General features: G+C 63.9%; 98 protein-coding genes (2 of these 98 running past the window's edge). 40 read left to right on the forward strand and 58 right to left on the reverse strand.

Annotated elements, in window-relative coordinates; translation table 11 throughout:
- The 8 genes from HWY05_RS05255 to HWY05_RS05290 form a co-directional block, all read right to left on the reverse strand.
- A protein-coding gene (locus HWY05_RS05255; RefSeq protein ID WP_035559186.1) for an alpha-E domain-containing protein crosses the window boundary here: on the reverse strand, positions 1–844 show its 5' portion. The gene continues 107 nt to the left of window position 1, outside the view; only the first 844 of its 951 coding nucleotides appear in the window; the start codon lies at positions 842–844; the stop codon falls past the left edge of the window.
- A gap of 214 nt (positions 845–1058) precedes the next feature.
- On the reverse strand, positions 1059–2468 hold the full coding sequence (locus HWY05_RS05260; RefSeq protein ID WP_035559187.1) for a circularly permuted type 2 ATP-grasp protein: 1410 nt from the start codon (positions 2466–2468) through the stop codon (positions 1059–1061).
- A gap of 386 nt (positions 2469–2854) precedes the next feature.
- On the reverse strand, positions 2855–3307 hold the full coding sequence (locus HWY05_RS05265; RefSeq protein ID WP_035559188.1) for an HU family DNA-binding protein: 453 nt from the start codon (positions 3305–3307) through the stop codon (positions 2855–2857).
- 466 nt (positions 3308–3773) lie between these two features.
- Entirely contained in the window at positions 3774–4520 is a 747-nt protein-coding gene (locus HWY05_RS05270) for a tetratricopeptide repeat protein (RefSeq protein WP_176057606.1), read from the reverse strand.
- Positions 4517–6601, reverse strand: coding sequence for a bifunctional 2',3'-cyclic-nucleotide 2'-phosphodiesterase/3'-nucleotidase (locus HWY05_RS05275; RefSeq protein WP_176057607.1), 2085 nt, complete (start codon positions 6599–6601; stop codon positions 4517–4519). The genes HWY05_RS05270 and HWY05_RS05275 overlap by 4 nt, the downstream gene beginning before the upstream one ends.
- 156 nt (positions 6602–6757) lie before the next feature.
- Positions 6758–8236, reverse strand: coding sequence for a PLP-dependent aminotransferase family protein (locus tag HWY05_RS05280; RefSeq protein WP_176057608.1), 1479 nt, complete (start codon positions 8234–8236; stop codon positions 6758–6760).
- Positions 8237–8471: 235 nt separating this feature from the next.
- Complete coding sequence (locus tag HWY05_RS05285; RefSeq protein ID WP_035559191.1) at positions 8472–10013, reverse strand: oligopeptide:H+ symporter; 1542 nt, start codon at positions 10011–10013, stop codon at positions 8472–8474.
- Between the two features lie 133 nt (positions 10014–10146).
- The gene (locus tag HWY05_RS05290; RefSeq protein ID WP_156126750.1) at positions 10147–10371 is read right to left on the reverse strand and encodes a hypothetical protein; all 225 of its coding nucleotides are present in this window, start codon (positions 10369–10371) and stop codon (positions 10147–10149) included.
- A gap of 433 nt (positions 10372–10804) precedes the next feature.
- Here HWY05_RS05290 and HWY05_RS05295 point away from each other — a divergent pair, with 433 nt between their 5' ends.
- From HWY05_RS05295 to HWY05_RS05325, 7 genes are all read left to right on the forward strand, one after another.
- Positions 10805–11377, forward strand: coding sequence for a cupin domain-containing protein (locus tag HWY05_RS05295; RefSeq protein WP_035559194.1), 573 nt, complete (start codon positions 10805–10807; stop codon positions 11375–11377).
- Between the two features lie 173 nt (positions 11378–11550).
- Entirely contained in the window at positions 11551–13167 is a 1617-nt protein-coding gene (locus tag HWY05_RS05300; protein WP_176057609.1) for a peptide ABC transporter substrate-binding protein, read from the forward strand.
- Between the two features lie 16 nt (positions 13168–13183).
- A complete protein-coding gene (locus HWY05_RS05305; protein WP_035559199.1) occupies positions 13184–14122 on the forward strand; it encodes an ABC transporter permease subunit in 939 nt (312 codons plus the stop codon).
- Positions 14123–14125: 3 nt separating this feature from the next.
- Complete coding sequence (locus HWY05_RS05310; protein WP_051980987.1) at positions 14126–15040, forward strand: ABC transporter permease subunit; 915 nt, start codon at positions 14126–14128, stop codon at positions 15038–15040.
- Position 15041: 1 nt separating this feature from the next.
- Positions 15042–16040: an oligopeptide/dipeptide ABC transporter ATP-binding protein gene (locus tag HWY05_RS05315; protein WP_035559204.1), complete on the forward strand. Its 999-nt coding sequence runs from the start codon at positions 15042–15044 to the stop codon at positions 16038–16040.
- Positions 16037–17062: an oligopeptide/dipeptide ABC transporter ATP-binding protein gene (locus tag HWY05_RS05320; RefSeq protein ID WP_051980989.1), complete on the forward strand. Its 1026-nt coding sequence runs from the start codon at positions 16037–16039 to the stop codon at positions 17060–17062. The genes HWY05_RS05315 and HWY05_RS05320 overlap by 4 nt, the downstream gene beginning before the upstream one ends.
- A gap of 188 nt (positions 17063–17250) precedes the next feature.
- On the forward strand, positions 17251–18849 hold the full coding sequence (locus tag HWY05_RS05325; protein WP_176057610.1) for an OprD family outer membrane porin: 1599 nt from the start codon (positions 17251–17253) through the stop codon (positions 18847–18849).
- Here the strand turns inward: HWY05_RS05325 and HWY05_RS05330 are convergent.
- Positions 18846–19709, reverse strand: a complete 864-nt coding sequence (locus HWY05_RS05330; protein ID WP_035559212.1) for an IclR family transcriptional regulator — start codon at positions 19707–19709, stop codon at positions 18846–18848. The two genes, HWY05_RS05325 and HWY05_RS05330, sit on opposite strands and share 4 nt — an antisense overlap.
- Before the next feature lie 303 nt (positions 19710–20012).
- Between HWY05_RS05330 and HWY05_RS05335 the strand changes: the two genes are divergently transcribed.
- The 7 genes from HWY05_RS05335 to HWY05_RS05365 are packed head-to-tail and all read left to right on the forward strand — an operon-like array spanning position 20013 to position 26925.
- Positions 20013–21104, forward strand: coding sequence for an ABC transporter ATP-binding protein (locus HWY05_RS05335; RefSeq protein ID WP_035559216.1), 1092 nt, complete (start codon positions 20013–20015; stop codon positions 21102–21104).
- Positions 21097–22011, forward strand: coding sequence for an ABC transporter permease (locus HWY05_RS05340; RefSeq protein ID WP_176057611.1), 915 nt, complete (start codon positions 21097–21099; stop codon positions 22009–22011). Before HWY05_RS05335 ends, HWY05_RS05340 begins: the two co-directional genes overlap by 8 nt.
- Positions 22012–22038: 27 nt before the next feature.
- Positions 22039–22833, forward strand: coding sequence for an ABC transporter permease (locus tag HWY05_RS05345; RefSeq protein WP_120344644.1), 795 nt, complete (start codon positions 22039–22041; stop codon positions 22831–22833).
- The gene (locus HWY05_RS05350) at positions 22833–23258 is read left to right on the forward strand and encodes a (2Fe-2S)-binding protein (RefSeq protein WP_176057612.1); all 426 of its coding nucleotides are present in this window, start codon (positions 22833–22835) and stop codon (positions 23256–23258) included. The genes HWY05_RS05345 and HWY05_RS05350 overlap by 1 nt, the downstream gene beginning before the upstream one ends.
- Positions 23255–24691, forward strand: a complete 1437-nt coding sequence (locus tag HWY05_RS05355; RefSeq protein ID WP_176057613.1) for an FAD/NAD(P)-binding oxidoreductase — start codon at positions 23255–23257, stop codon at positions 24689–24691. Before HWY05_RS05350 ends, HWY05_RS05355 begins: the two co-directional genes overlap by 4 nt.
- Positions 24684–25847 carry an FAD-binding oxidoreductase gene (locus HWY05_RS05360; RefSeq protein ID WP_176057614.1) on the forward strand — a complete coding sequence of 388 codons (1164 nt, stop codon included), beginning with the start codon at positions 24684–24686 and terminating at the stop codon, positions 25845–25847. The genes HWY05_RS05355 and HWY05_RS05360 overlap by 8 nt, the downstream gene beginning before the upstream one ends.
- A gap of 31 nt (positions 25848–25878) precedes the next feature.
- Positions 25879–26925: an ABC transporter substrate-binding protein gene (locus tag HWY05_RS05365; protein WP_176057615.1), complete on the forward strand. Its 1047-nt coding sequence runs from the start codon at positions 25879–25881 to the stop codon at positions 26923–26925.
- Positions 26926–26971: 46 nt separating this feature from the next.
- On the opposite strand, the gene HWY05_RS05370 is transcribed toward HWY05_RS05365, so the two are convergent.
- From HWY05_RS05370 to HWY05_RS05420, 11 genes are all read right to left on the reverse strand, one after another.
- The gene (locus tag HWY05_RS05370; RefSeq protein ID WP_105505845.1) at positions 26972–27271 is read right to left on the reverse strand and encodes a hypothetical protein; all 300 of its coding nucleotides are present in this window, start codon (positions 27269–27271) and stop codon (positions 26972–26974) included.
- 73 nt (positions 27272–27344) lie between these two features.
- Positions 27345–28280, reverse strand: a complete 936-nt coding sequence (gene panE, locus HWY05_RS05375; protein ID WP_176057616.1) for a 2-dehydropantoate 2-reductase — start codon at positions 28278–28280, stop codon at positions 27345–27347.
- A gap of 200 nt (positions 28281–28480) precedes the next feature.
- The gene (locus HWY05_RS05380; protein WP_176057617.1) at positions 28481–29446 is read right to left on the reverse strand and encodes a nucleoside hydrolase; all 966 of its coding nucleotides are present in this window, start codon (positions 29444–29446) and stop codon (positions 28481–28483) included.
- Entirely contained in the window at positions 29443–29832 is a 390-nt protein-coding gene (locus HWY05_RS05385; RefSeq protein ID WP_035559250.1) for a cytidine deaminase, read from the reverse strand. The genes HWY05_RS05380 and HWY05_RS05385 overlap by 4 nt, the downstream gene beginning before the upstream one ends.
- A gap of 15 nt (positions 29833–29847) precedes the next feature.
- Positions 29848–31125: a NupC/NupG family nucleoside CNT transporter gene (locus tag HWY05_RS05390; RefSeq protein WP_035559252.1), complete on the reverse strand. Its 1278-nt coding sequence runs from the start codon at positions 31123–31125 to the stop codon at positions 29848–29850.
- Positions 31126–31343: 218 nt separating this feature from the next.
- Complete coding sequence (locus HWY05_RS05395) at positions 31344–32531, reverse strand: thiolase family protein (RefSeq protein ID WP_176057618.1); 1188 nt, start codon at positions 32529–32531, stop codon at positions 31344–31346.
- A 52-nt stretch (positions 32532–32583) separates the two neighbouring features.
- Positions 32584–34017: an efflux transporter outer membrane subunit gene (locus tag HWY05_RS05400; protein ID WP_176057619.1), complete on the reverse strand. Its 1434-nt coding sequence runs from the start codon at positions 34015–34017 to the stop codon at positions 32584–32586.
- 10 nt (positions 34018–34027) lie between these two features.
- Positions 34028–35599, reverse strand: a complete 1572-nt coding sequence (locus HWY05_RS05405; RefSeq protein WP_035559261.1) for a DHA2 family efflux MFS transporter permease subunit — start codon at positions 35597–35599, stop codon at positions 34028–34030.
- Positions 35600–35609: 10 nt separating this feature from the next.
- Positions 35610–36710, reverse strand: a complete 1101-nt coding sequence (locus tag HWY05_RS05410) for an HlyD family secretion protein (protein ID WP_176057620.1) — start codon at positions 36708–36710, stop codon at positions 35610–35612.
- Positions 36711–36796: 86 nt separating this feature from the next.
- Entirely contained in the window at positions 36797–37219 is a 423-nt protein-coding gene (locus HWY05_RS05415; RefSeq protein ID WP_035559267.1) for a MarR family winged helix-turn-helix transcriptional regulator, read from the reverse strand.
- A gap of 89 nt (positions 37220–37308) precedes the next feature.
- A complete protein-coding gene (locus HWY05_RS05420) occupies positions 37309–37731 on the reverse strand; it encodes a MarR family winged helix-turn-helix transcriptional regulator (protein WP_176057621.1) in 423 nt (140 codons plus the stop codon).
- 649 nt (positions 37732–38380) lie between these two features.
- Between HWY05_RS05420 and HWY05_RS05425 the strand changes: the two genes are divergently transcribed.
- Entirely contained in the window at positions 38381–40003 is a 1623-nt protein-coding gene (locus HWY05_RS05425) for a DUF2957 domain-containing protein (protein WP_081936268.1), read from the forward strand.
- Positions 40004–40099: 96 nt separating this feature from the next.
- Here HWY05_RS05425 and hutG read toward each other — a convergent pair whose 3' ends face one another.
- The 8 genes from hutG to HWY05_RS05465 all read right to left on the reverse strand — a co-directional run bounded on the left by hutG (position 40100) and on the right by HWY05_RS05465 (position 51444).
- Positions 40100–41068: a formimidoylglutamase gene (hutG, locus tag HWY05_RS05430; protein WP_035559274.1), complete on the reverse strand. Its 969-nt coding sequence runs from the start codon at positions 41066–41068 to the stop codon at positions 40100–40102.
- Positions 41065–41850: an amino acid ABC transporter ATP-binding protein gene (locus tag HWY05_RS05435; protein WP_279614092.1), complete on the reverse strand. Its 786-nt coding sequence runs from the start codon at positions 41848–41850 to the stop codon at positions 41065–41067. Before HWY05_RS05435 ends, hutG begins: the two co-directional genes overlap by 4 nt.
- Positions 41847–42515 (reverse strand): amino acid ABC transporter permease, encoded by a 669-nt coding sequence (locus HWY05_RS05440; protein ID WP_035559277.1) that lies wholly within the window; start codon positions 42513–42515, stop codon positions 41847–41849. The genes HWY05_RS05435 and HWY05_RS05440 overlap by 4 nt, the downstream gene beginning before the upstream one ends.
- Positions 42516–42532: 17 nt before the next feature.
- Positions 42533–43288, reverse strand: coding sequence for a transporter substrate-binding domain-containing protein (locus tag HWY05_RS05445; RefSeq protein WP_035559280.1), 756 nt, complete (start codon positions 43286–43288; stop codon positions 42533–42535).
- A gap of 83 nt (positions 43289–43371) precedes the next feature.
- Positions 43372–44121, reverse strand: coding sequence for an IclR family transcriptional regulator (locus HWY05_RS05450; protein ID WP_035563721.1), 750 nt, complete (start codon positions 44119–44121; stop codon positions 43372–43374).
- Between the two features lie 231 nt (positions 44122–44352).
- Positions 44353–45243: a transglutaminase family protein gene (locus HWY05_RS05455; protein ID WP_035559283.1), complete on the reverse strand. Its 891-nt coding sequence runs from the start codon at positions 45241–45243 to the stop codon at positions 44353–44355.
- Entirely contained in the window at positions 45240–47939 is a 2700-nt protein-coding gene (locus HWY05_RS05460; RefSeq protein WP_176057622.1) for a circularly permuted type 2 ATP-grasp protein, read from the reverse strand. Before HWY05_RS05460 ends, HWY05_RS05455 begins: the two co-directional genes overlap by 4 nt.
- Positions 47940–47970: 31 nt before the next feature.
- On the reverse strand, positions 47971–51444 hold the full coding sequence (locus HWY05_RS05465) for a transglutaminase family protein (protein ID WP_035559289.1): 3474 nt from the start codon (positions 51442–51444) through the stop codon (positions 47971–47973).
- Between the two features lie 334 nt (positions 51445–51778).
- Between HWY05_RS05465 and HWY05_RS05470 the strand changes: the two genes are divergently transcribed.
- Positions 51779–53044, forward strand: a complete 1266-nt coding sequence (locus tag HWY05_RS05470; RefSeq protein WP_244146497.1) for a putative zinc-binding metallopeptidase — start codon at positions 51779–51781, stop codon at positions 53042–53044.
- Positions 53045–53052: 8 nt separating this feature from the next.
- On the opposite strand, the gene HWY05_RS05475 is transcribed toward HWY05_RS05470, so the two are convergent.
- The 3 genes from HWY05_RS05475 to HWY05_RS05485 all read right to left on the reverse strand — a co-directional run bounded on the left by HWY05_RS05475 (position 53053) and on the right by HWY05_RS05485 (position 55790).
- On the reverse strand, positions 53053–54339 hold the full coding sequence (locus HWY05_RS05475) for a DUF3443 domain-containing protein (protein WP_176057623.1): 1287 nt from the start codon (positions 54337–54339) through the stop codon (positions 53053–53055).
- 11 nt (positions 54340–54350) lie between these two features.
- Positions 54351–54800 carry a DUF2844 domain-containing protein gene (locus HWY05_RS05480; RefSeq protein ID WP_176057805.1) on the reverse strand — a complete coding sequence of 150 codons (450 nt, stop codon included), beginning with the start codon at positions 54798–54800 and terminating at the stop codon, positions 54351–54353.
- Positions 54801–55364: 564 nt separating this feature from the next.
- Complete coding sequence (locus HWY05_RS05485) at positions 55365–55790, reverse strand: phasin family protein (protein WP_035559298.1); 426 nt, start codon at positions 55788–55790, stop codon at positions 55365–55367.
- A 352-nt stretch (positions 55791–56142) separates the two neighbouring features.
- On the opposite strand from HWY05_RS05485, the gene HWY05_RS05490 reads away from it, so the two are divergent.
- Together HWY05_RS05490 and HWY05_RS05495 are read left to right on the forward strand one after the other, a co-directional pair.
- Positions 56143–56571, forward strand: a complete 429-nt coding sequence (locus tag HWY05_RS05490) for a hypothetical protein (protein WP_035559302.1) — start codon at positions 56143–56145, stop codon at positions 56569–56571.
- Between the two features lie 503 nt (positions 56572–57074).
- The gene (locus HWY05_RS05495; RefSeq protein ID WP_035559305.1) at positions 57075–57842 is read left to right on the forward strand and encodes a DUF4410 domain-containing protein; all 768 of its coding nucleotides are present in this window, start codon (positions 57075–57077) and stop codon (positions 57840–57842) included.
- 66 nt (positions 57843–57908) lie between these two features.
- Here the strand turns inward: HWY05_RS05495 and HWY05_RS05500 are convergent, their stop codons facing one another.
- The 4 genes from HWY05_RS05500 to HWY05_RS05520 all read right to left on the reverse strand — a co-directional run bounded on the left by HWY05_RS05500 (position 57909) and on the right by HWY05_RS05520 (position 63172).
- On the reverse strand, positions 57909–58595 hold the full coding sequence (locus HWY05_RS05500) for a dihydrofolate reductase family protein (RefSeq protein WP_176057624.1): 687 nt from the start codon (positions 58593–58595) through the stop codon (positions 57909–57911).
- Between the two features lie 81 nt (positions 58596–58676).
- Positions 58677–59288: a DUF2878 domain-containing protein gene (locus HWY05_RS05505; RefSeq protein ID WP_244146498.1), complete on the reverse strand. Its 612-nt coding sequence runs from the start codon at positions 59286–59288 to the stop codon at positions 58677–58679.
- Between the two features lie 1336 nt (positions 59289–60624).
- Positions 60625–61875 (reverse strand): arsenic transporter, encoded by a 1251-nt coding sequence (locus HWY05_RS05515; protein ID WP_176057626.1) that lies wholly within the window; start codon positions 61873–61875, stop codon positions 60625–60627.
- Between the two features lie 34 nt (positions 61876–61909).
- Positions 61910–63172 (reverse strand): MFS transporter, encoded by a 1263-nt coding sequence (locus tag HWY05_RS05520; RefSeq protein WP_176057627.1) that lies wholly within the window; start codon positions 63170–63172, stop codon positions 61910–61912.
- A gap of 274 nt (positions 63173–63446) precedes the next feature.
- On the opposite strand from HWY05_RS05520, the gene HWY05_RS05525 reads away from it, so the two are divergent.
- From HWY05_RS05525 to HWY05_RS05545, 5 genes are all read left to right on the forward strand, one after another.
- Positions 63447–64940 (forward strand): HAMP domain-containing sensor histidine kinase, encoded by a 1494-nt coding sequence (locus HWY05_RS05525; protein ID WP_176057628.1) that lies wholly within the window; start codon positions 63447–63449, stop codon positions 64938–64940.
- Positions 64925–66292 (forward strand): sigma-54 dependent transcriptional regulator, encoded by a 1368-nt coding sequence (locus HWY05_RS05530; RefSeq protein WP_176057629.1) that lies wholly within the window; start codon positions 64925–64927, stop codon positions 66290–66292. The genes HWY05_RS05525 and HWY05_RS05530 overlap by 16 nt, the downstream gene beginning before the upstream one ends.
- Before the next feature lie 166 nt (positions 66293–66458).
- Positions 66459–67268, forward strand: a complete 810-nt coding sequence (locus tag HWY05_RS05535; RefSeq protein ID WP_176057630.1) for a hypothetical protein — start codon at positions 66459–66461, stop codon at positions 67266–67268.
- 22 nt (positions 67269–67290) lie between these two features.
- Positions 67291–67872 (forward strand): hypothetical protein, encoded by a 582-nt coding sequence (locus HWY05_RS05540; RefSeq protein WP_176057631.1) that lies wholly within the window; start codon positions 67291–67293, stop codon positions 67870–67872.
- Between the two features lie 162 nt (positions 67873–68034).
- A complete protein-coding gene (locus HWY05_RS05545; protein ID WP_176057632.1) occupies positions 68035–69483 on the forward strand; it encodes a sensor domain-containing diguanylate cyclase in 1449 nt (482 codons plus the stop codon).
- Between the two features lie 126 nt (positions 69484–69609).
- Here the strand turns inward: HWY05_RS05545 and HWY05_RS05550 are convergent, their stop codons facing one another.
- Together HWY05_RS05550 and HWY05_RS05555 are read right to left on the reverse strand one after the other, a co-directional pair.
- Entirely contained in the window at positions 69610–70227 is a 618-nt protein-coding gene (locus HWY05_RS05550; protein ID WP_176057633.1) for a sigma-70 family RNA polymerase sigma factor, read from the reverse strand.
- 30 nt (positions 70228–70257) lie between these two features.
- The gene (locus tag HWY05_RS05555) at positions 70258–71322 is read right to left on the reverse strand and encodes a MerR family transcriptional regulator (RefSeq protein WP_176057634.1); all 1065 of its coding nucleotides are present in this window, start codon (positions 71320–71322) and stop codon (positions 70258–70260) included.
- Between the two features lie 234 nt (positions 71323–71556).
- Here HWY05_RS05555 and HWY05_RS05560 point away from each other — a divergent pair, with 234 nt between their 5' ends.
- Positions 71557–72564, forward strand: a complete 1008-nt coding sequence (locus HWY05_RS05560; protein ID WP_347880797.1) for an FAD-dependent oxidoreductase — start codon at positions 71557–71559, stop codon at positions 72562–72564.
- 257 nt (positions 72565–72821) lie between these two features.
- On the opposite strand, the gene HWY05_RS05565 is transcribed toward HWY05_RS05560, so the two are convergent.
- Positions 72822–73919, reverse strand: coding sequence for an NADH:flavin oxidoreductase/NADH oxidase (locus HWY05_RS05565; protein WP_176057635.1), 1098 nt, complete (start codon positions 73917–73919; stop codon positions 72822–72824).
- An 89-nt stretch (positions 73920–74008) separates the two neighbouring features.
- On the opposite strand from HWY05_RS05565, the gene HWY05_RS05570 reads away from it, so the two are divergent.
- Positions 74009–74356 carry a helix-turn-helix domain-containing protein gene (locus HWY05_RS05570; protein ID WP_176057636.1) on the forward strand — a complete coding sequence of 116 codons (348 nt, stop codon included), beginning with the start codon at positions 74009–74011 and terminating at the stop codon, positions 74354–74356.
- A 57-nt stretch (positions 74357–74413) separates the two neighbouring features.
- On the opposite strand, the gene HWY05_RS05575 is transcribed toward HWY05_RS05570, so the two are convergent.
- Positions 74414–74845 carry a response regulator gene (locus HWY05_RS05575; RefSeq protein ID WP_176057808.1) on the reverse strand — a complete coding sequence of 144 codons (432 nt, stop codon included), beginning with the start codon at positions 74843–74845 and terminating at the stop codon, positions 74414–74416.
- 111 nt (positions 74846–74956) lie between these two features.
- Between HWY05_RS05575 and HWY05_RS05580 the strand changes: the two genes are divergently transcribed.
- From HWY05_RS05580 to HWY05_RS05595, 4 genes are all read left to right on the forward strand, one after another.
- Positions 74957–75856 carry a LysR family transcriptional regulator gene (locus HWY05_RS05580; RefSeq protein WP_176057637.1) on the forward strand — a complete coding sequence of 300 codons (900 nt, stop codon included), beginning with the start codon at positions 74957–74959 and terminating at the stop codon, positions 75854–75856.
- Between the two features lie 115 nt (positions 75857–75971).
- Entirely contained in the window at positions 75972–77342 is a 1371-nt protein-coding gene (locus HWY05_RS05585) for an MFS transporter (protein ID WP_244146499.1), read from the forward strand.
- A 4-nt stretch (positions 77343–77346) separates the two neighbouring features.
- Positions 77347–78069 (forward strand): aldolase, encoded by a 723-nt coding sequence (locus HWY05_RS05590; RefSeq protein ID WP_035559350.1) that lies wholly within the window; start codon positions 77347–77349, stop codon positions 78067–78069.
- A 256-nt stretch (positions 78070–78325) separates the two neighbouring features.
- Entirely contained in the window at positions 78326–80566 is a 2241-nt protein-coding gene (locus HWY05_RS05595; RefSeq protein WP_176057639.1) for a TonB-dependent siderophore receptor, read from the forward strand.
- A gap of 201 nt (positions 80567–80767) precedes the next feature.
- On the opposite strand, the gene HWY05_RS05600 is transcribed toward HWY05_RS05595, so the two are convergent.
- The 7 genes from HWY05_RS05600 to HWY05_RS05630 all read right to left on the reverse strand — a co-directional run bounded on the left by HWY05_RS05600 (position 80768) and on the right by HWY05_RS05630 (position 87652).
- Complete coding sequence (locus HWY05_RS05600) at positions 80768–82429, reverse strand: PepSY-associated TM helix domain-containing protein (protein WP_176057640.1); 1662 nt, start codon at positions 82427–82429, stop codon at positions 80768–80770.
- A gap of 57 nt (positions 82430–82486) precedes the next feature.
- Positions 82487–82801, reverse strand: a complete 315-nt coding sequence (locus HWY05_RS05605) for a hypothetical protein (RefSeq protein ID WP_176057641.1) — start codon at positions 82799–82801, stop codon at positions 82487–82489.
- On the reverse strand, positions 82798–83076 hold the full coding sequence (locus HWY05_RS05610) for a hypothetical protein (protein ID WP_035559359.1): 279 nt from the start codon (positions 83074–83076) through the stop codon (positions 82798–82800). The genes HWY05_RS05605 and HWY05_RS05610 overlap by 4 nt, the downstream gene beginning before the upstream one ends.
- A gap of 120 nt (positions 83077–83196) precedes the next feature.
- Positions 83197–84348 (reverse strand): porin, encoded by a 1152-nt coding sequence (locus HWY05_RS05615; RefSeq protein WP_176057642.1) that lies wholly within the window; start codon positions 84346–84348, stop codon positions 83197–83199.
- Positions 84349–84475: 127 nt separating this feature from the next.
- A complete protein-coding gene (locus HWY05_RS05620; RefSeq protein WP_035559365.1) occupies positions 84476–85294 on the reverse strand; it encodes an ABC transporter ATP-binding protein in 819 nt (272 codons plus the stop codon).
- Positions 85291–86361, reverse strand: coding sequence for an iron ABC transporter permease (locus HWY05_RS05625; protein ID WP_176057643.1), 1071 nt, complete (start codon positions 86359–86361; stop codon positions 85291–85293). The genes HWY05_RS05620 and HWY05_RS05625 overlap by 4 nt, the downstream gene beginning before the upstream one ends.
- A 19-nt stretch (positions 86362–86380) precedes the next feature.
- Positions 86381–87652 (reverse strand): ABC transporter substrate-binding protein, encoded by a 1272-nt coding sequence (locus HWY05_RS05630; RefSeq protein ID WP_176057644.1) that lies wholly within the window; start codon positions 87650–87652, stop codon positions 86381–86383.
- 199 nt (positions 87653–87851) lie between these two features.
- Here HWY05_RS05630 and HWY05_RS05635 point away from each other — a divergent pair, with 199 nt between their 5' ends.
- Complete coding sequence (locus HWY05_RS05635; RefSeq protein ID WP_176057645.1) at positions 87852–88565, forward strand: response regulator transcription factor; 714 nt, start codon at positions 87852–87854, stop codon at positions 88563–88565.
- A 13-nt stretch (positions 88566–88578) separates the two neighbouring features.
- Entirely contained in the window at positions 88579–90042 is a 1464-nt protein-coding gene (locus HWY05_RS05640; protein ID WP_176057646.1) for an ATP-binding protein, read from the forward strand.
- 10 nt (positions 90043–90052) lie between these two features.
- Here the strand turns inward: HWY05_RS05640 and HWY05_RS05645 are convergent, their stop codons facing one another.
- The 7 genes from HWY05_RS05645 to HWY05_RS05675 all read right to left on the reverse strand — a co-directional run bounded on the left by HWY05_RS05645 (position 90053) and on the right by HWY05_RS05675 (position 96478).
- Positions 90053–90664 (reverse strand): glutathione S-transferase family protein, encoded by a 612-nt coding sequence (locus tag HWY05_RS05645; protein WP_176057647.1) that lies wholly within the window; start codon positions 90662–90664, stop codon positions 90053–90055.
- 133 nt (positions 90665–90797) lie between these two features.
- Positions 90798–91778 carry a zinc-binding dehydrogenase gene (locus HWY05_RS05650; RefSeq protein ID WP_176057648.1) on the reverse strand — a complete coding sequence of 327 codons (981 nt, stop codon included), beginning with the start codon at positions 91776–91778 and terminating at the stop codon, positions 90798–90800.
- Positions 91779–91885: 107 nt separating this feature from the next.
- Positions 91886–92476: a TetR/AcrR family transcriptional regulator gene (locus HWY05_RS05655; protein WP_176057649.1), complete on the reverse strand. Its 591-nt coding sequence runs from the start codon at positions 92474–92476 to the stop codon at positions 91886–91888.
- A gap of 202 nt (positions 92477–92678) precedes the next feature.
- Entirely contained in the window at positions 92679–92999 is a 321-nt protein-coding gene (locus HWY05_RS05660; RefSeq protein ID WP_035559381.1) for a hypothetical protein, read from the reverse strand.
- Positions 93000–93012: 13 nt separating this feature from the next.
- Positions 93013–93210 carry a hypothetical protein gene (locus tag HWY05_RS05665; protein WP_035559382.1) on the reverse strand — a complete coding sequence of 66 codons (198 nt, stop codon included), beginning with the start codon at positions 93208–93210 and terminating at the stop codon, positions 93013–93015.
- Between the two features lie 365 nt (positions 93211–93575).
- Complete coding sequence (locus tag HWY05_RS05670; protein ID WP_176057650.1) at positions 93576–95378, reverse strand: glycoside hydrolase family 15 protein; 1803 nt, start codon at positions 95376–95378, stop codon at positions 93576–93578.
- Positions 95379–95482: 104 nt separating this feature from the next.
- Positions 95483–96478 (reverse strand): SDR family oxidoreductase, encoded by a 996-nt coding sequence (locus HWY05_RS05675; protein WP_176057651.1) that lies wholly within the window; start codon positions 96476–96478, stop codon positions 95483–95485.
- Between the two features lie 307 nt (positions 96479–96785).
- On the opposite strand from HWY05_RS05675, the gene HWY05_RS05680 reads away from it, so the two are divergent.
- Positions 96786–99959: a response regulator gene (locus tag HWY05_RS05680; protein WP_244146500.1), complete on the forward strand. Its 3174-nt coding sequence runs from the start codon at positions 96786–96788 to the stop codon at positions 99957–99959.
- A gap of 90 nt (positions 99960–100049) precedes the next feature.
- Here HWY05_RS05680 and HWY05_RS05685 read toward each other — a convergent pair whose 3' ends face one another.
- The 5 genes from HWY05_RS05685 to coxB form a co-directional block, all read right to left on the reverse strand.
- Positions 100050–101369: a cytochrome c gene (locus HWY05_RS05685; protein ID WP_176057653.1), complete on the reverse strand. Its 1320-nt coding sequence runs from the start codon at positions 101367–101369 to the stop codon at positions 100050–100052.
- A 122-nt stretch (positions 101370–101491) separates the two neighbouring features.
- Positions 101492–101917, reverse strand: a complete 426-nt coding sequence (locus HWY05_RS05690) for a hypothetical protein (RefSeq protein ID WP_176057654.1) — start codon at positions 101915–101917, stop codon at positions 101492–101494.
- Positions 101902–102555, reverse strand: coding sequence for a cytochrome c oxidase subunit 3 (locus HWY05_RS05695; protein WP_035559390.1), 654 nt, complete (start codon positions 102553–102555; stop codon positions 101902–101904). Before HWY05_RS05695 ends, HWY05_RS05690 begins: the two co-directional genes overlap by 16 nt.
- Position 102556: 1 nt before the next feature.
- On the reverse strand, positions 102557–104596 hold the full coding sequence (gene ctaD, locus HWY05_RS05700) for a cytochrome c oxidase subunit I (RefSeq protein ID WP_176057655.1): 2040 nt from the start codon (positions 104594–104596) through the stop codon (positions 102557–102559).
- Positions 104597–104637: 41 nt separating this feature from the next.
- Entirely contained in the window at positions 104638–105618 is a 981-nt protein-coding gene (gene coxB, locus HWY05_RS05705; protein WP_051981406.1) for a cytochrome c oxidase subunit II, read from the reverse strand.
- Between the two features lie 307 nt (positions 105619–105925).
- On the opposite strand from coxB, the gene HWY05_RS05710 reads away from it, so the two are divergent.
- The 8 genes from HWY05_RS05710 to HWY05_RS05745 all read left to right on the forward strand — a co-directional run.
- On the forward strand, positions 105926–107758 hold the full coding sequence (locus tag HWY05_RS05710; protein ID WP_176057656.1) for a thiamine pyrophosphate-requiring protein: 1833 nt from the start codon (positions 105926–105928) through the stop codon (positions 107756–107758).
- Positions 107759–107768: 10 nt separating this feature from the next.
- Positions 107769–108890, forward strand: a complete 1122-nt coding sequence (locus tag HWY05_RS05715) for an enolase C-terminal domain-like protein (RefSeq protein ID WP_035559400.1) — start codon at positions 107769–107771, stop codon at positions 108888–108890.
- A gap of 18 nt (positions 108891–108908) precedes the next feature.
- Positions 108909–109910 (forward strand): hypothetical protein, encoded by a 1002-nt coding sequence (locus HWY05_RS05720; protein WP_176057657.1) that lies wholly within the window; start codon positions 108909–108911, stop codon positions 109908–109910.
- The gene (locus HWY05_RS05725; protein WP_176057658.1) at positions 109907–110572 is read left to right on the forward strand and encodes a gluconate 2-dehydrogenase subunit 3 family protein; all 666 of its coding nucleotides are present in this window, start codon (positions 109907–109909) and stop codon (positions 110570–110572) included. The genes HWY05_RS05720 and HWY05_RS05725 overlap by 4 nt, the downstream gene beginning before the upstream one ends.
- Positions 110562–112205, forward strand: a complete 1644-nt coding sequence (locus tag HWY05_RS05730; protein ID WP_176057659.1) for a GMC family oxidoreductase — start codon at positions 110562–110564, stop codon at positions 112203–112205. Before HWY05_RS05725 ends, HWY05_RS05730 begins: the two co-directional genes overlap by 11 nt.
- A gap of 176 nt (positions 112206–112381) precedes the next feature.
- Positions 112382–113284 (forward strand): SDR family oxidoreductase, encoded by a 903-nt coding sequence (locus HWY05_RS05735; RefSeq protein WP_176057660.1) that lies wholly within the window; start codon positions 112382–112384, stop codon positions 113282–113284.
- A gap of 15 nt (positions 113285–113299) precedes the next feature.
- Positions 113300–114592: a divalent metal cation transporter gene (locus HWY05_RS05740; protein WP_244146501.1), complete on the forward strand. Its 1293-nt coding sequence runs from the start codon at positions 113300–113302 to the stop codon at positions 114590–114592.
- Positions 114593–115278: 686 nt separating this feature from the next.
- On the forward strand, positions 115279–115343 hold the beginning of the coding sequence (locus HWY05_RS05745; RefSeq protein WP_176057661.1) for a 2Fe-2S iron-sulfur cluster-binding protein. 466 nt of this gene lie beyond the right edge of the window; 65 of the gene's 531 nt are visible here — the first part of the coding sequence; its start codon is at positions 115279–115281; the stop codon falls past the right edge of the window.

Here is a 115343-nt window from a genome sequence, read left to right on the forward strand (position 1 = left end):
GCCGGATGTCGGAGTACACCAGTTCGGCGCGCAGCTTGCCGGCGAACCGTTCGCACTGGTTCGAGCCCGAGGTGCGCAGCATCGCCAGATTCGCGCAGACGCCTTCGAGCGACGCGAGCAGCGACCTCGGCATCTGCTGGTTCAGGATCATCAGCTCGACCACGCGCGCCGGTGTGACGACGTCGCGATAGACCTTGCGATAGATCTCCAGCGCCGACACCGAACTCAGAATCGAGGTCCAGTAATAGAAGTCTTCGAGCTGGCGCGCGGCGTCGCGTGAGTTCGGTTCGACGTCCGCGAAACGCACGTCGAGAATCCGCGCGGTGTTGTCGGCCCGTTCGAGAAACGTGCCGAGTTGCGTGAAGAAAAACGCGTCGTCCTGCAACGCGGTGCCGATCGTCACGCCGCGCGACAGGTGCGAGCGAAACTTCACCCACTCGAACAGCGCGCCCGGATTACTGGCCGCCTGCCCCGACGCAATGCGCTCGTTGAATTCGAGCCACGTGTCGTTGATGGTTTCCCACCATTCGGTTGTCAACGTGCCGCGCACGGCACGGGCGTTTTCGCGCGCGGCCTGCAGACACGAGTGAATACTCGACGGATTGTTGGCATCCGCCACCATGAAATCGAGCACGTGTTCGCGGGTCGGCTCGTCGTAGCGCTGCGCGAACGCGGTCTCGAGTTCGGAGATGCGCAGCACCGAACGTTGCGTGCGCGCCTCCTGTTCGGTCGTCTGCGGCAGAAGCAGCGCTTTCAGGTTGATGTCGAGCATGCGGGCGGTGTTCTCCGCGCGCTCCATGTAGCGGGCCATCCAGAAAAGGTGATCGGCGGTGCGGCTTAGCATGACGGCGTTCCGTATCTGATGACGCGAGGCCTGCGTCGAAGTAAAAGGCCCGCGCTGGTTATCCGTATGCGCCGATGGCGAGCATGCTGCCTGTTGCGTGCTGCCCGGCGCGCTGGGTTGCAATCGCGCTTGCCTGCCTGGCGAATCATGATTCGCTGGCTGCGCGCATGCGTGAATCGCATGCGCTACCTCGGCAAGCGTGTCGACAACCGCGTCAGTCGACCATCCACGTATCTTTGGTGCCGCCTCCCTGCGACGAATTGACGACGAGCGAGCCCTCCTGCAACGCGACCCGCGTGAGGCCGCCGGCGACCATGTTGACAGTTTTGCCGGACAGCACGAACGGCCGCAAGTCGATATGGCGCGGCGCGATGCCGGCTTCGACAAAGGTCGGACACGCGGACAGCGCAAGCGTGGGCTGCGCGATATAACCCGCCGGCCGCGCGATCAGCCGCTCGCGGAACGACTCGATTTCGGCCTTCGTCGAGGCCGGTCCCACCAGCATCCCGTAGCCGCCCGCGCCGTGCACTTCTTTAACCACCAGTTCGGACAGATGCGCGAGCGTGTAGGCCAGATCGTCGGGCTTGCGGCACTGAAACGTGGGGACGTTGTTGAGAATCGGCTTTTCGCCGAGATAAAACTCGATCATTTCCGGCACGTACGGATAGATCGATTTGTCGTCGGCGATGCCGGTGCCCATCGCATTCGCGAGCGCGACGCGGCCCGCGCGGTACGCGGTCAGCAAACCCGGCACGCCCAGCGCCGAATCGTTGCGGAACGCGAGCGGATCGAGAAAGTCGTCGTCCACACGGCGATAGATCACGTCGACGCGTTTCGGCCCCTGCGTGGTGCGCATGAACACGTAGTTGTCGTCGACGAAGAGGTCTTTGCCTTCCACCAGTTCCACGCCCATTTGCTGCGCGAGGAAGGTGTGCTCGAAATACGCCGAGTTGTACATGCCCGGCGTGAGCACCACCACGACCGGATCGTCGACGCCTTCCGGCGCCACCGAGCGCAATGTATCGAGCAACAGATCCGGGTAATGCGCGACCGGCGCAATGCGGTTCTGCACGAACAGCTCGGGGAACAGCCGCATCATCATCTTGCGGTTTTCGAGCATGTAGGAGACGCCCGACGGCACGCGCAGATTATCTTCGAGCACGTAGAACTCGCCCTCGTCGCCCGCGCGCACCACGTCGACCCCGGCGATATGCGCGTAAACACCGAGCGGCACATTCACGCCCTGCATCTCGGGACGATATTGCGCGTTGGTATAGACCTGCTCGGCCGGCACGATGCCGGCACGCACGATGTTGCGATCGTGATAGACGTCGTGGATAAACAGATTGAGCGCCTGCACGCGCTGGCGCAAACCGGCCTCAAGCGTTTGCCATTCGCCGCGCGGAATGATGCGCGGAATCAGGTCGAAAGGGATCAGCCGCTCGGTGCCGGACAGGTCGCCGTTCACCGCAAAGGTGATGCCGACCCGGCGAAACAGCAGGTCGGCTTCCGCACGCTTGCGTGCGATCGCCTCGTTGCCCTGCTTCACCAGCCACCGCTCAAAGCGCGCGTAGTGTGGCCGCACGGCATCGTCATGATGACGCATCTCGTCATAGCATCGCATGTCACGCCCCGCTCTTGTTGTCGGATAGAAGGCGAATGCGCTGCGCATTCGGTGTTCGACAATCGATCAAGCAAGCGCTATGCCATTGAGCTTTTTGCGTGCGAAACGACGACACGTGCACGCTAACAGCGCATCCCGGCCGGCATGGCGTCGCTGCCATCGTACTGCGGTGGCCCATGATGCGCTAGTACGGTGCACCCGCAGCAACGCGGTGCGTGGCCGGCGCGATTGGCGAACCGTAACGGCCGCCCATGAAAAAATCCCCGTGGGTTCGCACCCACGGGGATTCGGACAACTTGCACTGCGGAACGGCTCAAGCGTTAGCGATTGTTAAACCCGTTTGGGTAAGCCACCGAAGGCTCAACTCGCCAACACATGAAACACGCTCAGCCTGCAGCAGCGTCTTTCAGCTTCTTCAGCGGACGTGCCTTGATGCGCACGCTAGCCGGCTTGGCCGGGAACCAGCGCTCTTCGCCCGAGAACGGGTCTTTGCCGAAGCGCTTCTTCTTCGCCGGCACAGCTTGCACGACGATCTTCAGAAGACCCGACAGCGTGAATTCACCAGCGCCCTTCTTGTGCACTGCGCCGAGGATCGTGTCTTCGAGCGCGGCCAGAACAGCCTTGGCAGTCTTCGGTTCCACAGCGGCGCGTTCAGCGACGTGTGCAGCCAGCGAGGCCTTCGTGAAGGTGTCCTTGATCGGCGACGGAGCGCTGGACGCCTTCACGGCGACCTTCTTAGCTGCGACGGCTTTCTTCGCAGGAACTTTCTTTGCAGCAACCTTCTTGGCGGGTACCGGGGCAGCAGCCTTCTTGGCCACCTTTTTTGCGGAAGTCGGCATGTTTCTCCTACCTGTTGTGGTCAGTGAATAGCACGAAGCGCACACGGTATGTGCACGCTTCAACGCCGGATTCTACAAGCGCTAATACGATTTGCGCGACTCTTTTGTGTATAACGCCCAAGGTTTGTTGCGCGGCGCAGACTGCGAAACGCGTTTTGATGCTTGTTTTAGCGGGTAAACGTGCGTCGGCGGGGTCGACAACACCAACTCGTAACGCACGTTACAAGCCGTTTCGACACATGCATAACGGCCTATTTCGTGTCGGCCGGGTAGCGCCCGCGCGTCGATCCGGTGCGGCGAAACGGCAAAAGATAGCTAACAGAAGCGCGCGTTACGCCTACGCGTTATCCCTCCGCGTACACCTCGTCACGCAGCGGAAAAAACACGCCCCCTGCAGCGAAATACGCTGCAGGGGGCGGCTAAGTTTGATCTGCGACAGAAAATCGCAGACGGTTTCAACGCGCGATTACTGCCGGCTGACGTGTTTCAGATCGTGCTCGCTTTCCTTTACGTGCGCCCAGTATTCGTCGTCGTTGCGCGCCATGCCGAGTTCGCCGTTGCGATACGCGATCGCCAGCGCGAGGTTGGCTTCGGGTAACTCCGCATTGGCGGCGCGCGTGAGCCATTGCAGCGCTGACGCGTCGTCGTGCGGCAGCGTCGTGCCGAAGCGATACTCGTTGGCGAGCTGGAATTGCGCGAGCGGCAGACCGGCTTGCGCCGCCCGCGTCAGCCAATGAATCGCCAGCGCGTTGTCACGCGCGACGCCGTAGCCGTTGCGATAAAGCGTCGCGAGATCGTAGGCGGCCTGGGCGTCGACCGGTTCACGCAGCGCCGCCGGCGCGAGCCAGCGGCGGCTTTCCGCATAGTCCGGCGCGATGCCGGGCAAGCCGCGCAGCAGCAAGTGACCGAGCGTGGCTTGCGCGTCAGGCGCGCCGTCGAGCGCAAGTTGCCGATACAACTCGACGCCTTCGCGGCGCTCGTCGAGTTGCGCCGAACTCACCAGCACGTCGGCCAGCGCCTCGCGCGCCGCCGCGTTGCCGAACGCCGCCGTCAGCCGCAACCGCCACACCGGCGAAGCGGCATGCGTGGACGTGCCCTGCATCTGCCAGTCGTCGATCTGCGCGTTGGACACGTGAGTGGCCGCCACCGTCGCGAGCGTGCCGGCGCAAATCGCGACGGCCGCCGCCAGCGTCAAGGAGAAGCGCGCTTTCATTGGTTGAGGTTCACCGAGTAGACCGCGAGCCCCTTGCCGGTGCCGTCGTCGGCCTGGATCTGCGCGACGTTGGCAATGCCGTTGGTTTGGGCGAGCGCCACCAGATTCGGCGCCGCCTTGAACGTCACCGGGCCGGCGGTCGCGACCTTCGTGAAGCGCCAGCTTCGATCGCTGCCGTTACTCGCCGCCTTGATCGCCTGCACCTTCTTGATGTACGCGATCAGCACGTCGCGGCTCGCATCCGGCGACGCGTAAATCGTCTTGCTGCCGTCGAGGCCCGGGAAATTGCCGCCGCCGCTCGCGCGATAGTTGTTGGTCGCGACGATAAACGACTGCGTGTCAGAGATCGCGGCACCCTGATATTTCAGGTTGCGGATCCGGCTGCCCACCGCTTGCGTCACGTCGATCTCGTAGCTGAAATCCTTCGACGTGATCATGTCGAAGTTGTAGCCCGGATAGTTGCTGACCAGCGCCTGCGCCGCCGTGTTGGCCGGATCGATCTTGTTGAAGCGCTGGGCGGCGGTTTCGAGCCACGCTTTCAGACCGGCGCCCGTCACCTTCACCGCGTAGATCGTGTTCGGGTACAGGTAGAGGTCGGCGGCGTTGTTGATCGCCACGTTGCCTTGCGCGACGTCGGTGAAATCGTTGCCGCCGCCAAAGCCGCTCTTGAACGGCGCGCTCACCGACAGCACCGGAATGCCCGCATATTGCGGCAGATTCGCGCTGATGTAGTCCTGCGTGTACGCCGCCTGCGCCTGGTTGACGATCTCGATGGCCGACACGTCGCCCACGTCGGCGAAGTAGGTGGTCATGCGGAAATCGGTCGCGCCGATCGGCGTTTTCACATAGTTGATGGTCGCCGCGTGTTCCGCCGCGATCGCCTGCGAGATCGACGGATCGACCGCGACGTAGCTGTTATCCGCGTTCTGGATCGGGCGCGCTTCCGCGGTACTCGCATTGCGGTCCACGGTCCACGTGCCGTTCGTATAGTTCAGCGCGAGCTTGATGACGCCGAGATGCTTGCCCCAGAAATTCGCCATCACGGTCGGCACGCCGTTGACGGTGCCCTTCACCTTGTCGACACCCGGCAGATTGAACTGCGAGACCGTACTGTTCTTGTCGGGGAACACCTGGTGCGAATGGCCGATCAGCATCGCGTCGATGCCCGGCACCTTCGACAGATAGTAGCTGCCGTTTTCCATCGACGGCGAATAGGTCGAGTTGTCGAGCCCGCCGTGCGACATCGCGACAATGATCTGCGCGCCTTTCGCCTTCATTTCCGGCACGTACTTCGATGCGCTTTCCACGAGGCCCTGCGTGTAAACGTTGCCATCGAGCCAGCGCTTATCCCACGCCATGATCGCGGGCGGCGTGAAGCCGATCACGCCGATCTTCACCGGCGCGCTGACGGTCTTGCCGTCGGGCGTTTTCGCGGTCAGCGTGCGCTCGAGAATCGTGTACGGCTTGAAGATCGGCTGCTGCGATTTCGCGCCGAGCACGTTGGAGAGCACCAGCGGGAATTGCGGTCCCGCGCAGGTCGGCTGCGACGCCACCGGGCTCATGTTCGGCACGTCGAAGGTATTGCCGGTGACCTGCGCGAGGAACGGCAGGCCGTAGTTGAATTCGTGATTGCCGATCGTGCCCGCGTCGTACTTCAGCAGGTTCATCACCTTGTAGACACCGAGCGTGGTCTTGCAATCGACCGGCGCCACCTGCGCCTGATAATCCGCGAGCGCGGTGCCCTGGATCGTGTCGCCGTCGTCGAGCAACATCGTGTTCGGGAATTCCTTGCGCGCCGCCGCGATCAGCGTCGCCGTGCGCTCGAGACCGAGCGACTTGTCCTCGGCCAGCTTGTAGTAGTCGTAGCTGAGCAGATTGGTGTGGATGTCGGTCGTTTCGAGCAACGCGAGCGTCGCGGTCGTGCCGTTCGCCACCGCCGCTTGCGGCGGCGCGGCGTCGAGATTGCTGCCGCACGCGCTCAAACCGATCGCGCTCAATGCGCTTACGGCGCCCCATGCACCCCACGCGCCCACCGTGCCGCGCGTACGCAGCCCTTGTCCTGCCGTCGACTTCACTCGCATCCTTACTGCCCTCCGGTTTGTTGTGTTGTTGTGCCGGGTTGTGAGACCGGCCTTCATTACAAACAATTACAGAGGCGCCAGCGTAAGGCCGCTTTGTGACACTGATTTGTAGGGAATTAGATAGGCTTAAGTAATGTTCAAGTTAGCGCGATCGTGTTATCGCGCGAGACGCGGCAGCACAGCGGCGAGCTTCGTAAGCGCGGCGTCGATGTGCTCGACCGCGATGCTGCCGTAGCCGAAGATCAACCCCGCCTGCGGCTTCACGCGCAGATGGAATGGCGCGAGCCCGTACACGCCGACCGAGACGTCACGCGCCGCGCTGATCACAGCGTCTTCCGTCAGCGGTGCTTTCAGGCGCGCCGCCATGTGAATGCCGGCGGTCGGCACGATCGGCTCGAACCAGCGCGAAAGGTCGCCATGCAAGTGTTCGAGCAACATCGCGCGACGCGCGGCGTAGGCCTTGTGCGTGCGCCGCAGATGCTTGGCGAAATCGCCGTTGAGCATGAACGTCGCGAGCGCGGTTTGCGTGAGCGTGCAACCGTGTCCGTCGACGATCTGGCGTGCCTTGAGCAGCGCGCCATAGAGCGACGCGGGCGGCACCACGTAACCCACGCGCAGTTCCGGAAAGATCGTCTTCGAAAACGTCCCCACATAGGCGACCAGTCCCGCGCGATCGAGGCTTTTCAGCGGCTCCATCGGCCGGCCTTCGAAACGGTACTCGCAGTCGTAGTCGTCTTCGATAATCACCGCGCCGCGCTTTTGCGCCCACTCGAGCAACTCGACGCGGCGCTCCAGACTCATCGGCATACCGAGCGGAAACTGGTGCGAGGGCGTCACGTAGACGAGCTTCGCCTTGTCCGGCAGCTTGCTGACGATCAGGCCTTCGCGGTCCACCGGCACCGGCACGACGCTCGCGCCGGTCGCCTTGAAGCAGGCATGCGCCGGCGGATAAGCGGGGTCTTCGAGCGCCGCGATTTCGCCCGGGCCCAGCATGATGCGCGCGATCAGATCGAGCGCGTGTTGCGCGCCTTGCGTGACGATCACGTCTTCCCAGTTGCTCGACACCGCGCGGTCGAAGGCGAGGTAGCGCGAGATCGCGAGCCGCAACGCCTGCTCGCCGGCCGGCTCGCGATAGGTGCCGGGACTGCGCGCCTGCGACCGCAGCGCGTGGTTCACGCAGCGGCGCCAGACGTCGAACGGGAATAGCGTCTTGTCGGTCGCGCCGCCGATGAAATCGTGCGGCGACGGCACCGTAGGCCGCGGCAAGGGCAAGCTCTGCGGCAGCTCGTCCCACAGCGGCCGGGCGCGCGCGGCGGTCCTGGCGCCGGCTTTCGTGCGCTCGCGGGCCGCTTCCACATCGCGTGCCTGCGCGGAGCGCGCCACCGGCAAACGCTCGAGGCCGTCGGCAACGAAGGTGCCCGAACCGGCGCGGGCGCTCAGATAACCTTCGGCAAGTAGCCGCTCGAACACGTCGAGCGTGGTTTTGCGCGACACACCCAGTTGCGTGGCGAGATCGCGCGTGGAGGGCAAGCGCGTGCCGCCGCCGAGACGGCCTTCGAGAATACCCGCGCGCAACTGGCGATAGATCTGTCCGGACAGGTCGTGATGTCCCTCGACGACGATATGAATGTCCATCCGATTGGTTACCTTGAAGATGCGGCAAAGGGTGATGTCGAGTGACCATTGACGGCCGTAAGCTTACCTCCGCCGTCGCCTGCGAAGCGCGGACATCTACGATAAGGACAATTTCATCCAGGCACGGCCTGAAAAGCAAAATGGCACACCTTGCAAGGCAAGGTGTGCCATTTCTTTAGCGTGCTTTTACGTCGGTACTAAAGCGCTTTCGCGCCATGCGCCACGCTCGTGCGGATTACTCCGCCACCGCGCCGCTCATCGCTGCATTCTGACGAGCGTCCGCACGCGCTTCGTCGGTGCAACGCTGATGTTCGCGCGACAGCTTGCGCATCAGCGGCAACAGCAGCACGGCCACCAGCGCGCCCACCGCCGCGAGCCAGCCGAGGCCGGTAAACAGCTTGGTGTAGAGCGGCAACGATTCGAGCGGGTCCAGATTGCCGGCCGGCATCTGCGCGAAATTCGCCACCACGCTACCCAGATACTGCGATACGCCGGTCGCGACGAAGTAAGCGCCCATCATGAAGCCGCTCATCCGTGCCGGCACATAGCGCGCGATCATCGCGAGGCCGAGGCCGCTCACCAGCAGTTCGCCGAGCGAATACAAACCGTAGCCGCCCACCATGAACCACGACGACACGCGGCCGTTCACCGCGTAGTTACCGCTCGCCGCATAGACGAAGAAACCGGCTGCCACCACGGCGAAACCGACTGCGTACTTCACCGCGACCGGCACGTCCTTGCCGTTCTTTGCGAGCTTCGTATAGAGCAGCGCGAGCAGCGGGCTCAGCAGCATGATCCAGATGGGATTGAGCGCCTGGAACTGCGCGGCGCTCCACGTGAACCACGTCTGGCCGAACAGAATGAAGCGCGGATCGACGTTGCGCAGCGCGAACAGCGTGAGCGAGGTCGACATCTGCACGTAGAACACGAAGAACAGAATCACCTGGGCCGTGAGAATCAGCGCGGCCAGCAGACCCGAGCGCTCCGAGCGTTCGCACTTCAGCAGCATGTAGCCGAAGATCGCCAGAATCGCGATGCCCGCCGTGTACACGCACGCCACCGCGATCGCCTTGTGCTGCAGCACGAACATCGTCACCGTGCCGAGCACGATGCCGCCCAGCGCCACCGCGGCGACGCGCTTCCAGCGCACCGGCTCGGCGTCCGGCGCCGAACCGATATGCGCGAGCGTACGGAACATGATGAAGTAGTTGAGCATCGACAGCAGCATGCCGGCGCAGCAGACCGCGAACGCCGTGTGCCAGCCCCAATGGTCCTTGATCCACGGCGTGGCGAGCATCGACACCGTCGAGCCGATGTTGACCGCCATGTAGTAAATCGTGAACGCGCTGTCGATACGCGCGTCGTCGCCTTCGTAAATGCGGCGCACGAGGTTCGCGGCGTTCGCCTTGAAGAGCCCGTTGCCCACCACGATCACGCCGAGCGACGCAAACATGTACGACAGTTGCTCGTTCGGCATCGCCAGCATGAAATAGCCGGCCGACAGCACACCGGCGCCGAAGATCATCGTGCGGCGCGCGCCGAGAATCTTGTCGCCGATCCAGCCGCCGATCGACGGCGCCGCGTACACCAGCGCTGTAAACGCGCCCCACGTGAGCGTGGCGTGGCTGTCGGTGAAGCCCAGCTTGTCGATCATGAACAGCACCAGCAGTGCGGCCATGCCGTAGTAGCCGAAGCGCTCCCACAGTTCGATCAGAAAGACCGTCGAAAACGAACGGGTCTGCGAGACGCGTGCGCCGGGCGGATTGGATGAAATCATCGTGTACCTCTTGTTCAAACGGTTGCAGCGTCGCGCGAACTAGCCGCGCAACGCGAAAAACTGGATCTGGAAAAACGGTCGGCGAAACACGCGGCTTGCGCGCTCGCGGATTGTTCGGCGCGTGCGGGAACGCTCATGCGCCGATACCAGCAGAAAAACCAGGGAATGGGATGGAGGCACGCCACGCGGAACAAAGCGGTTCCGTCGGGCGGCGGCAGGCTGCGCGCCTGCGGCGGAAAAAATCGGTGGTGATGGTCATGTCCTCAAGCCGGCCGCCGTTCGGATGGAACGCACCGGACAATGCTCCACCCTGCAGGATCGCTGCGGGCGGATTGTTAAACAGCGGCAGGCTTCGCATGGGATGGTCATGCGCACGCCGTTCGCCGGGCGGGGCAGATTCTCCGAATAGAAGCATCTCGCGTCACTCAGGGAATTCACCTAATCGGAGTCAATTACTTGCCCTTACACGCCAACTATCTTCACCATAAAGACCGACGCCGACCAAAATAGTCTTTGATGTCATAGGTTTACTCCTCCTGATACTCGCACTGCATAAATGCCTGAATCGCCATCTCAAACCGCAACTTTTACCGGCTTCATAGCTTCTTTTTCACAATAATCCGGTCGATTTGGCTCGCGGGTTTTCGGTTCTGGCAACATAGAGTGTTGTCTCCAAAATGCGGGCTCTTGCGTCCCGGAGGGCTAAACCGGCCCACTGCCCTAGCCGGGACCGCAATCAAACCATATTTACTTATATCAAACAAATTTTGACGGGCTAATTTCCTCCTGCTATGGTCACGACAATTCAAAAGAGCAATCCGGCACTCGAAATCGGCAGCAAGATCCGCGCACTTCGGCATCGACTCAAGCGCACGTTGGACGACACGGCAACCGCCGCGGGAATTTCCAAGCCGTTTCTGTCGCAAGTCGAGCGCGGCCTGGCGTCGCCGTCCATCACGTCGCTGGCCGGTATTGCTCACGCACTTGGGGTCACGGTGCAGTATTTCGTCGACACGCCTAGCGAAGAACGCTCGGTGTGCCGCGGCGAGCAGTTGAAGTTTTTCGGTTTTGCGGACTCGGCCAATCTGTTCGCTCGATTGACCAATCTGACGGGCGGCCGTCAGCTCGAAGCGATCCTCGTGAGGATGCCGCCCGGGCAAAAGCGCTCCGAAGTAACCACGCATGCCGGCGAAGAGTTTGTGTATGTGATCGACGGCGAGGTGTCGTTGACGCTGGAAGGCAAGACGTTCGTGTTGCACGCAGGAGACAGCGCGCATTACGAATCGACGGTGCCGCACAGCTGGGTGAACACGGCTCGGGTCGAGTCGGTCGTCGTCTGGGTGGGCACGCCAAGACTGTTTTAAGGGGCAGGCGCCTTTTCCGGTTGATCCGGCCAGGGTTTGCCTGCATTACAAAATGTAAGGAATCCTGTATGTCGGACAAGCAACAAGGGCCGCCCTGGCCCGAGCACCGCGGATAAACCGGGCGCCCCGGCGCCAGCGCGTTCTTCTCTCGACCTTTCCTGCGATCTCATCCGATGAAAACCCCGTTCGTCCTCGCGACGGCGCTGTCCGCGCTCGTCCTGTCGTTTCAGCCCTCCGCCTTCGCCGTCACGGTGCCCGCCGGCGTCACCCTCGCTGCCAGCCAGGAGATGACCCGCCAGGTGCCGACCGAAACCGAATCGCTCGACCCCGCGCATATCGAATCGTGGACCGGCAATACGATCGGACTCGACCTGTTCGAAGGTTTGACGCGGATGGACGCGAGCGGCGCGATCGTGCCGGGCGTGGCGGAGTCGTGGACGCGCACCGGGCCGACCACGTGGGTTTTCAAGCTGCGCCACGATGCGCGCTGGAGCAACGGTCAGCCGGTCACGGCGGCGGACTTCGTCTACTCGTGGCAACGCGTGCTCGATCCGAAGACCGGTTCGAAGTACACGGTGCTGGTCGAATTCGTGAAGAACGCCAAGGCGATTCTCGCCGGCAAGGCGCCGTTGACGAGCCTAGGTGTGCGCGCCGTCGATCCGTACACGCTCGAAGTCACGACCGAAGTGCCCGCCGCCTTCTTCTCGCAACTGGTCGCCATGGCGCCGATGACCCCGGTCAATCGCGCGGTGGTGACGAAGTTCGGCGGCGAGTGGACGCGCCCGGGCAACTTCGTGGGCAACGGCGCGTACGCGCTGACGGACTGGCAGCCGAGCAACCGTCTGGTGGCCACCAAAAGCCCGACGTACTGGAACGCCGGCAAGGTCGTGATCGCGAAAGTGACCTACCTGCCGATCGAAAACGACGAAACGGCCATGCGCATGTTCCAGGCCGGCCAGTTCGACTACACGTACGCGATTCCGTCGGGCATCTATGCGCAGGTGAGCAAGAGCCAAGGCGATGAGCTGAAAACCGGCCTGCAGATCGCCACGTACTTCTACAGCCTGAATAACGACGACCCCGCCTTCAAGGACAAACGCGTACGCCAGGCCCTGGCGATGGTGCTGGACCGCGACCTGCTGACCAAGCGTCTGACCGCCGACGGCGAAGTGCCCATGTACGGCCTGATCGCCAAGGGCACCCAGGGCGCGGGCGTGTTCACGCCGGACTGGGCGAGCTGGCCGATGGCCAAGCGCGTCGACTACGCGCGCAACCTGCTGAAGGCCGCCGGTTATTCGGACGCGAAGCCGCTCACCTTCACGCTCACCTACAACACCAACGACCTGCACAAGAAGGTCGCGCTGTTCGCCACCTCGGAATGGCGCACCAAGCTCGGCGTGACCGCCAAGCTCGAAAACGTCGAATTCAAGGTGCTGCTCAAGCAACGCCACGACGGCAAGGTGCAGGCTTCGCGCGACGGCTGGTTCGTCGACTATAACGACGCCAACTCGTTCCTCGATCTGATCCGTTGCAACAGCGTGCAGAACGATCAACACTACTGCAACCCGCAGGTCGACAAGCTGATCGACGAAGGCAACCAGCAGCTCGACGACGCGAAACGCACCGCGCTGCTCACGCAGGCGCACGATCTGGCCATGAACGACTACCCGCTGGTCGCGCTCTTCCAGTACTCGGCGGACCGCCTCGTGAAGTCGTACGTGGGCGGCTACAAGTCGACCAACTACCTCGACATGCGCGCCACGCAAGACATGTATCTGATCAAGCACTAAGCGCGGGAGCACCGTCATGCTGGCTTACACGCTGCGCCGCACGCTCTGGGCGATCCCGACGATTCTCGCCGTGATCACCGCGTGCTATCTGCTGCTGCATCTCACCCCGGGCGGCCCGTTCGACACGGAGAAACACCTGTCGGCGGCCGTGATGGCGAACCTCAACGCCAAGTATCACCTCGACGAACCGTTGTGGCTGCAGTACCTCCACTACCTCGGTGCGTTGCTGCACGGCGACCTCGGCCCGTCGTTCCGCTACGCCGACTGGAGCGTCAACGATCTGGTCTGGAAGGCGTTGCCGGTCAGTCTCGGCGTGGGCGGCGTGTCGGTGCCGATCGCGCTGGTGATCGGCGTCACGCTCGGCACGCTGGCCGCGGTGCGGCGCGATCGCTTCATCGATCACTTCGTGATGGTGCTCGGCAACCTCGGCAACGTGGTGCCGCCGTTCGTGCTGGGCCCGGTGCTGGTGTGGATCTTCGCGATCCTGCTGAAGACTTCCGAAGGCCAGGGCTGGCTGCCGGCCGGCGGCTGGGGCGACGGCGAGTGGCGTTATCGCGTGCTGCCGATCGTACTGCTCGTCATCATCAACGTCGCCGGGATCGCGCGTGTCATGCGCGGCAGCATGATCGAAGTGCTGTCGGGCAACTTCATCCGCACCGCACGCGCCAAAGGCCTGCCGGGCCGCACGATCGTGTTGCGCCACGCGATGAAGCCGGCGCTGATGCCGGTCGTTTCGCTGCTCGGCTCGATCTGCATCTCGTCGATCACGGCGGCCGTGGTCACCGAGTCGGTGTTCGCGCTGCCGGGTCTCGGCCAACTGGTCGTCAACGGCGCGATCAACCGCGACTACACCCTCGTGCTTGGTCTCGTCGTACTGACGACCGCCGTCGCCGTGCTGTTCAACCTGCTGGTCGACCTCGCGTATGCGTGGCTCGATCCGCGCATCCGGTACTGATCCATGGCCCGCTCTCTTCAAACGGCTGCCGCGGCGCTCGATCCGCTCGCGGCCATTGCCAACGCACCGCGTTCGCGCGGACCGCTCGCCACCGCGGCCGCGCGCTTCGTGCGCAACCGCGCGGCGTTCACCGGGTTCATCGTGCTGCTGCTGGTCGTGATCGCCTGCGTGGTGGGTCCGTGGCTGCTGCCGAACAATCCGATCGACAGCGACTGGAGCGCGATCAGCCTGCCGCCCACGTGGCAGAACATGCACTGGTTCGGCACCGACGAACTCGGCCGCGATCTGCTCGCGCGGGCGCTGCAAGGCGGGCGCGTGTCGCTCGAAGTCGGCCTGCTCGGCACGCTGGTGTCGGGACTGATCGGCGTCGCGTACGGCGCGACCGCCGGCTACCTGGGCGGCCGCGTCGACGCGGTGATGATGCGGATCGTCGACATGATGTACGCGATCCCCTACATGCTGATCGCGATCCTGATGATGACGCTGTTCGGCCGCGCGTTCTATCTGGTCGTGCTCACCATCAGCGCGTTCTCGTGGCTCGACATGGCGCGCGTGGTGCGCGGCCAGACGCTGTCGCTGCGCTCGCGTGAATTCATCGACGCCGCCCGCGCGATCGGCGTGAGTTCGCGCTCCATCATCTCGCGCCACATCGTGCCGAATCTGTTCGGCGTGGTGGTGGTGTACGCGAGCGTGACCGTGCCCAATATCGTGCTGACCGAATCGGTGCTGTCGTTCCTCGGCCTCGGTGTGCAGGAGCCGATGACGAGTTGGGGCGTGCTGATTCAGGACGGCGCGCAGAAACTCGATTCGATGCCCTGGCTGCTGCTGTGCCCGGCCGTGATGCTGTGCATTACGCTGTATTCCGTGAATTTCGTCGGCGACGGTTTGCGCGACGCGTTCGACCCGAAGGACCGCTGACATGTCCCTACTCGAAGTCAAAGACCTCAGCGTGCGCTTTACGCGCCGCGAAGGCGCACCGGTCGACGCGGTGCAACGCGTGTCGTTCTCGCTCGAAGCCGGCCGCACGCTCGGCATTGTCGGCGAATCGGGTTCCGGCAAGAGCCAGACCGTGATGGCCTTGCTCGGCCTGCTGGCCGGCAACGGCAAGGTGTCGGGCAGCGCCACCTATCGCGGCGAAAACCTGCTGACCATGAACGAAGCGGCGCTGAACAAGATTCGCGGCGACCGCATCGGCATGATCTTTCAGGACCCGATGACCTCGCTCAATCCGTTCCTGACGATCGAGCGGCAAATGACCGAGACGCTGCAACTGCATCGCAAGATGTCGCGCCGCGAAGCGCGCCGCCGCGCGATCGAAACGCTGGAGTCGGTGCGCATTCCCGACGCCGCGCGCCGCATCGCCATGTATCCGCACGAGTTCTCCGGCGGCATGCGGCAACGCGTGATGATCGCGATGGCGCTGCTCTCCGAACCCGAAATCCTGATCGCGGACGAACCCACCACCGCGCTCGACGTGACCGTGCAGGCGCAGATCATCGAACTGCTGCGCGAGCTGAACCGCGAGCGCGGCACGGCGATCATTCTGATCACGCACGACATGGGCGTCGTAGCCGGCCTGTGCGATGACGTGATGGTGATGTACGCCGGCCAGACCGTCGAGCAGGCGAGCGCCGCCGCGCTGTTCGCCGCGCCGACGCATCCGTACACGCTCGGTCTGCTGAACGCGCTGCCGCGTCTGACCGACGACGATGACGACCAGCCGTTGCAAACCATTCCCGGCAATCCGCCGCTGCCCGGTGAAGTCGGCCAGGGCTGCGCGTTCGCGCCGCGCTGCGCGTACTGCACCGAGCACTGCCTCGAAGCACGCCCGCCGCTCGCGGCCGTGGAAGGCTATCCGGACGCGCTGCGTGCGTGCTTCAAACCGGTCGGCGAAATCCTGGAGGCACAACACGTATGAACGCCACGCCTATCGCAAACCAGGACGCGGCAACACTGCTGTCCGTGGACAATCTCAAGGTGCAATTCGGCGTGCCGCGCGGCGGCTATCCGTGGTCCGGCAAAGCGACGCTGCGCGCGGTGGACGGCGTGTCGTTCAGTGTCAAGCGCGGCGAAACCGTGGGGCTCGTCGGCGAGTCGGGTTGCGGCAAGTCCACGCTCGCCCGCGCGATCATCGGTCTCACGCCGGTAGCGAGCGGCAGCGTGCGCTGGCTCGGCGAAGAAACCGTGCAGCCGAACGCGCGCCGCGATACCTCGCGATTGCGCCAGGATGTGCAGATGATTTTCCAGGACCCGCTCGCATCGCTCGATCCGCGCATGACGATCGAACAGATCGTCGCCGAACCGCTGCTCACGCACGGCCAGAATGTGGCCCGCGCCGACGTGCAGCGGCGCGTGCTGACCATGCTCGAACGCGTCGGCCTCAATGCGCAGCATCTGCGCCGTTATCCGCATGAGTTTTCCGGCGGCCAGTGTCAGCGCGTCGGCATTGCGCGCGCGCTGATCGGTGAACCGCAACTGGTGATCTGCGACGAGCCGGTGTCCGCGCTCGACGTGTCGATCCAGGCGCAGATCGTCAATCTGCTGCGTGACCTGCAAAGGGAGTTGTCGCTGTCGCTGCTGTTCGTCGCGCACGATCTCGCGGTCGTCAAAGCGATCAGTCACCGCGTGCTGGTGATGTATCTCGGCCGCGTGATGGAGTTCGGCGACAAGCGCGACGTCTACAGTGCGCCGCGTCATCCGTACACGCGCGCGTTGCTGTCTGCGGTGCCCGTTCCCGATCCTGCCGTTGAACGCGCGCGGCGTCATCTGCTGTTGCGCGGCGAGATCGCCTCGCCGCTCAGCCCGCCTTCCGGTTGCGCGTTCCGCACGCGCTGTCCGGAAGCGATCGAAGCCTGCGCCTCGGAAATTCCGCAGGCCATCACGCATGGCGCGAGCGCAACGCGCGTCGCCTGTATTCGCGTGGGGGACCTCGCGAAGTAAGTGTCTTTGAAGTCCTCGCGCTCAGGCAGCGCAAACGTACCCAGCTTCTACCGATAAAACCGTATTCCCGGCGCGACGGGCCGTCGCGCCGCTGGATTCGCTCGCCCTGTTATCAGCAAGGCGAGCGATAAGCGTGGACTGGCTAACCGCCAGCCAAAGTAGCACCACAATAATCAGAGACGTACTCAATGAAAGATAGCCGAACAAAAATCCGGACAAAAAAAACCGGAGCTGCCACCTTTTTTTATTGCGCAGTCACGCTTCCCGCACTGACTCTCGCTGCCAGTGCTTATGCCGACGACGGCGTGACGGAGCCCACCTCCGGAACGTCGCGAACCCAGACGCTCGCGCAAGCGTCGCCCTCGCCTACGCCCTCAGTCTCGCACGCGCCGGAGTCTTCGGTGCAGTCCAATGGGTCCGCCAGATCCTCCGGCAAACGCCGCGCGGATCAGGGCGGTCAGGTGCGTAACGATCAACCCGACACGACCAACGCGATCGTCAATGCCGAAGCCAGCCAGACCGTCGAGCCACCGAGCCCGCCGTCGAGCCAGGCTGCCAGCAAGGGCTTTATCGCCGATAGTCATCTGAACCTGCAGTTCCGCAATTACTCCGACTACTTCCAGGCGCCCAACACGATCTACCGACACGCGTGGATCCAGGGCGCGCAAGCCAACTATGAATCCGGCTTTACGCAGGGTCTGGTCGGCTTCGGCGTGGATGCGTCGCTGTTCGCCGCGTTGAAGCTCGACGGCGGCAACGGCGCCAGCAACATGGTGCACGTCGGCAAGGACGGCGGCGGTTCACAGCAGCTCGCGTGGGCCTATCCCGGCATGGTTGACATCAAGGGACGCATTTCGGAAACGGTCGTGAAGTACGGTTTGCAGACCGTCACGAACCCGTTCCTCGAACCGCACGACAACCGCGCGCTGCCGCCCACTTTCCTCGGCGTCTCGATGGTCAGCAACGACCTCGTGCACACCACGCTCGAAGCCGGTAGCTTCACCAAGGTCGATGCCCGCGGCCACACCAACCTGAGCAACCTGACCACCTCGTACGGCGGCACGCGCATCGACCGGCTGACTTATGTGGGCGGCACGTGGCACTACGCGAAGAACGGCGAGATGGCGTTGTACGTCGATCAGGCCGACGACGTCTGGCGTCAGTACTACGGTTCGGTGGCGCAGTCGTTCGGCGATCCGACCACGATCAAGTGGAGCGGCCTCGCCAACATCTATTCGACCCACGACACCGGCGCGTCGAAGCAAGGGCACATCAACAGCAATGCGTACAGCGTGTCGGTCTCCGCGCAGCACGGCCCGCATGCGCTGCTGCTCGGCTACCAGCAGGTGCTCGGCGATCAGTTCTTCGACTACGTCAACGAAACCAACGGTATCTACCTGACCAACTCGATGGACGTGGACTACAACGCGCCGCACGAGCAGTCGCTGCAATTGCGCTATACGTTCGACGGTAAGTACGCGGGTCTGCCGGGCCTGAAGGCGATGTTCTGGGGGCAATACGGCTGGAACGCGGATGGGTCGGCGGGCGCGGCGGAAAACGCGTCGCCTTCGGCGTCGTTGCACAATCTGTACTGGAAGAACGGCGAACCGGTGCATGGCCACCATCACGAGTTCGGCTTCATTCCTAGCTATACGCTGCAAAGCGGACGCTTCAAGGATACGAAGATCACGTTCATCGCGATGTGGCACAACGCGCAGTCGCACTACTCGGACGGCAACAACATGGAATACCGTCTGGTGGTGAATGTGCCGGTGAAGGTGTTCTAAGTGGTCATGGCCCGCGACAAACCGTGCATCGGCCGGCGCAACGCCACGTCGAACGGATTGGTTTGCGGGCCGATCGCATCGGCCTGACGCCGCAGCAGTTCAACCACCATCGGCAGGCGATCGTCGCCCAGACGCGAAGCCAGCGTGCCCACGCTCAATGCCGCCACCGCGAGGCCCGTGCGGTCCAGAACCGGCACCGCCACGCCCGCCATGCCGTCGAGCACACCCGTGTTGTTCGCCGCGTAGCCCAGTCGCCGCACGCGTTCGATCTCGGTGCGCAAATACACTTCGTCGAGCACGCCGTAGCCGCGAATTCGCGGCACGTTGAAGCGGATGATCTCCTCGCGCTCCGCCTCGGGCAGAAACGCGAGAATCGCCAGACTCCCCTGACCGACTCCTAATGCGACGCGCCCGCCGATATCGCCGGTGAACGAACGGATCGGGAACGGCCCCTCGCAGATGTCGAGACACACCGCGTCGAAACTGCTTTTGACCAGCAGAAAAATCGTGTCACCGAGACTCGCGCACAGCCGCAGCAACGCCGGGCGACACAGCGTGCGCATGCCGCTCGGGTTCCCCGCTTGCGCGGCCAGCGCGAAGAAGTCGACGCTCAGGCGGTACAGCTTGGAATTGTCGTCCTGCTCGACGATGCCCTCGGCGATCAGCGCATGCAGGATGCGGTGCACGGTGCCCTGCGTCAGCCCCACGGCTTTCGCGAGTCGCGTGACGCGGCCGCCGTCGGGTTGCGCCTCGGACAACGCGCGAATCACCGCGAACGCGCGTTCCAGCATGCCGGGGCCCGGCGCGCCGCCGGTTTCCGCCGGAGCGCTGTCGGTATCTCGTTGGGCGGCAGCTTTCATCCAGGTTGCTCTCATTTATTTCATTGACCGGAACACTATAAAGCGTTTTATCCGGTAGCGGAATAGTGAGCCGATTCCAGCCTACCGCATCACGAACCCTGATTCATAGGGCTTTTCCGTACGTCACGCAGCGGAACGATTCTTAACGATTCCGCAAACAAATTCCGTTTGACGGAATTTTTTCAAATCTTATACCGTTGATCGGAATTTGAAATTGACGCCTCGTAATTTGGCTAGCTAGAGTCGGCTTCATCGAGGCAATCTCCGCTCGATCCGGTGTCGACTCATCCAAAGGCGAGAATCATGTCGTTCCTCACACTCACGGACGTAACGAAATCGTTCGGCGATCTGCACGCTGTCGCCGACGTGAACCTGTCGGTGGAAAAAGGCGAGTTCGTTTCGTTGCTCGGGCCGTCCGGCTGCGGCAAGACCACCACCTTGCAGATGATCGCGGGTTTCGTGGAGACCACGCGCGGGCGTATCACGCTCGACGGCCGCGACATCACGCATATGAAGCCGAATAAGCGCGGCCTCGGCATCGTGTTCCAGAGTTACGCGCTGTTTCCGCACATGAGCGTGGCGGAGAACGTCGGCTTCGGGCTGGAAATGCGCAACGTCGACAAAGCCGAGCGCAAGGAGCGCGTGCGCGAAGCACTGGCGCTGGTGCGGCTCGACACGCTCGCGCACCGCTTTCCGCGCGAACTGTCCGGCGGTCAGCGGCAACGCGTGGCGATTGCCCGCGCGATCGTGATCGCGCCGCCGGTGCTGCTGCTCGACGAACCGATGTCGAATCTCGACGCCAAGCTGCGCGAAGACATGCAGTTCGAGCTGCGCAGCATTCAGCGCAAGATCGGCACGACCACCATCATGGTCACGCACGACCAGTCGGAAGCGCTGTCGATCAGCGATCGCGTGGTCGTGATGGAAGCCGGCCGCATCACGCAGATCGACACGCCGTACGAAGCGTACGAGCGCCCGGAAAACCGCTTCGTCTCGCAGTTCATCGGCAAGGCCAACATGCTGGCGGGCACCGTGGTGGCCTGCGACGGCGAGTCGATCTGTATCGACCTCGGTCACGATATCGAAGAAACCGGCCGCACCGCGCAATTGCCGGCGCGCGAGCGCGCGGTCGGCGTAGGTGACGCGGTGACCTTGTGCATTCGTCCGGAAAAGCTGCGCCTGTGCGCGCCGGACGCCGGACGCGTGCCGGCCACCGTCACGAGCCGTTTCTTCCTTGGCAGCCAATGGCTGTATCGCCTCGACAGCCGGCTCGGCGAAGTGCTGGTGTGCTGTCAGAACGAAGGTACCGAGCCGCTGCCGGAAGGCGCGGCGGTCGGCGTGGACTGGAACAGCGAAGCGATCCGCTTCATTCAACGGGACGCGCAACATGTCTAGCACGCTCCCCGCGACCGACAAGAACAACACGCGAACCCGCGACGCGCGGCGCGCGCCCTGGCATGCATTCCTGCCGCTGTGGCTGATGTGTGCGCCGGCCTTTCTGCTGTTCGCGACGCTGGTGCTGGTGCCGCTCGTGATGACGCTGGTCCTGACCTTCTATCGCTTCGACCCGGCAAGCGGGCCGCTGGCCGCGTTCCAGTTCGGCAATTACGCGGAAGTGCTGGGCTCCTCGTATTTCCACACGATCTTTCTGCGTACCTTCGGGATTGCGTTTCTGGTCACGCTGCTATGCATCGTGATCGGCACGCCGGAAGCGTATGTGCTGTCACGCATGCGCGACCCGTACCGCTCGCTGTTCCTGCTGGTGATTCTCGCGCCGCTGCTGGTCTCCGTGGTGGTGCGCGCGTTCGGCTGGAGCATGCTGCTCAACAGCAACGGTCTCGTGAATCAGGCGTTCGGTCTGATCGGCCTCGGACCCTACAAGCTCGAATACACGACCTTCGCGATCGTGATTGCGCTCGTCCACGTGATGCTGCCGTTCATGGTGATTCCGGTGTGGACCGCGCTGCAAAAAATCGACCCGCATACGGAAAACGCCGCACTGTCGCTGATGGCGTCGCCCGCCACCGTGCTGCGCCGGATCGTGTTGCCGCAACTCACGCCGGGCATTCTGTCCGGCAGCCTGATGGTGTTCGGCCTGTCGGCGAGCGCCTTCGCGATTCCGGGCCTGCTCGGCGGACGACGTCTGAAAGTCGCCGCCACCGCCGTCTACGACGAATTCCTCGGCTCGCTCAACTGGCCGCTCGGCGCGACCATCGCGCTCCTGCTGCTGGTCGCGAATCTGATCGTGATGCTCACTTACTACCGGGTTCTGGAGCGTAAGTACGCCAGAAGCCTTGGTTAATTCATTGGCCCTTTGAGTGACATCATCATGAGAAAGAACGGCCCTATTGCACTGATTTTCCACACGCTCGTGATTGCGTTCGTGCTCGCGCCGCTCGTGATCGTCGTGCTGGTCGCGTTCACGCCCGACGAGACGCTCACGCTACCCACGCATGGCGTCTCGCTGCGCTGGTTCCGCGCGATCCTCGACTACCCCGATTTCATTTCCGCGTTCTTCAACAGTCTGAAGCTGGCGTTTGCGTCGGCCACGCTGTCGCTGATCGTCGCACTGCCCGCTGCGTTGGCGATCGGCCGCGCGCGTTTTCCGGGCCGCGGCTTTCTCAACGGACTGTTGTTGTCGCCGCTGGTGATTCCCGGCCTCGTGCTCGGCATCGCGCTGCTGCGTTTCTTCGCGCTGATCGGCGCGACCGGTTCGTTCGCGTGGCTCGTGCTCGCGCACATGATCATCATCACGCCGTTCGTGATGCGGCTCGTGCTGGCGTCGGTCAGCGGCCTGGATCGCAGCGTCGAACATGCGGCGCATTCGCTCGGCGCGGATGCGTGGACCACGTTTCGCCGTATCACCTTCCCGATGATTCTGCCGGGCATTACCGGCGGCTGGCTGCTGGCCTTCATCAATAGCTTCGACGAATTGACCATGTCGATCTTCGTCACGTCACCGCAAACCGTCACGCTGCCGGTGCGCATGTACATGTACGCGACCGAATCGATCGATCCGATGATGGCCTCCGTTTCGGCGCTGGTGATCTTCATCACGGCCGGCGCGATGCTGCTGCTCGATCGTGTGTACGGGCTCAACCGCATTCTGATCGGCCAGCATTGATGTCTTCTTCCGCTTACGTTCCCATGCCGTCCGACTCACAGTCCAATCTACCGTCCAATTTGGCGACCGCTCATGCCGAGCCGCAATTCGTTCGCGTTGCCGAAATGCAGCGTGAGCCGCTGCGTTTCTTTTTAGATGGCCATGAAGTCGTCGCGCTGCAAGGCGATACGCTGCTGACCGCCGTGTTGATGCAGCAACGGCGCGTGCGCGACAGCGAATTCAGCGGCGCGCCGCGCGCCGGCTTCTGTTTGATCGGCGCATGCCAGGACTGCTGGATGCGCAGCGAAGACGGCAAGCGCCTGCGCGCGTGTTCGACGCTGGTGACCGAGGGCATGCGCGTGGTGTCGCGATTCGGCGTTGTCGCTGATAACGCGGCTTCGGCGGCGGCTTCGGCGGCGGCACCCGGCAACGGAGACGCCACATGACCGACGAACGCCGCATCGTGATCGTCGGCGCGGGACCGGCCGGCGTGCGCGCCGCCGAGACGCTGGTCGCGGCCGGCCTGCGCCCGGTTGTGCTCGATGAAAACGCGCGCTGGGGCGGCCAGATTTATCGGCAACCGCCCGCGACCGGCGGCTTTCAACGCTCGAAGAAAACGCTCTACGGTTTCGAAGCGCACAAGGCCGACGCGTTGCACAAAACAATGGCCGCGCTGCTGCCGCAACTCGACTATCGGCCCGACACGCTCGCCTGGGCCTGCGAACCGGGCCGGCTCGATACGCTGCATGCGGGGCGCGAGATTCGCGTACCGTTCTCGCATCTGATCATCGCGAGCGGCGCGACCGATCGCGTGTTACCGGTGCCGGGCTGGACCTTGCCCGGCGTCTATACGCTCGGCGCGGCGCAGGTCGCGCTGAAGTCGCAAGGTTGCGCGATCGGACAGCGTGTCGTGCTGGCGGGTACGGGGCCGTTGTTGTACCTGGTCGCGTATCAATACGTGAAAGCGGGTGCGCAAGTGCTCGCCGTGCTGGATACGAGCCCGCTCTCGCGGCAGATCGCGGCCGCGCCGAAACTCGCGCGTCAACCGTCGACGTTGGCCAAAGGGCTCTACTACGTCGGCTGGTTGAAAACGCGCGGCGTGCGGATCGAACGTAACGTGACGCTGGTCGGTATTCACGGCGAACAAGGTGTGCGCGCAATCGAATTTCGCCCGTCGACGACCGGCTCGTTGAGCGAAACCCTCGCTTGCGACGCGGTCGGCATCAGCTTCGGTCTGAAGCCCGAAACGCAACTCGCCGATCTGGCGGGCTGCCGCTTCCGCTTCGACGCCACCAACCGCTGCTGGCTGCCCGAGCTCGACGCCGCCGGACGCAGTTCCGTGCGCGACCTCTATCTCACCGGCGACGGTGCGGGCATTGCCGGCGCCGACGCCGCCGAACTCGCCGGCCGCCGCGTTGCGCTGGCGCTGCTCGACGACCTCGGCATCGCGCATCCACGAGGCGCGGGCATGCGCGACGCGGCGTCGCTCGAACGCGGTCTCAAACGTATCGCCGTATTTCGCCAGGGTATCGAAACCGCCTTCGCGCCGCCCGCGCATTGCGCCGTGCAATGGCCCGACGACATGACCGTGTGCCGCTGCGAGGAAATCGACGCTGGCACGTTACGGCGCTGCATTCGCGGCGGCGAAGCGAGCGAGATCAACCGTCTGAAAGCGCTCACGCGCGTCGGCATGGGCCGCTGCCAGGGACGCATGTGCGGCGAAGCCGCGCTCTCGCTGCTGGCCGAGGAAACCGGCAAACCGCTCGCTGAAGTGGGCCGTTTGCGCGGTCAGGCGCCGATCAAACCGATTCCCCTTTCACCGGAGATGGTGGCCGACGACGACCTCGCCGAGATCCCCGAGGAGGCACGCGATGAGTGACACGCAACATTACGACGTCGCGATTGCGGGCGGCGGCCTGGTCGGTTCATCCGCGGCGTTGGCGTTGGCGCGGCGCGGCTTGCGCGTCGGCCTGTTCGAGCGGCGCTATTGCGGCGCGCAGGCGAGCGGCGTGAACTACGGCGGCGTGCGCTGCCAGGGGCGCTCCGTCGAACAGATGCCGCTCGCCATGCGCGCGCGGCGCATCTGGGACCGCTTGCCGGAATTGATCGGCATCGACGGCGAATTCACGATGTCGGGTCACTTGCGGCTCGCGCGCAGCGAAGCCGATCTCGCCGCGCTGCAAGCGTGGGCCGACATGGCGCGCGATCACGGACTGCACGCGCAACTGGTCAGCGGCAACGCGTTCCGCGAGCGCTATCCGTGGCTCGGGCCGGCAGCGATCGGCGGCTCGCTGTGCGCGACCGACGGGCATGCGAATCCGCGTCTGGTCTCCCCCGCATTCGCTCGTGCCGCGCGCGCGGCCGGGGCGGAGGTGCGCGAGCAAACCGAACTCAGCGAGATTCATCACGACGGCAAGCGCTTTCAACTGCGCGCCGGCGACGCACGCATCAGCGCCGACTGGTTGATCAACTCCGCCGGCGCGTGGGCGAATACCGTGGCGGGGTACTTCGGCGAGACAGTGCCGATGAAACCGATCTACCCGAACATGTGGGTCACCGAGCCGTTGCCGCTCTTCATCGCGCACAACCTCGGCGTGTACGGCGGCGGCATCTACGCGCGGCAAGTGGCGCGCGGCAATTGCGTGATCGGTGGCGGACGCGGACATGGCGACGGCGAATACGGCCACCCCTCCACCGACACCACGCGCGCCGTGATGCGCGACGCCTGCGCGTTGCTGCCCGCGTTGCGCGAGGCGCTGCTGATCCGCACATGGAGCGGCGTGGAAGGCGAGACCGTGGACAACAATCCGATCATCGGCGCGAGCCGTACGGTGCCGCGTCTGCTGCATGCGTTCGGTTTTTCGGGCGGCGGTTTTCTGCTCGCGCCCGGCGTGGGCGAAGTGCTGGCCGATCTCGTGATCGACGGTGACACCGCCACGCCGCTGCACGCCTTTTCGATTGGCCGCTTTGGCGACGTTGGCGCCTTATCTGCCAACTCGGCTGCCGATTCGGCCGCCACCTCTTCCGCTGCTTAAGTCCCGTTTAGTGAAACCCAGGAGCCCCACCATGAAACTGTTCAAGACGATCGCGGCGCTCGCCGCCCTGTGTGCGTTCAGCGCGGCCGCGCCGGCGTGGTCGGAGACCAAAACCATCTATATCGGCATGAACGGCGGGCCGATGGAAAAGGCCTATACGAGCCAGGTGCTGCCCGACTTCGAGAAAGCCAACAATGTGAAGGTGGTGGTGGTGCCGGGCACGTCGTCGGATATTCTCGCCAAGCTGCTCGCCAACAAGGCCAATCCGCAGATCCACGTGGTGTTTCTCGACGATGGCGTGATGGCGCGCGCGGTCAGCATGGGTGTCTGCAAGAAGCTCGACGACGCGCCGGTCCTGAAAGAGCTCTACCCGTTCGCGCGCATGAAGGACGACATGGGCGCAGGCGTGCAACTCGGCATGACCGGCATTGCGTACAACAAGAAACTGTTCGCTGAGAAAGGCTGGGCGCCGCCGACTTCGTGGATGGATTTCGCCGATCCGAAATACAAGGGCAAGGTGGTGTTCCAGTCGGCCTCGAGCAGCACGTTCGGCCTGCACGGCTTTCTCGCGATCAACCGTCTGATGGGCGGCAGCGAGCAGAACGTCGAGCCGGGCTTCACGAAATGGGCGACCACGGTCGGACCGAACGTGGTCGAGTACGTGCCGAACTCCGCGAAGATTTCCGAAATGGTCCAGACCGGCGAAGCAGGTCTGTTCCCGCTGACGCCGACCGGCGTGAGCGATCTGCAGGACAAGGGGATTCCGGTCGCGTATGTGAATCCGAAGGAAGGCCCGGTGTTGCTGCTGGTCGATCTGTGCGTGGTCAACAACAACCCCGATCCGCAACTCGCGCAGAAGCTCGCGCAATTCCTGCTGTCCGCACCCGCGCAGACCAAGGCCGCCGAAGCCGGCAAGCAGATTCCGACCAACCACCTCGCGAAGATGACGCCGCCGATGCAGCAAAGCCTCGGCAGTATCGACGACCTGGTGCGCAAGGTGACGGTGGTGGATTGGGACACGATCAACGCACACCGCGCGCAGTGGGATACGCGCTGGAACCGGCAGATCGAGCGCTGAGTTGGACGCTAGTTAGAGGCTAATTTCAACACTCAGCAACGCCCACTCAGAAAATCAGCGACACCGCCACGGCCAGCCAGATCGAGCCGACGCCGGCAAGAAACAGATGCCGGGCGATACGCATGTGGGTGTCGTTGGTTTCCGATTGGGCCGGGTTCGTTGCCAACCACGGCACGAGCCCGAGGCAGCCGAACCCGATCAGCGCGATCACGACGACCATCACGTCGCCGACATGCCACTTGGTGGGCTCGTACATGCCCCAGTAGCCGAGAAAGACAATGCCGATCGAAAAGATCGTGGCCGACGCGCTACTGAGCGCGGCCACGGATCCGGTTGGACTCGGCATGCTTCACCTCCGATCGTTGGATGTTACAGCCTGCCTTGTCCGTCCCGGTTCCTGCTAGTTAGTCCGATCAAAATCAGGACGTGCGGGCCTGCCTCGCTTCATACGTCTTCAGATGACTATAGGCGATCCGCAGCAACGACAGGCCGTGTTCGCCCTTCTGCGCGTCGCCGCCGCGCGAGATCAGGTCGCCGAGAATATGATCCGCCTCGGTATGCGAGTGGTTTTCCACGTCGCGCAGCATCGACGCGGTGAGCGGCGACGGCGTGAACAGCGTCTGCGTGGCGCGGGCGTCGAAGTCCGGGCCCATCGTGAAGCCTTTGCTCTCGGCCACCGCCCGGCACTCGCCGAGCAGATTCTCGATCACGCGTTTGCCGTCCGGCGCAGCCAGAATATCGCCGACGGAACCCCGCATCAAGCACGTACTAGCCGCCAATGTGGCCAGGAACACCCACTTCTCCCACATGCGCAGCAGAATGTTGTCGCTGACGGTGACGTCGAAATTCGCGCCGGCCATGACGTCCGCGATGGCCTGGACCCGCTCCGACTTGCCGCCCGCCAGTTCGCCGAATGTGATGGCATGCATTTCGTTCAGATGCACGATGTGCTGCTCGGCGTTCAGCGTCGCGGCGATTACGCATTGGCCGCCCAACACGCGCTCCGCGCCGAACTTTTCGGTCAGCACGTCTATATGGCGCATGCCGTTGAGCATCGGCAGAATCAGCGTCGATTCGCCGATGAACGGCGCGAACGAGTCGACCGCGTCGTCGAGGCTGTAGGCCTTGCAACTGAGCAGCACCAGATCGAACGGTGCGGCGCCGACACCGGCGAGGATCGTCTTGACGTTGGGCAGCGTGAGATCGCCGCGCGCGCTGCTGATCACGAGCCCGTCGCGCTGAAGCTTTTCCGCGCGCCCCGCACGAACGAGAAAGGTCACGTCCTGGCCTGCCGCGGCGAGACGCCCGCCGAAGTAACCGCCCACCGCGCCCGCCCCTACTACTAGAATTCGCATCTTTGGCCTCTTGATAGATTTCGGTCGCGCGGCGTTGGGCTTCCGGGTAGTAGACCTCGGAGCCGCTGACGCAGTGCGTGGGGAGAATGTAGCAAAGATTGACCGTCGGCATCGGCCACGATTGCTGGGGCGGCGTGCTGCGATGCACCGATTGTTCTGGTCAGATCAATCGGTGCGTCCGGCTAGTCGCACCATCACGCTCAGAGCGTGCCGAGAATCGTCTTCTCGTAGAGCGCCAGCATGCCGCCGACGTCCACGCCCACGCACACTTCGCAGGGCGGGCGGCTATCCCAGTCCGGCGCGGGCACGGGCATCGTCACCGGCTTCTGGATCGTCTGACCGACTGCGATGCCTTCGGTCAGCACGCGCACCGGGCCACTGCGCGTCGTATAGAGATGCGGCGCCAGCACATAAGCCACCGCCGACGAGTCATGCACGTAAATGCCCGCGAGTTGCGCGCTCTCTTCGTGAAACGCCTCGTAATGCCGCGACACGTCCCACACGAACTGCCCCGCCGCGCCGCCGCGTTCACGCAGCGACGCCAGATAGTCGTGGCTCATGATGGTGCGCTGCGTAACGTCGAGGCCGACGATTGTCACCGGCCACGCCGAGCCGAACACGAGATCGGCCGCATCCGGATCGCCGAGAACGTTGGCTTCCGCCGCGGGCGTCACGTTGCCGAGCACGCCGTCCGTGCCGAACGCGCCGCCCATGATCACCACCTGTTTGACGAGTGTGGCGATGTGCGGATCGTCGGCGAGCGCCAGCGCGAGATTCGTGAGCGGACCCACGGCGACCAGCGTGACTTCACCAGGATGCGCGCGCACCGTGTCGATGATGAAGCGGTGTGCCGGACGCTCGTCGAGCGCGGCGGCGTTGCTCATGTCGAGCGCGATGTTGCCGAGGCCGTTGTCGCCATGAATCCACGCCAGCGGGTCCGGCGCGATGCGTTTGAGCGGCGCGGCCGCGCCCTGCGCGACCGGCACGCCCGGCGCGAAGCGACCGGCAAGGAAACGCGCGTTACGCGTGGTCGTCTGAATCGTCGCGTTGCCGAACACGCTCGTCAGACCGAGCAGTTCGATCTCCGGATGCCGCGCCTGAAACACCAGCGCCATTGCGTCGTCCACACCGGGATCGGTGTCGTAAATAATCTTGTGCTGACTCATAAGTAAAACGCGTCCGGCAGTTGTTCGCGCGCGGTGGTGTCGCGTGTCGCGCCGTGCAGATTGCCGAGACGAATCGGCAGGTCCGGCCCGCCGAGTTCGATGATCACCTGGCGGCACGCGCCGCACGGCGCGATCGGGCCTTCGGTGTCGCCGATCACGGCGAGCGCGGCGAACTGGTCACGCTGATAACCCGCGGCAATCGCGCTGAAAAACGCGGTGCGTTCCGCGCAATTGCACAAACCATACGACGCGTTCTCGACGTTGCAGCCGTCGAATACCTGGCCGTCTTTAGTCAGCAACGCAGCGCCGACCTTGAATTTCGAATACGGCGCATAGGCCTTTTCTCGCGCGACGCCCGCGCGTTCCAGCAGTTGTTCCATCTTCATACCGCGATCCTCGATTCAATGCAGCGTAATGAACATGCCGGCAATCGTGGCGCTCAGCAGATTCGAGAGCGTCCCGGCCAGCACGACACGCAAGCCGTAGCGCGCGACTTCGGCGCGGCGTTCCGGCGCGACGGCGCTAAAGCCGCCCGTCAGCACCGCGATCGACGAAAAGTTCGCGAAGCCGCACAACGCAAACGACAGGATTGCAATGGTACGCGGATCGAGTGCCTGCAGGCCAGCCGCGCTCACGCTGGCGGCGTCTTTCAGATATGGCGACAGCGACGCGTAAGCGACGAACTCGTTGAGAATCACCTTCTGCCCGAGGAAGTTACCGGCGATCGTCGCCTCGCTCCACGGCACGCCGATCAGATACGCGAGCGGCGCGAACAGCATGCCGAGCACCGATTGCATCGACAGGTCCGGATGGCCGAACCAGCCGCCAATGCCGCCCACGATCCCGTTGAGCAACGCGATCAGACTGACGAACGCGATCAGCATGGCGCCGACCATCACCGCGATTTTCAGGCCCACGGTCGCGCCGGAACTGACGGCTTCGATCACATTGGTGGGCCGCTTTTCGTCGAAGTTGAGATGCTGCAATTGCACGCGGCTCGGCTCGGTGCTCGGGCAGATGATCTTCGCGAACAGCAGGCCGCCGGGCACCGCCATGAACGACGCGGCGAGCAGGTAGTCGACCCGCACGCCGAGCCCCGCGTAGCCCGCCAGCACCGAGCCCGCCACGGCCGCCATGCCGCTCGACATCACCGCGAACAGTTCGGCGCCAGTCATGTCGCGCGCGAACGGTTTGACGACCGCGGGCATTTCGCTTTGACCGAGAAAGATCGTGGTGACAGCCGAAAACGATTCGAGCTTCGACACGCCCAGCAGTTTCTGGAACACCGTGCCGAGCACGATCACGATCCAGCGCATCACGCCGAGGTAGTACAGCACGGAGATCAATGCCGTGACGAAGATGATGGCGGGCAGCACGCGCACGGCGAACACGAAACCGCCGTCGCCGAAGACCTGGAACATCTTGGGCTGCACGAGGCCGCCGAACAGGAACTCGATGCCCGCGTTGCCGTAGGCCAGTACGTGATTGACACCGGTTGCGGCTGCGTCGAGGATCGATTTTCCGAATGGCACGAACAGAATGAAAGCGCCGATACCGATTTGCGTGAGCAGTGCGGCGACAACAGTGCGTAAGCGAATGGCGCGCCGGTTGGCGGAGAAGATATAGGCGATCAACAACAGGACGGCAATACCGAGGAGGTTTCGGACGATCAGGGCCATGTCTCGTGACGTTCTTGTGAAAGTGGCACAGATGCTAAACGAAACTGACGCTGGAGGAAAAAGATTCGGTTAGGGGTGGCGTTCGGGTGCTGAAGGATTCAGCGCGGGGCATGCGCGGTGCATTTTTTGTGTGGAAGTGTGGGGTTGCTGCGGTGCGTTAACGTGCGATTGCCGTTAACGCGCCGCAGCGATTTCTACTGCGGTTGTCGACCCACCGCTCAGAGCATTTCCAACGCCAACGCAATCCCCTGCCCGCCGCCGATACACAGCGTCACGATTCCGCGCTTGAGACCGTCGCGTCGCATCGAATGGATCAGTCGTGTGGTCAGCACCGCGCCGGTCGCGCCAATCGGATGACCGTGCGCGATCGCGCCGCCCTGCACGTTGATCAACTCATCCGCAATGCCGAGCCGGCGCGCGACCGCGATCGGCACGGCCGCGAATGCTTCGTTGATTTCAAAGCGCTCGACCTCATGCAGTTGCCAACCGGCGCGCGCCAGAGCCATCTGCACCGCCGGCACGGGACCGAGCCCGAACATGCCCGGCTCCACCGCCGCGACGCCGAACGCCACCAGACGCGCGGCCGGTTCAATCCCGCGCGCTTCGGCGAAACCGCGCTCGGCTACCAGCATCGCGGCCGCGCCGCTGTTCAGGCCAGGCGCGTTGCCTGCGGTGATCGTGCCGTCGGGACGGAAAGCCGGCCGCAGTTTGGCCAGCGTGTCCAGCGTGGTATCGGGGCGCGGTTGTTCGTCGCGCGTGAAGGGTTGCGGGCCTTTGCGTCCCGGCACTGGTACGGCGATCAGTTCGGCGTCGAAGTCGCCGCTCTCTTGCGCCTCGACGAATCGCTGTTGCGAACGTGCGGCCCAGCGGTCCTGGCTTTCACGTGTCATGTCGAATTGCGCGACGAGGTCTTCCGTATGCCAGCCCGAGTGCTCGCCGGAGAACGCGTCGTTCAGGCCGTCGCGCAGCAGACTGTCGTGAACCTGCGCGTTGCCCATGCGGCTGCCCCAGCGCCCGCTGTCGAGCAGATACGGCGCGCGGTCCATGTTCTCCATGCCGCCCGCTACAGAGGCATCGCCGAAACCGAGCCAGATTTCCTGCGCCGCCGACACGATCGCCTGCGCGCCCGACCCGCATACGCGATTCACCGTCAGCGCCGGCACGGCCACCGGCACGCCGCCGCCAATCGACGCCTGGCGCGCGGGATTCATCTTGTTGCCCGCCTGAATCACATTGCCCATCACCACCGACGCCAACGCCGCCGCATCGAGACCGCTGCGACGCAGCGTTTCGCGCACGGCTAGCGCGCCGAGTTCGGTGGCGGGCACTTCTTTCAGCGATCCGCCGAAGGCGCCTATTGGCGTTCTTACCGGATTGCAGATCACGACTTCTCGTGGGTTCGTCATTGCTTCTCTCCAGTTGGCTTACGTTTGCAGTTTGATTTGCCGTGGCTGCACATCAGTTATTCGCCGATACCGCCGTGACGGTTCCAGGCAAATCCCAGCCGCCACCCAGCGACCGGTACAACGCGACCGCTGCGAGCGCATGCTCGCGTTTGGCCTGATTCAACGATTCGTCGTCGCGCAGATACGCTTCCTGCGCGTCCAGCACGTCGAGGAAACTCGAGGCGCCGTTCTTGTACAACTCGGTCGACAAACGCAGCGCGTGGCCCGACGCATCGAGCGCGCCGCCAAGTCGTTGCACCTGCACCGATCCGCTCACCAGGTCGCTGCGGTTGTCCTCGATTTCCTTCAGCGCCTGCAGCATGGTCTGCTGCAAACCGAGCTGCGATTCGCGCATGCGGCTTTCGCTCGCGTCGATATTCGCGGTGATACGGCCCGCGTTGAAGATCGGACTGGTGGCGTTCAACGCCGCACTGAACAGGTTGTCGGTCAGCGTCGGCAGGCCGAGATACGACGAGGCCAGCAAGCCGTCCGCGAGATTCAGCCGGAACTGCGGATAACGCTGCGCTCTCGACACGCCCACTTCCGCCGCGCGCTGTTCGACCGTCGCATACGCGGTGCGGACATCGGGCCGCTTCAGCAACGCTTCCGACGGCAACGTCTGCGGCACGCTTTGCGCGGGCAACGGAATCTCGCGGGCGTTGGCGAGCAGCAAACCGTCGACACTTTCCGGCGTGCGCCCCGAATACACCGCGATCAGACTCAATTGATGCTGCACCGCCGACTGAATGCGCGGAATCTGCGCCTGCAGATCCTGCAATTGATTCTGCGCACGCGCGACGTCGAGTTGCGTCGAGAGTCCGAAATGCAAGCGCTCCTGCGTGAGCTTCAGCGCACGCGCACGAATCTGCTCGTTGTCGCTGAGAACCTGCAATTGCGATTGCGCCCAGCGCAGGTCGATATACGCGGCCGCCGTGTTGGCCGCGAGCGCGAGCCGCAGCTGGTTCAACGACGCCTCACGGCCCGACACTTGCGCCTGCGCCGCCAGCACGGCGAGCCGTTCGCCGCCGAACACGTCCGGCGTCCAGCTCGCCGACAGACCGAATCCGGCCTGACGCACGTAGCCGAGCGGCGGCGGCGTGTTCTGGCGCGAGTCGGAAGCACCGGCGTTCGCGTTCAACTCGGGCAGCAGCGCCGCGCGGTCCTGCGTCGCCAGATCCTGTGCCTGCTTGACGCGTTCCACGGCGGCCTGCACGTCGAGATTGCCGGTCAACACCGACTCAACCAGTTGATGCATCACCGGGTCGCCGAATTGCGCCCACCACGTGTCGGCGCTGACGCTGTCTTGCGGCGCGTCGACGTTCCACGCGGCCGGCGCCACGGTCTTGACCGTCTGCGGCAAATCCGCGTGTTCGGCCGGTGGGACCGCGCAGGCCGCGAGCGTCAACAACGCGGCGCTCGCGAGAACTTTGAGTACGATCGGTTTCATGTTGAGTTCCTCAATGAGCATCGGGCGGCGGCGCGGTGTTGCCGAACGGGCGCGAGAACAGCACGCTCAGCAAACCGACCACGAAACACAGCGACAACGCGAAAAACGTGTCGGAGAAAGTGAGTACCAGCGCTTCGCGCATCAGCAGTCCATGCAATGCGCCGAGCCCTGCGTTGGCGGCGTTCAGCGCGTCGCCGCCAACCGCCGCGAAATGCGCGGTCTGCTGCTGCAGAAGCGATTCGAGCACCGGGCGTCCGGCGTTCAGATGTTCGTCGAGCCGCTCGTAGTGCAGGTTCAAACGGTCGTTGAGCATCGTGCTGCTCACGGCAATGCCGATCGCGCCGCCGAGATTGCGCATCAGGTTGAACAGGCCGCTCGCGGAACGCAGCCTCGACATCGGCAACGAGCCCAGCGCCATCGTCACGATGGGTGGAATACAGAACTGCTGCCCGATGCCGCGCAACGCCTGCGGAATCAGCAACTCCTGCCAGCCCCATTGATTGGTCAGCGGCACATACAGATAACAGCCGAGGCCGAACAGCACGAGCCCCACCACCAGCAGGATTCGCATGTCGACAATGCGGGCGAGGATCGAATACGCGACCATCGCGACCAATTGAAAACAGCCGACCGACAGCAAGGCCACGCCGATCTGCAACGAGTCGAAACCGCGCACACGCGAGAGGAACACCGGCGTCAGAAAGACCGCGCAAAAAATCCCGATTCCGGTAATGAACGACAGCAAACTGCCTATGCCGAAGTTGCGGACCGCCAGCGCGCGCAAGTCGACAATCGGCTCTTTCGCGGTGAATGCATGCACGAGGAAAAGAAAGCCGCAGATCGCCGAGATCCACGCACAAAACACGATCACGTCGTCGCCGAACCAGTTCTTGCGCGGACCTTCTTCCAGCACGTATTCGAGGCAGCCGAGAAAGCCGGACATCAGCAGAATGCCGAGGTAATCGCCCTTCTTCAGCAACGACAGATCGACGTTATCGAAATGCACGTACTTCGGCACCATCACCGTGACGAGAACGCCGGGCACGAGGTTCAGATAGAACAGCCAGTGCCACGACCATTGCGAGGTGATCCAGCCGCCGATCACCGGACCGATGGTCGGCGCGAGCGTGGCGAGCGCGCTGATGGTGGTGGACGCAATCAACCGCTGCTTGCCGGGGAACAGCACGAACGCGGTGGTGAACACGGTCGGGATCATCGCGGCGCCGAGCGCGCCCTGCAAACCGCGAAACAGGATCATCGAGTTGATGTCCCATGCGAGACCGCACAGCATGCTGGTGATCGTGAAGCCGAGCGCGGAAAAGGCGAACACCCAGCGCGTGGAGAACACGCGGGTGAGCCAGCCGGACATCGGAATCACCAGAATTTCAGCGATCAGATACGAGGTCTGCACCCAGGAGAGTTCATCCTGGCTCGCGGACAAACCGCCGCCGATATCTTTGAGGGACGACGCCACGATCTGGATATCGAGCGTCGCCATGAAAAAGCCGATGCACATCAGCGTGAACGCGACGACTTTGGTGCGCGTCGGCAGATCGGCGGGGTTGGCGAGGACTTGGGTCATGATCGGTCTCTTAGCCATGCGCCGGCGTGTCGCCAGCGTCGACGTGGACCTTCACCGTGGCCGAGAGGCCCGGGCGCAACACGCCTTGCATGTCTTTCGGCACCTCGAGACGCACCCGCACCGGCACACGCTGCACGATCTTCGTGAAGTTGCCGGTGGCGTTTTCGGCGGGCAGCACGCTGAAGGTCGCGCCGGTGGCAGGCGCCAGACTTTCCACCACGCCGTGAATCTGCCGGCTCGACGCGTCGAGATTCACGTCGACGCGGTCGCCGACCTGCATCTTCTTCAACTGGTCTTCCTTGAAGTTGGCGTCGATCCACAGGCCGCTCGCGGGCACCACGGTCAGCAGCGAGCCGCCCGTGTTCGCCAGCAGTCCCACTCGCGCGGTGCGATTGCCGATATAACCGTCGATCGGCGAGCGAATCGTTGTGTACTCCACGTTCAGCGCCGCGACCCGCTGCGCCGCTTGCGCGGTGGCGATGCGCGCGTCGGCGTCGCCGATCTGCGCGTCGAGCACCGCAATCTGGCGCTGCGCCGCGATCAGCGCCGCGCCGCTGCGATCGACGGCAGCGTGCGCCTTGCTCAGATCGGCGTCCGCCCGCTCGACCACCTGGCTCGACACCGCGTCGTCCTTCACCAGTTCGCGATAACGCGTCTGGTCGGCGGCGCTGCGCGTGAGTTCGGCGCCGGAGGCGCGCACCTCGGCCGCCTGCTCGTTGATGGTGGCGAGTTGCAAGGATTTCTTCGCCTGCAACTCGGTCACCGCGGCCTGGGCGCTCTGCACTTCCGCGCTGGCCTGCGCGAGGCGGGCGTCGTAATCGCGTGCATCGAGTCGGATCAGCACCTGGTCCGCATGCACGAACTGGTTGTCGCGCACCAGCACATCCGTGACGAAGCCGTTCACTTTCGGCGCCATCACGGTGACATCGCCGCCCACGTAGGCATCGTCAGTCGTTTCGACAAAGCGGCCGACGAAGAACCAGTACGACACCGCCAACGCGAGCACGACAAGCACCGTGATCACCGCGAGCAGCATCCAGGGAATACGCCGCGCCGGTGTGGCGGATTGAGCCGCGCTGGGTGGCGCGATAGTGGAAGGGGTTGTGGACATGATGTCGATATGTGCGTATGCACTCCTTGAGTTAAAAAAAACGGCGCTGTGCGTTGCGCCGACCTTGCGGTACTGCTCGTTCGACTTCAGAGCGGATCCTGCGTGATGGCGAACAACTCGCCGCGCAACGCGGCGGCCCGTTCTTCGCCGAAACGGTGTTCGAATTCGGCTTGCGCCGCGTACCAATGTTCGCGGCCTGCCTTCAGACGTTCTTCGCCGGCCGGCGTGAGCGCAATCGACAGCGCCCGGACGTCCGCGCCGAGCACGTCGCTCGATATCAGGCCGTTGCGGCGCAGCGGCTGGATCGTGCGAACCAGCGTGGTGCGCTGCATCCGCATGGCTTCGGCCAGTTGCTTCATCGACATCGGGCCGACGCGTTTCAACCGACCCATCAGCGAAAACTGCGTGATGGTCAGCCCCACGTTCGCCAGATGCCGATCGTAAAGCTGCGAGACGTAACGGGCGGCCTGGCGAATCGCAAAGCAGTCGTCGTCGAGGAGGCCTTCCATCACTACGTTTCCTGAATCGTGAGTGCGTATGCACATTAATGGACGCATCAAATCTGCTGAAGCGAGTTCATGCGGCCTATCGGGTTACGTTAGCCGGTGATGCTGAACAACTCGGTGCGCAGCACTCTTGCGCGCGCATGCCCGAAGCGTTCTTCAAACTCGTCCTGCGCTGCGCGCCACGCCACCGACGCCTGGTCGAACGTCGTTTCGCCCTTTGCCGTGAGACTGAACAGAAACGTGCGGCCGTCGTGCTCCGCCGCTTCCGCCACCACCAGGCCATCGCGCTGCAACGGCTTCATGGCGCGAACCAGCGTGGTGCGCTCCATCACCATGGCATCCGCCAGATCCGCCATGGGCAGATTCGGCTTGCGTGCGAGCTTGGCGAGGATCGTGAACTGCGCGGCCGTCAGCCCTACGCCGCCCAGATGGCGCTCGTAGATTTGCGTGACGTGCCGCGCCGCCTGGCGCAGCGCGAAGCAGTTGCATTCGTCGTAAGAGAGAGGGCGGTTCATGTCGAGGAGTGTATGTGTGCATACGCACAGAGTCAAGGTGAATTTTGTTTCGAGGCATGGCGATGGGTGTCGGCAATCCGCATCAATGGGCAAAACCTCCATACATACGTCTGTTTGAATTGCCGCCGCAAGGCCCCACCGCACGGCGCGACGGCGAATCTTACGGGTTTGGATTAATGCCACTATATACAAGTCCGTAGCAGCGGCTTAATGTTCAGCCGCAACCAATTAAATCTAATAACAGGCCACGGAGACATTAATGCCATTCCACCCAGTCAGCGCGATTCCCACTATGCGACTTGCATGCGCCACTTCGATATACGGCATTAAATACGTTAGCGTCGCACTGAAATTCCCCTGTTTTACCTAGCCTACGGCGATCTGCCCTGCATGGCCGGATTCGCCTGTCTCGTGGGCCTTCCGCGTCATTCGACGCGCTCCGCCCGTATGGCGAATAGGGCTCGCGCGATGCTCTCGATTTGCCGCGGCTATCCCGCCGCGCATTCGGGGCCATTTTATCGAGCGCATCCGGAACCATCGCCGGGCATGGCATTTCAGTTCGTGGACGGATAAAAACCCAGCGGCATCCGCGCGACTCATTTAATCGCGCGCATTAATAACGAACGACGCTTGACGAGGAGACAAAACAATGGCGTTCAAACTGTGGGCAGGCTCATCTGCTTCAATACCGACAGGCGCACTGACGGGCGCGTTCGCGCTATCCGTGCTGCTGGCCGCTTGCGGCGGTTCCGGCAAAACGGATGCGCCGGGCGCCGTCTCCGTGCCGCAATGTTCGGGCGCCTCCTGCGGGGCGCAAGGCCAGCCGCCCGGCACGCCGGTCGTCGCGGCCAAGCTGTGCCCCGATGCGCTCGACTATTCGACCACCTACACAGGCGGCTCGGGCAGCGGCGAGTACATCAAGATGCAATTCAATTCGGCGACGAAGAAGTATCAGATGACCTTCGTCGAATCCGCCGTGCCGATCTCGGTCGGCCAGGTCAACGTCACGCGCGCGGGCCTGACGATCACCGGCGACTACGACAATCCGACCGGCTCGTTCGCCCTGCCGACCGCCGAACAGAACCGCTGCGCGATCGTGCTGAAGAACGGCACGACCGCAGACGGCACCTACAGCGTCACCATCAATCCGCAGGATCCGCCGATGCTGTTCGTCGGCGAGGGCATTATCGGCGGCGGGATTCCGGGCGCGACGATCCAGTTCTCCGGCGTCACGTCGCTCGGTTTCCCGATCGGCGTCGTGCCGCAGCGCACGTTCGACTCGTATCCGTTCCTCGGTTTCAGCCAGACGATCACCGACTTCACCCAGGTGGCCGGTGCCTATAACGAAGTCGGGTTCCGCATGAGCCCCGAGGGCAACCCGGCCCAGGGCACGGACGGTCTGACAACGACCGGCTGGGCGCCGCAAGCCGTTCAGGCCAGCGAGACGCTCAACGCGGACGGCACCTGTACACCCGACTCATCGCCGAATTCGTGCGTCCTGACCGGCACGCCATGGACGGTGCGCACCAATGCCGACGGCTCGCCGGACAACGTTTTCGTCAGCCGCGCCAACGGTCTGGCTTATCCGGCAGCCGGCGTGGGCGTGCTGCAACTGCTGTTCGCGCCGAGTCTGGCGCACGGCATCATGATCGTCGGCAAGGTGAACAACCAGCTCGTGCCGGTGATGATTCGCGTCGGCTACGCCCATACGGATAACGACCCGCTCGGCATTCTGAACAACGCGCTCGACGATCAGCTCGGCATCTCGCTGCTGGCGCCCGCCACGAAGATTGCCCAAACGGCGTTGAAGGGCGGCTATATCGGCGCGAATAGCGCGTCGGCATGCGGCCTGGTGACCACCATCGGTCAAAGTCCGAACCCGATCTACGTCAACGGACAGCCGGTCTATGCCGCGTCGGGAACCTGCACCGACGGCAGCGCGTCGTTCAACCCGGGCGTGAATTACGGCGCGACCTTGTTCCAGAGTCCGTCGGCGGCGTTGCTGAATCCGTTCACGTCCGCGGCATCGAGCAACTTCTCGCTCGATTTCACGCAGACGCAACCGGGTATCGTCAACGTGACGGCGACCAAGCCGTTGATGTCCGGCAGCACCGCGCTCTACCAGGCGGGCGACACCGGCGTGATGGTCCAGGTCGGGCCGGTGTACGGTCTGCTGATGAACGGGATCAACCCGACGTTCACCACCAACGATCCCGCGAACAACATCGGCAAGGTGAATCCGTTCCTGTCGATCGGGGCGTTCGTGGAATAAGCGTGCGGTGAGTGGAATGTAAAAACGGCTCGCTGGATTACGCCAGCGAGCCGTTTTTTATGTGTGCCACGTCTGCGGCGTGGCGCCACGCTCAAACTACAGCAAGCGATACGCCAGGCGTGCGGCAACCCTCGCCGTCCGCTTGTCCTGATCGAGCGACGGGTTGTACTCCGCGATATCCGCCGCGCGCAGCTTGCCGGACGCCCGCACGCGCTGCACCATCGCTTCGACCACGGACAACGGCACACCCAGCGCGGCCGGCGCCGACACGCCGGGCGCGATACCCGCCGGCAACACGTCGAGGTCGATGGTCAGATAAACGTCGTCCGCCGCGTCGAGCAAGGTTTGGAGATCCTGCAGGCGCTGCGGCAGATGCACGTCCTGCATGTCGACGTCGAGCACGTAGCGCACGCCGAGTTGCTCCGCATGCGCGAACAGCGACGCGGTATTGCCCAGATCGCTAATGCCGAAGCAGACGTAGTTAAACGGCACGCCACGTTCGGCGCAGTCGTCGGCGATCTGGTCGAACGGCGTGCCGGAATTCGCCGGACGCTTCTGGCGCAGATCGAAATGCGCGTCGAAGTTGACGATCAGCAGCTTGCGCGACGCGTGAGAGGTAGCGCTTTCGACAGCCTCGCGCGCCTGATGCAAGCGCAATCCGCTATACGTGCCCCACGCGACTTCATGTCCACCGCCAAACACCAGCGGCCGGCCACCACGCGCCAGCACATCGCTAACCACCTGCGCCAATTCAACCTGCGCGCCTTCCAGGTCACCGTCGTCGCACACCACGTCACCCGCATCGGCGAGCGATGCCAGCGCCACCTTCGCCGGCAAACCCGCCAGCGCACGCCGTAATTCCTTCGGCGCGTGCGCCGCGCCCGTGCGGCCCTGATTGCGGCGCACGCCTTCGTCGGAACCGAAGCCGACAATCACCGGCATCTCGCGATCAACCTGCCGAGCGTCGCCGAACGGCACCACCTGGTTGAAAACGCGCCGCGTGTCGCCGGGCTCGCCGTCGTCGGAACGGCCGGCCCACACCTTGTCGTCGAATGGAACTCTCATGCGCGCGACAACACCGCCTGCAGGAAGGCCCGCGTACGCGGCTGCGAAGGCGCCGAGAAAATTTCCGCGGGCGGTCCCGCTTCGACGATCACGCCGCCGTCCATCACGACCACCACGTCGGCCACTTCCTTGGCAAAACCCATTTCATGCGTGACGACGACCATCGTCATGCCTTCGCTCGCGAGCAGTTTCATCACTTGCAGCACTTCGCCGACCAGTTCCGGATCGAGTGCCGAAGTCGGCTCGTCGAACAGCATCACACGCGGCTGCATGGCCAGCGCACGCGCAATCGCCACCCGTTGCTTCTGACCGCCCGACAGACTCGCCGGCATCACGTTCGCCTTGTGCGCGAGCCCGACTTTCTCCAGCAAAGCCATGGCGGCCGCTTCGGCTTCGGCCTTGCTCGCGCCGCGCAACATACGCGGCCCCACGGTAATGTTGTGCAGCACCGACAGATGCGGAAACAGATTGAACGACTGAAACACCATGCCGACTTCAGTGCGCAGCGCGTTCAGCGAGCGCTCCTTGAGCATCGCGCCCTGCTCGACCAGCCGATGCCCGCAGATATCGATCGTGCCGCCTTCGGCCTGTTCGAGGCCGTTGCAGCAGCGCAAGAATGTGCTCTTGCCCGAACCGCTCGGCCCGATCACCACGACAACCTGTTGCGGCTGAATTTCGAAGTCGATGCCGTTGAGCACCGTATGCGAGCCGAACGATTTGGTCAGCCCACGAATGCTGACGATAGGCCCCGTCTCCTGAGCCACGGTATTCACGGTATTCATTGCACCATCCCTCCTGCGCGCAGACGGCGCTCGACGCGATGCAGCGCGTAGTTGGTCGCCTGCGTCAACACCAGATAAACCAGCGCGATCGCCAGATACACCTCGAGCGAGCGGTACGACACGCTGATGATCTTCTGGCCTTCATGCATCAGATCGTCGATCGTCAACAGCGACACCAGCGCCGAGTTCTTGATCAGCGCGATGAACTCGTTGCCGAGCGGCGGGATCATCCGCACGATGGCCTGCGGCAAAATGATCGCGCGCATGGCCTGTCCCGACGACATGCCGATCGAGCGCGCGGCTTCCATCTGCCCGCGATCCACCGACTGAATCGCGCCGCGCACGATCTCCGACACATAGGCCGCCGAATACAAGCCGAGCCCGAGCATGCCGCACACAAACGCCGGCAGCAGAATGCCGAATTGCGGCAAGCCGAAGAACAGCAGAAACAGTTGCACGAGCAACGGCGTGCCGCGGAAGAACGTCAGATACGCGGTGCAAAGCCCGTACACCACGCGCCGCTGCGGCGTGAGCCGGCCGATACCGATCAACAGGCCCAGCACGCAGCTCAACGCGAGCGAGGCGGCGGTGACTTCCACCGTCACCAGCGCGCCATGCATGATGTCCGGCAAGCCGGCAATCACCGGCGAAAAATCGAGTGCCATGTTATTTACTCAGCCGTTTATTGCGCGCTCGCGCCGAACCACTTCTTGACGATCGCCGCATAAGTGCCATCGGCCTTGATCTTCGCGAGCGCGGTGTTGAACGCGGTCTTCAGTTCCGGCTCGTCCTTGCGCACGGCAATGCCGTAGGCTTCGGTGGTCAGTTGCTTGTCGAGCACGCGGAAACCGCCGCGCGTCTTCGCGAACTGATACGCGGCCGGCTTGCCGGTCACGGCGGCGTCGGCACGGCCAATGCCCACGAGGTCGAACATTTCCTGATTCTTTTCGACTTCGACGCGATTGATCTGCGGGTAGTTGTCGCGCAGGAAGTTCACCGACTTCGTGCCCACCTGGACCGACACTTTCTTGCCGTTCAGATCGGCCACGGATTTGACCGGCGAATCGTTTTTCACCAGCGCGACGAGGCCGCCCGCGTAGTACGAATCGGTGAAGTCGACCACTTTCGCGCGTTCGTCGGTGATATAGATGCCGGAAATCGCCGCGTCGAAGCGATGCGCGATCAGGCCGGGAATCAGCCCTTTAAAGTCGATGTCGGTCCATTGCACGCGCTTGCCCATGGCCTTGGCGAGCGCGTTCATGATGTCGACGTCGAAGCCGGTTCGCGCACCGTTCTCGGTGAATTCCATCGGCGGGAAGGTGGCGTCGGTGGCGACGTTCAGCACGTCCGCCGATTGTGCCGACGCGGCGCCGGAGAAGCCCGCAAAAGTCACGGCAACCGTGACACAGGCGAGGGACAGCAGTCGTTGCAGTTTCATGGGGTAGGCTCCTTGTGGTCCATCAAGTTCTTCAGTTCGTTCGGAATCCGGATCGAGATGCAGCCGCGAACGGCATGAAGCGATCAATCGGTTTGCATGTGCTCGGAAATGGCGCGGGCCGTACGTAGCGTCCCGTCGATGAATTGGCTTTCGCGACCCGTGGCGCGCGTGGACGGCGCCATCAAGGTGATCGACGCGCTGCTACCGACGCCGCGCCCGCTGCGATGAAAGATCGGGGCGCTCACGCCCCACACGCCGGGATCGACTTCGCTGTCGCTGACGGCGTAGCCCTGGGCGCGAATCTGTTCGAGTTCGGCTTCGATCGCGGCGCGGCCGGCGGGGTCGTTGTCGAACGCGCTATCGAGTATTTCGTTGCGCGCTTTGTCGGCCATGAAGGCCAGCAGCGATTTCGCCGACGCGCCCGCTTTGAGCGGCACGGCGCGGCCTTTTTCGAACGAGCAGCGCAGCGAATGCTGACTGTCGACCATTTCGAGGCACATCACCTGATGTTTGACAGCGACCACCAGCCCGATGCTTTCCTGCGACGCGCGCGCCAGTTGCTGCATCTCGCTACGGCTCGCTTCCACGAGCAGCGAATTGACGTCGAAGCCGAGCGCGAGTTGCAGGCTGATCGGGCCGGGCGCGTAATGCCCCGCGTTTTCCGCGACGAAACCCCAGCGCTTGAGCAGCGCGATTTGCCGATACAAGGTGCTTTGCGCAAGGCCGGTCACGGCCAGCAAATCTTTGACCGACATGGCTTTGCCATGACTGGCGAGCGCCGCCAGCACCAGCAAAACCCGTTCTGCACCTGTCACATTCTGTTCCGCGTTCACGTCGACACCACCCGCAATCAATCACGGAACCAGAATGCCAGAACGTTCTCGGATTTCAAAAATGGGATTCCCATTGAATGGGAATGAGGGGCAAGGGATTTCCCCGAGTGGGCGAAATTGAGCGTGCCGCGGAGAAATGCGCGGCACGTGGAGACGATTCGTCTGACAGAAAACGGCTTAAATGCAGTGGTAAAACGGGAAGCGCTCAAGCGAAAGCACTACAGCGGCACACTAGAGTGCGAGCACCGTCACCCCCACTTCCACGCGATGCGCGCCGCCGCCGAGAATCATGCCGCGCAGCAACGACACGTCGCTGTAATCGCGGCCAATGGCGAGCGTCACGTGATCCATATCGGCCAGCACGTCGTTGGTCGGATCGAGGTCGATCCAGCCGCTGCCGGGACAATGCACCGACACCCACGCATGCGACGCATCCGCGCCGATCAAACGCGGCTGCCCCGGCGGCGGGTCGTTACGCAGATAGCCGCTCACGTAACGCGCCGGCAGACCCAGCGAACGCAAACAGCCGATCATCACCTGCGCGAAGTCCTGACACACGCCGCTCTTCAATTCGAACGCGCGTTCGGCGGGCGTATCGAACATCGTCGCCGAGGGCTTGTAATCGAAGTCGTCGTGAATGCGATGCATCAGGTCGATCGCGCCTTCGGCGAGCGGCATACCGGGCGGAAAACTCGGCAACGCATACGCGCGCAACGACGGCCGCGGCACGATATTCGGCGACGCGAAACAGAACTCCACTTCAGGCCGGAACTGGCCGCCGACGCTAAACCGCAGCGCCCTCGCCACCTCGTCCCAGGCGGGCGTGGTGTCCGGGTCGAGATCGGTCCAGCGCGGTGTCAGCGCCACCGTGGTTTCGCTGACGAGTTGCAGGCGTTCGTGCGGCGCGTCGAGCGCGAAATACAGCACGTCGTTGCCGAACGCGTCGAGACGGCTGTTCAGATACGACGGTTCCGGTTCGATCTTTTCGCTGTGCGACACCACGCGCTGCCACGCGCACGCGATCGGCCGGATCGTCGCGAGATGCTGGGCGGTCTCCACGTACGTGGAATAGTGGTACGTGGTGCGATGCGAGACGGACAGCACGGTCGGTGCGCTCTTCATGACCACACCTGCGAGGCGACGGTGCTCGCGTGACTGAAGTAACGCGCGCTGATTTCATGGGCGGCGGCGCCGACAAAGCCGCCGATCTGATCGCACACCGCAATGAGGTCGCTATGCACGCCGTTTTCGTCGACGGTGCACAGCGCTTCGAGCGACGGCAACGACACGGCGGGCGGCATCAATTCCGCGAACGGACGATGCCGCACGCTGCCCGCCGCGACGGCGATCTCATCGAGCTTTTTACGCAGACGCGCGTAGACGCCGTAGATGCCGCGCGGATTGGTCGGCTCGCTAACCAGCAGATCAAGCAGGGCCGGCACTTCGAAACGGCCGGGATACAGCGAGCGGTAGGTCAGCGTGCTGTCGAACAGTTGCAGCAGCAGATCGAAGCCGGCGGGCGTGGCGAGTTGGCCTTTATCGGCGACCACGCGCAGGAGCGAGGTCATTGCCGAGACCCGCTCGATATGGCGGCCGACGAACAGCAAACGCCAGGCTTCGTCGCGCGTCATGCGGTCGCCTTGCGCGCCGCTGATGGCCGACAACTGCACCGACAGACGTTCGAGCGCGGTCATCAACGTGACGCGGTCGTAGCGATCGAGGCGTTCGGCGCGGCCGTTCGCGCTCATCGCGCCGCCGTTGCGACTGCCGTTGCTCTGGGTTTGCGATTCACCCGCGCTCTGCGACTGCGACTGCGATTGCATCGAGGTCTGCGCCTGCGCCGCCCCCGGCATCAACGTCTGCAAGGCATCGCGGAAGTCATTGCGCGCGGCGAGAATCGTGCGCCAGTGATCGTTGGACAGTCGCCCCCGCACTTCGCCATTCGAGCGCGCCTGGCGAGCCAGATTCTGGCCGATGCTCGCTACCCCGGTGCTCTCACTCAGATTCGCGACCAGCGCGCGTTCGAACGCTTGCGGCGAATGCGGCGAAGCCATGTCGCCGGCCTGCACGAGCCCACAGTGCAGCGCGAGTTCGACCAGAGTCGGAAACATCGCGTCGGCGTCGTTGCCTTCCAGCGAGCCGAGAATCAGCCGCAACAGCCGCACGTTGTTTTCAACGCGCTCGCCATAGCGTCCGGCCCAGAAAAGATTTTCCGCCGCGCGGCTCGACACGGTGCGATGCTTGCGCGCGAGATCGGCGGGTTGCATCGGCGAAGGCAACAGCGTGAACGTCGAGGTCGGCTGGCTCGACAGCACCCACGTGTCGACGCTGCTGCCGCCGTACTGCATCGACACGGTCGTCTGGCGTTCGGCGGCCATGCGCGTGAAGCCGCCCGGCATCACATGCCAGCCGCCGTTGACGTCGGCGATCGCATAGACGCGCAGCACCGAAGGACGGCGGCCGATCGTGCCGTCCTCGTAACGCGGCGTGCTGGAAAACCGCTGCGCCTGCTGGATCGTGTAGGTGTCGGGCATCGCTTCGATACGCGCGCGCCACGAGGACAGTTTCTGCCTGCCCTGCTCGATGCCCGGCGGCGCATCGCGCGCGCCGACCGGCCACGTCGGCACGATAAACGCCTCGTCGAGCCGCGAGAAGGCGTGCTCGCGCGCCGCCTTCTCGCCGCACCACCAGGTCGGCACGCTCGGCAGCAGGAGGTCTTCGTCGAGCAGCACTTCGGCGATACCCGGCAGAAAACCGTGCAACGCCGGCGACTCGACAAAGCCCGAGCCCGGCACGTTCGAGACGATCACATTGCCCGCGCGCATCACCTGCAACAGACCCGGCACACCGATGCTCGAATCGGCGCGCAGTTCGACCGGATCGCAGAACGCGTCGTCGAGACGGCGCAGCACCACGTGCACCCGTTCGAGACCGCCGAGGGTTTTCAGATACAGCTTGTCGTCGCGCACGGTCAGGTCTTTACCCTCGACCAGCGTGACGCCGAGATAGCGCGCCAGAAACACGTGCTCGAAATAGGTTTCGCTGAACGGTCCCGGCGTGAGCAACGCGATATGCGCCGACGTTTCGGCGCCTTCGCCGTCGTGCAGCATGGTCGCCTGTGCAGCCTGAACGAGCGTCGCGATCAGTTGCGAATAGGTCGGCGCGAGGCGGCTCACGCGCATCGTGCGGAACGGGTCGGCGAACAGCGTCGACACGATCAGCCGGTTTTCGAGCGCGTAACCGAGGCCGGACGGCGCCTCGGTGCGATGCGCCATCACGGTCCAGTCGCCGCCGGGCGTGCGCGCCAGATCGACCGCGACGACCTGCAGATATTGGCCGCCAGGCGGCGTATAGCCCTTCACCGAACGCAGATAACCCGGATGCCCGAACACCAGCGCGGGCGGCAATTGGCCACGCTCCAGCAGGGTCTGCGGCCCATAAATATCCGCGACGATCGCATTGAGCAGATGCGCGCGCTGCGTCACGCCCTGCTCGATATGCGTCCACTCTTCTTCGCTGATCAGGAACGGCAGCAGGTCGAGCGCCCAGGGCCGGGACTCGCCGTTATCCGCGTAGACGTTGTAGCTGATGTCGTTGTCGCGGATCTGCTGCGCGATCGACGCGCGATGATCGTCCAGCCGCGCGATGCCGTCTTCGCCGAGCCGCTGGAAGAACTGCCGCCACGGTTCGCGCAGGGCGCCCGAGGCGTCGCGTAACTCGTCCCAATGTCCCTCGTAAGCCGGCAGCAGGCGCAACAAGGACGAAGCGTCCGCGCGCGCCGCGGACGTCTCGAAGGGAAAAGTCGATTGAAAGGCCAAAGTCGTATCGTTTTAAGAGTGTGCTGCGTGGTTACCAGTAGCGCAGGTCCAGCGTGAACGGAAACTCCAGGCTGCGCTGTGGCATGTCGACCGTGAGCGGCCCCGGCGTGTGGCCCGACGCCAGATAGCGCGAGCGCCGCCGGCTTTCCGCCTCGTAAGCATTGACCGGGAAGGTCTCGTAGCTGCGCCCGCCCGGATGGGCCACATGATACTGGCAACCGCCCACCGAACGGCCGGTCCATGTGTCGACCAGATCGAAAGTAAGCGGCGCATCCACGCCGATGGTGGGATGCAGCGCCGACGGTTGCGACCACGCGCGAAAGCGCACGCCGGCCACATACTCGCTGACGCGGCCGGTTGGCTGCAACGGCACCGGCACGCCGTTCACGGTCAGCACATGACGGTTGTCGTTCAGCCCCAGCGCGCGCACTTCGAGCCGCTCCACCGACGAATCCACATAGCGTACCGTGCCGCCCGGCGAGCCTTCTTCGCCCATCACGTGCCACGGTTCGAGCGCATTGCGAATGGTCAGCGAGACGCCATTCACCGTGGTCGCGCCGACCAGCGGGAAGCGAAATTCGAAGTGCGGGTCGAACCAGCTACTGTCGAACGCGAAGCCCGCCTCGTTCAGTTCGCCGATCACGTCGTCGAAATCCATCTTGGCGAAGGTGCCGAGCAGGAAGCGATCGTGCAGTTCGGTCCCCCACCGCGTGAGCCGCTGCGTGTACGGCGTGTGCCAGAAACGCGCCACCAGCGCGCGCAGCAACAACTGCTGCACCAGGCTCATGCGCGCGTGCGGCGGCATTTCGAAGCCGCGCAATTCGAGCAGACCGAGGCGGCCGGTCGGGCCGTCCGGCGAATACAGCTTGTCGATGCAGAACTCGGCGCGGTGCGTGTTGCCGGTCACGTCGATCAGGATATTGCGCAGCGAACGGTCGATCATCCACGCCGGCAGATTGGCGCTCTCGCGCCCGCCGAGCAGATCGATCTGCCGTTGCAATTCGCGGAACGCGACTTCGAGTTCATAGACCTGATCGTTGCGCGCTTCGTCGATCCGCGGCGCCTGGCTGGTCGGTCCGATGAACAGCCCGGAGAACAGATACGACAGCGACGGATGGTTGTGCCAGTACGCAATCAGACTCGCGAGCAGATCGGGACGCCGCAGGAACGGACTGTCGGCGGGCGTCGCGCCGCCGAGGACGAAGTGATTGCCGCCGCCGGTGCCGGTGTGGCGGCCGTCGGTCATGAACTTCTCGCTGCTGAGATAGCTCTCGGCGGCGGACTGATACAGATACTCGGTGTGGTCGACCAGTTGATCCCAGTTCGACGCCGGATGAATGTTCACCTCGATCACGCCGGGGTCCGGCGTGACCTGCAGGACCTTCAGACGCGCGTCGCGCGGCGGCGGATAGCCTTCGAGCACGACCTTCATTTGCAGCTCGGCGGCGGTCGCTTCGATCGCGGCCAGCAGGTCGAGATAATCGTCGAGCTCGGTGAGCGGCGGCATGAACACATGCAGCAAGGTGCGGCCGCTGCCGAACGCGTCGGTCTCGGCTTTCGGACCCGCGGCCCGTTTCGGGTCACGCGCTTCGACGCAAATCGCCGTGCGCAACGTTTCCTTCGACGACACGCCGCGCGCCGGCGGCTGCTCGCCACCGGTCTGCGGCGCGAACGCCAGCACGCCGCTGCCTGGCATGCCGCTCAGCAAATCCGCTGCCGACGACGACAACGCCGCCACCCGCCGCGCTTCAGCAGGGCTCAGGGTGCGCTGCTCGCCGTCGTACTGCATCCGCAACTGCGTGGCCGAACGCAACGGCACGGGCGGTGCGAACGGATCGTGCGCGTGCTGGTACGGGTAGTCGGTCTTCGACACCCACGGCAAGGCGTCGAGCGGCAGGCGGTAGCCCATCGGCGAATCGCCGGGAATCAGGAACATGCGCTCGTCGCGGAAGAACCAGCGGCCGCTGACCCACTTCGGCGCTTCATGCGGCACGTCACGTTCGCGGCCGAGCGGCAACACGAAGCCGGTCGCGCCGCTCAGACCCGCGTCAAACACGCGGCGCAGGCGCACGCGCTCGAGTTCGTCGTCGAGGCGCGCATCGAGTGGATCGACGTTGACCGGCAGACGGCGTTCGCGCCACAGGTAGTACCAGACGTCTTCGAAACCGGGTTGGATGCAATCCGTGTCGAGGTCGAGCCGGGTCGCGAGATGCGCGAGGAAGCGTTGCGCGTCGGCGGCGGTGTAGTTGCCGGGCTCGCGTTCGTCGCCGAACAGCGACGGATCCTGCCAGCACGGCTCGCCGTCGGCGCGCCAGTAAAGCGACATGGCCCAGCGCGGCAGTTGTTCGCCCGGATACCACTTGCCCTGGCCGATATGCAGGAAGCCATTCGCGCCGTAACGCGCGCGCAGCTTCTCCATCAGCGCGACGGCGTAGCCGCGTTTGGTGGGTCCGAGCGCGTCGGTGTTCCATTCATCGGCGTCGCGGTCGCGCACCGACACGAAGGTCGGCTCGCCGCCCATGGTCAGGCGTACGTCCATCTCCTCGAGTTGACGGTCGACCTCGGCGCCCATGGTCAGCACGTCGGCCCACACCTCTTCGCTGTACGGCTTGGTGACGCGCGGCGTTTCCAGCACCCGCTCGATCGACATGGTGTGCTCGAACTCGACCTCGGACTCGTCGACCGCGCCGGAGATCGGCGCCGCGCTGCCCGGTTCCGGCGTGCAGGCGACCGGAATGTGCCCTTCGCCGGCCAGCAGGCCGGAGGTCGGGTCGAGGCCGATCCAGCCCGCGCCGGGCAGGTACACCTCGCACCACGCGTGCAGGTCGGTGAAGTCGACCTCGGCGCCGCTTGGGCCGTCGATCGATTTAATGTCCGGCGCGAGTTGCAGCAGATAGCCGGACACGAAACGCGCCGCCAGCCCCAGTTGCCGCAAGGTCTCGACCAGCAGCCAGCCCGAATCGCGGCACGAGCCCGCGGCGCTCGTGAGCGTCTCCTCGGGCGTTTGCACGCCGGGCTCCATCCGGATCAGGTAGCGGATTTCGTGTTGCAACCGTTGATTCAGCGCGACGAGGAAGTCGGCGGTGACGGCCGGCGTGCGGTCGATACTCGCGACGAACTCGGCGAAACGCGGCGTCATCGGCCGTTTGACGCGATAGGGCGCGAGTTCCAGCGCGAGGCCGGGGTCGTAGTCGAACGGGAATTGCTCGGCCGACGGTTCGAGAAAGAAGTCGAACGGGTTGTAGACGGCCATTTCGGCGATCAGATCCACGGTCACCTTGAACTCGCGGGTCTTCTCCGGAAAGACGAGTCGCGCCTGATAGTTGGCGAACGCGTCCTGCTGCCAGTTGATGAAGTGGTCGGCCGGCTCGATCCGCATGGAATACGCGAGGATCGGGGTACGGCAATGCGGCGCAGGCCTGAGACGCACGACCTGGGGCGACAGCGCAACCAGCCTGTCGTAGCGGTAATGTGTGACATGATGCAACGCGACGCGTATGGACACACCGGACTCCTGGACGAAGGATGGCAGCCCGCCAAAAAGCAAGCTTCATGCCGTTTATGGAACAAGCGCGAAAATCCGCGTAAATAGCCTGCAACCCCCGGAACACCGCCTGCTGCGAAGTGTGCCGCGTCTGTCGAGCGTCCGGTCGCTCGATTAGCGCGCCTTTCTACCGCCTTCTGCAACGCCGCGCACCAAAGCGGCGCAACGCCGATGCACGATCATGCACGTAATGTGCGTTAAACCAGTGACGTCTGGCAATTGCGGCATAAAGATTGCGGCGAGTCGTCGCTCGTGATCCGCCCGTGATCCGCTCTCCACTTCTCAGGCTCCATCGATGAAAACGTTCCACTGCAATCACTGCTCGCATCTCGTCTTTTATGAAAACGTGCGTTGCGAACGGTGCGAGTCGTTGCTCGGCTATGTACCCGAGGTCGCGGAAATCAGCGCCTTCGAAGACGCCGGCGAAGGACGCTGGCGCAGTCTGCATCCGGATCTGCAAGGCGCGCTGTTCCGCCAGTGCCACAACTACGCAGTCGAAAACGTCTGCAACTGGATGATTCCCGCCGACTCGCCCGACACGCTGTGCCGCGCCTGCCAGTTGACGCGGACCATTCCGAACCTGAGCGCGCCGGACAACCGGCTCTACTGGTATCGGCTGGAAATGGCCAAGCGGCGCCTGCTGTACACGCTGGCGGCGCTCGGTCTGGATGTGAAGTCGCGGCAGATGGACCCGGAGCATGGCCTCGCGTTCGAATTCCTCGAAGACGGCGGCGACGGCGAGCAGGTCATGACCGGCCACGACAACGGACTGATCACGCTGAATATCGCCGAAGCGGACGACGCGTATCGCGAGAAAGTGCGCAGCGCGATGGGCGAGCCGTACCGGACGCTGCTCGGGCACTTCCGCCATGAGACCGGTCATTACTATTTCAGCCAGCTGGTGCAGAACAACCCGCGCTGGCTCGAACCGTTCCGCAAGCTGTTCGGCGATGAGAGCGTCGACTATGGCGAAGCGCTGACGGCCTACTATCGCGACGGCGCGCCGGCCGACTGGCAGGCGTCGCATATCAGCGCGTACGCGACGATGCATCCGTGGGAAGACTGGGCGGAGACGTGGGCGCATTACATGCTGATCGTCGACGTGCTGGATACGTCGACGTCATACGGCGTCGCGCTGCTGCCCGACGATCCGAGCGAGCCGACGCTGACCGACCGCACGCCGGTGGAGGACGCGAGTTTCGAGAATCTGATGAAGCGCTGGTTTCCGCTCACCTACGCGCTGAACAGCCTGAACCGCAGTCTGGGGATGGCGGACGGCTATCCGTTCACGCTCGCCGCGCCCGTGGTGGACAAGCTGCGCTTCGTGCATCGCGTGATCGCGGAGGCGGGCGATAAGTCGCGGCCGAGGGAAGCGGCGGCGCCGGCGGGTCAGGGGCAAGGAGCGGTGGCGGTGGGCGCTACGGCTGCGATAGCGCCTGTCATAGCGCCTGCGGCGGCTCCCGTCCCCGTAGCGCCGCAGCCGCCACCCGTTCCGCCATCGCAGCCTGCGAGTGTCGCCCCCGCGCCCACAGCAACGGGCCAAAACGCCAAGCCCCGGTAACTCAATACTCAATACGCGACGTAAGGCCCCGTCCCGCCGGGCGTCGCCTGTTGCTCGACGGCCGCGTACACATTGCGGCCGTAGAAGAACGGCAGACCCCAATCGAAAATCGTCGACGTGACGAACGCCGGACCCGCCAGCAAAGGCAGCGCCAAACTGCCGCTATAGGTCTGCGCGATCGCCGTCGCATTGCCGACGCTGAAGTTCACCGCGCTCGTCACGCCGTTCACGCCTTCGATCATCGCGCTCAGTTGCTCCGTCGACGCCGGACAGTAATACGAGCTGTTCGGGCTCGCGCACACCGGCATCGCGCTGTTCGCGAAGAACAGGCCGGTCGAGCCGCTGTCCAGAATACTTTGCGAATACGTGGCGCCGCCCTGCACCGTCGTGAACGTGCCGTTCGACGGACTGACGCCGATCACCTGCGCGCCGCCCAACGTGTTGTTGGTCTGCGTGCCGATGCCGAACACCAGTTGCCCCGTCACCGACGCCGCGCCGCCGGAGACCGTCGGCAGGCTCAGCATCGAACCGTTGTTGTCGGTGGCGAAGTAGGGAATCGGGTTGGCCACCTGATACTGCTCGGCCAGCGGAATCGACGTGCACGATGCGCCGCTGCACCCGTAGTACGTACCGTCCACGGCCTGCTGCACGCAGTTCGCGCCGCAGTCGTGCTTGAACACGCCGATGCCGAGAATCCCGTTGGCCTGCAGCGTGGCCGGCGTGTTGCGCGACGAGCCGAAGTTCGCGCAAGCGGCCGGCAGCGACGCGTAGTTCGGATCGATCACCTGGATCGGCAGCGACGCGGCTTTCTCGCCGGCAATCTGCAGATCGGCGAGCCGCACCGAGCCCCACGTGTAGCCGTCGAAGAACTGCATGCATTCGGCGATCTGGTGACCCGAGTTGTCCTGTTGCTGCGGCAGCGGCACCGAAGCCGGCAATTGCGACGCGAAGATGCGCACGCCCCACGAGCCGGTGTCGACCAGCACGTGATCGATGGTCTGGCATTGAGTGGTGCCGGGCGTGCAGATCGTGAGGCTGACGAACGGCATGTTCGGCACGCTGCTCACGCCGGAGTCGACCGTCACGCGCACCGCGTTCGCGGCCACCGCCTGCGACGGAGGCGCCGATAACGCCGTGGTCGAACTGCTTGAACCGGCCGAAGCGCTGGAACCGCCGCCGCCTCCGCCGCCGCACGCGGCGACGAGCAGCGCGAGCAACGTCGCGCCCAACAGGGTGATCGCCGTCGAGGAACGCGAAGAAAAACGTGAAGCAAACAACGAAGACAGATGACGCATGATTCGCTCCGTTATTGAATGACGCCGACATCGACGCCCGCGGGCACCGCTTGCGGCAAGTACGCATGGCCGGCGAATGCGCGCAGATGACCGCCGGAGTAGACCACCAGATCGCTGTTGGACACCGCCAGCGGCGTGCCGCGACGCGTTGCGGTCGCGGCGACGTAGGTGTCGAACGACGTGCCGAGCATCGACTTCAGATCCGGTAGCGTGGGGCCTTGCCACGCGACGCCGAACACGACGCCGTTGGAGGCCACGTATTCGCGTACCTGAGTGCCGGACGGCATCGTGATCAGGTGTACCGAATACGCGCTTTGCGTAGTGGCCGATCGGGCGACGGCATGCAGACGCATCTGATCGCTGTCGATCGTGCTGACGTTCTGGCCTAGCGTGGCGTGTGCGGCGAACGACAGCGCGCAGCTTGCCCCGAGCATTGCGCGAGCAATGCGGGTAGAGAGCATCGGTTTCAAGAGAATGTCCTTCGAGGTGAAACGCTCATGACGACCTTGGCCGGGTCAGTCAGGAACGGGAATCCAGGGGCGCACTCCTGATCGGCGGTGCCGGTTTTGCATTCACACCGGTTGGCTTGCGTGAATGCGTCAACGGAGTGGCGGCGCGAAACTTTAGCGAGCGCGGCATGACGTTGCAATCGTTTGCGAAGCGATTTAAACCGGCGCGCGGCGCGCTGCCGTTCAGGCCTGTTTGATCGTCGGGGAGGGTGTCCCCCACGGACGGTGCTTACGCGTAAGTTTTCGCGTCATAACGCGTTTAAAGCGAACACGCGCATGAAATAACGGGGACGTAGCAAAAAACCATCCATGCGCGTTGCATCGCCTGCGCGATGTAAGCGCGTGCTGAATAAACCGCCCCGAAAAACCGTTTTCCTCTGACGATAAGCGCCGCTTCAAACGCTTTCGTGTGACGAGATCGAACCGCGACGAAGGGAGTTGCCGAGGCGAAAAAAAACCGCAAATGACACGGAGGTCATTTGCGGTATCGGCCGGGATTCGAAATCCCGGCGCCGGTTATTTCTTCTGCTGCTGAAGGAGCGACTTCAGCTCCTGCACATTTTCTTCGACGCGTTTTGCGATCACCGCATACGACTCGGCTTGCGTCTGATACGCGGCTTGCGCGAGTTGCTGCATGTCGGCGAGCGACTTGTGCAGGCTTTGCTGGATCAGCTCGGCGGCCTTCGACGAAGGCGCGGCGCCGCCGCTCGACAACTGCCCCGTCAGCGACTGCATTTCGCTCAACGTGGTGCGCAACATATCCGCCTGTTTCTGCGCGAGCGACTGCATGCCCTGGAAGGCCGTCTGATTTGCCTGAACGAGCGCTTCCATGTCCTTGCGTCGCGCTTCCATGATGGCGGGTACGTCGAAGCCGGGGAGCTTGAACTGCTCCAGCATTTTGGTGAAATCGCCAAACGGATTGGCGGCGTCAGGTCGGTCCATGCGAAATCCTCCTTAACGGTTGAGTACGCGCCGGCGGTGCGTCGCCGTGTTATGTGCCATGACGCATGCACCAGCGGCGTGGCGTGCGCCGCGCGTCCCGCAAAGGCTTACTGCTTCTGGGGTCGGACGGCACATCGGGTCAATCATGCGCCATCCGGCCATATTGCGCCAGCAGGCCGAGCCCTGGAGTGCGTGCCGGCGCTTCAGGGCGCCGACCGTTCCCCTCGTTTCGCAGGCAAGGTTCAGTAAGTTACAGCGCGGCTTCAGTAACCCTACGAAACGGCGTGTCGACTATCGTTGCTCATGGGTCGGCGCACGGTTGCGTCGACCCTCATTCAATGGGAGCGATACCATGAAAAAAAGCCTTATCGGCGCGGCGCTGGCCGCCATCCTGAGCCTGACCGCGACGGCCGCATTCACGCAGGAAGCGCCGCCTGCATCGATGCACGACCACGACCATGGCGGCGGCCCGCAACGCGGCGACGGACCGCCGCCGCATGGTCCGATGGGACCGCGCGGCGCGGGCTTCGCGGTGATCAACGATCTGGAACAACTGCGCCGTCTCTATGCGATGAACGGTCACGAAGGTGAGATCGTCGCGGTGTATCACGACGTGTTGAGCAAGACGCAGGACCCGATGCTGCGTCACTACGTGTACGACTCGCTGGCGCGCGAGCAGTTGAAGCCCGCCAATCCGGATCAGGCCATTGCTACCTTGCGCACCAGTCTGTCGGAAGATCTTGCCGCCGCGAGCAAGGCGCCGGCCGGTCCGGAAAGATGACAATGCAACGACTTTTCCGTGACCTCGAACTGGAAGCGTTACCGCCAACGCACAACGCGAAGCTGTTCGACCGGATGCGTTAGCTGCCCCACATTGCCGCTTCACTGCCTACTTTTCATCTTCCGTCAGGTGATTAGGATGGAGGCTCCGAAACGCTAGAGCCTGGTGAAGAATGCGCTACCCGCTCAACATGGCCGTTGCCGCCGCCCTACTCGTCTTCGTTCTTTGCTGCATCGTCAGGCTCGCGTTGAACTGACGTCCGAATCACGCGGAACTCCCTACGTTTCGCGCCATGACATGGCGCGAAATAATTGTCGAATGGAGTTGCAACAGCGCCTCGCCCATACTTCGTTTCGCTGCCGGTGCGTAAGAAACGAACGCATGTGATCAAGGTGCTTAACGTGCGAGTGCGTCTCGCCGGTGATCAACGATCCTACGGTTGCCCGATCGCCGAACGAGACGCCCGAACATAGCGGCACCCGCGTGCCGACGACAGGACGACCATGTTGCTTTCACTGAATTTCCTCAAGAACCAGACTACCCGACTGGCCTGCATCGCGATGGTGTGCGGCAGCGCGCTGCTGAGCGGTTGCGCCAGCGGCCACATCGACAATGCAAGCGCGGCCACCGCGCAACCGCAAGTGCGGCCGGACAACATTTATGTCTACACGTTCGACACCGATTCCGATCAGGTGAAACTCGACGGCGGCATGCTGCAGAAATTGAAGACGCAGATGGACGGATCATCGGCGGCAGAAAAACAGGCTGCCGATGCGCTCGCCGTCCGTGAACAGGTGGCCGACGAAATCGTGCATCAACTGCAATCGATGGGCTTGCGTGCGATCCGCTCGGACATTCCCGCGCCCGCCGATCAGAACGTGCTGCTCGTGCAAGGCAGCTTCGATACGATCGACTCGGGCAATCGCCGTCGCCGCATTCTGATCGGCCTCGGCGCGGGCAAAAGCCAGGTGAGCAGTTCGGTGCAGATTCTGTATAAACCGGCGGGCGGCGAAGCCCGTCTCGTGCAAAGCTTCAGCGCTTCGGGCGACAGCGGCAAAGCGCCCGGCATGGTAGCAACTGGTGGTGTAGGCGCGGCGGCCGGCAGCATCGCGACGTCGGCGGCGGTGGGCGGCGGCTTGCACGCGGTGTCGGAAACGAAGAAGACCGGTGTGTCGGCGGATGCGAAACGCCTCGGCGACGCGGTCGCGAAACAGATCGCGCAGATCGGGGTGAGCGGCGGCTGGTTGTCGACGCAACAGGCGAAGGGCTAAGCGGTCTGGAAGGTGTGGCGAAGCGCGACGCAGGGAGCGGAACAACGCTCACTGCGCCGCGCTTTTTTATATCTTCACCGACTTCGTATAGCGCAGCCAGACCGCGTCGTGCTGCGTTTTCTCGACTGATGTCAGCGTCAGATACGCGGGCGCTTGCCACTTGTTCATGGCCACTTCGAATGACGACGGATGCTCGCTGCGGCCATCCACCAACGGCAGGATCAGCACGCTCACTTCGTCCACGAGGCCCGCGTTCACGAACGCGCCGCTCACATGCGAGCCGCCCTCCACGATCAGCTTCTTCACGCCGAGTTCGTGCGCGAGCGTCTGCACCACTTTGCCGAGATCGAGCTCATGCTCGCCGCCGAATACGTACGACACACCGATCGATTGCAGGTACGCGAGATAGTCGTCGCTCACCTGGCTGGTCAACACTTCGACCACGTGCGATTTCAACGCCGTATTGCTCTTCCAGGCCACACGTCCTTGCGGGTCGATGGAGATCGCGTACTGAGCGGCATTGCGCTCGACGATATGATCCGTGCGCGGCACCGTGCCTTTCGCAAGACCCTTCGGATAATCGTCGCCGTGCGAAATTTCTTGCATGGTCACGCGGCCGCAGATCCAGCCGTCGGCTTCGAAGGTGGCCGCCGTGTCTTCGTACAGATCCGACGCGAAGTCGAGATGCCAGCCGTCGGTAAGACTGCGGCCGTCGAGCGAGGACATCATGTGAGCGACGATATAAGGTTTCATGCGCAAAGCCTCCGTGTAAGGTCGAGTCAATCGATAGACCTTCAGCAAGGGGCGTTCCGCGATGGCGTGTTTTTTGCCGCGTTAGCTGGAGTGGAGCGGATGCGTTTTCGTTTTCGCTTGCGCTTCGCGATGCACGCCGTCCCAGCGTTTCGCAAGCTGTAGCAGCGCGGGCAGCAAGACGGCCCAGCCGAGCGCGAGTGCGATCCATGCAGCGAACGGCCGGTTGAAATGCACCGCGCCCAATGCGGCGCCGGCACGAAACGATAGCGGCCCGGCCAGCGCGCCGAGCACAGCGGCCAGCGCCGGCCGCGCGCGCAGCCACGCGAACACCACATTGAACTGGATCGCGAACAGCGCCCACAGCGCGCTCATCCAGTATGGCGCGCAACCGTCGATCAACGTGCCGCTCGGATAGACCAGCAGGCCTGCGTAGACCAGCACGCTCTCCCAGATCATGCCGACGCACACTGTTGCCGCGAGCAAGCGGGCTTCGCGCCGGGGCTCGGGTACGCGCGTCAGATGCCAGACGACGGCGCACGCCGCGAACAACATACCGAGCCAGCCAGCGCGACGCGCGGCGCTCAGCACGCAGACGAACCAGCCGGCCTGGCAGACTACGAAGTAAAGGCCGGCCGTTGTGCCGCTGCTGCCACGCGTGAAGAGGTTGGCGAGGGATGTTTTCATCGATTGCATGCGATGGGTCCGTTGAGGGTGATGGTCCCGCCGTGCCGGCGCTGCGAGAGGGCACGCGTGGAAGCCGTTGTGCGGCTCTCTTGTGATTACGCGTGAAACGCCACGATGGATGCGCGACACTGAGACATCGCCTCAGGACGTGGGATGACTGGTGCAAGGTCTGTCAGACGAGGATTGCCACCTCCACCATTGCCGTAGTGAATCTGTCGCAGACCAAGTCTCCCCTCCAAATGCATCAGCAGACCGCCGCACGGTCCGAGCTAGCTGCGCACGTCCGGCAACAATCGGCCAGTTACGGTCATTCGACATTGGCGTACGGATCGTCGACAATCGAACATCTAATTGACAGAACCTTCTCACGCTTAGGCCACCACGTGAAAACTAGCAGGCTGGTGAACGTTTTGGTAATCGTACTTGGGCTCTGTCTTGCGCTGTACCGTTTGCGAGCGATCGGTCCTTGGACCCCTATAACAATCATCGGTACCGTCCTTGTTGTGTTTATCGGAGTGGTTTGCATTGCCATAGCCTATCGACGGCAAAATGTGACTACTTCCTCTCAGGCAGGAGCCAATGCCAAGAACAGAAATCTTGGCATTATCTTGCTCGGTAGTATGCTGATTTTTCTGATTCTGATGGCTGGCTGGTTTGGATACATGGCTTCAACGGTGCAACGCTGGGAGCGCGCGGAACGGACATGGTCGACGACCGAGGGTGTCGTAGAGTCCTGGGCGATCCGATCATCGACCGACCGACGGTCAGGACGGGTTACATGGTCCCCATATTGGACTTATTCGTTCACTGTAAACGGTCAGCGGTTCGGCAGCACGAGCATCGAAATACCTTCAGGCTACAACGCACACTGGTATGCCTCTTCTGCAGCTGCGGAGGCTGATGCAATGTCTAGGCTGGTCGGGTCCACCGTACAGGTTTACTACGACCCAGAACACCCCCAACAGTCCGTACTCGACCGAAGAACTTCCAATCCGGCTGACTGGGTTGTCTGGGGCCTTTGCGTGTTTCTCCTCGGAGCGGCCGCCCCGCTTGGCTGGGTCATCTTCCGAGTCACGATAAGAATCAGAGCTGAGTTACATGCTCCGCAGACGTAAAGTGATTTTTCAGTCGGGCTGCATTTGGCGTCGAAAAAGCATCGAACGTCCCTTATCGAGAGAGCATGAACGTCGGCTCCGGGTCGTGAGTTGCCGCTCGCGGCCTTGTGAGGTTTAGGCGATGTGTCCCGATGGCATGAGGCCCTTTGCGGCGATGAGCCGTCGTTCGCAGTCTTGAGCCGAACGGCCGCTGTCCATCGATTAAGTGGTGTTTGCTGGTGATGCACGATCTAACCCACGACTATCCGCGTGAACAAGGTCAAGGCAAGCGTCGGTAGCATCACCACTGCGCCGACCTTCAGAAACGTCATAAAGCCCACGTCTTCTCCCTCGCGGCGAATTGCGTTCAGCCAAAGGATTGTCGCGAGCGAACCGGTGATCGACAGATTTGGACCCAGGTCGACACCGATAAGCAGTGCGTCGGTGACGAGCCTCGAACCATGAGCCTGCATGACAGTTGAGCTTGCGATCAAACCTGCTGGCAGGTTGTTCATCAGGTTGCTCGCGATAGCAATGATGCCTCCCGCGGACGCCGCAGTCGCCCGTTCGCTATGTAGCGCCGCGTGTTGCAGCAATGCTGCCAGCGCGGCAATTACGCCGGTGTGATCCAGCATCTCGACCAGCACGAACAAAGCTGCCACTAGCGGCAACACGCTCCACGATATTTCGAAGATCATCGGCAGCGGGGACTTGCGTTCCCGAATCAGCACGATCATGGCGGTCAGTGCGCCGAGCGTCGCGGTCGGCCACCCGAGCGGAATATCGAACGCGGAAACGGTCAGTAAAACCGTAGCGGTTACCGCAATACCAGCAAGCGCAACGCGCCCGCTCGCTGACAACTTCGACGATTCCAGATCAGCCTCACATTGGCCTGAAAGCGCTTCTCGTTGAGTCCAGCGTAACAGCGCATAGGTGAGGCCGATCGACAGCAGCGAAGGCACGGCGAAGCGCGTCAACCAGGCACCCAAGGCCGGCGTGTGATTGCCGTACAGCACGAGATTGGCCGGGTTCGAGATTGGCAACACAAAACTGGCCGCATTCGCGACGAACGCACAGATGAACAGCAACGGCAGCGGAGGCGTCCTGGCCTTCTTTGCGGCGGCAAACACGGCGGGTGTCAACACCACGGCGGTGGCATCGTTGGAGAGGAACGCGGTGATCACCACGCCGACCAGGTACACCAGCAGGAAGAGCCTGCGAGGCGAGCCTTTGGCATGATTGACCGCTAACACTGCGACCCAGTCGAACAGGCCCTCGCGGCGCGCAACTTCCGAGAGCAGCATCATGCCGATCAGGAAGAGGTAGACGTCGCTCCCCCTGTTGATCGCATGAATCGCGAGATCCACGGGTAACAGGTGCAGAGACACCAGTAACCCGGCGCCGCAGACCGCCCACACGGCCTCCGGCCATTTGAAAGGGCGTACGATCACGCCGGCGGTGGCCGCCGCCGCGATACCCCACGAAAGAAAGAGTGAATTCACCGACAAGATTTCCGTAGATCAATAAGCGCCGTCGTTAGGAGGCAGACGGCGTCGAGTCCATTCCATGGCCATCCAGGCCCCCACGCGTGCTGCATGCGCGTCGGAGCCCTGCGCCGCAACAAAGCCACAGCGCCAGCGAGGCGGTCGAAATCGCACCGAGCGCGATGAAGGCCGCGGGATAACCAAAGTGATGAGCAAGCAGACCGCCGAGCATCGGACTCAACGCAGCGCCCGCCGCCTGCACCGTCATCACGACGCCTTGTCCGGCGTTGATGCGGCCGGTGCCGCTCAGCAGGCGCACGACCAACGCCGGCACCGCGACGCTTTGCAGGCCGGCGCCTATACCGTCGAGCGCCTGCACAGGCCACACCCCCCACGCGTGGATTACCGAGGCGGCGATCAGTCCGCGCACCGGCAGCGCCAGGAACGTGAGCAGAATGACCCACCAGTAGCCATGCCACCGGATCAGCCGGTTAGCGAGCATCGCCGCAATCAACATCACCGCCTGGGCGATCACGACGGTCTCAGCGGTGAACGCGCTCGGGTCGGCCTGGTGCGCTGCGACGATCGCGAGGCCATAGAGCGGCAGCATCGCGGCGTTGCCCAGGTGAAACATCGCGAGCGCCGCCGCGAGTACACGCAGTGGGCGGCACTGCACCAGAATCCGGAAGCCGCTGACTTCGCCATCGGTCGAAGCGCCGTGCGATTCGTGCGATTCGTGCGGCGCCAGGCCTCTGGCCACCTGATGGTCGATGCTGTCGCTGCGAATCATCATGACCGCCGCGATCGACAGCAGGCCGAACACCGCGCTCAAGGCGAACACCGCGCCGAAACCGTAGCGCCACCCCAACCAGCCTGATAGCGCCGCGGCCACGACATTGCCCGCATGATTCGCCACCTGGTTACGCCCGAACTGCCGGTCGAAGCCGCTTTGCCGCGCGACGCCCAGCGTGATGCCGGCCATCGCCGGCCCGATAGCGGCGCCCGTGATCGCGGTGGCGACCTGTGAGGCCGCGACCATCCAGTAGCCGTGAGAGACCAGCAACAATCCTGACGCCAGCACAGTCATCACGCCCGCGACCACGATCAAGGCACGCTTGTGACGGGTGCCATCGACCAGCGCGCCGGCCGGCGACGTCGCCAGCATTCCTGCGATGCCGCCGATACTCATCACCGTGCCGATCGTGTCCGTGCCCCATCCGCGCGCTTGCAAAAACACACCGAGAAACGGACCGATGCCGGCCTGAACGTCGGCCATGAAGAAGTTCAGTGCTTCGAGTGCGCGACGGGTTTTCACGGTGCCTCACGATCACGACGGTTGAGCCAGGAGCAGGAGCCTTATGCAACCCCTATGCCATCCGCGCGTGCCGCATCGGACGGAGCCGGCACGCACCCGCGCATTCGCAGGTGTCGGTTTGCTGGACACTCGCTGTCCAGCAAACCGACAGCAGTCAATGACGCCAGGTGCACGAGCATCCGCGATCGCGACACCTGCGGGGATCGCCCATTACCTGGCCCGTGGCGGGCCGGGTTTTTGCTATGCTTAAAGCCCCCTCGTTCCTTGCACATCCATGCCCGCAACCCGATTGCGCCTCTCGTTCGCTAACCAGCTCGTGGTTTTCTGGCTATTGGTAGCGGTCATGTGTGCACTCCTGATCGGGCTCGTCTGGTTTATGGCCCAAGGCAATCTGGAGCGGCAAATCAGCGTCGCACGTGAACAGACGCTGACCGGTTGCAAGGCGGTCGCGTCGCGCTACGACCTGTCGGTCGAACGGATCGCCGATGCGCAGAGCGCGCCGAACACGGATCTGATGCACGCGATTCTCGACGTCGTGCTCGCACAGATGCCGGGCGTCGAAGGCGGTTTCTGGCGTTCGACGGACAGCACGCGTGGCGTTTTCGACGCGTACGCGTTTCCGACCTACGAGGGCAGTGGCATCAAGCGGGATATTCCCGAGGCCGAGACGCCGTTGATTCTGCGCACCCTTCGCGCGGCGGCCGGCGGTCACGCGGCGTCTGACTTTGTCGAAGGACAGCAGGACGCCGTGATCGTCTCGGCCTGTCCGGTGCCCAGACGTGCCGGGTTGCTTGCCTGGACGCTTACGCGCGTGCGGCCAGCGCTCGGTCAATACGGCAAGACACTCGTCACCGGGCTTGCGGTGCTGCTCGCCGTGATCGTCGCGATCGCGATTGCTTTGGGAACACGGCTGCGCCGCTGGCGCGCCAATCTTGCCTGGGTCGAGAAAAGCCTGAGCAAATCAACAGACCCGAATGCACCTTTCACGCCGATCGAGGCTACCGGCGAGCCTGACCTCGACAAGATCGTCGTCGCATTCAACGCGTACGGTGCACGCACCACAGCACTGCAGCAGCAAGCGGGCGAACTCGACAGAAAGCTCGCGGGCGCCGAGCGGTTTGCCGCACTCGGCCGGCTGGCAGCGCAAATCGCTCACGAAATCCGCAATCCGATCGGCGCGATGCGGCTCAAAGCGGAAAACGCGCTGGCCGGCGACGCACAGCGCAAGCACCGCGCGCTGGCGTCGATCCTCGAACAGATTCAGAGGGTGGAGGTGCAGTTGTCCGGTTTGCTTGCGCTTACGCAGCCCATCCGCGTAGACAGGCAACAGGTCGCCCTACATGAATGGCTGATGGCGCGCGTCGAATTGCATCTCGACGCGGCATCGCGGGCCGGCGTCATGCTCGGCCTTGCGCAGGACGCCGACATGCCCGACGAGGCGTGTTTCGATGCCGCCCAGCTGGCCCGAGCTATCGACAATCTGATACTCAACGCGCTGCGGCATACACCCACCGGTGGCCACGTCACGTTGCGTGCGACGCAGCGTGCGGCTACTTTAAGCATCGAAGTTGCCGACGATGGGCCGGGCGTGCCGCCCGCCGAGCGCGAGCGCATTTTCGAGCCATTCGTAACCAGCGACGCCGCCGGCTCGGGGCTCGGTCTCGCCGTGGTGCGCGAGATCGCGGTGGCGCATGGCGGTCGCGCCTTCTATGCCGGGCGCGAGCACGGCGCCTGTTTCGTGATCGAGATGCCATGCCACACATCCTGATCGTCGACGACGACGACGCCTTCCGCGAAAGCCTGGCTGAAACGCTCGGCGATCTCGGCCACGACACGACGCAGGCGGGTTGTGGTCACGACGCGCTCAGCCTGCTCGAGAGCGGCACGCGGATCGATTGCATGTTTCTCGACTTCAGGATGCCGGACCTGAGCGGCATCGAGGTGCTCGAACGGGTGCGCGCGATGCCCACGCGTGCGGCGCTGCCCGTGGTCGTGCTGACCGCATTCGCCACCAGCGACAACACCATCCACGCCATGCGCCTGGGCGCCTTCGAGCATCTGACGAAGCCGGTCGGGCGCGATACGATCGCGACGCTGCTCGCGAAGATCGTCGCGTCGAACGGTGACCTGTCGGGCGCGGCACCCGCAGCGTCTGGTGAAGAGCCCGTCGACGCGAACACGCCGCGGCTGCTCGGCAACAGCGAAGCCTTACGCGATGCGCAGAAGCAGATCGGTCGCGCAGCGGCCACCGATTCGACCGTGTTGATCACCGGCGAAACCGGCACCGGCAAGGAAGTCGCCGCCCGCGTACTGCACGACGCCTCGCGACGCAGGCACGGACCCTTCGTCGCAATCAACTGCGCCGCGATCCCAGCCGAACTGCTGGAAAGCGAACTATTCGGCCACGTGAAAGGCGCGTACACCGGCGCGGCGACGCAGAGGACCGGACGGATCGCCGAGGCGGACGGCGGCACGCTATTTCTCGACGAGATCGGCGATCTGCCGCTGCCCATGCAGGCCAAATTGCTACGCGTGATTCAGGAACGCACGCTCACGCCGGTCGGCAGCAATGCGAACGTACCGATCGACGTGCGGATCGTGGCCGCGACGCACCGCGACCTCGTGGCGGAGGTCACCGCTCGCACGTTCCGGGAAGACCTGTTCTATCGCCTCAACGTGATTCCGATTCATTTGCCGCCACTGCGCGAGCGACCCGCCGACATACTGCCGCTCGCCACCCATTTTCTCGCGACTGCGGCGAGCCTCGGCGGCCCGGCGCGAAGCTTGAGCGGTGACGCGGAGCGCCGTCTTCTCGTCCACGCATGGCCGGGCAACGTGCGCGAGTTGAAGAACGCGATTGAACGCGTCGCGGCGCTCGCACGCGGCCCGCTCGTCACGGATGATGACCTTGCCTTTCTGAGCGCGCCGCGCGCGTCGGCCAGCGAAATTCCCTCCGCGCTGCTCGATCTGCCTTTGCCGCAGGCCATGGAATGGCTGGAGCGTGCAGCGATAGAGCGCGCATTGCAGCAGACGGCCGGCAATCGCGCGGAAGCTGCGCGCCGGCTCGGCATCAGTCGCCAGTCGCTTTATACGAAAATGGCGGCGTATAAGCTCGATTAGCTTTGCTCAGATGGTCCGCGTGGATGTCCAGCTATCGGACACCCCATGTCCAGCAGACGGACATCCTCCCGCGGCGCAGCGGGCGAAAGGCCTGCTGTAGCAGGCATTGCACAATGGCATAGGGCTTGCAAAGACTCCCGTACGACATTCCAGTCGAAGGAGTCCGATGATGAACCGGTTCAATCTGATTGCGCAGGCGACGCTTGCGCTCGCCGTGATGGCGACTGCGGCTTGCGCCGCGCAAACAGCGCCGTTACCGCAAAACAGCGCAACAACGCCGCCGATGGCGCCAATGCCGCCTGGCGCCGGCGGGTCTATTCCAGACCTGTCGAACGGTGCGCCGCCGATGCCTGCTCCGCCAGGTGCCGGCGCGCCGACGCCACCGCCGCAAGCGCGTGATAACGGACCGCTCGACGGCGCGCCCGCCAACGTGAGCGGCGTCGTCCGGCGTTTTCTGATCAATCCCGATGGCGAAGTTGACGGCATGCTGCTCGCCGACAATACCCTGGTGCGTTTCCCGCCGCACGTGGGTAGCCAGGTGGCCAGCACGATGTCGCCGGGGGACACCGTCAACGTGAGCGGCTTCGCGCAACAGCCGGACGGCACATTGCGCGCGAGCCTGATCTCCGATACGAAAAGCGGTCGCAGTGTCGCCGATCAGCCGCCGTCGGCCAATGCGCAGCGTCTGCCAGGTTCGCTGGCCGGTATCGGGCTGGTCAAGCTCAGCGCAGTGGGGCGCGTGCTGCGTGTGACGACGGCTCCTCGTGGCGAATCCGACGGCGTGCTGCTTGCCGACGGCACGGTGATCAAACTGACTCCGCCCGCTGCCCTGCAGTTTGCCAATCTGCTGCGTCCAGGAACGACCATCGCCGCACAAGGCTACGGCACCCGCAACCGGTATGGCGAGGCGCTGCAGGCCACCGCATTCGGTACACCGGGCAACCTGACCACCCTTTACGGCAACTTGCCCCAGTAACTCATTCAAAGGAGTGCACCCCATGCATTGGATCGATCCCGCTTGCCTGCCCGAAACCCTCGGCAAGGTCTCGCAATTCCTGCTCAATCCGCACGGCGAACTCGACGGCCTCATCCTCGAACGCAGCGGCCGCCCGCCGCAGCAAGTGCATTTTCCGCCGCATCTGTCGAAACGTGTCGCGAGACATGTCGCGATCGGCGACAGCGTGCGGGTCCGCGGCGTCAAACCTCGCTCAGCCGACCTCGTCGTGGCGATTTCACTGACCACGAAGAACGCGGTCGAGATCGTCGACGACGGTCCGCCGCATCATCATGACGCGAAGGAACATACGCCTCAGATGAAGACGCGACCGGCAGACGTGCAAGGCGAAGTCGTATTGCCGCTGTTCGGTCCGAAGGGAGAATTACGCGGCGCGTTGCTGGATGACGGCACGTCGCTCCGGATGCCGCCGCATGCCGCCGCTGAACTTGCGGCCTATCTCGCGCCGGGGGTTCATGTGCAGGCGTGGGGTGACGGCATCAAAAATCGGCTCGGTCGCACGGTGAACGTTCATGAAATCGCTGAACTCGTCGACGACGTGTCCGGACCGGGCATTGAGAAATGACAGTTCGCCGGTCGTAAAAGACCGGCTCGCCCGTTATCGGTCGGGCAAAGCCCTACATTTATTTCCGGCGATGCCGTTATCGGAGCGAGTGGCAATTTTCCAGCTTCGACCGGCTCGCCGCAATCGCCTGATCATCGTGGATGCCTTAGTCGAAAGGCTCCGATGATCGTTGGCGTCCTGGGCACTTTGATGGCACTGGCGGTCACAGCGATCAGCCTCGCCACGCTTCAGGCCGCGAGGAACGAGGCACTGGAACATGCACACGACACGTCTGGAAACGTTACCTCCGTTCTCGTCAGCAACATCGAGCGGACCTTTGAAACGTCCAACAATGCCCTTCTGACATTAATTGCAGCCTGGCAGAATCCTGCTGTGCAAAGCATGAACTCCGCAGTACGACATAAAATTTTCTTTAACAGCACCCCAGCCGAGTACTTGACCGGTGCTGGCGTTACAGACAGCAAAGGACGGCTAATCGACGGCTGCTGCGGTACCTCCCATCGATGGAATTTTAGCGACCGGGACTATTTTGTGGTTCAGCGCGAGTCGGCAAACGCGGGGCTCTATCTGTCATCGCCTTACCGTGCACGGTCGAGAAGCGGAGTCGAAGCCATTGCGTTGTCCAGACGGATCAACCAGCCGGACGGCTCATTCGGCGGTGTTGTCATGGTCGCGATCGATCTTGCCTATTTCCGCCAGCTCCTTTCAACGCTTGATGTAGGCCCTCACGGTATCACTGCGGTTGTCCGTACCGATGGCACGGTAATCGCAAGAAATCCCCCGCTCAGCACGGCTCAGACCATCACATCGGCGACTTTTTTCTCGCGTATGGCGAACCATGATTCCGGTTTCTATGCCGCGCGATCCTCTATCGACGGAACAGTTCGTTTATATACATTTCAGCGCATTCCCGGCACGCCCCTTATTGCCGTCGTCGCACCTGCGGAAACAGATATATTAGCCGGTTCCAGACGCATGACCTGGATGGTCGGCGTATCCACTGCAAGCATAGGCATTGCGTTCTGTGTGGTGGTATGGCTGCTTGCGTTCGCGCTTGGGGAGCATGTGAAAACACAGGTCCTGCTGACTGAGCTTACCCAGACAGACCCGCTGACGGGTATCAAAAATCGCCGTGCCCTGGATGAGTTTCTCGAAAACGAGTGGGAAAGGCTTCGTCGCAACGATAGCTGTCTGTCGGTGCTTTTCATCGATGCCGATCATTTCAAGCAATACAACGATAGTTACGGCCACGCACAAGGCGACCTCGCATTAAAGCATCTCGCTGCGTGTATCAGACAGCATGCGATTCGCCGTGGTGACCTTACCGCGCGGTACGGCGGCGAAGAATTCGTCGTCGTGTTGCCCGACACCGATGAAACTGGAGCGGCGCAGGTCGCTGAAGCGATACGCCATGAGGTCGAAAACGGGTCGATCGATAATTCCGGAACGCTAGCGCGGTTTACGGTGAGCATTGGCTGCGCTACTGGCCGTCGCGCGCATCCTCGATCGCTTGCGGAGTTGACGAATAACGCGGATTCCGCGCTGTATGCGGCCAAACGCGGCGGCAGAAACGCTGTTGTCTCTGCAGAGGATCAACTGCAAAACAGATAGCAGCACCGCCTCAGCGCGATCGCTGGCAGCAGTTTGGGAAACCGGAAAACTTGCGGCTGGTTTCATGGCTTGGCTAGTGAGCCGTGATGGATTCGTCGCTCGACGCGTACGACAGAAGCGGACACGTCAATAAAACCCACCCCGAGCCCGCGCATGACGCGGATCGGCCATACCCCGCAGCGACTCCAGCCCACGGCTGATCCAGCTTTTAACCGTACCGATCGGCGCGTCCAGCGTATGAGCGATTTCCGATTGCGATTGCCCACGAAAATAAGCGAGCGCGATCGCCTGCCGCTGCCCGGGCGTCAAGCGGCCGAGATAAACCGACAGCCGTTCGGCATCCAGCGCAACCTGCTGCGATAAATCGCCGTCGCCGCTTGCATTGCGTTCGTCGAGTTCCTCGACGTACACGCCCGCATACGGATTGCGCCGCAGGTAATCGAGCGCCTGGTTCTTCACGATGGTCGACATCCACGTCGACGGCGACGCCTTGTCCGGATCGTATGAACCGGCGAAGCGCCAGATCTTGATGAAGCCGTCCTGCACCACTTCTTCCGCGGATTCGCTGGTGCGTGTCACGCGCACCGCCAGCCCGAACAGCGACGGCGCCGACAGCCGGTACAGCGCCTCGAACGCGACCGCGTCGCGCTTGGCGATGCGTTTGAGGAGCGCCGCGAGATACACGCTCCGGTCGTCCACTGCGGGCGCGCAGAGGCTCACGTCCGTCGAAGCATGCTGTGGCATTCCCCCTCCTTCGGAACGGTGCGTGCCGGTTTACTCTGTGGCGGCTTGCGGCAGCGGCGATTGCTGCGGCGACGGCGACTGCGCCTGCGCTTGCAACGCCGGCGCGGCGAACCAGCCCTCCTCCCGCGCGACGCGTTCGAGCGCGGCCTCGATCATCGCGCACGCCCGGTTGCTGACGTCGCCGAGATAACGGTGCAACGCGGCGTCCTGCGCCGAGCGGGACGAGCAGGTGTCGCTGTAGCGTTCGAACGCCGACAGCTTCATGACCAGTTCCGCCAGATGACGCGGGCACTCGCAGGCAATCGTCGACGAGCGCGCCGCGATCGCCTCCAGTTCGGGATCGTCGTAGCGACGCCGCACGCGCGACCAGACGGCGTCGTCGCCGGTGCGCTCCTGAATCCGCACGCGCTCGCAGAGGTCGCCCAGCATCTGGCGGAATTCCGTTCTGCCGTCGGCCTCGCGATACAGGCGCACGCCCGCCACGCGCAATAGTTCGGCCGCTGGCCCGGTGCCGAAACCGTAGACCACCGCCATCGCTTTAGCCTGATGCGCGTCGCCGAGCGCAATGATTTGCGCCGCGATGTCTTCCTGAAGCGAGTCAACGTTGACGAGCAATGCGTCGATCGACTCGCTTTTGCCAGCGCTCTGAGCGGCGGCGTCGGCAAGGTCGGCGAACGTGCTCAGTGTGTTCACGCCATAACGCCGCACATCCACGCCAGAACCTTGCAGGCGCTGCGCGAGATTGCCCCCCACCAGCCCAAGCTTGATATCGACGGTGTCGGCGACGCCAAAGTCCGGCGGGCCGTCGCCTTCGCGTGCGTTGCGGGAGGCCAGAAACTGCAACTGCTCGCGATCGAGCCGCGCAATCGCGCCGATCGCGTGGCCCCGGCTCACCAGCATCTTGATCAAAGTGAGGCGCCGAACGTCGTCTTCGGTGTAGAGCCGCTGTCCGGACGCGGTCTTGGCCGGACCGATCACGCCGTAACGGCGCTCCCAGATCCGCAGCGTCGTGACCGGCATTTTGGCCAGGCGCGCCGCTTCGCCGCTCTTGTACCCCTGTTGAATCGGAGATTGCTCGTCATGCGTAGTCACCATGAAACTCCATATGGGTCATCTTCGTTTCAAGCATAGGCCAAATTGCGCTACACCGACACGACTTATTGACTCAATTCCTCCATTTGAAACGCCTTTTTTGATGCGCTATGCTTTTTTCGTCAATCCCATGCTCCGCCTCGAATCACCGCGCCGCGCCCGCCGCTCCTGGTCCCGGGCGCGCGCCGTCGCCGTCCGCCGACGCCGGATCGTCCACTCAGCCACGCAGGCCGCATCGTGAACATTTCTGATTCCCGCCCGCATATCGCGGTTGTCGGCGCCGGCATCGCCGGCTTGTCATGCGCCACGACGCTGCGCGCCGCCGGCTGCCGGCTGCGTCTGTTCGACCGCAGCCGCGGCCCGGCCGGGCGCATGAGCGCGCGACGCGACGGCGACTGGCAGTGCGACCACGGCGCGCAATACTTCACCGCCCGCGACCGCGCGTTTCGCGCCGAAGTCGCGCGCTGGCAAAAGGCCGGCGCGGCGGCGGCGTGGCCCGCGCGCCTCGCCGTGCTGGACGCGCCGAACTCAACCGCGCACACCACGCAGATCGAGCGCTTCGTCGGCACGCCGCGCATGAGCGCGCCAGCGCGGCTGCTGGCCGAGACGCTGCCGCTCACCACCGATTGCACCATCGAGAAAGTGCTGTGCGAGCCGCGCGGCTGGCGCTTGTGGTCGGCCGAGCACGGCGTGATCGACGACCGTTTCGACGCCGTCGTGCTGGCGATGCCGGCGCCGCAAGTCGCGCCGCTGCTGCATGCACCCGCGCCCGAGCTCGCCGTGATGGCCAACAGCACGGTGATGCGCGCGTGCTGGGCGCTGATGCTGCGTTTCGACGCGCCGCTGCCGCTGGCCTTCGACGCCGCTTTCGTCAATCACGGCCCGCTGCGCTGGATGGCGCGCGACAGCAGCAAGCCCGGCCGCGGCGGTCCGGAAACGTGGCTGCTACATGCGCGAGCGGAGTGGAGCGAGGCGCATCTCGACACGCCGCCGGAGCAGGTCGCGGCGGCCATGCTGGCGGCGTTCGAACAATGCGGCGGACGCAAGCCCGTCGCATGGACCGCGCACCGCTGGTCTCACGCGGACGTGGCGCCCGACGGCGATCCAGCGCCCGGTTACGTGTGGCGCGAGATGGATGGCTTGGGGTTATGCGGCGACTGGCTCAACGGCGGACGCGTCGAAGGCGCGTGGTTGAGCGGGCGGGCGCTCGGGCATGAAATGCTGAGGGCGCTGCAGTCGGTTTAACGGGGGAGAGTGAAGCGGGTTTGTTGGCGCAGGCAGACGGTGCTTTACGCGCAGCCGTTGCTTCTAGCGACCGGCATGCTCGAAGCGCCGTAAGAGACGCCGCCCTACGCCACGCGCTCACTTCAAATTCAAGTGGGAAAAAACGAAAACGCGCCGTTCGCCCGCACGATCCAATCGCAGGCAAACGGCGGGCGCAACAACGGACAGCCAGCAGCGAACGCCGCAGCCATCCGTCAGCCCAAGATTCAACCCACGATTCAGGCCACCTTATAACGCTCAAGCCAATGCGCATACGGCGCCGGCAACGTCCACGACGGACGCTCGATCCCCAGCTTCTTCGCCGCGTGATACGGCCAATGCGGATCGGCCAGGTGTGCGCGGCCGACCATCACCAGATCGAGCTGCCCGTTCTCGACCGAGCGGTTCGCCAGTTCCGGCGTATCGATGCCCCATGCCGACGACACCGGAATATCCGCTTCACGCCGCACCCGTTCGGCGATCGGCGCGAGGAAGGCCGGCGCCCACGGAATCGCCGCCGTCGGCGTCGAAAAACCGACGCTCACGCTCAGCATGTCCAGCCCTTCGCGCTTGAAGTTTTTCGCCAGTTCGATCGATTCCACGAGGGTTTCCTCGTCGCGGCCGTCGTACTCGATCACGCCGAAACGCGCCGTCAACGGCAGATGTTCCGGCCACACCTTGCGCACCGCCGCCAGCGTTTCGAGCATGAAGCGGCTGCGGTTGTCGAGGCTGCCGCCGTACGCGTCGTCGCGCTGATTCGAGTGCGTCGAGAAGAAGCTCTGGCCGAGATAGCCGTGCGCGAAATGCAGTTCGAGCCATTCGAAGCCCGCGTCGAGCGCGCGTTTTGCGGCGGCGACGAAGTCTTCGCGAACCCGCGCGATGTCGTCGAGCGTCATGGCTTTCGGCACTTTCGGCAAACCGCCGCCGAACGCAATCGCCGACGGCGCAAGGGTTTGCCAGCCGCGCGGGTCGTTTTCAGCGATATGGTCGTCGCCTTCCCACGGACGGTTGGCGCTGGCTTTGCGGCCGGCATGCGCGATCTGGATGCCCGGCACCGCGCCGGACGCCTTGATCGACGCGACCACCGGCGCGAACGCCTGCGCCTGCTCGTCGTTCCAGATGCCCGCGCAGCCCGGCGTGATGCGGCCTTCCGGCGACACCGCCGTCGCTTCGACGATCACCAGCCCCGCGCCGCCGCGTGCCAGACCGGCGAGGTGCACGCGGTGCCAGTCGTTGATCAGACCGTCTTCGGCGGTGTACTGGCACATCGGCGGAATGGCGATACGGTTGCGCAAGGACACGTCCTTGAGCTTGTACGGCTGGAACAATGCGGACATTCGGTTCAACTCCTTCTGGGATAAGCTTGTACGGTAGTTCGATAAACATCGAATAACGAAGTATCTCAGAAACGTTTATGATCTGCAGGATGCGTACTTATAACCATCCTGCCGCTGAGGACTTCACGCTCGGGCGGCTCTTCCATGCGTTGAGCGATCCGGTGCGGCTCGAGATCGTGCGACGGCTGGCGTCGGTCGACGAGGCCACCTGCGGCGATCTCGACGGCGGCCGGCCGAAGTCGACGGTGTCCCATCATTTCCGGATCCTGCGTGAGTCGGGGCTCGTGCGCACGCGCGTGGCGGGCACCGTGCATCAGAATTCGCTGCGGCGCGCGGAGCTGGACGCGCGTTTCCCCGGTTTGATGGAGGCGGTGCTCAGGCAGCTCGTCGCGGAGGATTTCGCGGCGAACGAGCCGGTGCTGAGCGAGCCGGCCTGAACGGCAGGCCGGAAACCAGCGGAATCGGCGGACGAGGTGGACGACGCGTAGGCGGATCTACTCGCGCCAGAGCTTGCGCATCAGCGCGAGCAACGCGGTCGGCGCGGTGCCTTTTTGACAATAACCGTCAAAATTGTGGCGCGCTTTACCGGTTTCCTTCACGTGATCCTCGTCGAGCGATGTGAACGCGACGATGCCGAGACTGTGTGTCGGCAGATAGCTGCGCAGCGCGCTCGCGGTCTCGTAGCCGTCGTGCTCCGGCATCATGATGTCGAGCACCACGACGTCCGGCACCCAGTCCTTCACACAGCGCAGCGCTTCCGCGCAACCGTTGGCGGAGCGGGCTTCCACGCCTTCGTAGGAGAGATAGGTGGCGAGCGCTTCGGCCGCGCCGGCGTTGTCGTCGACAACCAGCACGCGCGGCATTTCGTGTAAGACCCGGATCTCGCGGGCGCTCCACCTTTGACAGGTCGATGGGGTTCGGGACATGGCTAACCGCTTGCGAAAAAAACACTTACCGCCAGCAAGCTGCGTACCATACCCGCTGTTGTCGTCCCTGCCCCTGTTCAAACCGGCCGCCGCTGCCATGCTCTCGCTCTCATGAAACCGCTCGCCAACCGGGACCATCAACTGCGCCTGTTCGTCGCCGTCGCAAAGGCGAATTCGTTGCGCGAAGCCGCCGAGATTCTCGGCCTCACGCAACCCGCGCTGAGCAAACAGATTCGCGCGCTCGAAGCGGCGCTGAACGAGACGCTGTTTCTGCGCCACGGCCGCGGCATGCAGTTGACGCCCGCCGGCGAAGCGCTGTTTCTGAAACTCGAACCGCTGTTCAACTCGCTCGACGCCACCTTCGCGCACGCCGGTCATCCCGGCGAACAGCGCGGCACGCTGCGCATTGCGACCGTGCAAACGCTGGTGGCCTGGTTCATCCCCGAGTTGAGCCGTCAATTGCTCGCGCTCTACCCTGACCTGCTGCTGACGATTCATTGCGACAGTTCGGCCAACGTGGTCGAAAGCGTGGAGCGCGGCAAAGCGGATCTCGGTTTTGTCTATGAGACCGCCGTGGATGGCCCCGAACTGGTCGCCGAACCGCTATTCGACGAACGGCTGGCGCTTTATATCCGCGCTGGCCACACGGCCGACGCCGACGCGCTGGCCAACCTCGGCGGCTTGCCGCTGATTCTGCCGCCGCGGCCGTTCGCGCTGCGCCGTATGGTCGAGCGGGCGCTGGGGTATAGCGTGCAGCCGTATATCGAATGCGATTCGCTCGAATTGTGTCTGCGCCTCGTGTCGATCGGCGACGGCGTGACCGTGCTGCCCGACAGCCTGCCGCGCGATATGGTCGAGGATCGCGGCCTGCGCCGCGTACCGTTGAACGCCATTTCGCCGCGCCGGCTGGTTGCGCTGTCGCGCCGCGCACGCGGCGCGTCGCGCAGCTTCGACAGCGCGCTCGAGATCGCTTTGCGCGCCGGCGCCCAAAGCGCGATAACTCCCGGTTAATCCAGAGTTATTTCTGGGCACATAGCTCACGTCCTGCAAGGGACCAATACTGGCTTCAGTCCGGCAGCCTCGCGCCGATCACCGGAGTCAGTCCCCCTCTTGCATGGAACCCACCGTGAACGATCCTCTTTCCGCGTTCGACGGCCTCGCCGCCGCGACGCCGCGCCGCGCGCTGCCGCCCCGTTACAAGGCCGTCTTGTCAGCCACCGCCGGTTCGATCATCGAAGGCTTCGACTTCATCGCGTACGGCACCGCGGCAGCACTGGTGTTCAACCGGCAGTTCTTTCCCAATCTCGATCCCACCAGCGCGACGCTGGCATCGTTCGGCGCGTTCGCCACGGGTCTTTTCGCGCGACCGCTCGGCGCGGTGCTGTTCGGCCATTTCGGCGACCGCCTCGGCCGCAAGTCGATGCTGACGCTGTCGCTCTTCCTGATGGGCTTTTCCACCATCGCGATCGGCCTGATCCCGAACTATGCGCAGATCGGCGCGTGGTCTGCCGTTCTGCTGGTCGCATTGCGGATCCTGCAAGGCGTGGCGCTCGGCGGCGAAATGGGCGGCGCCGTGCTGATGGCGGTCGAACATGCGCCCGCGAGCCGCGCGGGTCTGTTCGGCAGCCTGCCGCAAATCGGACCGCCGATCGGCCTGCTGCTGTCGACGCTCGCCTTCAGTCTGTTGACCCGGCTGCCCGAGCCAGCCTTTCAAAGCTGGGGCTGGCGCGTGCCGTTTCTCGCCAGCGTCGTGCTGGTGCTGCTCGGCGCGTTCGTCCGGCGCAGCGTGGGCGAAACGCCGGCGTTCGAAAAAGCCGCGCGTGCCCGGCAACCCGCCGACGTGCCGCTCTGGCAACTGCTGACGCGGCATAAGAAAGCGTTGCTGCTGGCGATCGGCGCGAAGCTGCCCGAAGTCACCCTTTACTACGTGCTCACGGTGTTTCTGGTGTCCTATGCATCGACGCGGCTGGGGTTCAGCCGCAACGCCGTGTTGCAGGCGGTCATGCTCGGCGCAGCGATTCAGATCGTGACCTTGCCGCTGATCGGCTACTTCGCGGATCGTGTCGGCGTGCGACGGTTTTACCTCGGCGGCGCGGTGGTCATGGCGTTGTGCGTCGTGCCGCTGCTGCGGTGGATCGATAGCGGCAGTCTCGTCGCGTTGCAGGTAGCCGTGGCCATTGCGCTCGGCCTGAACTATCCGCTGCTGTTCGGTCCGCAGTCGGCACTGTTCGCCGCGCAGTTTCCCGTCGCGGTGCGCTTTTCCGGCATTTCCATCGGCATTCAGTTTGCTGCAGCCATCGGCGGCGGGCTGGCGCCGATCGTGGCGACCGCGCTCGTTTCACGCTTCCATAGTCTGCAGCCGATCGCGTTTTACGTCGGCGCGCTCGCGGCCGTAGCTGCGCTGTGCACACGTCTGATGAAAAACGTGCCTTCGGCGCAAACGCCAACGCAAACTCAAACACCGACGCCGATGTCGCTTAACTCGCAAGGAGAATGAACTCATGAAACAGCGCGCAACCGTCACGGGCATCGGCGCGGTCAATGCCGACGACCCGCTCGGCACACTTGCCGACGCCTGCCGCATCCTGTCGGCGAAAGGCCATATGGCGAGCCTCGCCGGACAGATCACCTGGCGCGACGCGACGCATCGCGGCTACTGGACGCCCGCGCTCGGCACGAACTTCGCGGACGCGTCGGCGGCGTCCCTCGTGCTCGTCGACGATGAACTCAACGTGCTGGAAGGCGCCGGCCGGCCGAATCCGGCGGTCCGGTTTCACGCGTGGGTGTATCGGCATCGTCCCGACGTGCACGCGATCGTCCACACGCATCCGCGCCACATCAGCGCGCTGTCGATGCTCGGCGTGCCGCTGCCCGTCGCGCACATGGACGCCTGCATGTTCCACGACGATTGCGGCTTCCTGGAAGACTGGCCCGGCGTGCCGATCGACGACGAAGAAGGCCGCATCATCACCGCGGCGCTAGGGGCGCGGCGCTCCGCACTGCTCGTCAATCATGGCTACATCTGCGCGTGCGCGTCGGTCGAGGAAAGCGTGTACATGGCGGTATCGATGGAAAACGCCGCCGAACTGGCGCTGCTGGCCATGGCGGCCGGCACGATCAAACCGGTGCGCGCCGATCTCGCTCAGGCGGCGCATGACTTTCTGCTACAGCCTTCGATCGTGAACGCGACCTTCGCGTATTGGCTAGAGCAGGCTGGAAGATAAATCGCAAGCCACGCCGGCGCGGGCGTGGCGTGGCGTGGCGTGGCGTGGGCATGGCGTCAAATTGATACGAAATTGTTCCTTTCAAATGAAAATGATTCGCATTTGAATTATAATTCGCCGGAACAAAAGTTCCGCGTATGGACAGATGATCTGCTAATTGCATATTGATTGCCCGCCGGGACGCCAGAAAAATGCCGCCCGGATTCCAAACGCGCCCCGGGACGGAAGATCGACGACCACGCCCATTCCTTCATCCATGTCCGTTTCACGCTCGAACACGCCGCAGGTCGCGCCTGCTAAAACCGCGCTTCACCGCGCCGCCATTCTCACCGCCATCGCCGTCGCGTTCAGTGTGCCGGCTGTCGCTTCGGCCCAATCGGCCGAAGCGACACAAGCGCCTCAAGCACCGCAATCGCCCCAGGCAACCGGCAAGGACGCCGCGCCCGGCAGCACCCTGCCCGCCGTCAAGGTCCAGGCGGCCAAAGAAGCGCTGCCCGGCGATCTCGCGCCGACTTTCGGCGGCGGCCAGGTGGCGCGCGGCGCCGACTTCGGCGTGCTCGGCCAGCAGAAGAATCTCGACATGCCGTTCAGCATGACGACCTACACGTCGAAACTGATCGAAGACCAGCAAGCCCGCACCGTCGGCGACGTGCTCGCCAACGATCCCGCCGTGCGCGTCGCCAACGGTTTCGGCAACTTCTCGCAGGTCTACATCATTCGCGGCTTCCAGTTACAGGGCGACGACGTCTCGCTCAACGGCCTCTACGGCATCACGCCGCGTCAGCTGGTGGCGACCGATGCGCTCGAACGCGTCGACCTGTTCAAAGGCGCGAACGCGTTTCTGGGCGGCGCCTCGCCGAACGGCTCGGCGGTCGGCGGCGGCCTGAACCTGCAACTGAAACGCGCCGACGACAAACCGCTGACCCGCGTCACACTCGAAACCAGCGGCTCGGGCGAGTTCGGCGCGCACGTCGACGTGGGCCGCCGCTTCGGCAGCCAGGACCAGTTCGGCATTCGCGTGAACCAGGCGAACCGCGACGGCGAAACCTCGATTGACGGCGAACACCGGCGCGACAACACCACGGCGGTCTCGCTCGACTGGCGCGGCGACAAGGTGCGCTTGTACGGCGATTTTCTGTATCAGCGCCAGCGCGTCAACGACGGCCGTCCGACGGTCAACGTCAGCGGCAATTTCGTCCCGGAGCCGCCGTCGGCGACTTACAACTACGCGCAGACCTGGAGCAGCAGTTCGCTCGAGGACACGGTCGGCATCCTGCGCGCGGAATACGACTTCCTGCCCGGCTGGACCGCCTATGTGGCCGGCGGCGCGCGCCATACCGACGAACACGGCGACTACGCGTCGCCGACCGTCGGCAACACCGGCACGACCTCGTTCCGCCTCGGCGTGCCGCATCAGGAAGATGCCACGTCCGCGGAAGCCGGCGTGCGCGGCCGCTTCAACACCGGCCCGGTTTCGCACTTCGTGACGGCGGGCGCGTCGATCGTGCGCGTCGACTCGCAGTCGGCCTTCACGTTCAGCGGTTCGTTCAACACCGACCTGTACAACACGCCGCAACTGCCGTCGCCGGTCACGATCGGTTCGGGCGGCAATCTGGCCGATCCGCAAACCACCGCGCTCTCGTTGATGCGCAGCGTCGCGGTGTCGGACACGCTGGGCTTCCTGAACGATCGCGTGCTGTTCACGATCGGCGCGCGGCATCAGGCGCTGCACTCGAACGCGTTCGACTACACCGGCAAGCAGACCGAGGCCTATAACGATTCGATCACGACGCCGCTGTTCGGCCTCGTCATCAAGGCGACGCAGAACCTGTCGTTCTTCGCGAACCGCAGCGAAGCATTGACGGTCGGCTCGCAAGCGCCGACCAACGCGCTGAACTTCGGCGCGTTGCTGCCACCCGAGCGCTCGAAACAGTACGAAGTCGGCACGAAGTACGACAACGGCAACTACGGCGCGTCGCTGGCCGCGTTCCAGATCGAGAAGCCGTCGACCTTCACGAACGGCGCGGGCTTCTTCGTTGCGGACGGCACCGAGCGCCATCGCGGCATTGAAGCGTCGGTGTTCGGCGAGCCGTACAAGGGCGTGCGCGTGATCGCCGGCGCGACTTACATCAACGCGCAGCAACTCGACACGGCCGGCGGCGCGACCGACGGCAAGCGGCCGATCGGCGTGCCGAGCTTCATGTTCAACCTGGGCGCGGAATACGATGTGCCGGTGGTCAACGGCTTGACGCTGACCGCGCGCTGGACGCATACCGGCCCGCAGTATCTGAACACGACGAATACGCTGTCGATTCCGACGTGGGACACGTTCGACCTCGGCGCGCGCTACGCTGCCGTGGTGTTCGGCAAGCCGACCACGTTCCGCGCCAGCGTGCTGAACGTCGCGAACAAGTCGTACTGGTCGTCGACGACGGGCGGTTATCTGACACAGGGCGCGCCGCGCACGTTCCTGCTGTCGATGACGACCGACTTCTAAGTGTTGACGGACCCGAGTCGCGGTTGAAGCGATGTCGGTAAGCGATAAAAAACGCCGCCGGGCTGATGGCCCGGCGGCGTTTTTCTATGTGGCGGGTGATGCGTGCAGTGCTCTTGATCGGGTCGCGATAGCGATAGCGATAGCGATAGCGCTAGCGCCCAGCGTTACGGACAACAACATACCGTTGCCGAACGTCGCCGGTTAGCGTCCGTGTTGTTGCTCTGTGTCGACCGGCGAAACGGTCTCATCCGCCTCACCCGCCACAGCCGCCTGTCCCGAGCGCAGCGACCACACGCTATCCACGCGCGCCGACCCGACACGCGCACGCGTCTTGCGCCACATCCACGCGAAACACAGGGCGCCAAGCGCCGCGCCGATATCGACACCGAGCGGACTCAGGTCCGTGGAGAACCACAAGCCGCTAGACGGCACCATCCAACCGATCAGACTCGCCACCGGAATCGCCGCCGTGGACAACGTCGCCAACGCCAGCAATTCCACCGACCCGCGCGCCGCGCCACGCAACATCGCCCAGACGATCGCCGCGATAAACGCCGTGTAGTAGATGCCGATATGCCACGCCGACAGATTGCTCACGTGGCCAGCGAGCAGCTTACCGGCAGCGAGCGTCGCCGAAATGCCGCAGATGCAGCCGAGCGTCACGCCGACCGTCAACGACGCCATCAAGAAGGTCGAGCGCCGCTGCGTGACCGCGACGCCGTCGCGCCGCATCGCCTTGCGGCGGCTTTCGATCCACAACAGATTGCCCGAGTAAAACAGGAACGCGCCCGCGAGCCCGAGCACGAAATACCCCCAGCGCACCGGCGCGCCGCCGTAGCTACCGAAATGCAGCGCATAGAACGCGCTCGTCGAGGCCGACCAGTGATTGCCGTTGCCCTCGCCCGGGAGAAACTGCGCGTTGAGAAACGCGCCGCTGAACGGGTCCATCAACGCGAAACCGCCGTAACGCGCAAGATAACCGGCAGCGTCGCCCGCGACGAACACCGTCGCGCCGGCTGCTCCCGCGCCGCGATAACGCAACGCCGTCGGCACGAAATGCGGGGCACGTTCGTGGACTTTCGCGAGCAACTGGGCGGGCGGCAGCATCGCGGGCACGGACGTGCCTTGCGATCCAGCGGGTCCCTTCGCGAAGAACGGGTTTTGCGCGGTCATCATCGGCTTGAGCGAGCCTTCGTAGATCAGCTTGTCCTGCACGTCGAAGATGGTGTCGCCCAGGCCGAACGCGACCGCCGACAACGCCATCACCAGATGAAACGGCAAGCTCAGAATGCCGACCACGTTGTGCGCGTCCAGCCACATCCGCTTCAGATTCTTGCCGATGCGCAACGCGAACAGATCCTTCACCAGCGTCGGCAGCAACACGATCACACCGGACACCAGCGCGAGCCCGTACAGCAGCGACACCACGCCCATCACTCCTACGCCGACATCGTAGCCACCCGGTACGCCGCCCGTCATATGCAACGCGTCGATAAGCCGCGCCGCGTCGGAAGGCCGGCTTTGCGTCGCGTGCAAACCGCCCTGCCCGTCGAGCCACGCCTGCCAGCGCTGCCCCGGTGCGGCTTGCCAGGAAAGCCGCACGCGGTCCGCGTCGACGAGCGTCAGCGTGAACATCTTGCGCGCCGCCGGATACGCGCTGAGCGTGCGGTCGATCAGCGCATCTGCGCGATCGAGCGGCACCGTCGGCGTGGCGACGACCGCGGGCGGCGCCGTCCAGTCGCTCAGCGAATCCTTGAACATGGTGATCGCGCCCGCGTAGAACGCGATGAAAAGCAGCAGACCGGCGACGATGCCGGTCCACGTATGAACGGTCTTATAGACGCGAAGAATATCGCTGCGCATGCTGAACGGAAGATGAAACGAGCGGCGCGCCGCTCGCGGAATAAACAGCCGACGCGCTCAGACCGGCAAGCGCTGACAGAGCAGAACCAGCGCGAACGCGGCCACATTCGCCACGACGAGCCAGGCGGCCGCGCGTACGGCGCCACGAAACAGAAACGTTGCGGACGCAACCGCCATCCAGACTGGCGGCACGAGCCACATCGCGACATGGAATTTGCTGGCCGCCGTGAGGCCACCCGGCGACAGACGCGCGAGCAACGCGCTCGCCGCAATCGCAAGACCGAAACCGCCCAGCGCGCCAATCACGAATTTCAGCAGCAGTCCATGCTCGATCGAACCGGCCGCTTGCCGGTGAGTGGCAGCGCGCGTCATCGCGCGGCGCGCCTGAAGCGCGTACGTTCGATCAACGCGCCGACGAACGGATAAACGGTCAGGCTCGCCATCAGCGTCGTGACGACCACCGACAGCGACGTCACCGGTTGCAGAGCACTCGCCGCGCACCCAACCGAAAGCGCGACGCAAACCGCCGCCGCGCAGCGCGCCGGAAGTGCAGGCAACGGCGCGCGCAACCAGCGCTGGCCCGGCATGCTGCAATAAAAAAACAACGCGCCGGCACAGGCCAGCGCGACGATGAAAACGTTACCCATGATTCGACGAAATGGCGTCCGAGGTCAGAGCTTGTTAATGAGAATGATTATCATACACGCCCGGTCGTTTTTTCGTCTGGTAGCGTGGCAACGTCCGTTGAGCGCGCCACGCTCAATGCGTTAGAAACGGTGCCGCATACCCGCCGCCACAACGACCTGCTGGTTGGTCGACGAAGCGGTCTGGCCGCTGACATCGGCGGTGAGACCCGAGCCGTCGGCGCTGATGTGTTCGTAGCTGCCTTGCAGATACACATCGGTACGCTTGGACAACGCATAGTTGGCCTGCAGCGACACTTCATGCCACTTCGGATGATGTTCGCCGTGCGCATTCGACAACGCGCCGGACGTATACGTGTACTCGCCGTTCAGACTCAACGCCGCCGTCAACGCGTAGCTCGCGTTCGCTTCGTAGTTGCTGAAGCTCGCGCCCTGGCCGTTCTGCACGAGGCCGAGACTATTCGCGCCGTTGATCGTCGCGAGCCCGCCGAGCTGCGTGCGCGTCCACACGAAGCCGAAGGTCGCCGCACCGAGCGCATAGTTCGCGCCCGCGCCGTAAGTGCGCTGACGCGCCGCGATAAAGGTACGGTCGGTCAGCGTCAACGCGCCATTCGCGTTGCTGCTGCCGCCGTTGTTCGCTTGCAGGTAACCCGCGCCGAGACTCAACGGACCCGCGTTATACGAAGCGCCGAAGCTATACAAGCGGTTGTCGTCGAAACCCGCGGCTTCGTTCGAGAAGCCGTACAACGCGCCGAAGCGCAAGCCGGCATAGTCGTTACTCGCGAACTTCAGCGAGTTGTTCACGCGGAACGAGTTGTTCAGGTTGTCGTTGTCGTACGGATGCGCGGACAGATTATTGCCGCCGGGATGATGTCCGGTGAAGCTGAGCGGCGCCAGATAATCCACCACCGAATCGTACTGTCGCCCGAGCGTGATCGTGCCGAGGCTGTTGTTCGTCAGCCCCGTATACGCCTGATAGCCGAACATGCGGCCGCCCTGGCGCAGCGTTCCGTTCATCACGCTGAAGCCGCTTTCGAGCTGGAAAATCGCCGCAGTGCCGCCGCCCAGATCTTCGCGGCCGCGAAAGCCCCAATGGCTGCCCGTCACGTTGCCGCTGCCCGCCTGCACGTTGCTGTGGCCGTTCTGGTTGTTCACGTAGGACAAGCCCGCATCGATAATGCCGTACAGCGCCACGCTCGACTGCGCGTGCGCCATCGGTGCGTGAACCGCGCCGTACCCCGCCGCGCACGCGGCAATCATCAGAACCTTCTTCATTGTTTTCCCCTGGTCAGTCGATAGATCTAGGCAACCGCGAGCGCGCACAACGACGCGACGCCTTCAACGAAGGCGTCGTTCGATCTACGGCAAACGGCTTGTGTAGTGGGCTGGCTGGGCCGCGTGGTTAACGGCTGGCGATGCCCGTGCGATCGGCGAGACCGTCGATCAGCACTTGATGGTGTCCACGCGAGCACGGCTCGATTCGCGCGACGACACCGAAAACGTGAGCCAGGCTCGCCGCCGTGACGACGGCCGGCGGTGGTCCGAACTGGACGATGCGGCCGTCGTGCAGCAACATCGCGCGGTCGCAGGCACGCATGGCGACGTTGATGTCGTGCAGCACGACGACGGTCACGATGCCGCGCTCGCGCGTCACGTCGCGCAACACCTGCATCACATGAAACTGATGGTTCAGATCGAGCGCGGAGAGCGGCTCGTCGAGCAGCAACACTTGCGGATCGCGCACCAGCGCCTGCGCGATGCCGACCAGTTGACGCTGACCGCCGGACAGTTCGTCGAGCGAGCGCGTGGCGAGCGTGTCGATACCGAGGCGTTGCAGCACCGCGTGCGCGTGCGCGATATCGTTCGCGTGATGCGCACCGCGCGGTTGCAGCGACGCACCGCGCGTCGCGCGGCACGCCACTAGTACCGACTCCAGCACCTGCAGCCGCACACCCGCAGGCAGTGCCTGCGGCAGATACACGACGCTATGCGAGCGCGCGCTCGCCGCCGACAACGCGAGCTTCTCGCCATCCAGCGACAACGCTCCGCTACTCGCGTGCGTGAGACCCGCCAACGTGCGCAGCAACGTGGATTTACCGCTGCCGTTCGGTCCGAGCAGCGCGGTGATCTGACCGCGCGGCAGCGGTCCGGCGTCGAGCGAAATGAGAACCTGGCGGCGTCCGTAATTGACGCTCAGGTCGTGAATGTGCAGCCCGCTCATCCGAGTTGCCCCTGCGATCGCACGACGATACCGAGAAACAGCGGAATGCCCACCAGCGCCGTGACGATGCCCACCGGAATCAGCACGCCCGGAATGATCAGCTTCGACGCGATCGACGCCAGCGACAACATCAGCGCACCGAGCAACGCGCTACCCGGCAGATAGAAACGATGGTCCTCGCCGAACAGGGTCCGCGCGATATGCGGCGCGATCAGACCGACAAAACCGATCGTGCCGACGAACGACACCGCGAGCGCCGACAACACCGAGACGCGCAACAGCGTGCCCAGCCGCAAACGTCGCACGTCGATGCCGAAGCTGGCCGCGCGATCTTCGCCGAGGCGCAGCGCGGTGAGCGTCCACGCGTTGCGCATCGACATGGGCAACGCGATCGCGAGCGCCACGCTCAGCACGGCGATCTTGGTCCAGTCGGCACGCGCGAGCGAACCCAGCGTCCAGAACACGAGACCTTGCAGCGCGTCGGCCGACGCGATGAACTGCATCAGCGACACCAGCGCGTGAAATGCGAACACCAGCGCAATGCCCATCAGCACCACGCCCGCCGTGCTCATGCCGCGCCAACGCGCGACGCCGTCGAGCACCAGCGCGGACAACAGCGCGAACACGAAGGCGTTGGCGGAGATGATCCATGTTTGCGACACACCGGGAATCGCGATGTCGAGCACGATCGCGAGCGACGCGCCGAATGCCGCCGCCGCCGACACGCCGAGCGTGTACGGACTCGCGAGCGGATTGTTGAGGATGGTCTGCATCTCCGCGCCCGACAAACCCAACGACGCGCCCACGATCAACGCCATCACCGCATACGGCAAGCGGATCTGCCAGACGATCACGCTCGTTGCCGGATCGGCCGAAGACGGATCGAACACCGTGCGCAACAGCGACGCGATCGGCAAACCCGACGGGCCGGAGCGCAGATCGAACAGCAACGCGCAGACAATTAACGCGGCGAGCGCCACCAGCGACATCACGCGTCGTTGCGTGAGACGCCGATAGCTGCGCAGGCTGGCGCCGTGCGGATCAACCTGATTCACAAGCGTGGACATCGATTCGATTCCGCTCCGGCTAGTGCGACGCGAGCGCTGCGGCGCTGCCGGTGCCGCTGCCGGCGCCGTCCACCCAGTACGCGCCGTCAGGCGGTACCGCGAGGAAGCGGCGATACAGTTCCGCTTGCGTCGCGTGCACGTCGAGGTCCTTGAACTGCTGCGGGTAGAACCACTTCGCGAACGCCTCGATCGCGACGATGTTGTACGGCGAGTCGTAGTAGTTGTGCGAGATGCCATGCACGCGGCCGTCGTGGATCGCCTTGATCGTGTCGAAGCCCGGCCGCGCGACCAGCGTCGCGAGACTGGCGCGCGCGTCCGCGTCGCTCGTCAGCGCGCCGACGCGCAACGACGCGAGGCCCGGTTTAGTGCGGCTGCCCGTCGCGATGTAGACGTCCGGACGCGCCGCGATCACCTGTTCCATGCTGATATCGCCGAGTACGCCGGGCACGAGGCCGGCGGCAATATTGCGGCCGCCCGCCGCCGTGATGAACTCGCCGAAGTTGCCGTTGCCGGCGGTGTGGCAGCAGCCCGCGTCCCACACGCCCGCGAGCAGATCGACGAACACCTTCGGCCGTTGCGCTTGCGGCACCGCGTCGACCACGCTTTGCACGCGCGCCAGATGCTGTTGATAGAACTGCGCGTACGCATCGGCTTCCTTCTCGCGATGCATCACCGCGCCGAGCAGCTTGATACTCGGCAACGTGTTTTGCAGCGGATGCAGCCGGAAATCGACGAACACCACCGTCGTGCCGGTCGCTTCGAGTTGCTTGACGAGCGCGTTATAGCGGCTCGGGCCGTGGCCGGCGAGGCTGAAGATCGCGAGGTCCGGTTTCAGGCTCAACGCCTTCTCGTCGCTGATGCTGTCTTCGGACGCTTTGCCGATTAGCGGCACCTGCTTGATGCCCGGAAATTGCTCCGCGTACGCGTTGAAGGTCTGCGGGTCCATTGCCGGCAAATCGCCTTGCCAACCGACAATGCGCGCAAGCGGTTGCTTGCCTTCGAGCAGCGCGACCGCCATCAGCAGACGGCTTTCGCCGAGCAGAATGCGATGCGGCTCGGCGGGGATGTTGACGATGCGGCCGGCCAGGTCGGTGACCGTGCCGGATGCGGCGTGCGCGATCGGCGTCGATGCGGCGGGCGCGGCCGCGAAAGCCTCGGGGCTACCGACGGCCGCAACCAATGCAATTGACGCGATCGACGTGATCCACGCGATCGACCAACCCACCGCCGCCGCAACGACGCTCAGCCGCGCAAAACGGGCGCGGCTGGAAAAGCTCCTAAAAATCGACATGATATAGTTGGTGAATGAGAATGATTGCCATTTGCCAGCCACTTTAGCGACGCAATGTAATGGCGATGTGTTGAAAAAGCGCTGTTTTGTAATGGAATGTGTTGGCGCGGTTCGAACCGCATCCGACGCCCCACGCCGACCCGCAGGGCGGCTACCATCCGCATCGGCGAATCCCGGGGCAAAGAACAAGAGTTTGACGATGGACCACATATTGATCGTCGATGACGATCCCAACATCCGCCATTTGCTGCGCGACTATCTGCGCGACATGGGCTATGACGCGAGCACCGCCGGCAGCGGCGCGGAGATGCAGCGGATCATCCATTCGTCGCAGGTGGATCTGGTCGTGCTGGATCTGATGCTCGACGGCGAAGACGGCCTCGACATCACGCGCGAACTGCGGCGCTCGCACAGTGTGCCGATCATCATTCTGAGCGCGCGCGGCGGGCTGCTCGACCGGATTCTCGGCCTTGAAATGGGCGCGGACGATTACCTGCCCAAGCCCTTCGACCCGCGTGAACTGGTCGCCAAAATCAAGGTGGTGCTCAGGCGCACACGCGCCATGCCGGTGGCGCCGCGCGCGGATGCGAGCGCTTTCGTCAGCTTCGCCGGCTGGCGTCTCGATACGCGCATGAAGCAGATGCTGTCGCCGGAGGGCGTGGTCGTGTCGCTCGGCGGCTCCGATTACCGCACACTGCGCACGCTGCTCGATCATCCGAACCGGCCGCTATCGCGCGAGTTTCTGCTCGATCAGGTGTTCGGCAAGGAACGCACCCCGCTCGACCGTTCGATCGACGTGTGCATCAGCCGCTTGCGTCAGCATCTGAAAGATGTGGCGCGGCGCGCGGAAGTGATCCGCACGGTGCGCAACGAAGGCTATATGCTGGTCGCCGATGTGGCGTATGAAGCGTGAGGCGCGCGCGTTCATGAAGCGCCTGTTGCCGCGCTCGCTGCCACGTTTGCTGCCACGCGCATTGACTCGCCTATGGCCCGACACGCTTTACGGCCGACTCGTGCTGATTCTCGTGGTCGGCATGTTCGGCGGCCAGTTGTTCACCAGCACGATCTGGTTCGAGACACACGACAACCGCACGCTCGAAATTCCCGCCCGTCTGTTCGCGAGCCGTCTCGCCGATACGGTGCGGCTCCTGCAACACGCGCCCGACGACGCCGCGCGCCGCGCGATCATCGGGCAACTCGGCGACGAGCGCTATCGGCTCAGGCAGATCGACGCGCCGGTCGCCTCGCCGGTCGAACACGCCGACGGTCAGGTCGCGCAATACATGGTGGGCAATCTGCTGTCGGGCGTGATTGCGCGGCGTCTCAAGGAACCCGTCGACGTGCGTCTGCTCGACGCCCACCTGCGCGACGAGTCCGGCCACCACTCCGGCATGCTGAGCCTGTTCAATTCACGCATGCCGACCGGCGATTTTCATGTGCAGCTCAAAGTGCCGAACGGTCCATGGCTCGACGTCGAGGCCAATGAAGGACAGGCCGGCATGCAGACCCAACCGTGGTCGCTGGTGCTCGACTATCTGCTACGGATTTACTTCGTGCGCTTCATGGCGGTGTTTCTGCTCGCGCTCGTCGCGGTGCGATTTGCCGTGCGTCCGCTGAGAGAACTCGCGAAGGCGGCCGAGGCGCTGGGCCGCAATATTTATCGTCCGCCGTTGCCGGTCAGCGGGCCGCGCGAAGTGCGCACCGCGGCGCAATCGTTCAATACGATGCAGAAGCAACTGACCGACGGCCTCGCCGCGCGCACGCGTTTTCTGACCGCCGTGTCGCACGATCTGCGCTCGCCGCTTACGCGTCTGCGCTTGCGCGCCGAAATGCTGCCCGATCCGGCATGGCGCGAGCGGCTGCGTGGCGATCTCGACGAGATGGAAGCGATGGTGCGCACGACGCTCGACGCCGTGCAGGGCGTGGAAATCACCGAAGCGCGCCACGACATCGATCTCGATTCGATGCTCGACAGCATCGCCGCGGATGCGCGCGAAGCCGGCCACGCGGCAACGGTGGAGGGCAATGCGTTACGCCCCTTCCCCGGTTATCCGCGCAACCTGAAGCGTTGTTTGCAGAACCTCGTCGACAACGCGATCCGCTACGGCGGCGAAGCGTCGATACAGGTCAGCGATATGGCGGGAGAAGTACAGATCGTGGTCGGCGATAACGGTCCCGGTATCGCCGATGAAGCCATGCTCGAACGCGTCTTCGAGCCGTATTTCAGACTCGCTGCGCAAGGTGCCACGGGAACGACAGCAACGACGGGCACCGGACTCGGGCTCACCATCGCGAGAAGTATCGCAGCCGCGCATGGCGGCACGCTTGTGCTCAGAAACCGGCCGAGCGGCGGCCTCGACGCGGTTTTGACGCTGCGGCGGGATAGCTAGCCCCAGCCTGTTACGCCCCAGCCCTTTCCATCGCGCGCTGGTACGCGGGCCGAGATTCGAAGCGGTCGACGTACGCCGTGAGATTCGGGAACGCGTCGCGTCCGCAAAATCGCAGCGCCGTCTGCGCGACGTAAGAAAGCTGGATATCCGCACCCGACAATTCGCTACCGAGCAGATAGTCGCGGCCGGCGAGTTCCTGATTCAGAAAGCCCAGGTGATTCTGCAATTCACTGCTGATCCGCGGTTGCAGCGGCGCAGCGCCGTCGCCCAGGCGCGCGGTGTAGACCTTCAGCATCAGCGGCAGCATCGCCGAGCCTTCGGCATAGTGCAGAAACTGCGAGTAACGGTCGTATTCGGGCGTGCCGTAAGCCGGGCCCAAACGACCGTTGCCATAACGGCGAATCAGATAGTCGACGATCGCGCCGGACTCGAAAATCACCGCGTCGCCGTCGCGAATCACCGGCGCCTTGCCCAGCGGATGAATCGCCATCAGTTCGGGCGGAGCGAGACGGGTGTCGGGATTGCGCTGATATTGAACGAGCTTGTAGTCGAGGCCGAGTTCTTCCAGCAGCCAGGTGATACGGCGTGAACGGGATTCGTTGAGGTGATGGACTTCGATCATGATGTGGCCCGGTGGAGTGGGAAGGTGGAAGAAAGAGTGAAGCATGCGCGCAGTTGCGAATCGCGTCGAGAATTCGCAACTGCCGTGTCGTTACGGCTAAAGCGATAGCTCAGGCTTAGACCCAAACTCAAGCTTAGGCGAAACGCAGCAACACCTTGCCCTTGCGTGCGCTCTTGCCACTCGCCTCAGCCGCCAGCGCCGCGTTCTCGACGTCGAATACCGCGTCCACCGGCAACTTCAACTCGCCGGATGCCGCCAGCCCGATCAGTTCGCCGACCATGCGCGCTTTATCCGCAGCCGAAGTGACTTCGAAAATCTTGCTGACCCAGAAGCCTTTGACCGTTGCCTGCTTGAAGATCGCATCGCCGGAACTGAGCCGCATCGGCTCGTTCGACATTGCGCCGAACGACACCAGCGTGCCGTTTTCGCCGAGCAGGCCGAAGATGTCGCCGCTCGCATCGCCGCCCACCGAGTCGACGCCCGCGACCAGCGGCGCCTCGCCGATCAACTCGCGCACACGCTTCTTCCAGCCGTCGCCGTCCGTCGACACCGCATTGCCGATGCCGATCTCGGCCAGTTCCGCCACGCCCGCTTCGCGCCGCACCAGATTCACGACATGGATACCGCGCGAATTGGCGAGCATCGCCAGCGTCTTACCGACTGCGCCGTTCGCCGTGTTCTGGATGAACCACTGGCCCGCTTCCAGATGCAGATACTCGAGCAACATCACGGCGCTCAACGGCATGGCGATCAACTGACAGCCTACTTCGTCGCTGACCGCATCCGGCAGCGGAATCACCGCAGCCGCCGGTGCCAGCACGTAATCGGCCCACGCCTCGTGAATGCCGGCCACCACCACGCGTTGACCGACCTTCACATGCGCGACGCCTTCGCCCACCGCATCGATCACGCCGGCGACTTCGGTGCCGCCCACGGCCGGCAGCGTCGGCTTGTAGCCGTACTGACCGCGAATGGTCCAGAGGTCGTGATTGTGAATCGGCGACAAGGTCGCTTTGATCCGCACCTGGCCCGCGCCCGGATTCGGCGTGGGACGCTCGGCGAGTTGCAGCACTTCGGCCGGATTGCCGAAAGCGGAATAGAGGACGCTACGCAAAGTCGATCTCCTTGAACGTGCAACGATTGAAGCTCCGCATGACCTGGAGCCGGTGCTTGTGTATGGGATAGGTCGGCGGCCTGTCGAGACCACGACACGCCGCGAAATCACAGCGCGCGCAGCACGCTTTGCGTCACCGCCATGGCTTGCGCCATCGCGCTGCCGTCTTTGCGCAGCTTGGTGACGAGCGCGGCGCCGAGCCACATGTGATAGAGCAGTTCCGCCGCCTCTTTGGCGCGGATCTCCGGCGACAGCGAGCCGTCGACCTTGCCCTCTTCGATCACGCGCGCCAGACGCATCATCAACCGATCGACGCCGTCGCGCAGCACGATACGCATCTCGTCGGACAGGTCGCCGACTTCCGCGCTCAGCTTCACCACCAGACACTTTTCGTCGCCGTCCTGGTCGAGCTGCTCCTGTTGCCACGCGGACCAGTAGCTGAGCAGCTTGTCGCGACCGTTGACACCGGGTTGGCCGAACAGCGCGTCGAGCCGCGCCGCGTAGTCCGCAACGTACTGTTGCAGCAGCTCGCTGCCGAACGCTTCCTTCGAACCGAAGTAGTGATAGAACGACCCTTTCGGGATGTCGGCCGTGGTCAGAATCTCGTTCAGACCCACGCCGACAAAACCCTTACGCGCGATCAGCGCGCGGCCGGCATCGAGGATGTGCCGACGGATGTGTGGATGGCTAGCTCTCATAGGTGACGGATTATGGCCGCAATTAGACCAGTCGTCTAGAGCGTAGAAATGGCTAGCCGCGCTAGCCTGTCCCGTCCGAGGATGAAGGGATGAGAGAGCACCACCGCCGCCTCGACGAACGCCGTGAAAAGCGCGCTGCCGGCACGGTTCCCCCACGTCATGGCGCGGTTCATAGCCCGCTTCATGGCGCTCTCCCAGGCAGTCAGGCCGGGCTGTAGATAATGCGCGCGAGTTCCTGATGCACTTCGACACTCACCGAGTATTCCGCCGACGCCTCGATGAACCGCAGCGCCACGCCGGACAACTCGTCGGACTGTTTTTCGCTCAACCGCGAGAGCGCCTCGACTCCATACGTATTCGCAATGACGTCGTGCGCCCGCTGTTCCGCGTCCGCAATGGACGCGAGCAGCGAGGGGTCGCCGGACAGCGCCGCAACGGCCTTGACCGCCGCCCATTGGGCGCGGCGTGTGGTCATGACCGTTGCGGACCGGTTGCGAAAAACGCGGGCAATGAATTTGAACATGGCCCGCCTCCGATCAAGCGACTGCGTTACCCGGCAACGTGCCCGTGTCGCGCTCGACGGTTTCTTTACCGGCCTCCAGTTTCTCCGCTTCGGCCTCGCCGATTGCACGTTGCTGTGCCATCGATGCCTGGCTCCAGGTGTGGTCCTCGGGAACCTGCGGCGTCCTGGTTGCGTTGTAGGCGGTCTTGATCAGTTTCGTGAGCTTGCTCATGATGAGGTCCCGTAGCGTGTTGTGAATCAACGTGTGTGATGATTTTTATCGGCGCTTATCTGAAACGTATGCGCTCAATCTGGGTCATGCAGTTCGGATGTTAGTGGCGTTGATATTTTTCAGGGGGACCGATTGTTTTTCTGTGTCGGTGAGCGCACTCAGGGTTTCCGCGAGACTTGAACGTCGTCGGGAACGCAGCATGGCAACTTCAAACGCTCCACTCAAGCGTGCGCTACGACTGGGTCGACCTGAAAGCGACGCCTCGGCCCGCCCCCGTGGTCGCTCGGAGTCCGGGCGACAGCGCAGGCTCGGGAACCATGGCGAAATAAAACGCGCGCCCCACAAGCCGCTCGGTTGCAACGGTATCAGGAGGACTCAGCCCTATCCGCGCGGCCATCACCGCGCCTCAATGTCGGACCGCTGAGTGCGAGCGCCGCATTGACAACGGCAAGATGGGTCAGCGCCTGCGGAAAATTACCGGCCAGATGCCGGGCCGCCACGTTGTATTCCTCGGCGAGCAAACCCAGATCGTTGGCCACCGCGAGGACGCGTTCGAACTGCTCTCGGGCCTCCTCGCCCCTGCCCTGCAGCTTCAGGCACTCGGACATCCAGCATGAACAGGCGAGAAACACGCCCTCGCCCGGCTTTCCGACTCGCGGCCTGGTTCGCCGGATCAGGCCGCCTTCGGACAGCTCGAGACCGATGGTCGCGATAGTCGATGCAATACGGCGGTCTTCGACCGGCAGGAAGCCGACGAGAGGCAGAAGTAAAACACTCGCGTCCAGTTCATGTCCGCCGTAGTACTGGGTGAAGGTGCCGAGACCCTCGTTCCAGCCCTCCCGGCAGATCTCGTCATGCACGGTTTCACGCAACACCCTGATTCTGTCCAGCATGTCGCGGTCAACCAGATTGCCGCGCTCATGACGTCCGACAAAGCGGTCGAACGCGACCCAGACCATGACCTTCGAATAGGTGTAGTGCCGCGCTTCACCACGGGATTCCCACATGCCGGCGCCCTCGGTTTGCCAGATCGTTTCGAGGTGCTCGATGAGCCGCGTTTCGACGACAAGCTCCTGATCCGAAGCAGGAACGCCGCCACGGCGCGACAGATCCAGACAATCCAGTACCTCGCCATACACATCGAGCTGGTGCTGCGTCGACGCGGCGTTGCCGATCCGCACAGGTTTGGCAAAGCGATATCCGGGCAGCGTCTCCACGGTCCATTCCGGCAGATGGCGTGCGCCGTCGACCCGATACATGATCCGCATGTTGTCCGGCGAGCCGGCTATCGCACGCAGCAGCCAGTCGCGCCAACCCTGCGCCTCTTCGTGATAGCCAGCATTCAACAACGCGGAAAGCGCAAAGCTCGCATCGCGCAACCAGCAGTAGCGGTAGTCCCAATTCATCCCGCCGCCGGGCGCTTCGGGCAGTGATGTAGTCGGCGCGGCAAGCAGACCGCCGCTTCGCTGATGAATCAATGCCTTGAGCGTAATCAGCGAGCGCCGCACCTGACGAGGCCAGCCGGTTTTGGCATTGTCGAACCGTCCGATCCAGTCGAGCCAGAAACGTCGCGTCGAAACGAGCGCCGCTTCGGCGTCGATCGACGCCGGAGGACCATCATGGCTGTTACCGTAGCTCATGACGAAAGCAATCCGATGGCCCGCGGACACGGAGAAATCAGCATCAATCGATGCCGCTTTTGCAACCAGCGGTACCGGCGCACGCAAGATAACCAGATTGGGGCCGACCTTGGCAACCATGTCGCCGTCATCCACGACGCTCCACGGCGACAATGCGCCGTAGTCGAAGCGAAGGCGCACGCAACTGTGCATCGCGACCTTTCCTCGCAGCCCGACCACGATGCGCACGACCGACGAAAAGGTCTTTCGAACCGGCATGAAATCGATGATTCGCACCTCGCCGTCCGCCGTCTGCCAATCTGTTTCCATGACAAGCGTATCGTCTTCGTAGCGTCGGGCGCGGCCGGTGATCGCGCCTGCGGGCGCAAGCGACCAATGCCCGTGTTCGTCTGTTCCGAGCAAGGCTGCGAAACAGGCGTCATCGTCGAACCGTGGCCAGCACAACCAATCGATGGATCCGTCCTTCGCCAGCAGAGCCGCCGTCTCTCCGTCGCCCAGCAGCGCATAGTCTTCAATCAGCTTGCTCACGATCATCCGCCTTGTACCGCGCCGCTCGCCCGACCGGCGCTGAAGCAAAAATTGCCATCGCAACGAGACCGTTCCCTGTCATCGATGCATAAAAGAGCGAAGCGTTACGCGCCTTTCTTCTTCCTGACGAACAGACCCACGCCGGCCAGGCCGATTCCGACCAGCACCCAGAACGCGTTGCGATGGCGGTTCGTGAACATTTCCCAGCTACCCGATCGTGACCGGCTGCCAAACCGTCCGTGTGCACCGTAATCGCCCGGAACCGGCTCGAACAGATTGCCGGGCGAGTCTGCCCCGAGTGGTTCGTCGGTCAGTTGACCTTCGTAGCCGGCGCTTGCCAGATACCTGTCTATCAGACCCGGAGCGACGCGGTTGGCAAGGATGGCCTTGACGGTGGGAAAGCCGACCCAGACTTGCCGTCGCCTATGCGTTGCGGCAAAGAAAATGGCCCGTGCGGCCACTTCGGGTTCGTAGATCGGCGCCACCGGTTGTGCTTTCCTGCCCATCTTGTTTAGGGCCCAGTCGAATTGGGGCGTGTTGAGCGCGGGGAGATCCACCATGGTCAAATGAACGTCCAACCGGTCGTGGATGATCTCGGAGCGCAGCGCGTCGGTAAAACCCCGCACGGCGAACTTGGCCCCGCAGTAGATCGACTGAAGCGGCACCGACCGGTAGCCGAGCGCCGAGCCGACATTGACGATCGTGCCGCGGTTGCGCGTGCGCATCCGTGCGAGCGCCGCCATCGTGCCATGCACCTGCCCGAGATAAGTCACCCTGGTGCCGCGCTCGAATTCGCGCGCGGTGAGTTTCGACACCGGCGCGAATACCGTCGCCATGGCCACGTTGACCCAGACAACGATCGGTCCGAGCTCCCGTTCAACGCGTGACGCCGCCGCTTCCACGGCATCGGCGTCCGCGACGTCGGTCGGAATAGCGAGGGCGCGCACGCCGTAGTTCGCCTCGAGATCCGCAGCCGCGCGGTGGACCCGTGTGGGGTCGCGCGACAGTAACGCGACGTCGTATCCGTGTCTCGCGAACTCATCGACCGTGGACCGCCCCACTCCGGCACCGGCTCCCGTCACCACGACAACCTTGGCCATAGCGTAGTCCCCGTTTATCGCCCGAATGCGGCCGACCGGAGCGTCGGAAATTCGGGCGTTCAAGAAAGATATTGTCCAGCGACCTGGCGAGCAGTTTCTGTTCCCGAGGAAACTGGCGGCGCTTGAATCACGTACGGTTACGCCGCCGACAACCGGGCGCCAATGCGTGGTCCCGTGAATTACAATGCGCGGGCCACTCGGTAGCCCGGTCGTCAGGCCGGACTGCCTGCCGCGAAGAACGGCGCTGTATCGACCACCCGCTGACGCACTGCAGCGAGACCATGCGACTAGTCTGGGTACACCCAATATGCTGACCTACAACAAAACCACAGCGATATACGGGGCAATTGCCGCGCTGACCATCACGATTTTTGTGCTCGATTGCCTGACGCCGCTCGGCGTTGCCGTCTGGATTCTCTACCTTGCCCCGGTGGCCCTGTGCCTATTCGTCAGGGACGCGGCCGCCCCGCTGTTATCCGCGCTGGTGTCCACGCTGTTCATTGCGGGCGGCTTCTTTCTTTCCAGCGGTACGCCGACGATCAGCGTAGCCGTCGTCGTGATGAATCGCGCGTTCGCCATCCTTACCATCTGGAGCGTGGGCGCCATGGCTTTCATGTACGTGCGTTCGCGTAGCAGACTCGAAAGCCTGACCCGATTCCAGCATGCCCAGGTGCAGGTCGCCACGCAGATTCGCGGCGCAACCACCCCCTCGGCTTTGGGCGCGTCGGTCTTGCGTGTTCTGACGACGCTGGCCGACGCCCAGGTCGGCGCGATCTACGTCCGCGACGAAGACATCTTGCGTCGCATCGCCACCTGGGCCCTGCCGGATCCCGACGCCGCGCCGGCGACCATTGCGCTCGGCGCCGGACTGATCGGCCAGGCCGCGCAGGAAGGACGAACCCTCAGAATCGCGGATGCGCCCGCAGGCTACCTGCATATCGGCTCCGCACTCGGCGACGGGCATCCGTCGCAGATATTCGTTACGCCGCTGACCGCCGACGGCGTGGTGGTCGGCGCGCTCGAACTCGGTTTCGCCTCGGGCCAACGGCCGCTCGACGACATTGAACAGGTGGTGGAAGGCGTGGCCGAGAGCATCGGGATGGCGCTTCGCTCGGCAAACTATCGTGCCCGCCTCGAAAATCTGCTGGAGGAGACGCAGCGCCAAAGCGAACAGTTGCAGGTGCAACAGGAAGAACTGCGGGTCACGAACGAGGAACTGCAGGAACAGAGCCGCGCGTTGATGGACTCTCAGGCCAGCCTCGAAACGCAGCACACCGACCTCGAACAGAAAAATGTGCTGCTCGAAGGCTATGCCCACCGTCTGGAAGCACAAAAAACGGAACTTCTGATCGCGCAGGAGGCGCAGGAGGTCAATGCAAAACGCCTCGAAGACGCCAGTCGCTACAAGTCCGAATTCCTGGCCAATATGTCGCACGAACTGCGCACGCCGCTCAATAGTTCACTGATCCTTGCGCAACTATTGGAGCGCAATAAAGACGGCAACCTGACCTCGGAACAGGTGCGCTACGCCGCGACGATCCATGCGTCGAATAACACGCTGCTCGTTCTGATCAACGACATTCTCGATCTGTCGAAAGTCGAAGCCGGACAGATCGCGATCGAATGCGAACCGGTCACGATCGATGCATTGGTGCTGTCACTACAGCAGACCTTCGCGCCGATTGCGCAGGAGAAAGGCCTCGATTTTCGCATTCATCGAACAGCAGATGTGCCCGATGTCGTGATCACCGATAACCAGCGCGTCGAGCAGATTCTGCGAAACCTGCTGGCGAACGCGATGAAGTTTACCGAGGCCGGAGAAGTCCGCCTCACGGTTGAGCGCGTCGACGCCGAGACGCTCCGCTTCGACATCCATGACTCAGGAATCGGCATCGCCGCCGATAAGCTCGACCTTATCTTCGAAGCGTTTCAGCAGGCCGACGGCACCACCAGCCGTCGATTCGGCGGTAGCGGGCTGGGCCTGTCGATTTCGCGCGAGTTCTCCCGCCTGCTGGGTGGCAGGATCAGCGTCGCGAGCGAGCAAGGCGTCGGCAGCGTGTTCAGCCTCACGTTGCCAATTTGCTTCACGCCCGCGGCGCGACCGGCCGCGCCGGCCGATGCGACGCTGTCCGCGCCGTCTGCGAGCGCGCCATCTGCCGCGGCAAAAGTGGGACTGTCGGGCACCGCACCGCGCTTGCAGGTTTCCCTGCCGGCCGGACAGAACCTGGTCGAACTGCCGGAATCGCCGAGCGCTTCAGTGCCCGCCGATTCGATTCCCGATGATCGGAACTTACGGCAGCGTGGCGGACGCCTTATCCTGGCGATCGAAGACGACACCGCTTTCGCGGCCATTTTGCGCGACCTCGCACACGATCTGAATTTCGACTTCGTCCATGCAACGAATGCCACGAGCGGGCTCTCACTCGCACGCGAGACGCAACCCGCCGGCATCCTGCTGGATATCGGCTTGCCGGACCGCTCAGGACTCACGGTGCTCGAATGGCTCAAGCAGGATCCGCTCACCCGCCATTTGCCGATCCATATCGTATCCGCGACCGACCACGCCGAGCGGGCCAGGTTCCTTGGCGCGGTCGGCTATACGTTGAAACCCACCGCACGGGAAGCGCTCGAGGCAGCGATCCTGCGCCTCGAAACCCGGCTCGAACAACAGATGCGCCGCGTGCTCGTGGTCGAAGACGATCCCGTGATGAGCGAGAGCATTCGCGCCCTGCTGGAAACGGGTAAGACGGAGATCGTCCTGTCCTCCACGCTGGGCAATGCGCTCGCGCAGATGGAAACGAACCGCTTCGACTGCATCGTGACGGATCTCGCGCTGCCGGACGGCACCGGCTACGATCTGCTAGAGCGACTCGCGGCCAACCTGTCCTGGGCGACGGTACCCGTCATCGTCTACACCGGGCGCGTGCTGTCCGACGACGAAGAGCAAAGGCTGCGGCGCTATTCGAAGTCGATCATCATCAAGGGCGCAAGATCTCCCGAGCGTCTGCTCGACGAAGTGACGTTATTCCTGCACAGCGTCGAATCCTCGTTACCGCCCGAGCAGCAAAGAATGCTCCGCGCGGTGCGGCAGCGCGATCGTGAATTCGAAGGGCGAACCATCCTGCTGGCCGAAGACGACGTGCGCAATATCTTCGCGCTTTCGCACGTCATCGAACCGCTCGGCGCGACCCTCAGAATCGCGCGCAATGGCCTTGAGGCGCTGCAGACACTGGAACGCGAACCCGACATCGACCTCGTTCTGATGGACGTCATGATGCCGGAAATGGATGGGCTTAGCGCCACCCGGGAAATTCGCCGCAGCGAACGGTTCGGACGGGTTCCGGTGATCGCACTGACGGCCAAAGCCATGGCCGACGATCGTCAGCGCTGTCTCGAGGCTGGGGCGGACGACTACATTTCCAAACCAGTCGACGTCGAGAAAATGATTGCACTGTGCAGAGTGTGGTTGCAACAACGGTAGAGGATCGACGCAGCCGCGAGTTCGGCGAACCCGCACGGCAATCGGCGCGGGGCCAACGCCGGCGAGACCGTACCGTGCGCGGAGCCCGCACTATTTGTGCAAGGCGCTGCGCACGCTCGACACGTCGTGCGTCGTCACCGGCGCCGCCGCATTGCCCCACGTATTGCGGATAAACGTCAGCACGTGAGCCATTTCGTCGTCGTCGAGCTTGCCGGCGAACGAAGACATCTTGCGCGACTCGGGTCCGTCCCTGGTATGCGGACTGCCGCCGCCTTCGACTAGCAGCCGCACGAGCGAAGCAGAGGAAGCCGATAGCACCGCCGGATTGCCCGCCAGCCGCGGATATTTCTGCGCTACACCCGCCCCGTCCGACTGATGGCAGCGCGCGCAGTAAGTCGCGTAGATGCCCGCGCCGGGATGCTCGACGTCGCCGGTTTTCAATGCCTGCGCGCTCAACAGCGCCGCGCGCGAACGCCCATTGAACAGGCCGCTTTGCGCGCGCGGCGGAAGGCTCTTCAGATACGCGGCGATGGCCGCGAGGTCCGCGTCGCTCATGTATTGCGTGCTGTCCTCCACGACCTGCACCATGCTGCCGAAGGTGATCAGTCCGCCGCCGTGGCCCTGTTTCAGGAACGCGGCAATGTCGGCCGGCGCGCTTCGGCCGAGACCCGAGCCGGGGTCGGCGGTAAGGTTCGGCGCGAACCAGTGGTCGTTGGTGCCGCCCGTCAGATAGACCGTGCTGGACTCGGTATAGCCGCGCTCTTCATAAGCCGGTCCTCTCGGTGTGTGACAGGCACCGCAATGACCCAGCGATTGCACGAGATACGCACCGCGATTCCATTGCGCGTCCCGTCCCGTTTCGGGCTTGAACGGACCACTCGGAACGAAGGCCCAGTCCCAGAACATGAGGGCCCAGCGCTGGCTGAACGGGAACGGCAATCTGGTTTCGGGCGCGGCGACCGCGACCGGTTGTACGCCATGCATGAAGTAGGCGTACAGCGCGTGCAGGTCCTCGTCCGAGATTTTTGCAAACGACGGGTAAGGCATCGCCGGATACAAACGCTTGCCGCCAGGCGCGACGCCTTCGCGCAATGCCCGTGCGAAGTCGTCGTAGGTGTACGCGCCGATGCCCATGTGCGGGTCGGGCGTGATGTTCGACGAGTAGATCGTGCCGAACGGCGACGCCATGCCGAGGCCACCGGCGAATGACGGTGAAAGTATTGGAGCGGCGCCCGGTTCGGTAACGCGTGGCGCGGCCGTATGACAGCCGGCGCAGTCGGCAGCTTTGGCGAGGTAAGCGCCGCGCGCGACCTCAGCGGCATCGGCGGGGTTGCTGTTTGCCGTGCTGTTCGCTGTGCCACTTGTGGCGACGGCCATGGCCCACACAGCCGGCGGGTTCGGCGGGTTCATCGCTTCGCCCCACATAACGCCTGACGCAAGCATTATCGCCACACCAGGCGCCGCACGCGTCAGCCGTCGCCCATGCAACCAAGCCAATAAAGAAGCCATAAAATCGCGGAGCGTACGCATCGTCACCACCACCTGCACGGCGACACAATCGCCAACGCGACATCGGTCGCGACCAGTGCAAACAGGAACAACACGCTGCACATTGCCGCGACACGGCTCAGGAACCCCGCCAGTTCAGCACGCGTTCGGGGCGCGCCACTCAAAGCGCCCACCTGTTTCGATCCGATCCGCCGAAGATTGCGCCACGCGATCACGCTGCCCAATCCGCCCACGACAAAACACAGCGCACTGATCACGACGAGCGCTGGACGCATCCACGGAACAACCGGCGCGGACAGGGGTTGGTTGAACGGATAGCAGCTCTGCGCGGCCAGCGTTTCCGCCATCACCATCTGCAGCAGCCACGCAAGCGGCGGCAGGACCAGACCCGGCAGCACGTATCGCAACGGCGGAAACGGCGCGTCGCGCGGAGTCAACTCCTCGGCCATGACCCCTCCTGAAACAGGTAAGGCGTCAGATACAGCGTGCTGAAAATAAACAGCCACACGACGTCGACGAAATGCCAGTACAGCCCGCCGATCGTCAACGCCGCACAGCGTTTTTCGTCGAAGTAGCCGAGCGCGGTCCACAACAGCAGGAGTAACAGCACGACGATTCCCACCAGCACGTGCGCCATATGGAATCCGGTGATGGTGAAGTACAGCGAACCATAGAGATGTGTGGTCAGGCCGTACGGATGATCGTGCCATTCCAGCAACTGGATGCCGATAAACACGCAACCCAGCACGACACCCGTCCCCATCGACGCCACCGCCCAGCGCAGCCGCCTGCGGCGCACGAGCCGCTCGCACAACCAGACGAACACGCTACTCGACAGAAGAATGACGGTATTCGCCACGCCGAGTCCCAGCTTCGGAAGCCCTTCAGGCGGCCAGCGCTGCGGATTTTGCGAGGCCAGATACAGGTACGAAAAGATCAGATAGCCGAACAGCGCACCTTCAGTGACGATCAGCGTAAGACACCCCCACCATCCGCCCGAGCGCTCGCCCGCGCTGCCCACGGGCAATTCGTACGTGGGCTCCACAGGTTCGGATGACGGCTGATTCAGATCGATGGCGTCGCTCATCTCAGCCTCCCGCATCGTGGACCAAGGCCGGCTCGCGCTGGAGCAACGGACGTTCGGGCCATAACCAGACGATGATCGACGCCGCGCAGCCGGCCAGCATCGCGCCCGCAAAAATCCACGCCGCCAGCGCGAGCCCGGCGAACACGAGCGTGGCGAAGACCGCGAGCCAGAACGGCGCGTACGAATCGCCGGGCATCTTGAGGATCACATCCGGACTGGCATCGAGCGCGGTGGTGCCGAGCGCTTCGCGGCCTTGCGCGAGCAGATAGCCTTCGTCGAGCTGCGAGTGCACATGGACCGTCTCGCCCGGCTCGTCGATCCGGCCTTCCCACAACGGATGACGACTCGCGAGCGTCGGCACCACCGCAAAGTTGTACGGCGGCGGCGGTGAGCTGACCGACCATTCGAGCGTGGGCGCGTCCCACGGATTGTCGCCGGCCGGCTTGCCGTTCTTCAGGCTCACCAGCAGGTCGATCAGAAAGATCAGCACGCCCGCTGCGAACAGGAAAGAACCCAGCGACGTGACGAGATTCACCGTATTCCAGCCCATGTCGGCGGGATAGGTGTAGATGCGCCGCGGCATGCCAAGCAGACCGGCGATATGCATCGGAAAAAACGCGATATTGAAGCCCGCGAACAACACCCAGAACGCGAGCTTGCCGATGCGTTCGCTCATCATCTTGCCGGTGAATTTCGGAAACCAGAAGTAGATGCCGCCAATCACGGGAAACACGTTGATGCCGAGCAGCACGTAATGCAGATGCGCGACCACGAAATAGGTATCGGTGAGTTGCCAGTCGAGCGGCACGGCCGCCGTCATCACACCGGACACGCCGCCTATCACGAACAGCAGCACGAAGCCCGCGAAGAACAGGAACGGCACGCGAAACACCGGCCGCCCGGTCCAGATCGTCGCGATCCAGGCGAAGGTGGCGACCGCGCTGGGGATCGCGATCACCATGCTGGCGGCGCCGAAAAACGACAGCGCGAGCGCCGGAATCCCGGTCGCGAACATATGGTGAATCCACACGACGAAGCCGACCACCATCGTCGCGACCGTGGAGAGCGCCACCGGTCCGTAGCCGACCAGCGGACGCCGGCAGAACACCGGCAGCGCGTCGGAGACGATGCCCATGGCCGGCAGCACCACCGCGTACACCCACGGATGCGCGAAGATCCAGAACAGATGCTGCCAGAGCAGCGGACGGCCGCCGTTGAGCACGTCGAAAAAGTGCGTGCCGATGCGCCGGTCCATCCACAACATGAAGAACGCGAGGCTCACCGAGGGCACCGCCAGCAGGTTGCCGCCCGATGCGGTCAAGGTACCCCACACCAGCACCGGCATCCGGTCGAGCGACATGCCCGGCGCACGCATGCGCAGCAAGGTCACGACGAAGTTCATCGAGCCGACCGTCGTCGAGATGCCAAGCAGCACCATGCCGAGCGCGTAGATGTCGATATTCGGCCCGGTGCTGTATTCGAGGCCGGAAAGCGGCGCGTAATTGAACCAGCCGGCGTCCGGCGCCTGTCCCGCCGGAAAACTCGCGTATAGAAAAATACCCGCGAACAGAAACAGCCAGTACGACAGCGCGTTCAGGCGCGGAAACGCCATGTCGCGCGCGCCGAGCACCAGCGGCCACAGATAGTTCGAGAAACCGGAGAGCACCGGCAACGCGTACAGGAAGATCATCGTCACGCCGTGCATCGTGAAGAGCTGGTTGTATTGCTCGGGCGTGAGGACGGTGGCGTTGGGGCGCGCGAGCTGGATGCGCATGAGCAGCGCTTCGACCCCGCCCATCAACAGGAAGATGAAAGCGGTGACGAGATAGCGCAAGCCGATGGTTTTATGATCGACCGTCGAGAGCCAGCCGCGCCAGCCGGGCGGCGCTTCCCAGATCTCGCGCAGGCGCTTTTCCTCCGCGCTGCCGGGCAGCACCCGGCCACGCTGCGGCAGCCGCGTGAGCGGCAAGCCGGCCACGGCGCAAGGCGGTGTGCGCGGCGATTCGCCAGGCGTCGAAGCAGTCGCAGGATGATCGGCCATCGAAAGGTGCTCCGTGATTTCAGCGGGTTTTCAACGGGGTTTCAATGCAGCGTCGCCAGATAGGCCGACAGCGCGGCGGCATCGCCGCTCGTCAGCGCGATATCGGGCATCAACGCTTCAGGCTTGATCTGCTGCGCGTGCTCGATCCAGTCGAGCAGATGCGCCGGTGTGTTGGTGAGCGTGCCCGCCGCGATCGTGCGGCGCGAGCCGAGATGGGTGAGATCGGGCGCTTGCAGGCCATTGGCCTCGGTGCCGCGAATCGTGTGGCAACCGGCGCAGCGTTCGGCGAACAGATGCTGGCCCGCCACGGCGGCTGCATCGCCGACGGATGCCGCCGCCTGGCCTTGCGCGTCGCGCCACGCGTTGAAATCCGCCGGGGGTTGCGCGACCACTTCCAGCGCCATATGCGCATGCTGCGCGCCGCAGAATTGCGAGCATTGCCCACGATAAAGGCCCGCCCGATCCGCCTGAAGCCACTGCTCGTTGGTTTGTCCGGGGATGGTCTGGGTTTTCCCCGCCAGTTGCGGAACCCAGAACGCGTGCACGACGTCCGCGCTGTTCAGTTGCACCTTGACCGGCTCGCCGACCGGAATATGGATTTCGTTCGCCGTGCTGAAGTTGCGGGCCGGGTTGGGGTCGTCGGCGTAATCGACTTTCCACCACCAGTCGTAGGCGGTGACGGTAATGGTGAGTTGCGGATGACTGGCGGGCGAAGCCACCGACTCGAGCGTCACGAGGATATAGACCAGCATCGCCAGCAGCGCCGCCGCAGACAGACCTGTGCCGACGTAGATCCAGCGCATGCCGCCGGCTTCGGCATTGAGCGTCCCCATCTGAGCCGCCGGACGCTTGCGCAGGATCGCCCCGGCCAGCAGTGCGGCAATGATGAGGGTCACCAGGACCGCGATCGCGGTCATTACCCAGCCGAGATGCATGGTGGGACCGGCCGCCGGCCCCGCCGCATGCAGAAAGTAATTGAGCGGCGCCCCCGCCTCCGCATGCACCGTCATCGGCATCAACATCGACGCAAGCGCCGCCAGAAAGAAAATCTGTCCGTGACCGGCGTGCAGATCCCGTGATTCGGTCGTCTTGCTTGCGGACACTGTGGGCTCCCGTGGCATGGCCTGCCATAGCGGCACGTCCCACTCAGGCGAGCTTGCGGGACGTGGATCGACAATGCTGGAGCAAAAAATGGACCTCGCCTGCCGCCTGGTTTAGCGGTGCATGTTCACCTCTGCGAAGAGGCCGAAACATTACCTTCTGAAAGAACGCGGAACGACGCTTGCGGCAAACGACTGGAATCCGTGTTTTCTTCTTCAGGAGTAGTCCATGTCTCAAACCGTCGGCGACTTCATCATCGAGCGACTGCATGCCTGGGGTGTGCGCCGCATTTATGGCTATCCGGGCGATGGCATCAACGGCGTCTTTGGCGCGCTAAACCGGGCTCAATCCGACGCCAAAAAATCGAAATCCGGCAATCCCATCCAGCCGATCGAGTTCATCCAGGTTCGCCACGAGGAGATGGCCGCCTTCATGGCTTCCGCGCACGCGAAGTTCACCGGCGAGCTCGGCGTGTGCATCGCCACCTCGGGCCCCGGCGCGTCGCATCTGATCACGGGTCTTTACGACGCGCGAATGGATCACATGCCGGTGCTCGCCATCGCGGGTCAGCAAGCGCGGGCGGCGCTGGGCGGTCACTACCAGCAGGAACTCGATCTCGTCTCGCTGTTCAAGGACGTCGCCGGCGCCTTCGTCGAACAGGCTTCGGTGCCCGCCCAGGTGCGCCATCTCGTCGATCGTGCCGTGCGCACCGCGTTAGCCGAGCGCAAGGTGACGGCCATCATCCTGCCGAACGATCTGCAGGATCTGCCTTACGAAGCCCCCGGCCGCAAACACGGCACGCTCCATTCGGGCGTCGGCTATCGCGCCCCGCGCCTCATGCCCTACCCCGACGATCTCAAGCAGGCCGCCGACGTGCTCAACGCCGGCAAGAAGGTCGCGATCCTCGTCGGCGCGGGCGCGCTGCACGCAACCGACGAAGTCATCGCCGTCGCCGAAAAACTGGGCGCGGGTGTCGCCAAGGCGTTGCTCGGCAAAGCCGTGCTACCCGACGACCTGCCGTGGGTGACGGGCTCGATCGGCTTGCTCGGCACCAAGCCGAGCTATGAGCTCATGATGGAATGCGACACGCTACTGATGATCGGCTCGGGCTTTCCGTACTCGGAATTTCTGCCGAAAGAAGGCGCGGCGCGCGGCGTGCAGATCGACCTGAAGGCCGACATGCTGAGTCTGCGTTATCCGATGGAAGTGAACCTCGTCGGCGATAGCGTTGAAACATTGCGTGCCCTGCTGCCGCTGCTCGAACAGAAGACGGATCGCGCGTGGCGCAAGAAGATTGAAGGCTGGACCGAGGACTGGTGGAAAACGCTCGACAAGCGCGCGCACGAAGCGGGCAAAGACGCGGTGAATCCGCAGCGTACCGTCTGGGAACTGTCCAAACGCATTCCGGCTAACGCGATCGTTACGAGCGATTCGGGTTCCTGCGCGAACTGGTATGCGCGCGACCTGAAGGTTCAGCGCGGCATGATGTGCTCGCTGTCGGGCGGCCTGGCGTCGATGGGCGCGGCCGTTCCCTATGCGATCGCCGCCAAATTCGCGTTCTCCGAACGGCCGGTGATCGCGCTGGTCGGCGACGGCGCCATGCAGATGAACAACATGGCCGAACTGATCACCGTATCGAAGTACTGGAAAGACTGGGCCGATCCGCGCTGGATCTGCATGGTGCTCAACAACAGCGACCTGAACCAGGTCACGTGGGAACAGCGAGCGATGGAAGGCGACCCCAAGTTCGAGGCGTCGCAGGATATTCCGTCCGTGCCGTATCACAAGTTCGCGGAGTTGATCGGCCTGAAAGGCATCTATGTGGACAACGACGCGCAGATGGGTGCCGCGTGGGACGAGGCGCTGGCATCCGACCGGCCGGTCGTGATCGAAGTGAAGGCCGATCCGAACATCGCGCCGTTGCCGCCGCATATCACGCTCGCCCAAGCCAAGGCGTTCGCGTCGACCTTGATGAAGGGCGATCCGAACGAAGGCAACGTGATCGTCGAAACGGCCAAGCAGGTGCTTGGCGCGGTGCTCCCCGGTCATCACGACAAGTAAGCGTGACGCCATGACGGATCGCATCGCATCGACCGGCGGGTCGCAAGCCATCGTGACGGCTTTGCGCGCGAGCGCCTACCGTATTCCGACCGACGCGCCAGAAGCGGACGGCACGTTCGCCTGGCATGCGACCACGCTGGTGGTCGTCGAAGTGGACGCCGCGGGACACACCGGCATCGGCTACACGTATAGCGACGCGAGCATCGTCGCGCTGATTCGCGACACGCTCGGCGAATGCGTGCTGCAGCACGACGCATGGGACATTCGCGCTATCTGGCAACAGATGCAGCGTCAGGTCCGCAACCTCGGCCGCGCGGGTCTGGCGGCCACGGCTATTTCGGCGGTCGACTGCGCGCTGTGGGATCTGAAGGCGAAACTGCTCGGCCTGCCGCTCGTGCGGCTGCTCGGCGCGGCGCGCGATACGGTGCCGATCTACGGCAGCGGCGGCTTCACCACCTACAGCGATAAACAGATGCGCGAGCAACTAGCCGGCTGGGTGGAGCGCGATGGTTGCCGCTGGGTGAAGATCAAGATCGGCAGCGAGCCGGAGAAAGATCCGGCACGGGTGGAAACGGCACGCGCGGCGATCGGCACAGCCGGGCTTTTTGTCGACGCGAATGGCGCCTTTACACCGCAGCCCGCTCTGCATTGGGCTCAACGATTCGCGGAGCAACGGGTCGAGTGGTTCGAAGAACCCGTTTCGTCGGACGATCCGGCGGGTCTGCATTTCGTGCGCGAGCATGCGCCAGCGGGGATGGAAATCGCCGCTGGAGAATATGGCTACACGCTCGACGATTTCCGGCAACTGCTTGCCGCCGGTTCCGTCGATGTCCTGCAGGCCGACGTGAGTCGCTGTGGCGGCGTCACCGGTTTCATGCAGGCCGCCGACCTCTGCGATGCCTTTCATGTGCCGCTATCGGCGCACTGCGCGCCCGCGTTGCATCTTCACGTCGCGTGCGCGGCGCCACGCCTGCGGCATCAGGAATGGTTTCACGATCACGTGCGCATCGAGTCGATGCTGTTCGACGGCGCGCCTCGGGCGGCCGGCGGCGTCATCGCCCCCGATCTGAGCCGTCCAGGCTGCGGCCTTGAATTCAAGGCTCGCGACGCCGCGTCCTACCGGATCGATTAGAAAAAGGAAGCCACTGAAATGACTTCTCAACGAGTGTCGGGGCTGATCTGCGCGGTGGCCGGCGCGGCTGCGGTGGCGGCGTTCGCGATGCGTTCCTCTGGACACGGCGAATCAGCACGAATTGCAACGAAGGAACCACGGCGCGGCGCACCTGGAAACACCCTGCGCGCGCAACGAACGCGGTCGGCAGCCAACATGGCGCCGGCTGTCGAAACGCACATCGAAACCTCCCGCACCTTCAATCACAGTTCCGCGCTGCTGGCGCTCTCCGTGCTCGCCGACAGCGCGATGGAGCACTATCGCGGCTCGTTCGACAACCCGGCGATGTATACGCCGCTAGTCTGCGCCACCCTGTCGCTATTGGCCGGCCTGCATGGCGGTCGCGACAGCCAGCAGCACTCCCATCAGGTACGTCACGCGATTTATCTGGGCGCCGCCGTCGCGGGTATCGCCGGTACCGGCTTCCATCTGTACAACATCACGAAACGCCCCGGCGGCTGGAGCTGGAACAACCTGTTTCATGCGGCGCCGGTCGGCGCGCCGATGGCCTTGCTACTTTCCGGCGCGCTGGGCGCCGTCGCCGAACAGTTGCGCGATGAACCGGCGCACGACCCGCAATTGCTCGGCATGCCGGCAGGCCGTGCGCTCGGCTTACTCGTCAGCGCGGGACTGATCGGCACGGCGGGCGAAGTCGCGCTACTGCATTTTCGCGGCGCGTTTCAACATCGCGCGATGTACGCGCCGGTCTGCGTGCCGCCGCTCGCCGCCGCCCTGCTCGCGCAGGCCGCCCTGAGCTCGCCACGCGAGCGCTGGCTGACGCGGCTGTGGTTGCGCGTCACCACGGCGCTCGGTTTTGTGGGCATGGGGTTCCACGCGCGCGGGATCGCGCGCCGTCAGGGCGGTTGGCGCAACTGGAGCCAGAACCTGTTCAGCGGTCCACCGTTGCCCGCGCCGCCGAGCTTTTCCGCGCTCGCGCTGGCCGGACTCGCAGCCTTGCGTCTGAGGGAGACCGAAACATGAGCGACACGAACAGGACACCGCGCGCCACCCGTTACCCCGGCTACGACGTGCTCGACAAACGCACGACCCCGTCATGGGACGACCCGACGCGCGACGTGATCGCGCAACGGCTGGCCACGCCCGCCGAGCCGCGCTTTTTCAACGCCGTCGAATGGCTCGCGGTGCGGGCCGTGTGCATCTGCATCGTGCCGCAAGCCGATGCGCAGCCCGTGGTGCCGCTTGCCGAACTGCTCGACGCGAAGCTGCACCAAAATACCGGCGACGGTTACCGCGACGTCCGCTTGCCTCCGCTTCAGCAGGCCTGGCGCACTGCCCTCGCCGCGCTCGACGCCGAGAGCCGCACGCGTCACGAATTGCCGTTCGGCAGCGTCGGAAAAACCGGCCAGATCGCACTGCTCGAAGCGATGCAACGGGGCGAACTCAAAAGTGACGCATGGTTCGGCATGCCCGCCGACCTGTTCTTTGCCGAACGTCTGCTGCACGACATCTGCAGCGCCTATTACTCGCATCCGCATGCATGGAGCGAAATGGGCTTTGGCGGCCCGGCCAATCCGCGCGGCTACGTGAGGATGGTGTTCGATCGGCGCGACCCGTGGGAGGCCGCTGAAGCGAAACCCGGCCACGAAGAAGAGACTCGCAAGGAGAACCGGCGTGCTCGATGAAGCCCAGCAGCATCCACGCGGCAAAAACGGGCGGGCGCCCGACGTCTTCGAACGCGGCGGCTGGGTGCCGATGCGCGAATATCCGAACGACGACGAGGTCGACTTCGCGATCGTCGGCACTGGCGCGGGCGGCGGCACGCTCGCCTGCCGGCTGGCGGAGCAAGGCTTCCGGGTCGTTGCGTTCGATGCGGGCGCATGGTGGCGTCCACTGGAAGAGTTCGCGTCAGACGAAACGCATCAGGCGAAGCTCTACTGGACCGACGAGCGCCTCTGCGACGGCGAGAATCCGCTCAGGCTCGGCAACAACAACAGCGGCAAGGCGGTCGGCGGTAGTACGGTGCACTTCGCGATGGTCTCGCTGCGCTTCCGGCCCGAGTGGTTCAAGTCGCGTAGCGTGCTGGGCTATGGCGCGGACTGGCCGCTCGACTGGCGCGACATGTGGCGCTACTACGCACAGGTCGAGGACGCATTGAAGATCTCGGGTCCGGTGAATTATCCGTGGGGACCGAAACGACCTCGCTACCCCTACCGCGCGCACGAATTGAATGCCGCGGCGCTCGTGCTCGCACGCGGCGCCGAAGCGCTCGGGATCGACTGGAGCGCCACCCCGTTGGCAACACTCTCGGCCCCACGCGGCAAAGCGCACCCTTGTGTGTATCGCGGCTTCTGCACCTCCGGCTGCGCGACCAACGCCAAACAGAGCGCTCTCGTCACATGGATTCCGCGCGCGGTGCGTGCCGGCGCGGAAATACGCGATCTGGCGATGGTCGGCCGTATCGTCACGAACGACGCGGGCCTCGCGACCGGCGTCGACTACCTGCGCGAAGGCCGCTGGCAGTTCCAGCGCGCGAAACATGTCGTGGTCGCCGGTTATGCAATCGAAACGCCGCGCCTCCTGCTGATGTCGGCAAACGGGCGCTTCCCGGACGGCCTCGCGAACAGTTCGGGCCTCGTCGGCAAGAACCTGATGGCGCAGTCGAATCAGGCGGTCTACGGCACCTTCGACGAAGAAATCCGCTGGTACAAAGGCCCCCCGTCGCTGGCGATCACGGAGCACTGGAATTACACCGATACCGGTAAGGACTTCTTCGGCGGCTACGCCTATATGAGCCAGGGACCGCTGCCCGCCGGCTGGGCCGGTGTGCAAAACGGCCGGGGACTGTGGGGCGACGCGTTAACGCGCGAGATGCACAGGTACAACCATCAGGCCGGCTTGAAGATTGTCGGCGAAACCCTGCCGCAGGAGCGCAACCGCGTCACGCTCGCGGACGAAAAGGATCAGTACGGTCTGCCGGTGGCGCGGGTGACCTACTCGCTGTGCGACAACGACAAGCGGTTGATCGCTCATTCACTGAACTTCATGGAGCAGGCACTCGGTGCGGCCGGCGGCCGCGAGATCTGGCGTGAAAACGACGACACCTGTCACCTGAACGGCACCGCACGCATGGGCGACGATCCATCGCGCAGCGTGGTCGACGCGGACTGCCGCAGCTGGGACATCCGCAATTTGTGGATTTGCGACGGCTCGGTGTTTCCGACGGTGGGCGGGGTGAATCCCTCGCTGACCATTCAGGCAATCGCGTGCCGGACTGCCGAGCGCATCGTCGAGCTGGCTGCACGGGGAGAACTGTAGAAGCACAGGTGGTCGCGCAGGCCGGTGAGCATCGGCAGACGTGCCGTCGACCGCGATCTGCGTCGCCGTCCTTCGCCCAGTTGCGCCTTGCCCTGGAATGTCCATTGCTCAATCATTTGATTCCACGGGCGCGCCGCTGGTAGACGTCTCGCCTAATCGATACAAGGAGTCCCGCAATGTCAGAGACCCGCGATCAGTTCACGATGCAAGACCCGACTAAACAGTACCCCCAGCCCCCGTTCGAGCGACAACCGCAGTCCGCGCCTGGCCTCGCGCGACAGATGACGCCCAGGCCCGATCATGGCGAAACCAGCTACAAGGGCTTCGGCAGACTGGTCGGCCGGCGCGCACTGATTACCGGCGCGGACAGCGGGATCGGCCGCGCGGTCGCCATCGCGTTCGCCCGTGAAGGCGCCGACGTCGCGCTGAACTACCTGCCGGGCGAAGAGGCGGACGCGCGCGAAGTCGTCAAGCTGGTCGAGGCCGCGGGCCGCAAGGCCATCGCGCTACCCGGCGATGTAAGCGAAGAAGCCTTCTGCACGCAATTAGTGGATCAGGCGATCGAACGGCTAGGCGGGCTCGATATTCTCGTGAATGTCGCGGGCAAACAGACTTACGTCGACGAAATCGCCGATCTGTCGACGCAGCAGTTCGAAGCGACCTTCCGAACCAATGTCTTCGCGATGTTCTGGCTATGTAAAGCGGCCCTGCCGCATCTGCCGCCCGGCGCGACGATCATCAATACGACGTCGATCCAGAGCTATCAGCCCAGTCCCGGACTGCTCGATTACGCGTCGACCAAAGCGGCCATCACCGCGTTCACCCACGCACTGGCGAAGCAGGTCGTCGGCAAAGGAGTCCGCGTGAATGCCGTGGCGCCTGGGCCGGTATGGACGCCGCTGCAGCCGAGCGGCGGTCAACCGCAGGAAAAAGTCGAGAAATTCGGCTCGGAGGTGCCGATGAAGCGTCCGGGACAGCCCGCCGAACTCGCGCCGGTCTATGTGCTGCTCGCGTCGCAGGAGTCGAGCTTCGTGACCGGCGAGGTGTACGGTGTGACGGGCGGTAATCACCTGACCTGACGCACCCGCAGAACCATGTCCTTCGTCGGCGAACAGGCGCGGACCACGGATGCGCGCGACGCACTGCCCGCGCATTCGTGGGCAATGCATGTCGGCCCAGGGCTGATTTCGACCGCAACCGACAACGACCCGAGCGGAGTCGTGACGTATTCGCTGGCCGGCGCGCAATTCGGTTACGACATGCTGTGGATGTGCGCGCTGTCCTATCCATCGATGGTGGCATTCCAGCTCGTCGCGTCGAGAATCGCGGCGCAGACGGGTAAGGGCTTGACGGTGAACATGCGCGAGCATTACTCGCGTCTGCTTTTCTATCTCGCGGTTGCGCGCTTTCTCGTCGCCAACGTGTTCAACATCGCGGCCGATGTCGTCGCGATGGGGGTCGGCGCGCAACTCCTGTGGCACGGTTCAGTTCCGCTATTCGCCGCCGCTTTCGGCGTTCTGTCGATCGCGCTCCAGTGGTTTGTGCCGTACGCACGCTATGCGCGGATTCTGAAGTGGCTGGCTGCGTGCCTGTTCGCCTACGTCGGCGTCACGCTGATCGGCCATACGTCATGGCAGACGCTCGCTTTCAACGCCTTCGTGCCGCACATCACATGGCGCGGCGACTACTTCACCATGCTGCTGGCCGTGCTGGGCACGACGATCAGCCCGTATCTTCTGTTCTCTCAGGCCGAGCAGCAGATTGAAGGAAATCGACCTCGAGCAGCGGGTGCGGATCGCGCCACGAGCAACCGGCAGTTGAAAAAAGTGCGCGGCGATACCCTGATCAGAACGGTGCTGTCGAACGCGGTCGGGTTGTTTATCATGGCCGCGGCCGCGTCGACGCTTCACGCAAGCGGACACGGCCTCGCCAACGCCTACGACGCCGCAAGCGTACTTCGGCCGCTCGCCGGCGGATATGCATCGCACGTGCTGGGATTGGCGTTCATCGGCACCGCCCTGCTCGCGCTGCCCCCGCTCGCCGGATCGGCCGCCAATGCTGCGGTCAGCGCGCGGGACCGGCTCCCAGGCAAACAGCACAATCGGCCGGTGGCGCGCGCACTTCTCGTTGTCATGGCGCTCGGCGTGTCGATCGGGGTCGGCCTGACACTCATGCACGTCGAGCCGATCCGGGCGCTCTACTGGAGCGCCGTGCTCAACGGCTCGACCGCTACGCCCGTGATGGTGATGCTCGTGTTGCTGAGCATGAAACGCTCCGCGGTGGGCGATCTCAACACCCATTGGACCTTGCGCGCGCTGTGCTGGTTGGCCACGCTGTTCGCGGGCGCGGCACTCGCAGCCGAGTTTGCCTGCAAGTGGCTTTTTTGAGCGCTGCGGGTCGCAGCGCTATCGAACGACGCAGCGGCTCAGACCGGCGCGGCGCTCGCCCGCAGGCACTCGTGTTACAGGCGCGATTGAATCCTGTCGAACCGCGCGGAGGGCAAGCTGGAGGGTCTTGTTTGATCAGCTACCCAACGGGGAGAGTCGAAGGCCAGTTCCGGGCGCGGGTACAACAGTTGCGACGAGGATATGAGGGCGATCGTCGATCTGGTGACGGCATCGTCGGCGGCAAGCCGCACAATCGCATCGCGCATGTCGCCCCTATCCAACCACAAGGTCTAATAGTGTCATGGCCACTCCCCCCGACAGCGGCGCCCCGGCCGGTATTCGCAAGATTTGCGCAAAACGTCGGCTGGCGCCTACCGCGGAACGATATGGGTCAATTCAGCACTTGATCCGAAGTGCGCTGTTGCATCGGCAGACATTAGCCTTCATCGCGTGGGTTTCGGTTGGGACGGGCACGATATTTCTTGTGCTTTCACTTCGGGCGATCGCTTTGTGCGCGTTTCTAGTCGGCGCCTGCTGCGCGTACGCTGGGCGGCGACCGCCGCCCTGAATCGCCGGTTGGTGGACAGACGCCAAGCTCGTGGAACGCCGCTTGCGACAACGCGCTGAGGTCACGGCGATGCCGGAGCATCGCGACAGGTCAACGCGAATTCAATGGGAGTGCAACCATGCATTTCGTCATCAACGGCTGCGAGGCCGAGCTGGACTTCGACCCGAGGACATCGCTGCTCGA

This window comes from Paraburkholderia sp. BCC1876, from assembly GCF_902833695.1.
GTDB lineage: Bacteria > Pseudomonadota > Gammaproteobacteria > Burkholderiales > Burkholderiaceae > Paraburkholderia.

Bases quoted from the DNA above. Each gene is read 5' to 3' on its own strand.
- HWY05_RS05260 (WP_035559187.1), bottom strand. From the start codon at position 2,468: ATGCGATGCTATGACGAGATGCGTCATCATGACGATGCCGTGCGGCCA.
- HWY05_RS05265 (WP_035559188.1), bottom strand. From the start codon at position 3,307: ATGCCGACTTCCGCAAAAAAGGTGGCCAAGAAGGCTGCTGCCCCGGTA.
- HWY05_RS05270 (WP_176057606.1), bottom strand. From the start codon at position 4,520: ATGAAAGCGCGCTTCTCCTTGACGCTGGCGGCGGCCGTCGCGATTTGC.
- HWY05_RS05275 (WP_176057607.1), bottom strand. From the start codon at position 6,601: ATGCGAGTGAAGTCGACGGCAGGACAAGGGCTGCGTACGCGCGGCACG.
- HWY05_RS05280 (WP_176057608.1), bottom strand. From the start codon at position 8,236: ATGGACATTCATATCGTCGTCGAGGGACATCACGACCTGTCCGGACAG.
- HWY05_RS05285 (WP_035559191.1), bottom strand. From the start codon at position 10,013: ATGATTTCATCCAATCCGCCCGGCGCACGCGTCTCGCAGACCCGTTCG.
- HWY05_RS05290 (WP_156126750.1), bottom strand. From the start codon at position 10,371: ATGCGAAGCCTGCCGCTGTTTAACAATCCGCCCGCAGCGATCCTGCAG.
- HWY05_RS05295 (WP_035559194.1), top strand. From the start codon at position 10,805: ATGGTCACGACAATTCAAAAGAGCAATCCGGCACTCGAAATCGGCAGC.
- HWY05_RS05300 (WP_176057609.1), top strand. From the start codon at position 11,551: ATGAAAACCCCGTTCGTCCTCGCGACGGCGCTGTCCGCGCTCGTCCTG.
- HWY05_RS05305 (WP_035559199.1), top strand. From the start codon at position 13,184: ATGCTGGCTTACACGCTGCGCCGCACGCTCTGGGCGATCCCGACGATT.
- HWY05_RS05310 (WP_051980987.1), top strand. From the start codon at position 14,126: ATGGCCCGCTCTCTTCAAACGGCTGCCGCGGCGCTCGATCCGCTCGCG.
- HWY05_RS05315 (WP_035559204.1), top strand. From the start codon at position 15,042: ATGTCCCTACTCGAAGTCAAAGACCTCAGCGTGCGCTTTACGCGCCGC.
- HWY05_RS05320 (WP_051980989.1), top strand. From the start codon at position 16,037: ATGAACGCCACGCCTATCGCAAACCAGGACGCGGCAACACTGCTGTCC.
- HWY05_RS05325 (WP_176057610.1), top strand. From the start codon at position 17,251: ATGAAAGATAGCCGAACAAAAATCCGGACAAAAAAAACCGGAGCTGCC.
- HWY05_RS05330 (WP_035559212.1), bottom strand. From the start codon at position 19,709: ATGAAAGCTGCCGCCCAACGAGATACCGACAGCGCTCCGGCGGAAACC.
- HWY05_RS05335 (WP_035559216.1), top strand. From the start codon at position 20,013: ATGTCGTTCCTCACACTCACGGACGTAACGAAATCGTTCGGCGATCTG.
- HWY05_RS05340 (WP_176057611.1), top strand. From the start codon at position 21,097: ATGTCTAGCACGCTCCCCGCGACCGACAAGAACAACACGCGAACCCGC.
- HWY05_RS05345 (WP_120344644.1), top strand. From the start codon at position 22,039: ATGAGAAAGAACGGCCCTATTGCACTGATTTTCCACACGCTCGTGATT.
- HWY05_RS05350 (WP_176057612.1), top strand. From the start codon at position 22,833: ATGTCTTCTTCCGCTTACGTTCCCATGCCGTCCGACTCACAGTCCAAT.
- HWY05_RS05355 (WP_176057613.1), top strand. From the start codon at position 23,255: ATGACCGACGAACGCCGCATCGTGATCGTCGGCGCGGGACCGGCCGGC.
- HWY05_RS05360 (WP_176057614.1), top strand. From the start codon at position 24,684: ATGAGTGACACGCAACATTACGACGTCGCGATTGCGGGCGGCGGCCTG.
- HWY05_RS05365 (WP_176057615.1), top strand. From the start codon at position 25,879: ATGAAACTGTTCAAGACGATCGCGGCGCTCGCCGCCCTGTGTGCGTTC.
- HWY05_RS05370 (WP_105505845.1), bottom strand. From the start codon at position 27,271: ATGCCGAGTCCAACCGGATCCGTGGCCGCGCTCAGTAGCGCGTCGGCC.
- panE (WP_176057616.1), bottom strand. From the start codon at position 28,280: ATGCGAATTCTAGTAGTAGGGGCGGGCGCGGTGGGCGGTTACTTCGGC.
- HWY05_RS05380 (WP_176057617.1), bottom strand. From the start codon at position 29,446: ATGAGTCAGCACAAGATTATTTACGACACCGATCCCGGTGTGGACGAC.
- HWY05_RS05385 (WP_035559250.1), bottom strand. From the start codon at position 29,832: ATGAAGATGGAACAACTGCTGGAACGCGCGGGCGTCGCGCGAGAAAAG.
- HWY05_RS05390 (WP_035559252.1), bottom strand. From the start codon at position 31,125: ATGGCCCTGATCGTCCGAAACCTCCTCGGTATTGCCGTCCTGTTGTTG.
- HWY05_RS05395 (WP_176057618.1), bottom strand. From the start codon at position 32,531: ATGACGAACCCACGAGAAGTCGTGATCTGCAATCCGGTAAGAACGCCA.
- HWY05_RS05400 (WP_176057619.1), bottom strand. From the start codon at position 34,017: ATGAAACCGATCGTACTCAAAGTTCTCGCGAGCGCCGCGTTGTTGACG.
- HWY05_RS05405 (WP_035559261.1), bottom strand. From the start codon at position 35,599: ATGACCCAAGTCCTCGCCAACCCCGCCGATCTGCCGACGCGCACCAAA.
- HWY05_RS05410 (WP_176057620.1), bottom strand. From the start codon at position 36,710: ATGTCCACAACCCCTTCCACTATCGCGCCACCCAGCGCGGCTCAATCC.
- HWY05_RS05415 (WP_035559267.1), bottom strand. From the start codon at position 37,219: ATGGAAGGCCTCCTCGACGACGACTGCTTTGCGATTCGCCAGGCCGCC.
- HWY05_RS05420 (WP_176057621.1), bottom strand. From the start codon at position 37,731: ATGAACCGCCCTCTCTCTTACGACGAATGCAACTGCTTCGCGCTGCGC.
- HWY05_RS05425 (WP_081936268.1), top strand. From the start codon at position 38,381: ATGGCGTTCAAACTGTGGGCAGGCTCATCTGCTTCAATACCGACAGGC.
- hutG (WP_035559274.1), bottom strand. From the start codon at position 41,068: ATGAGAGTTCCATTCGACGACAAGGTGTGGGCCGGCCGTTCCGACGAC.
- HWY05_RS05435 (WP_279614092.1), bottom strand. From the start codon at position 41,850: ATGAATACCGTGAATACCGTGGCTCAGGAGACGGGGCCTATCGTCAGC.
- HWY05_RS05440 (WP_035559277.1), bottom strand. From the start codon at position 42,515: ATGGCACTCGATTTTTCGCCGGTGATTGCCGGCTTGCCGGACATCATG.
- HWY05_RS05445 (WP_035559280.1), bottom strand. From the start codon at position 43,288: ATGAAACTGCAACGACTGCTGTCCCTCGCCTGTGTCACGGTTGCCGTG.
- HWY05_RS05455 (WP_035559283.1), bottom strand. From the start codon at position 45,243: ATGAAGAGCGCACCGACCGTGCTGTCCGTCTCGCATCGCACCACGTAC.
- HWY05_RS05470 (WP_244146497.1), top strand. From the start codon at position 51,779: ATGAAAACGTTCCACTGCAATCACTGCTCGCATCTCGTCTTTTATGAA.
- HWY05_RS05475 (WP_176057623.1), bottom strand. From the start codon at position 54,339: ATGCGTCATCTGTCTTCGTTGTTTGCTTCACGTTTTTCTTCGCGTTCC.
- HWY05_RS05480 (WP_176057805.1), bottom strand. From the start codon at position 54,800: ATGCTCTCTACCCGCATTGCTCGCGCAATGCTCGGGGCAAGCTGCGCG.
- HWY05_RS05485 (WP_035559298.1), bottom strand. From the start codon at position 55,790: ATGGACCGACCTGACGCCGCCAATCCGTTTGGCGATTTCACCAAAATG.
- HWY05_RS05490 (WP_035559302.1), top strand. From the start codon at position 56,143: ATGAAAAAAAGCCTTATCGGCGCGGCGCTGGCCGCCATCCTGAGCCTG.
- HWY05_RS05495 (WP_035559305.1), top strand. From the start codon at position 57,075: ATGTTGCTTTCACTGAATTTCCTCAAGAACCAGACTACCCGACTGGCC.
- HWY05_RS05500 (WP_176057624.1), bottom strand. From the start codon at position 58,595: ATGAAACCTTATATCGTCGCTCACATGATGTCCTCGCTCGACGGCCGC.
- HWY05_RS05505 (WP_244146498.1), bottom strand. From the start codon at position 59,288: ATGCAATCGATGAAAACATCCCTCGCCAACCTCTTCACGCGTGGCAGC.
- HWY05_RS05525 (WP_176057628.1), top strand. From the start codon at position 63,447: ATGCCCGCAACCCGATTGCGCCTCTCGTTCGCTAACCAGCTCGTGGTT.
- HWY05_RS05530 (WP_176057629.1), top strand. From the start codon at position 64,925: ATGCCACACATCCTGATCGTCGACGACGACGACGCCTTCCGCGAAAGC.
- HWY05_RS05535 (WP_176057630.1), top strand. From the start codon at position 66,459: ATGATGAACCGGTTCAATCTGATTGCGCAGGCGACGCTTGCGCTCGCC.
- HWY05_RS05540 (WP_176057631.1), top strand. From the start codon at position 67,291: ATGCATTGGATCGATCCCGCTTGCCTGCCCGAAACCCTCGGCAAGGTC.
- HWY05_RS05545 (WP_176057632.1), top strand. From the start codon at position 68,035: ATGATCGTTGGCGTCCTGGGCACTTTGATGGCACTGGCGGTCACAGCG.
- HWY05_RS05550 (WP_176057633.1), bottom strand. From the start codon at position 70,227: ATGCCACAGCATGCTTCGACGGACGTGAGCCTCTGCGCGCCCGCAGTG.
- HWY05_RS05555 (WP_176057634.1), bottom strand. From the start codon at position 71,322: ATGGTGACTACGCATGACGAGCAATCTCCGATTCAACAGGGGTACAAG.
- HWY05_RS05565 (WP_176057635.1), bottom strand. From the start codon at position 73,919: ATGTCCGCATTGTTCCAGCCGTACAAGCTCAAGGACGTGTCCTTGCGC.
- HWY05_RS05570 (WP_176057636.1), top strand. From the start codon at position 74,009: ATGCGTACTTATAACCATCCTGCCGCTGAGGACTTCACGCTCGGGCGG.
- HWY05_RS05575 (WP_176057808.1), bottom strand. From the start codon at position 74,845: ATGTCCCGAACCCCATCGACCTGTCAAAGGTGGAGCGCCCGCGAGATC.
- HWY05_RS05580 (WP_176057637.1), top strand. From the start codon at position 74,957: ATGAAACCGCTCGCCAACCGGGACCATCAACTGCGCCTGTTCGTCGCC.
- HWY05_RS05590 (WP_035559350.1), top strand. From the start codon at position 77,347: ATGAAACAGCGCGCAACCGTCACGGGCATCGGCGCGGTCAATGCCGAC.
- HWY05_RS05595 (WP_176057639.1), top strand. From the start codon at position 78,326: ATGTCCGTTTCACGCTCGAACACGCCGCAGGTCGCGCCTGCTAAAACC.
- HWY05_RS05600 (WP_176057640.1), bottom strand. From the start codon at position 82,429: ATGCGCAGCGATATTCTTCGCGTCTATAAGACCGTTCATACGTGGACC.
- HWY05_RS05605 (WP_176057641.1), bottom strand. From the start codon at position 82,801: ATGACGCGCGCTGCCACTCACCGGCAAGCGGCCGGTTCGATCGAGCAT.
- HWY05_RS05610 (WP_035559359.1), bottom strand. From the start codon at position 83,076: ATGGGTAACGTTTTCATCGTCGCGCTGGCCTGTGCCGGCGCGTTGTTT.
- HWY05_RS05615 (WP_176057642.1), bottom strand. From the start codon at position 84,348: ATGAAGAAGGTTCTGATGATTGCCGCGTGCGCGGCGGGGTACGGCGCG.
- HWY05_RS05620 (WP_035559365.1), bottom strand. From the start codon at position 85,294: ATGAGCGGGCTGCACATTCACGACCTGAGCGTCAATTACGGACGCCGC.
- HWY05_RS05625 (WP_176057643.1), bottom strand. From the start codon at position 86,361: ATGTCCACGCTTGTGAATCAGGTTGATCCGCACGGCGCCAGCCTGCGC.
- HWY05_RS05630 (WP_176057644.1), bottom strand. From the start codon at position 87,652: ATGTCGATTTTTAGGAGCTTTTCCAGCCGCGCCCGTTTTGCGCGGCTG.
- HWY05_RS05635 (WP_176057645.1), top strand. From the start codon at position 87,852: ATGGACCACATATTGATCGTCGATGACGATCCCAACATCCGCCATTTG.
- HWY05_RS05640 (WP_176057646.1), top strand. From the start codon at position 88,579: ATGAAGCGCCTGTTGCCGCGCTCGCTGCCACGTTTGCTGCCACGCGCA.
- HWY05_RS05645 (WP_176057647.1), bottom strand. From the start codon at position 90,664: ATGATCGAAGTCCATCACCTCAACGAATCCCGTTCACGCCGTATCACC.
- HWY05_RS05655 (WP_176057649.1), bottom strand. From the start codon at position 92,476: ATGAGAGCTAGCCATCCACACATCCGTCGGCACATCCTCGATGCCGGC.
- HWY05_RS05660 (WP_035559381.1), bottom strand. From the start codon at position 92,999: ATGTTCAAATTCATTGCCCGCGTTTTTCGCAACCGGTCCGCAACGGTC.
- HWY05_RS05665 (WP_035559382.1), bottom strand. From the start codon at position 93,210: ATGAGCAAGCTCACGAAACTGATCAAGACCGCCTACAACGCAACCAGG.
- HWY05_RS05675 (WP_176057651.1), bottom strand. From the start codon at position 96,478: ATGGCCAAGGTTGTCGTGGTGACGGGAGCCGGTGCCGGAGTGGGGCGG.
- HWY05_RS05680 (WP_244146500.1), top strand. From the start codon at position 96,786: ATGCTGACCTACAACAAAACCACAGCGATATACGGGGCAATTGCCGCG.
- HWY05_RS05685 (WP_176057653.1), bottom strand. From the start codon at position 101,369: ATGAACCCGCCGAACCCGCCGGCTGTGTGGGCCATGGCCGTCGCCACA.
- HWY05_RS05690 (WP_176057654.1), bottom strand. From the start codon at position 101,917: ATGGCCGAGGAGTTGACTCCGCGCGACGCGCCGTTTCCGCCGTTGCGA.
- HWY05_RS05695 (WP_035559390.1), bottom strand. From the start codon at position 102,555: ATGAGCGACGCCATCGATCTGAATCAGCCGTCATCCGAACCTGTGGAG.
- ctaD (WP_176057655.1), bottom strand. From the start codon at position 104,596: ATGGCCGATCATCCTGCGACTGCTTCGACGCCTGGCGAATCGCCGCGC.
- coxB (WP_051981406.1), bottom strand. From the start codon at position 105,618: ATGTTGATGCCGATGACGGTGCATGCGGAGGCGGGGGCGCCGCTCAAT.
- HWY05_RS05710 (WP_176057656.1), top strand. From the start codon at position 105,926: ATGTCTCAAACCGTCGGCGACTTCATCATCGAGCGACTGCATGCCTGG.
- HWY05_RS05715 (WP_035559400.1), top strand. From the start codon at position 107,769: ATGACGGATCGCATCGCATCGACCGGCGGGTCGCAAGCCATCGTGACG.
- HWY05_RS05720 (WP_176057657.1), top strand. From the start codon at position 108,909: ATGACTTCTCAACGAGTGTCGGGGCTGATCTGCGCGGTGGCCGGCGCG.
- HWY05_RS05725 (WP_176057658.1), top strand. From the start codon at position 109,907: ATGAGCGACACGAACAGGACACCGCGCGCCACCCGTTACCCCGGCTAC.
- HWY05_RS05735 (WP_176057660.1), top strand. From the start codon at position 112,382: ATGTCAGAGACCCGCGATCAGTTCACGATGCAAGACCCGACTAAACAG.
- HWY05_RS05740 (WP_244146501.1), top strand. From the start codon at position 113,300: ATGTCCTTCGTCGGCGAACAGGCGCGGACCACGGATGCGCGCGACGCA.